The following is a 115,343-nucleotide window of genomic DNA, read 5'->3' as shown; positions in this document are numbered from 1 at the left end:
ACGGCCTTCGTTGATCGCATCAGCAGCAGCATTAGTGTAAAGATTAACCGCGCGGATAGCATCGTCGTTACCAGGAATAACGTAATCAACGCCATCTGGATTAGAGTTAGTATCTACTACACCCACAACTGGAATACCAAGGTTGCGAGCTTCTGTTACTGCAATGTGCTCATGATCGGCATCGATAACAAAGATAACGTCTGGAAGACCACCCATGTTTTTGATACCGCCTAAACTACCTTCTAGTTTAGTCATTTCGCGCTGAAGCATTAACACTTCTTTCTTAGTTAGCTTCTCGAATGTACCGTCAGCAGACTGTACTTCTAAATCTTTAAGACGTTTGATTGATTGACGGACTGTTTTCCAGTTAGTCAACATACCACCCAACCAACGCTTGTTTACATAGAATTGATCACACTTTTCAGCTGCTTCTCTGACGGCTATACTTGCTGCACGCTTGGTACCAACAAATAAAATTTTACCCTTCTTATGAGAAACACCAGAAAGATAGCTTAGTGCTTCATTAAATAAAGGAACTGTCTTTTCTAAGTTGATGATATGAACTCGGTTACGAGCGCCAAAAATGTACTGAGCCATTTTTGGGTTCCAGTAGCGAGTTTGGTGGCCGAAGTGAACACCGGCTTGTAGCATGTCACGCATTGATACGTTTGCCATTTTATATTTTCCTATTTAGGGGTTAGGCCTCCATACACCCCTGCTCTCGATCCAAAACGTTGTAATAACAACGTGTTAGACACCCCGAGATCAGTGTCGGTATATGTGTGTTTTTAGTTAATTTGTACTGTCTAATGTTGAGAAGTTTTACAACATTCTCAAACAGCGCGCGCTTTATACCATTTTAGACCGCTAGGATCAACAAAAAAGGGGGGTTTAATACACTTGAATTCATAATTTTCATCGTCATATATGATGCCTGTTAACAATGGAAAAATATATGTCCAACAATACAATGCATTCACCCGTATCACTTTTTGGTACAGAATTAAAAAATAGGTTCGTATTAGCGCCGCTAACTAGAGGACGCGCCACTGAGTCTCGGATCCCGAATCAAATTATGGCTGATTATTACGAGCAACGGGCAACAGCTGGCCTTGTCATTGCTGAAGCCACGGTTATCTCAAAGGAAGGCATAGGCTGGATAGACTCGCCAGGTATTTACACCGATGAAATGGTAGCCGGCTGGAAGTCAATAGTTGACAAAGTGCATGCAAAAAACAGCAAAATGGTGCTTCAACTTTGGCATTGCGGGCGTTCTTCACACAGTGACTTCCACGACGGTGAGTTGCCATTAAGTGCATCAGCAATAAAAATACCAAACGATCAAATACACACTAAAAACGGTAAAAAGGACTATGAAACGCCAAAAGCAATGACCAAAGAAGACATTAGCAATACCGTTAATGATTTTAAACAAGCCGCTATCAATGCAAAAGCAGCCGGCTTTGATGGCGTAGAAGTGCATGCCGCCAATGGTTATTTAATTAACCAGTTTTTAGATGGCGTGAGCAACCAAAGAGAAGACGAATATGGTGGCAGCATTGAAAACAGAATGCGTTTCTTGAGAGAAGTTATTACGGCGGTGCAAGAAGTTTATCCAAGCAATGCAATTGGCGTTCGCTTATCTCCAAATGGGGTTTTTAATGCAATGGGATGCGACGACTATAACGAGTTATATATAACCGCCATCAAGTATTTGAATCAACAAGGAATTGGTTATTTGCACGTAATGGACGGCCTAGCGTTCGGTTTCCATGAACTTGGCGAACCAATGACACTGGCCGACGTTAGACCGTTATTCGACAATATCATTGTTGGTAACTGCGGCTACGATTATGCAGCAGCTAACGACGCTATCGCCAACAACCGGGCAGATATGATTGCATTTGGGCGTCCTTATATAACCAACCCAGACTTACCCGAGCGCTACAAAAACGACTGGCCACTAACACCTTATGCCGACGTAACCCACTGGTATGGCGGCGCTGCAGAAGGCTACAGTGACTATACAAATTACTCCCCAAGTTAAATAAAGACGAAAGGGGCTATGGTAGCCAAAACGTCAACCAAACGTTGGCCAAAGCCCCAATTTCAATCAAACCAAACCTTCAATTTAATCCACGTTTGTATCCGCGCCATAAACTGCAATTAAACTACGATATAAACAAACGTAAAAAAAAATATTTGATATTCAAAGTCAGCGTAGTTAAGCGGATACTAAATTGGTATACTGAAGAGCGGGTAGAATAAATAATACTTATTATCGACGTTCAGCGCATTAAGCAGCGTCCCATGGATGGGCTCGCAGCGACTTTTTATTGGGGAAGTCCTTTCCTTTATACCCGTAAAATAAACCCATAAAACGTGATTAACAGTTTGTAATGCCTAACAAGCCATCTGAGAAAAGTCTCACCCGTTGGTAGTAAGTGAATTACAATAACGCTTACGCGATGATTAATAAGTGATAATGTTAGTGCTATTTGTAAATATTAAATAGTAAATCAAATTTAGCTCAATAAATTCGAAGAGGTCGACCTTGGTTGGAACAATAAAAACACCACAAGAAATAGACAAGATGCGCATTGCTGGCAAACTAGCCTCAGAAGTGCTAATCATGATTGGAGAGCACGTAATAAAAGGGGCCACCACAGATGAGCTGGATAAACGTTGCCATGATTATATCGTTAATGTGCAAGACTCAATTCCAGCACCCTTAAATTACGGTAACCCACCCTTTCCGAAATCAGTGTGCACATCCGTCAATCACGTTATTTGCCATGGCATTCCAAGTGACAAAAAACTAAAAGATGGTGACATTGTCAATATCGACGTGACCGTTATTAAAGATGGTTATCACGGCGACACCTCAAAAATGTTTGTTGTTGGCAAGCCTTCAGTTCTGGCTGAACGCTTAATTAAAGTAACCCAAGAATGTCTATATAATGCCATTAAAATTGTGAAACCCGGCATGCGTCTTGGTGACATTGGTCATGCCTGTCAGCAACATGCTGAGGCACATAATTACTCTATTGTTAGAGAGTATTGTGGCCATGGCATCGGTGCTGTTTTTCATGAAGACCCGCAAATAGTTCATTATGGCAAACCAGGCACTGGTGACTTAATAGAAGCAGGTATGTGCTTCACTATCGAACCAATGGTTAATGCCGGTAAACGTTATTCCAAAATTTTGCCAGACAACTGGACAGTCGTTACCAAAGACCGCAGTTTAAGCGCACAGTGGGAACACACTTTACTGGTAACTGAAAACGGCGTTGAGATTCTGACATTACGTGATGAAGAAGACATTGATAGGATAATTAATCACTAATTAGCAGCCAATAACAGCACTGACCACAGCATCAGTTCTCAATCTAATTAGGGTCCTTTTATGGCCAAGGAGTTACTTTGTCGGTTCAAGACCAAATACAACAATTGCAAAGCATCAAAGACGTTACTGACATTGCAGCGTTTAAAAGCGCAGTAAAAGCTAACTATAAATGGCTCAATAATTCTTTTAACAAAGAGTTAGTGGATAACCTTGTGGTTGATCGCAGCGACTTTACCGACGCTCTTTTGTGTCATGCATGGCAGTTATTAGACCTTAACAAAGAACCCACACTTTCACTGTGTGCCGTTGGCGGATATGGACGCGGGCAATTACAGCCGTATTCTGATATCGATTTATTAATACTAAGCGATAAAAAAATAAATCCAAGCGTTGAAGAACGCCTGGGTAATTTCATCACCTTATTATGGGATGTAAAGCTAGAAATAGGTCAGTCTGTTCGCACCGTTAAAGAAACAATACAGTTAGCAAAATCAGACATTACTATTGCTACCAATCTTGTTGAGGCTAGGATCCTGTGTGGCTGCGAAAACACCTTTAAGCAATTAATTGATAAAGTGAATAGTCCAAAGGTGTGGTCGAGCAAAGACTTCTTTTTAGCAAAATTGGAAGAACAAAAAAGACGTCATCACAAATTCAATGATACCTCGTACAATCTTGAACCCAACGTAAAAGAAAATCCGGGGTGCTTGCGTGACATTCAATCGATTGGCTGGGTTGCAAAAAAACACTTTCGAGAATATGACGGTTTAACCTTAATTGGACACGGTTATTTCACTGAAATAGAACACGCTGAATTAATTGAATGCCGCTCCGATTTGTGGAAAATGCGTTTCGCGCTGCACCTCATTTCAGGGCGCAGTGAAAATCGACTGTTGTTTGACTATCAAACCGACGTAGCGCAACTATTAGGTTATGGCGATGGTAAAGCCGCTGTTGAGCAAATGATGAAGGCTTTCTTCAGAATTGTGCGTCGCGTATCTGAATTAAACAGTATGTTGTTACTGCGCTTCGAAGATGACGTATTAGAACAAAAAGTCAAAAAAATCACGCCTCTTAATCACAAATTTGATTTAAAAGATGGTTTAGTTTCACCCTCACGACCTGAAACATTTCACTCCCCTGTTGATATACTCGATTTTCTTAGTCTCATTAGTCAACATGAAGATGTGCAGGGCTTAGACGCGGATTGTATTCGTCAATTACGTAATGCTCGTCGTCGTTTTCAACATCAGTATTACCATGATCGTCAGGACTGCCGTGACCGCTTTATTGCCTTAATGAAGCAACCTGAATTTTTTAATTTGGGTTGGGACATCATGTATAAATACGGCATATTGCAATCGTATTTACCTGAGTGGGATAAGATTGTTGGCATGATGCAATTCGATTTATTCCATGCTTATACGGTTGATGAACATACACATCGCTTGGTTAAATATGTCTACAGCTATTACCACAGTGCAAAAAGATTTCCGCGTTGCCATCGTATAGTCAAAAATTTAGATAAGCCTGAACTGCTTTTTATTGCTGCTATTTTTCATGATATAGCAAAAGGAAGAGGAGGAGACCACTCAGCATTGGGTGCAGTTGATGTGCGCAGTTTTTGTGAGCTGCATAACATTTCCGAGGCCGATACAAGCACGATTGCTTGGTTAGTGGAACATCATCTGCTGATGTCAGTAGTTGCACAGCGTCGAGATATTTATGATGCCGACGTTATTAATCAGTTTGCAACAACCGTAAAGAGTCATGAAAACCTCAATTTACTGTATGCGTTAACGCTCGCGGATATTCGCGCCACCAACGATAACTTGTGGAATGACTGGAAAGCGTCATTACTGCGTGAACTGTATTTATTAACCCAGCAAGCCTTCGATAATGGTTTGGAATGCCAGGTAACTCTCGAACAGCGGGTAGCAGAACATAAAACCGGTGCTATGACTTTGCTCGCTGAAAAAGGCATTAGCGAAGCGCAGGCAATGCTATTTTGGCAGCAAATGGGTAAAGACTACTTTATCCGCTTTAAGCCAATTCAAATTGCATGGCACACCCAAACTATCGTCACTGCAGGTACCTTAGCAGCAGAGGAAATATTGGTCAGTGCAAGCAACAGCACATCCAAAGCAGGTACTGAATTGCTGATTTACTGCAGTGATCGCCCTGCTTTGTTTGCACAAATAGCGTCGGTATTAGACAGCCGTAATTGTTCGATCCATGACGCACAAATTACAGTCACCGAGCAAGGCAATGTGTTTGACAGTATGATTATTCTTGATCAAGACTCTCAACGCATTGATTCTGAGCTTCATATCAACAACTTAGTTGATGCTGTTCGTTCGCAGTTAATGAAGCCTGGCCGTTCGCATGCGAATAAACGAAAAATGTCACGCCAAATGAAGCAGTTAGATGTAAAAACAAAAGTACGTTTTTATTCTTCTACTGAACACGCAACCTTAGTTGAGCTCGAGGCTTTAGATGCCCCAGGGCTTTTAGCCAAGATAGGCCACTTGTTTGTGGATCTTAATTTAACATTAAAACTAGCTAAAATTTCAACCATTGGTGAGCGTGCAGAAGATGTATTTATTGTGTCCAACGAAGAGGGCAAAGCATTGACGCAAGACCAAGAAATCACCCTCAAAAAACAAATTACGTTAAAACTAGACCAACCAGAAGTGAACCTAGCAATATGAACAATTTACAAACCATTATAGAAAATGCATTTGATACTCGTGATACTTTCACGGCCCAAAACGTTAGCGCTGATATAAGAATAGCAGTCACTGATGCAGTAGAGTTGCTGAACTCTGGTAAAGCGCGAGTTGCTGAAAAAATAGACGGTGAATGGCAAGTCAATGAATGGCTAAAAAAAGCAGTATTACTTTACTTCAAACTCCACGATAACAAACTTGTCGAAGGTGCTGAGACTAATTATTACGACAAAGTCCCGTTGAAATTCACAGATTATACGGCGGCGCGTTTTGCTGAGGAAGGTATGCGCGTTGTGCCACCAGCAGCAGTGCGTACAGGCTCATTTATTGGCCGCAATGTAGTTGTTATGCCCTCTTATGTCAATATTGGCGCTTTCGTAGATGAAGGCACTATGGTCGACACATGGGTGACGGTTGGTTCGTGTGCACAAATTGGTAAAAACGTGCATCTTTCTGGTGGTGTCGGCATCGGCGGTGTTTTAGAACCATTGCAAGCTAATCCAACAATCATTGAAGACAATTGCTTTATTGGTGCACGCTCTGAAATCGTTGAAGGTGTTATTGTTGAAAAAGGCTGTGTAATTTCAATGGGTGTATATATTAGCCAAAGCACCAGAATATACGATCGCGAAACCGGTGAAGTGACTTATGGTCGGGTTCCTGCTGGGTCGGTCGTGGTGTCGGGTAGCTTGCCAAGCCCATGCGGAACGCATAGCTTATATGCTGCCATCATCGTAAAGAAAGTAGATGCTAAAACGAAAGCCAAGGTTGGCATTAATGAGATCCTACGTGGCGCTGAATAGATAAAAAACACGAGCAAAAAAAATGAGCCTAACAATACTGTTATTAGGCTCATTTTTTGCTTTTTGTGTCTTAAAAGACAGCGTATTGCGCTATTACAAAGCTTCTTTTATCTAATTCAGACGCGTTAAGAGCATCCTATCGTTTACGCGGTTAACTCGTCAACAAGCCCTTCTAGCCATGGCACAACATCTTCTTCAGCAGCAAGTGTTTCAATAGCATCCACCTCTAACATTTCTGCCACTGGCTTACCTTGCAGCTCCAATAGTAACTCTTGAAACTGACGACCACCACCGCAAAAACTATCGCCATAGCTACTGTCGCCTAATGCTGCAACCGCAAACGGTTTGCCGTTCATTAACGGAAATTCGTCGCGTAAATCACTGTGAAACAACTCTAAATTGGGAGGAACGTCACCTTGGCCTGTAGTAGAACTGATCACCACAACCGATTCCGCTTCGCTAAAATCTGATGTTTCAGGATCTGTAAAAACCTCACATTTAATCCCTTTGCTTTCAAACATCGTTTTTGCTTCTTCTGCCACATGTTGGGCATTACCATATACAGAACCTGCGAAAATACTCACGCTGCGCATACTACGTTGTCTCCTATTGACTGATGGATTCTTTCTAAAACTGTACATAAAAATGTAAATCATTAACGCTTACAAACATTATACACAGAACTCGCACTAATAGACTACTGAGCACCTTAAAAAAGCGCTTATCGATGGTAAAGCCCTTGTGCAATAAATGCTTGCTGACTGAGCAATACGGTTACGGGCTGCCTAGAGGAAATTGGTAATCATGTTGCAACAGATAAGCCTTAAACAACACTAAACAAGCAATTATGCAGTCACCGATTAGCCGAAGATGTAAAATATTTGTAAAAAAACAAAATCAGTGTTATTTCTAGCAAACGTAAGAGAAATTGTTCTTGCTTATTGCAAGAGGTAAATCAAATTGAGTATCTACGAAAGTAAAAATAATAATAAATTGCTGGATGAAGCTTTATCGATTTTCATGCATGGGTCTAAAACAAGTTTACTCAGTTTTTTAAACAAACTCGTGACCACTAGCGAAGCTGAAGAAATAGCCCAAGAAGCTTATTTAAAACTCTATCTGTTAGTAAAAAATAAACCAAGTCATCACAATTATGCAGAGTTATTGCAAGGGTTACGACCCATGCTAACCCTGATTGCCAAAAACTTAGCATTAAGTGCCATTCGCCATAAAAAAGTGGAAGATAGATACGCAGAATCGCAACTAACGCTGCATAGCCAAGTTACTGCTGCAGAGTGTCAGGTTGAACGGAACGCAGAGGAGCAAGCAATTACTGACAACGAAAACTGTCGCTTAATTGTTGTCATAAATCGTCTGCCGCCGATTTGTAGGCAGGTGTTTATTCAACGAAAGTTATATGGAAAATCACATCAACAAATTGCTAATATACTAAATATTTCTACGAAAACAGTGGAAAATCACCTCACCAAAGGGTTAGTATTATGTCGTAAGTATATGTTTGAACAATTGCCAAGCAAACACGATGAGCACGTAATGTCAGCTAAACGAATGAGTAAGGCAGCACGTTGAATATAGAAGAATGGTCAGGCTATGAAGTATCTAATGAAGTGCTAGAACAAGCAGCTTCGTGGATTGCTGTGCTTGACAATAGCCAGATTTCTGGGACATCTGAAGACACGCATACTGTTTTTTTTGATTGGCTGCAGAAGGACCCTTCGCATCAACAAGCCTATTTTGAATTGTCTGAAATTTGGGCTCGCAGCGCCTGCACAAAATCTATGTACGACATGATTGATAAATCGGTGGTATTGCCTTTCCCTACTCAAACGAACAATCCGTCTGAAGGTTTATTGGTCGAGCCTTCTTTTGCCGGTCCTTCTTTTGCGGGTCCTTCTTTTGCGGGTCCTTCTTTTGCGGAGCACTCTGGAACCTCATCTTGGGCTTATACATTAGCCATTGGACTTATTTTCTGCGGTTTGTTTATTCCTGCTATACAATCACTTTTCTAAAATCCCAGTATTTATCTAAATTTTAATCATTTACCTGAATTCTAAGCACTTTTCTAAATTATAAACACTTGTCTGAATTCTAAACACTTACCTGAATTCTAAGCACTTATCTGAATTCTAAACACTTATCTGAATTCTAAACACTTATCTGAATTCTAAACACTTACCTGAATTCTAAGCACTTATCTGAATTCCAATCATTTGTCTGAATTCTAAGCACTTATCTGAATTCCAATCACTTGTCTCAGTTCTAATCACTTTTCTAAATTATAAATACTTATCTGAATTTCATTCACTTTTGTTAAATTCTCATTCCTTTTATACATTTTATTTATTTTTATATTGGCTAGTAGGGGGTTTATAAATCTAGAGCGTTATTAAATTGATAATCAAAATATATAATAACGGGAATACCGATGAACAAACCTTCTCAGGGCAACAAAATAGGCACCTTTGCGCCTAAACTACTGTCTTTAACCATTGCTTCAGTGCTGTCTATTTCCGCATTTGCACAACAAGCAGAAGTAAAAAAAGACGATAAAGATATAGAAAAAATACAAGTTATTGGTTCAAATATACGCGGCGGTCAAGTTGCCGAAGCACTTGCTGTATCGGTAATCGACGCAGAAGCTATTGGCGAACTAGGCATTGATTCGTTGGATGATTTATTACAACTCATTCCTGAGAACGGCCAAAACTTCTTTAATGAAGCTCAAAATATCGGCGGTGGTGTGAATGCTGCTCGCGGTGATATTGGTACTTACAACCTAAGAAATTTGGGCACAGGTAACACATTAGTCTTGCTGAATGGCCGCAGAATGGTCAACTCAGCATCTTATCAAACCGAAGAAGTTGGCGGCAGTTTCGTGCCTGTCAACTCAGTTAATATTAACACCATACCGATCATAGGCTTGAGTCGAGTAGAAGTTTTACGTGACGGTGCATCCGCAATATACGGAGCTGATGCAGTCGCCGGTGTCGTAAACCATGTTGTAAAATCAAATTTTGTTGGCCTTACATTATCCGGACGCTGGGCACAGTACGACGAAATACCGCGCGAAGAGCAAACCCTATCCCTTGAATGGGGTAAAGATTTTAATGATGGCCGCACTAATGTAAGTACGTTTTTTAACTTCTATGCACGTGATAGAGTAAATTCCCAAGATGATCCACGCTGGGCTAATTCAGACTTTCGTGACCGCGTTCCTGAAGACTCACTTTGGTTTGGCGATACCGCCTTTAGAAACGACACAGCAAACTCCTTATTCGGCCAATTTGACGTCGTCAGTAGCGCGACTGCTGCCGGTCTCAGAGATATTTTCACGGACAGCTCAGGCGAGTTTGAAACTTTCCCTATTGGTGATGAACGTTGCCAATATAACCTAAATGCAACAACGTGCGGTGGTATCGATGGGCAAGGTACATTTAGACTTAATTTAAATGCAGATCGCGATTTAAGTTCGAAGTTAGAACGCTCTAGCGTATTTGTCTTTGTTAACCACGAATTCGAAAATGGCACTGAAAGCTTCACCGAATTATCCTACTACCAATCAGAAACAAATTTACGACGCCATGCTACGTCATCATTCTCCACATCGGCATTGCGTGTTGGTGCGCAAAACTATTACAACCCATTCGGTCCTTGTGGCTCACCAAACAGACTAGATGCTGCGCTAATCCCAAATGTTCCATGCAGTGGATTGGAACTCATTATTGATAACTACCGGTTTGCCGAACAGCCCCGCATTGTTAATAACGACGGCGACACGTATCGCTTCCTACAAGGCTTCAGAGGCTCATTTGGTGAATGGGATTGGGAAACGGCACTATTACATTCAAAAGCCACCACCGACGACATTACGTCAAATCGTGTCTCTAACATCCTAATCACAGAGGCATTATTTGACCCCACTGCGGCTGCATATAATCCATTTAGTGGTGGTGTGGACTCCAATATTGAGCGGGCATTGATCGACGTTTTTCGTAAAAGTGAAACTGAATTAACAATGATTGATGCCAAATTCGCAAATGCTGACATTTATGAATTACCCGCAGGACCGTTGGGTTTTGTGCTTGGGTTCGAATATCGTGAAGAATCCTTTAAAGATGATCGCGATGACCGTTTGGATGGCACCATCGCATTTACCGATTTTGAAGGTGATACCTACCCGTTTGTGTCTGACGTTGTAAACTCAAGCCCTACGCCAGATAGTAGCGGCGAGAGAGAGGTTGTTTCAGTATTTGCTGAACTACAAATTCCGATTTTTGAAAACTTCGATATGCAAGCTGCAATTCGCTATGAAGACTTTTCTGATGTTGGTGACACCACGGTTGGAAAAGTAGCCTTTGGTTATCGCCCTATCGAATCTTTGCTTTTAAGAGGTTCATGGTCTGAAGCCTACAGAGTGCCTAACCTAGTTACCATTAATGAAAGTATTGTGGCACGTAACAACACGCGCACCGATTATGCGTGCTTATACGCGGCAGAAAATGGCGGCGATATTGACCAAACGACGCTGGATTGTCGAAATTCAATACAGCGTATTGCTCAAGGTAGTAAAACACTTAATCCTGAAGAATCCATCAATACATCGTTGGGTTTTGTTTTTACGCCGAATGAAGATATTACCGTCACCTTTGATTATTGGTCAATTAAAAAGGAAAATACGATTGGCTTATTTGGTGAAGAAAACCACACACTGTTAGACCTATTCCTTAGACTTCAAAATGGTAACACTAATTGTGCTTCAGCAACGTTTAACCCAACCGTATCGCGAGATGATGCAGGCGCAGGCGAAGCGGCTATATACCAAGCGGCCGGCATTTGTCCCGCAGGTGATATTCGCTTTATTGACGACCAATATGCCAACCTAGATGAGCGTAATTTAGCCGGCTACGACATTGGTGTTTATTATGATATCGACACTAACGTGGGTAAGTTCAAGTTCAGCTACAATGGCTCTTTCATTGAAGAATTTGAACAGAAAGCCGGAGGCGATGCCGCTATTCTTGTGCAAGCACAAGAAGCCGGTCAAATTCCACTTAGCTACCCTGTTGCTGGCTTTGCAGATTTGATTGGTCAAGACGGTAACCAAGAAAAACGCCATTCGGCCAGAGTATCATGGAGAAAAAATGCTTTTGGTGCTTCATTAAGTGGCAATAAAATTGGTAGTTTCTATCAAAGCTCATTAACCCTAGAAGACGGCACTCGTTATGTCATACCATCGATGACAACCTATAACGCGACGTTTGATTACCGCTTCGATATAAATAACGTTGATACTCGTATTCGCCTTGGTATTCGTAACCTAAGCAATGAACGAGCACCATTGTCGGACAACTATTTCGGCTTCTTTGCCGATGCGCATCGCGATTTTGGTCGCAGCTATTACTTAGATTTCCAATCAAAGTTTTAGCATCATTATAGGCAGGCACTCTTTATACGGAGGCCTGCCACACCCTCTTTATTCTCGCATTTGACACATAAGGTAATCGAATGAGCACAAGCTTGCCTGAAACCACCGATCTACATCGCGGACGGTATCAAGACATTGGTCTACTGTTAGGCCCCCTAATTTTCGTCATCATGATGTTGCTTGGTAATTCGCAAACAGCCATGGAACCGACGGCATGGCGCGTTGCCGGCGTTGGAATTTGGATGGCAGTATGGTGGGCAACAGAAGCCGTGCCGGTGCCTGTCACTGCATTTTTACCCATTGTCACCTTTCCTTTTTTAGGAATTAGCAGCTTAGCAGAAGCAACCTCTGCCTATGCAAATCCAATTATCTATCTATTTTTAGGCGCCTTTATATTAGCCCTAGCGGTGGAAAGATGGAATTTACACAAACGGATCGCACTGGCTATTCTCAGTTACACCGGTACCGATGGACGTCGTCTAATTGGCGGCTTTATGATTGTTGCCGCCCTATTGTCGATGTGGATGACAAACACCTCCACCACCATGATGCTGATGCCCATAGCACTATCAGTTGCCAAAGTGATTGCCGATAACAATACACATTTGGATCCTAAACAAACCAAATCGTTTCAAACAGCCATGCTGCTAGGCCTCGCTTACGCCGCCACTATTGGTGGCCTTGCCACGCTGGTCGGTACGCCACCGAATGCCCTTTTAGCTGCCTTTCTAAGTGACAACTATGATATTAAAATTACCTTTGCTAGTTGGATGCTAGTCGGTGTTCCAGTCATGCTTTGTATGCTGCCCCTTGCTTGGTATTCGCTTACTCGTTGGAGCTTCAAAATTAATATTCCAGCAAACCCTGCGGTTAATCAACATCTGACCAAATTACGCAATGAATTAGGTGCCATGACTCATGCCGAAAAACGTGTTGCCGTGCTATTTTCACTGGTAGTGCTATTTTGGATTGCTCGTCGTCCTATTTCTGCTCTGCTAGGCATCGATTTCCTGACCGACACCGGTATTGTAATGAGCGCAGCTTTACTCTTGTTTTTACTCCCTAGTGGCGATACCACGCAACCACAATTGATGATTTGGCACGATGTTAATCGCTTACCATGGGGCGTGCTGATCTTGTTTGGCGGCGGCTTAAGTTTAGCAGCTGCAGTTTCCTCTTCGGGTTTAGCAGCATGGCTTGGTGGTAACTTGACTTATTTGGACACCTTCGGTATTTTTGCTTTAATTATTGCAGCCACCGGCTTGGTCATTTTCCTTACCGAACTGACTAGTAATGTCGCCACCGCCGCTACATTTTTGCCGGTCGTCGCGGCCGTTGCTATAGAACTCGGTGTGTCACCATTATTGTTGTGTGTGCCGATAACACTAGCAGCAAGTTGTGCCTTTATGCTGCCCGTTGCGACGCCACCTAATGCCATCGTATTTGCTTCAGGGGTAGTCAGTATTCCGCAGATGGTGCGTGCGGGTGTTATACTCAATATTGTGGGAATGCTGCTATTAAGTGTCGTTGCGGTTTGGTTAGCGCCCTTGGTTTTTTCGTGACAGGCTCTCGTGACAGGCTCTCGTGACAGGCTCTGGTAAAAGAACAATGGAATACGACATTAAGAGGTTTTGATTTATGAAAAACACAGTAGTAAACTTTTTTGTATTAGCGGTGCTGTGCACATTGTCATTAAATGGGCTGGCACAAAACCAAAAGACCACGCTAATTCAAGCCAATGTTGTGCCTGCTGACGAGGTAAAAAAAGCCCTGTTCATCGGTAATAGCTTTAGCTTTTATAACAATGGCGTACACAACCACCTTGGCAGCTTAATTAGAGCGAACGATGAATGGCAAGTAGGTAAAAATCGACTCCGCTTGTCAACATTGTCCGGCGGATATATGCATGAACACATAGATGACTTAACTTACTTACTAAGTAAACCAAAAGGCACTTGGGAAGCGGTAATTTTGCAAGGACACAGCAACGAGCCGATTGATCCAAAAACCCGGGAGAGATTTAAAAAATCGGTAAAACAAGCGGTCAGCCTAATTAAAGCCCAGCAACTACAACCTATCTTACTGATGACTTGGGGTTACAAAGGGCAACCTGACATGGGCATTGACCTTGCCAATGCCTACACGTCATTGGCCAACGAACTCGACGTATTAGTGGTTCCTGTAGGTGTCGCTTTTTGGGTTGCGGAACAACAACTCTCTCAAATTGACCTATTTGTGCCCGATGTATTGGGGCTGAAAAACAAAACAAGCGACAACGCTGAACTCACCTATCGAAAAGATCTGAAACACCCAAGTAACGCAGGTACGTATTTAATGGCTTGTGTTCTATATTCTGCGTTGTACCAAAAATCCCCGGAAGGCAATATTTTCACAGCGGGGCTCGATCCAGCCATTGCCTTAAAACTGCAAAAATTGAGCTGGTTGGTGACATCTGGATTTTATAAGCAAAATAAGGAATAAGGAATAAGGAACAATACCAAAGCAATAAAAACAAACTTATTTTCGTGACATTTCAGCTCGATATGTTTTCTATTCTATAAGCTTGGATCTTATCTCCTGAGAGTCAATCCCAATCAAGACCCCGTCTCTACGTTTATTGGCTGAAAGCGAATTTTGCACAGCCACCTGCTCCCTCATATTACCCATATAGATTAATAATTACGCTTCGTTTGTGCGCTCTAATCGCACCAGATGTTCAATTAAGTTGCTCCAAATTATATTTTTTTATTTTCTTAAATAGGGGTTTTTCACGGTAAGCGCGTTAATAAAATATTAGGCACACAATAATAACAACGGGAACACCCATGAAGAATTCTGCACCACACAACAAACTAGTCACTTTTGCACCCAAATTGCTGTCGTTAACAATTGCGTCAGTGTTGTCGATTTCTGCTTTTGCACAACAAGCCGAAATCAAAAGTGATGATAAAGAGATAGAAAAAATACAAGTTATTGGTTCAAACATACGCGGTGGACAGGTAGCTGAAGCCTTAGCCGTTTCCGTCATTGACTCGGAAATGATTGGCGAATTAGGCATCGATTCACTGGATGATTTACTACAACTCATCCCTGAGAATGGACAAAACTTCTTTAATGAAGCTGAAAATATTGGCGGCGGTGTGAATTCTGCTCGCGGTGATATTGGTACCTATAACCTCAGAAATTTAGGCACCGGTAACACATTAGTGTTACTGAATGGTCGCAGGATGGTTAATTCAGCATCCTATCAAACTGAAGAAGTTGGTGGTAGTTTTGTACCCGTCAACTCGGTTAATGTTAACACCATTCCTATCGCAGGTTTGAGTCGCGTAGAAGTACTTCGAGACGGCGCTTCTGCTATTTACGGTGCCGACGCGGTAGCGGGCGTGGTAAACCACGTTGTAAAATCAAACTTTGTTGGACTGACCGTATCTGGTCGCTGGTCAGAATACGACGAAATACCCCGTGATACACAAACGCTAACGGTTGAATGGGGTAAAGACTTCAATAATGGCCGCACCAACGTCAGTACATTTTTTAACTATTTCTCGCGCGACAGAGTCAATTCACAAGACGATCCAAGGTGGTCTAATTCAGACTTTAGGGATCGCGTGCCTGAAGACTCACCTTGGTTTGGTGACTTCGCATTTAGAAACAATTCAGCAAATTCACTATTCGGACAATTTGATTTAGTCAGCAGCGCCTCTGGTGCTGGCGTCAGAGATATATTTACCGATAGCTCAGGTGAGTTTGAAACCTTCCCTATTGGTGACGCACGTTGCCAATACGCGCTAAATGCGACAACCTGTGGTGGTATTGATGGTCAAGGCACCAATAGACTGAACTTAAACGCGGATCGTGATTTAAGTTCAGAGCTACAGCGCGCGAGTATGTTTTTGTTTGTGAATCATGAATTTGAAAATGGCATGGAAAGCTTTACAGAAGTGTCCTTTTACCAGTCTAAAACAAATTTACGCCGTCATGCAACAGCCTCGTTCAGTACCTCAAAACTGCGCGTTGGTGCTGAAAACTATTACAATCCTTTCGGTCCTTGTGGCTCACCGAACAGACTAGATAACGCATTGATCCCAGACGTACCTTGCAGTGGTTTAGAACTGACTATTGATAATTATCGTTTTGCTGAGTTGCCACGGATCGTTAATAATGACGGCGATACCTATCGTTTCCTACAAGGACTAAGAGGCTCATTTGGTGAGTGGGATTGGGAAGCCGCATTTTTGCATTCAAAAGCCACCAAAGAAGATATTACCAAAAATCGGGTATCGAATATTTTAATGTCTGAGGCTTTATTTGACCCCACGCCTGCCGCGTACAATCCGTTTAGTGGCGGTTTAGATTCAAATATTGAGCGCGCGTTGATTGATGTTGTGCGCAAGAATGAAACTGAACTGACGATGCTTGATGCAAAGTTCGCAAACGCTGACCTTTATGAACTGCCCGCTGGTCCTCTCAGCTTTGTGATTGGTTTCGAATATCGTGAAGAGTCTTTCATTGATGATCGAGACGACAGACTGGATGGAACTATCGTATTTACCGACTACGAAGGTGATACCTACCCCTTTGTTTCTGACGTTGTTAACTCAAGCCCTACGCCAGATAATAGCGGCGAAAGAGATGTAGTATCGGTGTTTGCTGAATTACAAATTCCACTGTTTGAAAATTTTGATATGCAGGCAGCAATACGCTACGAAGACTTTTCTGATGTTGGTAGCACAACCGTTGGCAAACTCGCCTTTGGCTATCGCCCTATCGAGTCGTTGCTGTTGCGAGGTTCATGGTCTGAAGCCTTCAGAGCACCTAACTTAGTCACCATTAACGAAAGTATTGTGGCTCGAAACAACACGCGCACCGATTATGCGTGCTTATACGCCGCAGAAAATGGTGGCGACATTGAGCAAGATACGCTGGATTGTCGAAATTCAATACAACGTATTGCGCAAGGTAGCGATGCTCTTGAACCTGAGGAGTCGATTAACACGTCTTTAGGCTTTGTTTTTACACCAAACCAAGACTTCACCTTAACCTTTGACTATTGGTCAATAGAAAAAGAAAATACCATTGGATTATTTGGTGAAGAAAACCACACACTATTAGATCTATTCCTTAGACTTGAAAATGGCAATAGTAATTGCGACTCAAACCAATTTAACTCGGCAGTGACACGCACCGACGCAAGTAGTGATGAAGCAGCAATATATACAGCATCAGGAATATGCCCTGCCGGTGACATTCGCTTTATTGACGATCAATATGCGAACCTAGATAACCGTAACCTAGCGGGCTACGATATTGGTGTTTATTATGATATCGACACTACCGTGGGTAAATTCAAGCTCAGCTATAACGGCTCTTTCATTGAAGAGTTTGAACAGGAGGCTGGCGGTAATGCTGCCATTCTAGTGCAAGCGCAAGAGAGTGGTTTAATACCGGCTAGCTATCCTGTTTCTGGTTTTGCTGACTTGATTGGCCAAGATGGCAATCAGGAACAACGTCATTCTGCTAGAGTTTCATGGAGAAAAGATTCGTTTGGCGCTTCACTGAGTGGCAATAGAATTGGGAGTTTTTATCAGAGTTCATTGACACTTGAAGATGGTACTCGATATATCATACCCTCCATGACAACCTATAATGCGACGCTTGATTATCGCTTTGATGTTAACGATGTGGACACCAGAGTTCGCTTTGGTATTCGAAATTTAAGCAACGAACGAGCACCATTAGCTGACCGCTACTTTGGTTTCTTTTCTGATGCACATCGTGATTTCGGTCGCAGCTATTACCTAGATGTCAGAGCTAAGTTCTAGCACTACTGTCTGCTGGCAGGCGCTCTTTATATAGACGCCTGCTCTCTTCTTTAGTATTTTTCCATTCGACTCAAAAAAGGTGAAGGAATGAGCACAAGCTTGCCTGAAACTACTGATTTACATCGCGCGCGGTATCAAGACATTGGTCTATTATTGGGCCCCCTAATTTTTGTCATCATGATGTTGTTTGACAACTCACAAACCACTATGGAGCCTGCTGCTTGGCGTGTCGCCGCTGTTGGTATGTGGATGGCAATATGGTGGGCAACAGAAGCCGTGCCAGTACCTGTAACCGCATTTTTACCCATTGTCACTTTTCCTTTTTTAGGAATTAGCAGCTTAGCAGAAGCAACCTCTGCCTATGCAAACCCAATTATCTATCTATTTTTAGGCGCCTTTATATTAGCCCTAGCGGTGGAAAGGTGGGATTTGCACAAAAGGATTGCACTGGCTATTCTCAGTTATACCGGCACTGATGGACGTCGTTTGATTGGCGGTTTTATGGTTGTGGCCGCGCTACTGTCGATGTGGATGACAAACACCTCCACCACCATGATGCTGATGCCAATAGCACTATCAGTTGCCAAAGTGATTGCCGATAACAACACACATCTAGACCCGAAAAAAACCAAATCTTTTCAAGCAGCTATGCTATTAGGACTTGCTTATGCAGCAACAATAGGCGGCCTTGCCACACTTGTTGGTACGCCACCAAATGCCCTTTTAGCGGCTTTTCTAAATGACAACTATGATATTAAAATTACCTTTGCCAGTTGGATGCTAGTCGGTGTTCCGGTCACGTTGTGCATGCTTCCCCTCGCCTGGTATTCACTTACTCGCTGGAGTTTCAACATTGATATTCCGGCAAACCCAGCAGTTAATCAACATCTCACCAAGTTACGCAATGAATTAGGTGCCATGAGTCATGCAGAAAAGCGCGTTGCGGTGGTATTCTCACTTGTGGTGCTATTTTGGATTGCCCGTCGTCCTATTTCTGCCCTGTTAGGCATCGATTTCCTAACCGACACAGGGATTGTTATGACAGCAGCCATGCTGCTGTTCTTGCTTCCAAGTGGCGATAGAGCACAACCTCAAATTATGATTTGGCACGATGTTAATCGCTTGCCTTGGGGCGTCCTCATCTTATTTGGTGGCGGTTTAAGTTTAGCCGCAGCAGTATCATCAACTGGCCTTGCGACCTGGCTTGGCAGTAATCTGACCTACCTTGACACATTTGGCATTTTCGCCTTAGTTATTGCCGCATCTGGTTTGGTGATATTTTTAACCGAACTGACTAGTAACGTAGCCACAGCCGCTACATTTTTGCCGGTTGTTGCTGCGGTAGCGCTAGAGCTGGGCGTGTCACCGCTGCTATTATGCGTCCCCATCACCTTAGCCGCCAGTTGCGCATTTATGCTGCCGGTGGCAACGCCGCCTAATGCCATTGTATTTGCCTCAGGTGTGCTTAACATTCCGCAAATGATAAGAGCAGGCTTAATTTTAAATATTATTGGTATGATTATACTCAGCATAGTAGCGGTTTGGTTAGCGCCCTGGGTGTTCTCATGAGTGCTCGCTTAGCTGCGTCACACTTCACGTTGTGTCTTTGTATCATCCTATGAAGGATGTATTGGTCGTTCCAGTAGGTGTCGCTTTTTGGTTTGCTGAACAACAGCTTCCCCAAATTGATCTATTTGTGCCCGATGTATTGGGGCTGAAAAATGAAACAAGCGATAAGCCTAAACTCACCTATCGAAAAGATCTAAAACATCTAAGTAACGCAGGTACGTATTTAATGGCTTGTGTTCTATACTCTGTCTTGTGTCAACAAACTCCAGAAGGGAATATTTTCAGCGCTGGCCTCGAACCAGCTATTGCCTTAAAATTGCAAAAATTGAGCTGGTTGGTGACAACCGGTTTTTATAAATAGAATAAGGAATAGGGTAACAATGTTAATTTTATCTTCATCAGCAACGTTTATTCATTTTGTTAGAATATACCGAGCGCCAAAATCAGTGGTTGCGGCAATTGCGCTAGCTGTGCTTTCACTGTGTTTTAGTACCTCAACACACGCTTGCGAATTCAAAAATGTGCACTTTAAAACCAATTTTGAAGCGGGCAAAATAGACCAATGTAAACAACTATCTGAAAACCAATTTGAGTTGCTAAGCAAACCAGAAAATCGCCCTATTAACCCAAGCCCGTGGTATGCATTTAAAGTGGTCAACAAGAGCACTGAAAATCAGCAAATTAGTATTATAATTAAAGGTGAAAAAGCAAAACCGCGATATCTACCTAAAATGAGCATTGACGGTAAGCAATGGCAGGCGCTTCCATTTGATATAATAGACAACGCAATTCATATAAATGTACAACTGCAACAACAAGACTTTTATATTGCAGGCCAAGAAGTCATTGATAATGCATTTTATGCACAGTGGAGCCAAACGCTGGCGAAAGAATCTGGTTTTAAGCTGCAAGCGCTGGGTATGTCGACCGAAGGCCGAGGTATTGATGCACTTGTTCATTCTACACCTGAAAACAAAGAATGGCTTTTGATCGTTGGCCGCCAGCACCCACCCGAAATTACAGGTGCCTTAGCACTGATTTCTTTTGTACAAGAACTGGCGACTCAACAGCAGCTTAATACTGACTTTTTAAGCCGTTTTAATGTCATGATTATTCCTAATCTTAACCCTGATGGTGTGGCTAACGGAAACTGGCGTCACAACACCAAAGGCGCCGACCTAAATAGAGATTGGGGAAAGTTTACCCAAGTTGAAACTCAACAGGTACAAGCTTGGTTAAATAAAACACTGGTTGAACAACAACGGCTTGTGTTCGCATTAGATTTTCATTCAACCCAACAAGATATCTTTTACACCATGCCAAGTGACTATGCCGTTGCAGCCCCCACTTTTTCCGAGGACTGGTTGAAGCAACTAAAAGAGGCAACGGTGTCTTCATTTACCGTTCGCCCTTCACCCGGTACTAGCCCCGGCAGAGGCGTATTTAAACAATTCCTTGCAGATGAGTACAACATACATTCAATTACGTATGAAATGGGCGACAATACAAACCGCGAACTGATTACGCATGTTGCTCAAACAGCAGCGCAAACCTTAATGAGAAAAATGCTATCTGTCGAGCCTGAGCAATTTATTTACAAGCCATCTCCTAGTGATCTTGATTAAAAAAAGGTAGAGCTTGCACAATGGATAGCCAAAATCTGAAGTCGAATAATCCTGATGCAGGGCCGCAACAAGCACGATATCAAGTTGTTGGCTTACTTGTTGGCCCAGCTATATTTGCACTCATGCTGATATTGGGTGCAAATCAAACCAGCATGTCGCCGCAAGCATGGAATGTCGCGGCGGTTGCTTTGTGGATGGCGATTTGGTGGGCAACTGAAGCAATACCCGTTCCCGTAACCGCATTTATACCTATCATCGCCTTTCCTTTTTTAAGCGTTTCTAGTATTACCGAAACCACAGCAGCTTATGCTAACCCCATTATTTATCTGTTTTTAGGCGCATTCATTTTAGCGTTGGCGGTAGAGCGCTGGAACTTACACAAACGAATCGCCTTTGTAATATTAAACTACGCAGGCACAGATGGAAAACGCCTGATAGCCGGCTTTATGTTGGTTGCCGCCCTATTGTCCATGTGGATGACTAATACCTCGACCACCATGATGCTAATGCCAATCGCATTGTCGGTTGCAAAAGTGATTGCCGAAAACAACCAACATTTAAGCTCTCAGCAAACCCAGTCGTTTCAAACTGCTATGCTATTAGGCTTGGCGTATGCTGCAACGATTGGTGGTATGGCGACGCTGGTAGGAACACCGCCAAATGCCTTGCTTGCTGCATTTTTGAATGAACAATACGACATCAAAATCACCTTCGCTAGTTGGATGTTAGTCGGCGTGCCCCTAATGTTGTGCATGCTACCTTTAGCCTGGTATTCGCTTACACATTGGAGCTTTAAAGTAGATATTCCAGCGAACACATCGGTAGATGAACACTTATCTGATCTGCAAAAAGAATTGGGCGTGATGAGCACCGCAGAAAAACGGGTTGCCATCGTTTTTTCACTTGTGGTTTTGTGCTGGATAGCCAGAAGACCGATTTCTGTTTTATTTGATATTAATTTTTTAAGCGACACCGGTATTGTGATGACGGCAGCATTGCTTTTATTCATTTTGCCCAGCGGCAATGAAAAACAAAAAAAGGTCATGATTTGGGACGATGTTAGTCGCTTACCGTGGGGCGTTCTGATCCTTTTTGGTGGCGGTTTAAGTTTAGCGGCGGCGGTCTCATCAAGTGGTCTCGCAAGTTGGTTGGGTGGGCATTTATCCTACTTAGATGCGTTTGGTATTTTCGCCCTAGTTATTGCCGCTACGGCACTTGTTATCTTCTTGACTGAACTTACCAGCAACCTGGCGACAACGGCCACATTTTTACCTGTCGTGGCGGCTGTCGCACTTGAGTTAGGTGTTTCCCCATTACTACTTTGTATACCCATTACCTTAGCCGCAAGCTGCGCATTCATGTTGCCTGTTGCCACCGCGCCAAACGCGATTGTTTTCGCCTCGGGTTTAATAAAAATGCCGCAAATGGTTAAAGCTGGGGTGTTACTAAATATATGCGGCTTAATTATCCTAAGCATAATATCAGTTTGGCTAGCGCCTTTCGTTTTCAATTAAAAATGCAGTAGCAACCAAAATATCAGATATCTTGGTTGTCAAAATAACGAACAGATGGTGATGCCGATAGCATTTTACCTAGCGCGTCTAACCCACCTGTTTCGGCTCTCCAAGCGAAGTACTTTTCATAATGCGCACGAGATCCCCACGTTTCATTTAGAATTAAGTTTAAAGGATCGTCTTGATTTATAACAACCTGAACACTAATACAGCCGTCGTAACCGCGTGTGTCGGGCAAGATAGCTTTTAAAGTTTGCTTTAGCTCATCAATAGATTCTGGCTTAGATAATACTTCTAATAATACAGTTACACTCATTGTCTTTCCTTTTTTATTTGTGGAACGTGTCGAGGATCTAATTTCCATCGCTTATGCATAAATATACTAAGGATGAAGGATAAAATACGAACTTAGCATAACTTTTCAGGTTTCGCTAATGTAACCAACACCAATAACTTGGGCCAGTTCTAAAGTGCTCATGCACCTTTAATAAGGTTGATAATCGCCCGCTTTATGTGCATTAAGACAGCGGATCAAACAGATCCACCAGGGCTTGAAAATCATCTTCTAACGTCGTTTCACAAATCATTGGTTGCTGTGTTGAGGGGTGTGTAAAGCTCAATTTGGTGGCACACAAAGCCAACTTACTGAAATTTAAATGATCACGCGCAAACTGATTTTGTTTACCATCACCGTGGTTCGTATCGCCAATTATGGGATGGCTAATGTGCCCCATATGCCGACGTAATTGATGTTTACGGCCTGTTTTTGGGAATAAGGTCACTAATGAAAAACGTGCCCCAGGATATCGTCCAACCGCAATAGGCAGCGACAATTCAGCTAATTTAAGCATATCGGTTTGTGCTTCTTGAGGTGCTTTATCCTGCTTCGCTTTTTTGTCAGCAATCGGATCTAATTGTTCTTTGAGCGCATAATCAATTGATATTTTATCAGGCGCAAAGCCACGTAATACCGCAATATATTCCTTTTGAATAGTATGCAACTCAAATTGTTGAGCAAGCAGGCGGGCAACATCGGGTGACAATGCAAATAATATAACCCCAGACGTTGGCTTGTCTAAGCGATGCACCGGATAAACATATTGACCGATTTGATCTCGCAATATTTTCATCAGAAATTCAGTTTCGTGCCTATCAATCATGCTTTTATGAACCAACATATTGGCCGGCTTGTGCACAACAACTAAATATTCGTCTATATGTAAAATGCTTAACACGTTTTTTATTCCGCTCTTATTCTGCTATTTATTCCGCTATTTATTCCGCTATTTATTCCGCTATGTTTTGCACTCATTAGCGCGGCCGCAGTTTAACTAAGAGTGGGCGTTAATAGAAGCAAACAATGAGGAGATAAATGCAAATGCGCCCTCAATAATAATTTTTTATTTGTCATACGTTGGTACATTTTATCTATCTTGGTACACTACGCGGCAAATCACGCCGCAAATCGATAACCTATGGCGCATATGAACGCTCAAACAATTGATACCATCAGTGAATTTATGCTACACGCTGGCACCGACTATCGTATTTACGATATGGGCCGGGGCATAGAGTCTATGGACTCACAAACATTCATTTCCTTAGAGAACAATCAACTTCCCGCTCCTTGCCCTCGTGCAGGGCATGCTTGGTTTGGGATCGTTTTTTGGAATAAGAAAGTAAGCCATGAGCAATACATTTGGTTTGTTAAGTTACCGATTGATGAACGTTCATTGATTATTCAAGCCGCACGCAACCAATTTCTTGAAGCCGTGGTCACCGCATTGGGCAGTGAATTGGAAAAAAATGCAGAGAAAGGCGGACAACTTCCGGATAACCCATTTGTGTTCACGCCATCGCAACAGCAGTTAGCTGATATTAATGCGATTATTCGTCGTGATTTACGCTTGTCGACTCGAGAAGGCTTAGACAAAGCCATTGCCTATATAAAAAATCCAGCGATAGACACTTGGCAAGACTTAGCGCTACAGGATATAGCTGATTTAGCAGCGCATATCGATCAGCAAGATATTGCCCAAGCAGTCAATCAAAATTTGGCCGTATTGCCAGTGCAAGTACTCACGGCTTTTTGCAGCAGTTTAGAAAACACGCGCTTTGATGATGCCCTTACTGACCAGTTAATCGAGTTATTTGCAACGGTTGATTACGCCGAAACACAGCATATGATCCTGCGAGGACTAAAAGGAAGTCAATGCACCGACAAAGTCTCCCTTTTTATTACAGCGCTGCTGACTGAAGGTCAACCCGACACAGAATGTTTGGTGATTATTGCAGGTAGACACTTTCAATTATTAAATGATGAAGCTCTATTAATTACATTTTGTTCAAAACTGATAGCACACGACCCCAGCTTTCAGCTTTTCAGAGGTGTTTATGCAGACCTAGTGCAAGTGCCAACGAGCAGGATGGGATTACTGAAACTAATGCGTAAACCTGATCTACCCGCTCCCATCGCTAACGCAATAGCCAGCTTATATCAGCAAGTCTCAAAACGTAAGAGTACTCATTAATGACATTAGGTTCCTTAGTTATACTGCTTAGCATTGCGTTGTTTGCCTTTCAATTTTGGCGATTACGCGGCATAGGAGAATTCAGTATTCAATACGCCAATCAATATTGTGAAAAACAAGATCTTCAGTTTTTATCATTGGCTCGGCGTTCTACTCGAATTTCTGCGCACAGAGGAAAGCTGGATTGGAAAATCATATATCAATTGGAATTCAGCAGCAGCGGTTCTGACGCCTACATTGGCACCATGACTTGTTTTGGTAGTTCAGTTATTGAGATGAACCTACCTGCTTATAAAATCAGTTAGGTGAAGTTGCGAATTTATAATGCGGGCTTTCTTTGAGGTTCAAGTACGTGGTGGCTTTGCACTGGCGCACTAATTAGCGTCTAGAATGAAAAAGCAGAAACATCCGGTTTCTGCTTTTTGTCTAAATTTCGAGCGTCCTTCTCAGCGTTCCGTTGCTAAAGTATTATCTCGATAAAATCCTTTACATCCCTTTCCTTTTTACCCCGCTATTCCTAAGTAGGCAACACTCCATGTGCAGGTCCCTTTTCCTTGACTCCGTTGTTGATGCAAATCCTTCCTGCAAAAAATCTTCGTCCTGAAGTTGTCCATTATCTTCCCTATCCTGTTAGCCTCATCCTGAAACCTTCCATTACCATTAACACTTTCTTCCTGAAGGCGTTTCCTTGCGGTAGAAAGATAATACCAAAGTCTAATTTTTTTATTATATATGAAATTTTTTTAATTATTTATCGTTCGCTTATTTTTCACACAGGTATATTTTCTTGACGCTGTTTTTATTCGGATTTTTTAAATAGAGGAGTAAAAATTATGTAAACAAAACTACTTTTGCTCACACGTTTGTACGATATCTCTTACAAAAATAATACGACTTTAGCCGTTAATTTTTTTTCTAAACATTACTTTGCCCGTAATTTGGCCCACTTCTAACTCTTTTACGAGTTCAAAATTTGCGTCAACAAAGAATGATAAACACTTTGGCAAGGTGACAAAAACGCCAACACCTTCGGTTTTATTATCTTCTTGCAATAAGCCAATAATACCGCGCATCAGTATGTGGCCTAAGCCTATATCTTGATGATCGGGGTGTACGGCAATGAATGACAACATGTGGTAGTCTTTTGCAGATATGCTTTCGCGTACTTTTTCTTCTTTGTAGATCATTTGTTTGGTGCCAAGAAAGCCAGTAGTGAGCAACATTTTTAAGCGCCAATGCCAATATCTTCCGGCCCCAAAAGCGGCATCAGGACTAATTAAACAGGCCACGGCCAATAAGCGTCCTTGCTCAAACAATCCGATCATTGGCTGTTTTGCATCCCAAAAAGCATTCAGCTCTTCTCTGATCGCTGAACGCAGTCGACTTTCGTAGCCCTCACGATCAATTTCAAAAATATCATTAAAAAGAGGGTCGTCAAAATAAGCATTATACAAAATTGACGCCGCAACTTTTAAATCATCAGCGCCTAAATAAACGGCTCGAATATCATTAATATCAGGTTGATATGTCGCTTTACTCATAAGTGGTTCCTTGTTGCTATGCCTACACAATAAAACATTCTCACGAATACGCTAACATTTTTTTAACAACAACGGTTGATCTAGGGCAAAGTTACCTCACTAAAGGTATTTTGATAGGGATAATTCACCCCAACCAACCAATTCGTTATTGATAAACACCAATGGCGTGCATTCGTTTTTAGTCGTAACGCCGTCATCATCAATTCGCTGCGTTCTGTAATACAACACTTGCACTGCATCACCGTCGCTGCTGACCATTTCATTAAAATCGGCAGGACCGAGTGTATCGACAACTGACATTTTTGATACGCCAGGGCTAACATCCGAAATAAATTGTCGATTTTTCGCTTCATGTTTTTTCCAATTAACGCCGCTCGATAAGTGATATCCATCTTCATCGCTTTTATCAACTGAAATAACGCAGCCACTGAGTAACATTGTGCCAGCGAAAAGAGAGGTAAGAAGTAGTGCTTTCATTTATATTCCTTTTTATTAATTAATTGATTTGACGAATGTGTTAAACAAATTTCAAGCCAATAGTGAAATAGTCAACATTATCAATATGTTAAACGAAAAAACCTGAACTCAGCCTGAATAAGCACTTTTAATTTCCCCAAAACGTGGTCAGAATGACTAATAAGCGAGTTGATTATTTAAATGAGATTGCATGAATAACGAATTACAACAAGTTGTGAATACTTGCATAGCGTTGAGCGAGGCAGGCAAAAAGCCCAGTGTCGGTATGTTACGAGCTAAATTATTATCGCCATTACCTATACCCGCGATTATTAAAGGCTTGAGTTATTGGAAAGAAAATAAAGCGACGTTAAAAATACAAACAGTCGCTGAACCTGCAATACCGCCTAATAATGTAAGTGACCCCTTGGTTGCACGCGTCACTCAATTAGAAAATGAAGTCGTCGCACTGCGCACTCAGCTTAAAACGTTACAACAACGTTTCGAGGGCGAAGGCTCTTAATAAATGTGTCAAGGTCGCTAGCCAGCACTTCTTCGGGTACCTTACCGACTTGCTCTAACATGACATTCCCGCTTGCAACATCAAGGCTAATAATAAAGTCATCTTGGTCGGTAGTTGCAAAAAATAAGGTTTCAGGTTGCTTTAAACGGCGCTTCATCAATACATGTGAAATGAGGTTTTTTTGCAGCCTCTCAAAATCGTCTTGATTCCAAGCTTGCAAAATATCAAGATCACCACGCTCGGTTGTCGCCGGTAAGTCATGGCTGTAATAGCGGCAAAATAAGGTCTCTAACTGCGGATGAATGTCAATTTCTAAGGCCTTAGCCAAATCACCCAAATGCGAACTAACCGGCTGTAACTGCGGTCGCCAAGCCATTTTTTCACCCGTTGTCACATCAGTCAATTGGATCTCACTAAATAACAAACAAGGTGAAAGCCAGTCGGCATCAAACTCAGTTAATAATTGTCTTTTGTCATCTCCCGCAAGGTCGATATAAGCGTTGATGAACGAATCTAGATTTTCAACAAGTGGGTTTAACATGAAATTGTGCGCCTTTAGAGATAAATTACAGTAACAATTGAGTGCACAATTGAGGTGTTGATTGAGTTAAACTTTAGGCATCAACATTAAATTTCACACTTTTGAATGACTTGATGTGCCGACCTGAGGCTAAACATGATAAATTAGCCGCTGAGTGATGTATAGCTTTGATGAAAAAAGTTCGTGCTTTTTACTTTTCAGTGGCCTCCCGCGGGGTTTAATTTACGCATTACAGACAGCAATTAATTTTAGGTGCCCAAAGGAGACATCATTGGATCATTTATCGCTTGGCAAAAAAGTTGAATACGCCAAAGAGTACGACAACAGTTTATTACAACGTGTACCGCGTTCATTAAGTCGTGACAGCATCAAACTACCAACACAACTTCCTTTTCATGGCACTGACATTTGGAATGGCTATGAATTGTCATGGCTAAATGCCAAAGGCAAACCGCAAGTGGCTATTTTGCGTTGTGAAGTGCCTATTACCTCACCTAACTTGATTGAATCAAAGTCATTTAAGCTGTACTTAAATAGTTTAAATCAGAGTCAATTTGCGCATATAGATGACGTTACTCAGATTTTACACAAAGACCTGAGCGAATGTGCAGGTGCTAATGTAAGCGTACAAGTGATCCCCTCGGCCCAGTTTGAGGGGGTTACTTTCGGGCGTTTGCCCGGCGTGTGTATTGACGATTTGGACATAGAAATTACTGACTTTGATATTACACCCAGACTGCTTGCCCTAAAAACAAACACTCAAACCGAGGGCACTTGCTCTGAAACCTTAGTGAGCCATTTATTAAAATCAAATTGTTTGATTACTAATCAACCCGATTGGGGTAGTATTTTAATAAAGTATACTGGTTGTCAGATATCGCATGAAGGCTTACTTCGTTATTTAATTTCATTTAGGCAACATAACGAGTTTCATGAACAATGTGTAGAACGTATTTTTTACGATATTTTACAGCAGTGCAAGCCACAAGAACTGACCGTTTATGCCAGATATACTCGCCGAGGTGGATTGGACATCAACCCATTTCGTTCAAACTTCGAAGCGCCTTATCAGGACGCACGATTAGCACGACAGTAAGGTAATTAACATGACCGAAGTTTCGACTAAACGACAATTGATGATTGCGCGTCACTACCTAGACAAATTATCTATATTTATTGTTAATATGGCAAGCTTCTATCAAGGTGCAAATCCGACCTTTGACCAAGAACTTGTGATGCTTAAAAAGCAGTTATCTGGCAAGCCTGACTATGATGCTGCCACCGAAATTATTGGCAAACTGAATTCTGACCTAGGTAAAGACACAAAGCTTTTTAAACGACGTAATCTTGATTCTGTCTCGCACTTGCAAAAGGCATTAAAAAAGCTGATAAAGACTAAGCGCCTGCCTGACGACATTAAAGGTGACGCCAACGAATTCTTAATATCATTGTCACTCAATAACGACGCCGTTATTGCCCCACTTACCCAATTCGAAAAAGCACTGGATCTTTACCACAAGGCTCTGCAGCAAATTATTGAAGCTGATGATAGTGATTCCCAAACCCCCGAACAAGTCATACTGCACAATACGATCACGCTAGAATTAAGAGAGTTAATTGCGCCTTTTTATGTGGGTAATAAAAGCGATAAAAACTTACAAGAAATTTATCAAAAACTCACTATCGGGCTCAATCACAAAGAGTTACTCGACTGCTGCTTAGTCCTGATCCGTTTTGTGATCCGAGATGTGATTAAAGAAGCCAATGCCACCAGTCGCCTGATCAATAATTTGCATAAATCACTGATCCAAATTAACGATAATATAGAGACAACCATTGCCGATTCTGAAAAACGTTTTGAAGCGCGTGACTATTATAATACCGAGATAAAGCAACAAATGACGGTGATGGAGTCAGTCGTTTCAGGCAGCCAGCAGTTGACCGAACTGAAAGAGCAAGCGAAACAACATCTGGATAAGATGCAAGCGTCTCTGGACGCATCTGCCGAAGCGGATAAAAGGGAGCAAACAGCGACCATCGAGCTCATGAAGAAAATGCAAGAACGGTCTGTTGCGCTTGAATCTGAGGCCGTTTCTTATAAACAAATGTTATTTACTCAACGCGCAGCAACCTTATCTGACCAACTCACCAAATTACCGAATAGAATGGCGTATGAGGAAAAAGCGCAATTTGAAGTTGAACAAGCTAAAAGAACCGGTACACCATTATGTATTGGGATAGTGGACATTGACCATTTTAAGAAAGTCAATGATGCCTATGGCCATTCTGTCGGCGACAAAACGCTTCAGGTTATCGCAAAACATATTAGGCAATACTTGCCTAAAGAGGACTTTGTAGCGCGCTGGGGCGGCGAGGAATTTATTGTCTTGCTGCCCAATACCAGCTTAGAAGACGCATTTACAAAAGTAGAAGTGATGCGCACAAAAATATCGGCATTACCGTTTAAATTTAAAGGCGAGAGAGTTAACGTGACCTTATCTTGCGGTTTAAGCCAAATCACACAAGAGATTACGCTCGAAGAAGCCTTCGAAAAAGCAGATTCGTTCCTTTTCAAAGCAAAAGACGCAGGACGGAATCAAACCATATTTAAGGATATTGAATGACCACAGTGCAACTCGACCCGGTCGGTTGGATGAGCCAATTATCACAGCTAGAAGTTAGCCTTTTACAACAATCAACAAAAAGCGATTTATACGGAACATTTAGAAACTGCTGCTTAGCCGTTCTCAATAGTGGGGTTGAAGAAGACAACTATCACAAATTATTTGGCCCTTATGGCGACTTTGACGTGCATTTGTTGCGCCGTGAGCGTGGCGTTAAAATTGAATTAATTAACCCTCCTGAAGTGGCTTTTGTCGATGGTGTATTAATTAAAGGCGTGCATGAACATTTATTCGCTGTGCTTCGCGACATGCTCTATATGGGCACTAAAGACGGTAACAATGTTGAAGGTTTAATAGACGCACCAAGTGCCTTAACCACACATATTGTTTTCGATATGCTTCGTCATGCCGATGCGATATCACAAGACAACGACGTTAATATGATTGTTTGCTGGGGTGGCCATTCGATCCGTGAAGAAGAATACAAATACACCAAATCCGTGGGCTATCAATTAGGTTTACGTGGTTTTAATATATGCACAGGCTGCGGGCCCGGCGCAATGAAAGGCCCAATGAAAGGGGCCACCATAGGCCATGCCAAACAGCGCAATAAAAATGGTCGCTATTTAGGCATTTCAGAACCCAGCATTATCGCAGCAGAACCCCCCAATGCCATTGTGAATGAACTCATTATCATGCCCGACATTGAAAAACGCTTAGAGGCATTTGTGCGTATTTCACATGGTATTGTGATTTTCCCCGGCGGCGCAGGTACAGCTGAAGAGTTACTTTACCTGCTGGGTTTGTTAATGGACGAGGAAAACAAAGACCAAAAAATTCCATTGATATTAACCGGCCCCGCAAACAGCAAAGGTTATTTTGAAGCCATTGATCAGTTTATTGGCGACACGCTAGGCGCCGAAGCTCAGGCAAAATACACCATTGTGGTGGGTGACGATGCCAAAGTGGGCTCGTTAATGGCGCAACAAAAAGCCGTAGTAGAGGATCATCGACGTGACACTGGAAACTCACTGAATTTCAATTGGACGCTGAAAATATCAGAAGACTTTCAAACCCCATTTGTGCCTAACCATAAAAACATGAGCTCACTGAATTTGAAGTTAGACCAGCCTAAAGCGTCTCTAGCGGCCACGTTGCGTAAGTGCTTTTCAGGTATTGTTGCGGGCAACGTGAAAGTTGAAGGTATCAAAGAAATTAAGCAACATGGTGCGTTTGAACTTACCGGTGATGTTGAGTTGATGCAAAAAATGGATGTGTTACTTAAGTCATTTGTTGATCAAGGCAGAATGAAACTGCCGGGTAGTCATTACGAGCCCTGTTATAAGATTAAGCTATAGCATCAAACTCTAAGACCAAAGTGTAGGAACAGGCTGTCACATTTAAATGGCGTGCGTATAAGCATAAAAAAGCGATATACACGCCATGAATGTTGACGATAGAGGCTGTACCTAGCGTGGCCATTCAGGTAACATGCGCGCGACTTAAATTATTGAGCTGTAGTAACGATTTCTTCTCAACAGTTTGCTTAAATCAGCTTACATAAACGCTAACGACACACTACTGGAGTGCACAGTATGAACCCAACACAACAAAACATTACCGTAATACGCGGCGATGGGATCGGCCCTGACATCATTGATGCCGCCACTAAAATTCTCGATAAAGTAGGTTGTAACTTCAACTACGAATACGCAGACGCCGGCTTAATGGCATTGGAAAATCACGGTGAACTTTTACCGCAAGAAACCTTAGACCTGATAGCAAAGAACAAAGTCGCATTAAAAGGCCCATTAACCACGCCTGTAGGTGAAGGTTTTACGTCAATTAATGTCAGCTTACGCAAGCAATTCAAACTATATGCTAACTTGCGCCCGGTATTGTCTTTCAAAGGCACTAAAGCGCGCTATGAAGACATCGACATCATTACCGTGCGTGAAAATACACAAGGCATGTACTCAGGCTTAGGACAGGTTGTATCTGCCGATGGCAATGAAGCTGAAGCGGTCAGTATAATCACGCGTGAAGGCGCCGAGAAAATTGTTGTTTTTGCATACGAGCTCGCACGCAGAGAAGGCCGTAAAAAGGTCACGGCAGTGCATAAAGCAAATATCTTGAAGTCGACATCAGGTTTATTCCTAAAAGTGGCCAGAGAAGTTGCGGCGCGTTATCCTGACATTCAGTCAGATGAGATGATTGTGGATAACTGCTGTATGCAATTAGTCATGAACCCACATCAGTTCGACATCATCGTGACCACCAACTTGTTCGGCGATATTTTATCCGACCTGTGTGCTGGTTTGGTTGGCGGTTTAGGTATGGCACCAGGCGCGAATATTGGCGAAGACTGCGCCATTTTTGAAGCGGTACACGGTTCAGCACCTGACATTGCGGGTATGAACTTAGCAAACCCAACCTCGGTTATATTAGCCTCAATTCAAATGCTAGAGTATTTGAACATGGCCGATAAAGCAGACCGCATTCGCGCCGCGCTTAAAGACGTGATCGAGTCGGGTGACCGTACTACGCGCGACCTTGGTGGCGAGCACGGTACGCTTGAGTTTACTGATGCGGTTTTAGAGCGTTTATAATACAGCTGACTGGTTAGCTCAGTTAATTAGTGGCTATAGACTTACATGCTCTTTTCCGTTTTGTTCACGCTGCTGATTGAACCACACGGCGAAATATTCCATGTTTACCTCAGGAAAGTCCTATGGCGTATATTATGCTGCCAAAGACATAAAAACGGCGCTTAAAGAGACGATTTACCATCGAGAAATATTATTACGCACAACGGATGAACCGGACATTGACTTGACCATGCGATGCTACGTTAACCAAGTGTCATCCAGATTACATGATATTCGTGGTAAAGAGTTTGCCCAGTACCATCAAGAAGATTATCAAGCGCCACAAGCTTTCGCCACTGCCATGAGAAGAAAAGGCAGTGACGGACTTATCTACAATAGCGTTCGTGACGATGGGTAATGCATAGCGTTAATTTGTCCTGTACTCAAGATCGGGACGATGCTCATATATCGTCTCCGCTTAGTAGTGCTCATCAGTGCGCTTCATCATGCTCATCGCGCTTTATAAAATCATCCTGGAGTGCAGCAGAACCTCAAAATTGTTTTTCATTGACCATTTTCAGCCATATTGGGTTTGAAAAAGCTTTGTGTCCCTTTTTATCTTCTACGACTAAACTCACCCATCCCGACAATTGCGGCAGATCAAATACGACTGATGCATTCTCACCCGTTAACGTTTGTTCACTTATGACCCCGTCATTGCCGATCAACTGTACCGATTTAAGGCCGCTGACCGATAACAAGTCAAAACTAACGGATTGCGGCTGATTTTTAGCGAGCATTACTGTATCGCCAAACATTACGTTTTGTGGATATATTACCGGCCCAAACGATGCATAAGAGCGGCCATTTTTCATTGCCTGAGCAAACGCGTTAGCGTCTGGTTTACTCCCTGTATATACAAACATGCGGTTGCGACCGCTGGTTTCGTTCCACACATCGTGCGTATCAGAACCTGCCGTATAGTAATAGGGCAAACCTTCAGACCATAGCTGACGCGCCTTCTCAATTGCCTTGTTATAGTCCACCACGGCATTTATCTCGATAAGATCAATGGTTGGATTAAAGCCACCGGGGGCGGTGTTTTTGCTCAGGCTACTCAGGTAACCGTAAGGAATATACGGATGGTTAGACGCGACCACCGTTGCGCCCATGTGCCGGGCATCTTTAATGATGTTATGGATATCGTCCACGCCTGGATCTACCGATAGCTGGGCGCCAATCTCAACGGGGAACACATTAAAATGCCCCCACGAGGGCGAGATTTCTATGGATGGAATAAATGGCACGCCACGCTTATCAGAAAGCGCTTGAATATCCGCATTATTTTTTGTTGAATCATGGTCACTCACAAACGTAACATTAAGACCCGCTGCCAGTTGTGAGCGCACCAGATACTCCGCTGGTGTCGAGCCCTCCAACACATCTGAATGATGATGTAGATCACCTGCATACCAGCCATGTTGAGGTGGATAAGTACTGACCGGGATTGCGACGACTAAATCGATGGTTTTATTGGGAACAATACTGGTATCAATTAATACGGGTTTAGCTACAAAGTCACCGCCGGACGAAACTTTCAGCTGGTAATCGCCAGGGGCTAATGTAAATTGGGCATGACCAACGTTGTCTAATTCTGTGAAGAATGTTTTAGCACCGAAAAATTCAATCAGGGGTTTATTACCCTTTTCGATCTGTACTTTTGCGTCTAACGCAGTCGTTGTTTGTGCGTCGGTAACGTGAATGTTGACTTGACCTGGAGCCAGAAGATCATCGAACGAAAGTGTTTTTGACTCATTGTTTTTGATACTGACATCATGCTTTTTACTATCGGAATAACCCTTACCTGTCGCATAAACTTGATACTCTCCCACCGGCAAGTCAATACTGTACTGGCCACTTTCACCCATTACCCAAATGTACGGTACGTCACTTTTAAGCACCACAACCGCGGGTTCGCTAACCACCTTATTCCCCTGAGTTTTCACGCTTCCGGTCAACGTTCCAGCCTGTAGATTTTTACGCTCAATTTCGGCACTGACCACCGGGGCGAGGTCGCCACTGGCCAGCACCTGATAGTCGCCTTCAAATGATATTGATTCTGATTTTTTTAGACTATGTTTGGTATATAAATCCCGTGATTGGTATCTCACCTGTGTCATATACGGTGCATGAAGTGCGATAGCCCAATTTGCGTCATAGCCAATAAAGCGATCTGATAGGGTGTTATTTACAACCTTCTCGTCTTGGCTTGCATACCCGGGTACAGCAAATTTATGACCACCATCTGGCCACAACGCATAACCGGATAACATATCAGCCAATGGTTCACCTTCGTTGGTCATGGTGGTTTTAACATGAATAAGATCAGAATCCGCTGCCAGGCTATAAACCGTATTAATAATCACCTCACCAAAATCGCGAGTTATCTCAACTATCGCCTCGTCTTTAGTGTCTTTAACGATATCAACGGTTTGATAAGTGTTCGGCCAGCTTGACCAGTTATTCGGGATAAAATCAGCAAAGGCGACACGATCATCACTTAAAGTTCCATCCTTTTTGACATTGGCAATATCCACAATACAACCTCGGGCTACCCCCCATGGAGGCGTGGAGCCTACAGCTAATGAAAAGGCCAATTTGCTATTCCTAACGGTTAAGTCGTTATCAGCAGTGGCGTTACCAGCGGGGATAATAGTCTTGCCTTGAATAATACTGACGGCTGCATGGCTTTGCGCCGTAAAAGCCAAACCAGCAGCAAATATAACTGCATTAACCAGGCGGGTTTTACAAAACGTTCTCATCATGACTTTTTACCTTATGCAAGCGATGTAGCCCGATTTCCAATTAAATGAGCAGTTTATGAGTAGGATAAACGACATACCTGATCTGTTCAACAGGCACTGATTTTGCTAGTAGGGCAATCGCATTAAAAAAATTTGACACAGATCTCCTAATTTGATCTATTACTTCGCTTCAAGCAACGTAAAATGACCAAACACAAGCCTACACTTATCGAACATTTCAAAGATATAGAAGATCCCCGCCTTTAAAGAAAACAATTACATAAATTAGATGACATCTTTTTTATTACCCTATGTGCCGTTATTTGCGGTTGTGATGGTTGGGTGGCCATTGAAAAATTTCCCAATATTAAACGCACTTGGTTTGAACAATATTTATCCCTAGAAAATGGTATTCCGTCTCATGATACATTTGGACGCATTTTTTCCTTAATCGGTCCTGAACAATTTCAAACCTGTTTTTTTAGCTGGATCAAAGAGATAGTTAAGAACGTTACAGGGGATGTGATCGCTATTGACGGTAAATGTGTTCGCCGCTCTCATGATAACCAATTGACACTTGGGCAAGTCAAAGTAGATGGAAAATCTAATGAGATAACGGCCTTACCTGCATTGCTCAAAAACTTAGATGTCACTGGATGTATCATTACAACGGATGCATTAAATACACAAAATATTTCTGTTTAAAGTCTAATCTAACTCTAATGCCATAGATTTGTTGTATCGTTAACGTCAATTTTTGACCGACTAGTTTATCTTTATTCCAGACAGGTCTTGTTGGTATCACTGCTAATATGGGATCTCATAGACTTTGCAAAAAGATCTCATGTTGCTGCCAAATAATCTCACGATTTTTGCTGGCGCGGGCTTATTATGGACATTTTCTATAAACCCATAATAATTTAGTAAACCGGTGACACTTGTCGTACAGTGATAAAAAAGTGCAATACGCCCGTTGTGCTTAAGTTTCTAGAAATGGTAGTTAGTTCTGTGCTAGTGGCATAACGGCTTTCGGCAAGTTTCGACCTAAAACGGTCATTAGAGAGTTCAATTATTTGGTCGTAATCAGCGAGGGGGAGCAATCATCGATATTTATTTGGGTTGCTTAATTTAGCAAATAAAGTAAAAATCCAATTGGGTAATGGTGACAACAAACAAAAAGGGAGTTTGCATTAAATGCGAAGAAAATACTGGCTGTTTTTCTTGATTGTTATCCCAGTAATTGCCATGTCTGCTATTGTTTTTATTAAACCCTCTGGCATCTATTCGTACTCATCAGGTACTCATCACGAGTTTAAAATAGGTTCTACTAAGGATCTTTCATTTGAAGCAGTTGTATCGAAAAAAGCTGAAATAGTTCAAATTCGAACCAGAGAACCATTCCATATGCAGCATCCAGGGTACAATGTGGCTAAATATGAATTCACAGAAGAATTAAATACTTCTGATTATTGGGTTCTATTTGCGTCAAGCTCCAAAAGTTACGTGTTGATATTCGATAACGGTGCATTAAAAAGAGTCCTCTACCATTATAGAAAGTTTGGTGAACTAGAAACTGGTTCTTCACTTTTTATGGCGAAATATCCATCCGTAATAGGAAGTTCTGTATTTGAAGATAAAAATATTTTTGCAGATCTGCCAGATAAGGCAATTGATTCGATATTACTTCAACAGCAAGAATGGCATAAAGTATTCTTTGTAGGTGAGTAACCGTATACGTCCGTTTAACCGGATTTCTTCACTGTACAAAAGTGGTAATCGACCTATTGCAGTCATGATAGATTTCGAATTTCTAGGCTATATTGGGTGAAACCCCAATGCTTAATCTTGTACTGATACCTTACTTCATATTGTTAGATATTCGGTTGCTACACGTTTAAAAGACGCTTGATAGCCAGTGCATAACATTAAGTAAAAACTGCTCGTTTTGTTCTGCGCCAACAGACCTTAAGCCATGCTTCTCTCCTGTCTTTACGTCCACTTGTGAAGAAAACATCATTCCCTCAGAAAAAACAGCAACACGGCCTTTTCCGACTTTCAAAACTGCTCCTTGGCTCCATCCTTCAATTGGTATTCTTGTGGTAGATGAATTAACTTGAAATGGAATTGCTGGTTCCGTAGAAAAAATCCCTTGTCTAATTGTTAGCAAAGACTCTGCTTCATCTGGAGCCTTGAATGCTGAACCACCAAACGTTTTGACTTGAGTTATTCGGCTAAACAATAAAGCATTCTTCTGAATGTTTGGAATAGACAAAGCGACAGGCAATTCATTAGACGAATTGTTGCCACTATTAGTAATAGGATGCTCAGCAGAAAGAGTGGCATCTGCAATGCGAAACGTATAGCGACCGACGTGCCCATTACTAAATTCGAAACCAAAAGCGAATGCCAGATTTTCAACAACTTTCGGAAAGGGCGTGTGGTCGGCGATTAACAAAAGCGAACCTCCATCAGTAACCCACTGTTTTACGCTTGCAACTTCATCATCATTCAGTGCGCTCCCAAAGGGTGGTTGCCAATCTCTTCTACTGTGATCGAGAGCATTGGCAATAACTAAAATATCTATATTTTTCAGTATGTCTAACGTGAAACCTCTTGTATTCGACTTTACCGTAAAACCATTACTCGAAAGAACTTGTTCAAATGGCTTATATCGACCACTGATAGTTAAGAAATTATTATGCGCTTCATCAACCAAGACTACTGGGCTGTTATCTGAGGAGAAACTTTTAACGGTATTCTGAGGCTTAAAATCTGGATCGGCTTGTTGAGAACTATCAGTACATGAAACAATTATTAGACTGATAAATACCAAGATAAGTTTAGGTAGTAGTTTCATCTACAAATCCTTTTATGTAAACGAGGCAATCCAACGTTGCCAGCGGTAATGATGCCATTTAAGATTTATAGTTTATCATGAAAAGAATTTCAAATATCTGAAACTAGCACAAGCAATTTTACAAGAGAATGGATCTAAATATGGCGTTCAGTTCAGTCACAAAATATAACAACCAAACTTTTGCTAATGTCAGCAATGTCGGATCACCTGCCATTAGGATACCAACCGAGAACATCAAAAAATCTAACCATTTACAGATTACTTGAACGGTCGGTTATCGCTCATTGCCGTCAGTCAAGTTTGATAGGTCGGATGATAATTTTTCGCTTAATATAGCTATAACAGCGGGTAGTGAATAGTGTTAATTTGTCTTATACTCAAAGTAGATTAATGTCGGTTCCAGTGGCCGTGGCAATGAGTGAGGCAATAGCGCTACAGGCAGAGATTATACAAGGAAGATTATGAGCAAAGAATTAGAAGATCTTATAGATAGAAATAATAAAGAGGAAAATTTCTATACACGAAATTTATTTTAAGCGTATTACCGAGCTATCATCCACGACTTTATATAGACTTTCAGCAAATATATCATCTCGTAAAATCACGCCAAAAGTCCGAGAATCTAAACTATTATTCAAGTTTTCTCCTAGCACAAAGAATTCATTTGGTTTTAAGGTGCGGACATCAAAATTTTTACAATCAAGCATATCTTTCCGGCCGTAGTAAACCTTTTCATTTACTGTCAACATATCATCGCATGTCTTTACTAAATCGCCCTGTACAGCTACTATCTTTTTTCTCAATGGATTACCAGAAGGATCGATAAAGCCGACAAAACTTCCTACTTCGACTGAATAATTGAAATGTTTAGAAATAACCATGTCACCATCTTTTAGGGTTGGATAATTTGACCCCGAATCAACAATGTCATAAGAATAACCCGTCATCATTGGCATGTTATATAGTGTTAGCCCCCAAAATATAACAACGACAACAATTCCAGACCCTACACCTTTCCAATAATGAGAGTTTTTAGTCATCCACGGCAATACCAACATGATAAAAACAGAACTAATAATGAGTAATCCAAAGCCTAATCCGAATCCCTCAGCGCTATCACCCATTTCTAAAGCTCTAAATAGAAAAAAACTGAGACACAAAATCAGAAATTGCTTAACGAACAATAACATAATTAAACTTTATCCAATGAAGATTCCTGAAATTTTAACGAACGTTTGATATGACTGTTTAGCAAGCTAAACAGTCTTTAAAAACATAGCCCCGTGATTTGCGCGAGATGCAACATTTGTGGACATTCTTCTAAGGTGGGCTCTAATCGTGTTTGGCTTGATTAGTGGGTAATTCGTGTCAAACCATTGAATAATGTTTTGACGGGCAACGATTTCGCCTTGCTGAATCAATAAGTCACCAACCATTCGTTTCATCAACATCCAAGTGGGCTCATCATAAATAGGCATTGTTATTTCCTTCTAACACCAAAAAATCGCTATTCTGATAAATAATATATTCTCTCGTGAGCCAACTGCACGAAGTGCTCTATCTTTCACAGTTACAAAAGCCCTAAAAAATATTGTTTAAGCTTTTTGCGGCGCGGACGCTGTGTAAGCTGTCCTGAAACAAAAAAACCGCCTAAATAGAAATGGTCAACCAACTGACCCTTTTTATTAGGCGGTTTCTTGAGCTCATCATTTGGTTAGGATGATGAGAGTCATGCCGACGTGCTATCGCTAGTTAGATAACATTACATTATTTCAAGCTAATAAAAAACTCCTTTTACTAATTTCGCTAATTTAACAAATAGCTAGGGGAAATTGACAGCAATATTAAAGTGAAAACAAGTCCTCTACTTTTTTATCAAAGTATTTCGCCAGTTTTAGTGCTATAGAAACTGAGGGGGTAAACCTCCCCGTCTCGACAGTACTAATAGTTTTACGTGAAACCCCAATCGCTTCAGCTAACTCTGTTTGAGATATTTTACGTATGCTCCTAAATTTTGCAATATTGTTATCAAGCTCACTCATCTATTGCACCGTGCATGTGATATATAATTGCTGCCCCATAACTACCCATAGCAGTGAAAAGAATTAATGGGAGCAATTCACGGAAACTTATCCAACTCGCTAATGATATTTCTGAATCGAAAATATAAAACACTGCCAGCAAAGAAACCGAGGTGACATAACCATACTTATATCCCTTACGATTAATATACTCTAAGTACTCATCATCAAAAGCGCCTGACCATAGGGCTTTATAGCTCATACGGTTTGCCAAGATAAAATCCTTAACTAATAAAATTAGAAGGCAAGAATATGAAACCAGCATCAGCCCAGTTATTATCCAATCAACAGATTCAGGAAACTCAGTGATTAGACTCCTTTCGTAAATAGATCCAAAAAAGACAGAAAAAGCTAAAAACAAAGATGTCATAGCTTTAGAGTGCAAGTATTTATGTTCCAGTTCAGCAGAATTTTTTGAGGTATGTACTCGACTTTTAGACATGATTAAATTTTAAACTCTATTTAAATATGCTAAGTAAGGTGTCATAACAATGACACCTATAGGTTTCAATTGCAACCTATAGGTATCATTTTCACAGCTTTTCTTCCTTTATCGTATAAGTACATCTGGGTATCGTTGATAACTTTTAATTTTTACCTTTTGTCATAAAACACCTCCTGTTTTTATCGCTACAACAATTATAGTGTGTCCATGAAAAAGGGATAAGACAACTTTGGCGACTGACATATATTTAGAGTTCAGAGCAATTATGAAAAGTGAAACGATGGGTGAGAGTATAGCGTTATTTCGGAAAGGGCTCCAATGTGACTCATTCGAGCAAAGGTGTCACGATCGATCAGGTCTCTGCGTCCGTTCCTACGTCAGGATCGGCATCTGAAGAAGCAAAAGAGGCTGATGTTGTTTAGATTATCGGCTAGCAGTCAAGCACACTAAACCTCACTTACTCTCGTTATTTCATGACTGCTGGCGGATAATCTCCAGTGAACGAAACCGCGGTGGGTTACCTTCGAGCGTGAGCTATGGGGATTTCGTTGCTGCGCGGGCGGGTATTGATGTGATGTTTGTGGCTTTTGTTTTTTCGGGCGAGTGTTCTAGTCGTTTTATGTCTCGCCTTATTGCATTTTATTCTGGTAATGACACTATCACTCCGACTTTTTGCCTCTATTTTGTGCTGTATTGGTTTTCAAGTATAGCGAGCCTATCATCGCCTTTTAGCGATGGTATAAATGGTGCTGTTGTGGATGTTTCGTATCATATTAATTCGACTTTGGCGGGGCACGTGGCAAGTATACAGGCTCTTTTATTGCCATTATCTCCAAGGGCTGTTGGCACTTGCGGCAGATGAATACCGCAGTCTCATCTTCCGCTTTGGTAGATGTTTCTTGTACTTCGGGCGCAGGCGCATCCAGTAACTTGCGAGCCAGTGCCAACTTAGGTCTACTTGCCAATAAACCGAAGTGACGTATGCGATGAAACCCCGACGGCAATACATGCAGCATAAAGCGTCGAATGAACTCATCGGTGTCGAGCTGCATGGTTTTGTGCCGATTGTCCCCTTTTCGCCGGTAGTCCTTATAAGTAAAGGTCACCTGATTATCGTTTATCTCGCGCAGTCGACTGTTAGAGATAGCGACTCGATGCGTATACCTTGCTAAGTAAGCTAACACTGCCTGTGGCCCAGCGAAGGGCTTTTTAGCATAAACCACCCATTCTCGGCTTTGCTGCTTGGTGCACCACTTAGCGAACGTATTAATGTTTGAAACTAGACATTAAAGTTTAAAACTGGCCCGCGAGTCATTAAATACCTAAGTGTGCAAGCAGAATGAAGTCGAGTCATGTGTTTTTGTTATTCCACCGCCTTTTAAAATCAACAATATTGTTTTGTATCATTCCCTTCTTGGGAAATAATATTTGACTTATCAAATAAATATCCCATAATGGGAAGATAGAAGAGAGTTAAATTACATGAGAATTATTTCAACAGGTACGCTTAAAAAATATTGGAGTCAGCCACTTTTCCGTGATTCAGAACAAGGCTTAAAGTCGTGGATTTATGAAGTTAAATCCGGTGATTGGAAATCGCCGCAGGATGTAAAGGCTAAATTTGGCAATGCCAGCGTCGTTGCTAACAACAGAGTGGTTTTCAATATTCACGGAAACAAGTACAGGCTGGTCGTGGCCATGAAGTACAAATTTGGACTTTGCTACATACGTTTCATAGGCACTCATGAAGAATATGATGAGATCGATGTAGCCACCGTTTAGAGGAAAAGAGCATGAACAACTACAACATTAAACCGATTAAAACTGAAAAAGATAACGAGGCCGCGTTGGCTCGTGTCGACGAACTTTGGGAAGCTATGCCAGGCACACCAGAAGGTGATGAGCTGGAGGTTATTACCTTGCTGATCGAGGCATTTGAAAAAGATTTCTACAAGATAGATGCCCCCGATCCTATTGAGGCCATTAAGTTTCGTATGGAGCAACAGAATCTTGCCGACAAAGATTTAGTGCCTTTCATCGGGCAAAGAAGCCATGTCAGCGAAGTACTGAGGCGTAAACGCAGATTGTCCCTGTCTATGATACGGAAACTCAGTAAAGGCCTTCACATTCCATTGGAGAACTTGGCGACGGAGTATCCAATTGACAATGTGACTTAAAACCAAACTCTGGATCCTCCACTCATAAAATAAAAATCATATCCATTATTAGCGTTACCTTGCAACGCTAATATCTAGTTTCAAACATTAATACGTTCGCACACCTACCACACAGAAAAAGAAAAACGCCGTATTAAACGACGAAATGACAAACCGCGACTCTTTACCTCACAAGACTTCCATTACGATAAACATAGCCAAACGTATATGATTGAATCAATGTTTGAAACTCAAAGCACATCTTAACCCACAAGATTACACGCATAAACCTATCCAGAATATCGTAAAGCCTGAAACTGAGACGAGCCTTAAATATAAATAGCAGGAAAATAGGGGAATTAATGTTTGAAACTGAACATCCTCTAGATGCTACTTCGTTTTTATTAAGCAAACATTTATGATACCGCTTAAATGTGCTCAAGGAATAATGAATAAGGTTGCCTCTAATGATCACAACTGACACATGGCCGTCTATCAGCTCTGCCTTTCACTTCAATTTATTAATGAAACATTTTGACCAGCAGAACGACTGGCTCCTCAGAGCGAGGAGCGGTCATAGAGCCTATTGCTTTTCATATAACAGACAGCCAGATATAGGCATTAGATGTATCAATTTGAGGCCACAAAACAAGACACAAAACATGCCAACCTAAACCATATTCTCAATAGGATTAAAATGGACTAAATATGTTTCGTTTATTATATGGAAATGAACTAAAAATTCTTGATTTATTGTTTGGAAATGAGCAGAAACGTGCTAATTTATTATTTGGAATTGAACTATTTTGAAAAAGCCCATAGGAGGATTTTTTGTATAGAAGATGTATTGAACAATTGAAATCGTGGGCTAGCGCTACTTCACGAGGTGTTATGGTGCTACGAGGTGCGCGACAGGTTGGTAAAACCACATTGATTCGTATGCTGGCAAAAGAGCTTGGTTTAATATTAATCGAGGTTAACTTAGAAGATACCCCCAGCTTTGCAGGGATGTTAGATAAGCGCTCTAATGCAAAAGACATTCTAGAGCTGTTGATGTTAGAGAAAGGTGTAGTAGCCGGGCCCGAAGATATTTTGTTTTTCTTCGATGAAATTCAAGAGATTCCAGGGTTTTATGAGTATCTTCGTTACTTTAAAGAATTGGCGCCCGAATATAAGGTGATTACAGCAGGTTCACTGCTAGAGCTTGAAATCCAAAAAGAGAAGTCAGGGCAAGGGCCTTCTGGGCGTGTGGAGTTTGCCTATTTAGACCCTATGACGTTTGAAGAATTTGTCTTGGCGGCGAATCCAGTTGCATATAAAAAGCTTACTAATTTGGATGTCTTAGCGCCTATAGGAAGTAGTTTTCATGAAATTTTCTATAGCTTGTATAAGCAATATATGGTTTGCGGCGGTATGCCTGCGGTGGTGGAGGCATTCGTTAATAATGAAGGTGTGCTGCGACTAGACGAGATTAAGAATAACTTGCTCACTGGCTACATCAATGACTTCGCTGACTTTGGTAAGTTGTCGGGGCAAAAATACAACCCAAAACTATTAGAGCTCATTTTCAGGCAAGTTTATAGCCATCCATGTAGCTCTATGACCTTGTCAAAGCTTGCGCCAGGGTTTAGAGCGGATAAAATCCGCGATCATATAGAAATTCTGGTTAAGTCAAAGCTGATTAGAAGAAGTGTTCATACTCACGAAAACAAAGCCCCATTGCTCAGTGGAGCCGATAAGTTCGCTCACAAGCTATTTGCGTTAGATATAGGTCTAGGTTACTCGTATATGGACTTATTACCACAAGAGGTCTATGGCAGTGGGGATGTTAACAGTGTTGCCGAAGGTGCAATGGCAGAACAATTTGTAGCTCAGACCTTACAGTCGGTGCCTCCGTATTACAAGGCTAAGTCCTTGTATCATTGGGAGCGAAAGAAGAAAAATGCTATCTCTGAGGTTGATTTTGTCGCAGCATTGGATTCAAGAGTTGTTCCTATTGAATGTAAGTCTGGTCACTCGAACAAGATGATATCTTTGAAACTGATGCTTGGTGCCAAGACATACCCCATGGCCTTAAGGTTATATGCTGGCGATATCGAGTATGGATTAATTAAACCAAGACCAGAGCGGCAAGATTTGAAAGAAGTGCCTTTGGTTAGTATGCCCCACTATATGCTCGAACGATTCGTGTCTAAATTTAGCACTATAAGCGCTAAGGCAATATCTTAATTTGTAAGCGTCCGACAAACCATACATTTTCCTAATTCAACTGGCTGAGGGTCGTGGACATTTCCTGTTGTCACTTTTGCAGCCACAATCTCACCGTGATAATTGACGATCAATGTGAGATTGGTGGCCTACTGCTTAAAGGAAAACGAGCCACGCCTTAATTTGACTGACGTAGAGCGTCATTCTATGGTTGTTGTTTAAGCAGATCTGAGGTTAATTATACAGATTCCACTGTAAACACCAAAAACTCTCTTTTTTGTGTCTATATGTTGAGCGCAATGCAAACTAGCCCCCTAGTCAGTTTCACCTTCTGCAAAATACTTTTAAGCTTTGTTAGTGCGTTTTCACTCTGATCTCGCTGTTGCGACTGCATTGGCAAAGCGTACTCGAAACACATCATAGAAAGCATATCATTTAAAAATTAAAAGGAATTCACATGAAAAAATTTAACTGTTTATTACTGTGCACCGCGTTGTTATCGTCGTGCGCATTTATGCCGGCTCAAGCTGCTGCAGACGCAACGGCTAAAAAAGCAATGAGCCAGGCCGTTGACAACAAATTAGACATTAACAAAGCAAGTGCCGAGCAATTAACGGCGCTACCCGGTGTAGGTAGCAAAAAAGCGGGGGAAATTGTGAAGTATCGTAAACTCAACGGTAATTTCAAAAGCGTTGATGAGCTGGTTAATGTGAAAGGGATTGGCGTAAAGATGGTGGCTAAGATGATTGATTTGGTGAAGGTGTAGATGGGTTTAAATTAGGCTTAAAGAACAACCGAGCTTTGCTCGGTTGTTTGCTATTTATGGGAAGATTAAAATCAAACACCCAGCCAAATCTCCATTGTCAAACATAAACCAGCATGCCATATTCACAAAATGCAAACTTAAACGGGGTTTAAAATTACCTGTAATGTCGCTCAGGGCACACCGACGAGAATCCTGACACAGCGGGTAAATAGTTGTTCATGTTGGGCTGGAATATGCAGCATGTGTAAAGTGTCTATTTATAACTCAATTTTTTGGAAAGTTTTACGTATTAAATAACCGATAAATATCAAGGGAAATGCCGCTGTCCAAATTAGCGATAAAGCCAATGTCATTGGAGGTTGCTCACCAGAAGCCCCAATAATTAGTCCTAGCCCTAAACCAAACAAAAGCATTAAACTATGTATTAATACCAAATAAAGTTTAATCTCGTTTTTTGAGTCATCAATATAATGTTTTAATCATACTCTGCACTTTCGTACTCCTTTAAAAACATAACACCCTACATAAGCGGCGTTTTGGTGCTCTTCCACAATGTCCGTGTTTGTGTTTTTGTTAGCTTTCTTGAGCTCCATTCTAATAATGGTAACGACAAGAAATAATGATGATTGAACTCTCTTTGACGGCATAAACTAAACGATTTGTATCGTCGATCCGGCGCGACCAAAAACCAGTTAAATTTTCTTTTAAAGGCTCTGGTTTACCAATGCCATCAAAGGGTGAACGCTTAGCGTCTAGTATAAGTTTATTAATACGCTTGAGCGTTTTCTTATCTTGGGTTTGCCAATACAAATAGTCTTTCCAGGATTCATCAGTCCATGACAATAACCTTTTACTCATCAAGCAACTCCCTTTGAATGTTCTCACCTGCTTTATATTGTGCGATAGATTTAGCTAAGTGAGTCGCATTTTGGGGTGATTTGAGTAAGTAAACGGTTTCCATCAAACTGTTATAATAATCAAGCGACATTACAACGGCATCCTCCGCATCTCTTCGTGTAATAACCGTAGTATCTGCATCATTAACGACTGTGTCCAAAACCGCCTTTAAACCGTTTCGAGCATCTGTAAAAGATACAATTCTCATAAAACTTCCTCATGTACAATATACAAGACAAGTCTATATTAAAACTACAAAGTTGTACAGTACAAAGTACAAGGCAATGCTGACTGAAAGCTAACGACTTAGTGTTTTTTCGGCATGCTGTTTATGCCAAATAAACCGGTGTTGAACGGTTTGCATACCACGTCTCTAATTTTCGGCTTGGTTTATGCGAAAGGAATTTGTAATTTTTGCAAAGGGGGAATGTGCAGCTAACGCCGTAAAGATGATAACAATTGTTTGCCTATTTATTGTCATTTTCTAATTCTCAGGTCGATTTTCAGTCCGTTATAGTTAGTATTACACCCAATTGCTAATTTTGGCAACAAACAACCCGGCGAATAACATTCTCGGTATTTATGTTGCCCGCTTAAGGTCATTGTCTTTAAGACTTCAGGCTGTGCATGTTTCGGGCAAATTTGGCTAGCGTTTGTAGTGAACACCGAAACTTGAGTTATAGTATGTAAGGCTACGCTTTACAAAGTATATAAAATTTTGTATATTTAGACTCGGCATCAGCAATTGGAGACGTATCATGCCCTTAAAATTCTATGACAGCCCTTTTCACATCACACACGATGAAGAAGTAGCAAACAAAATGGCCATGAAAATGGATCTATCGATTATGCTATCGAAATTAATCAAGGAAAAAGGTTGGACTCAAACGCAAGCTGCCGATTTTCTCGGTGTTGCTCAATCAAGAGTGTCTGATCTCAAGAATGCTAAAATCGAGAAATTCACTATCGATACAATGATGGATATGCTTGAAAAGTTAGGGTTCAAAATTCACTTTGCGATGCCTTCATTAGAGCAAGCATCAATTTCTATCGAAAAAGAGCGCGTTGCAGCTTAACCGCTGTAACCGCCTTATTTAATTTCAACCAGTAAGTCTTTTAATCTCTTTTTCGCAACTTTCATAGCCTTTAAATCAACACCATTTTTAGTTTTAACAATGGCAATTAAATTCTATTTAAGTGATATTACAGCACCGATAGCTTCTTGATTGATCTTCTGCAACTACAGCGTTTTCAAATACTCAGTAAAGTCTTCACCTAGTTCAGGATGACGCATTGCATATTCAACGTTAGCTTTCATGTAGCCAAGCTTGCTGCCGCAGTCATGACTTTTACCTTTCATGTAGTATGCGTCAACTTGTTCGTGTTCCATGAGTGCATCGATAGCATCAGTTAACTGAATTTCGCCGCCAGCACCCGGCGCTGTTTTTGCCAGCAAGTCCCATATTTTTTCAGATAATACATAGCGACCGACAATAGCTAGGTTAGAAGGTGCATCTTCTAAATCTGGCTTTTCAACCATTCTGTGCATCTTGCAAGACTCACCCGGGGCAAGTTCCTTGCCTTCTAAATCGACAATACCAAATTTAGACACATCTTCTTGTGCCACTTTTTCAACCATGACTTGGCTAACACGACTGGTGTTAAACTTAGCTACCATATCAGCAAGGTTGTCTTTCTTTAGGTTGCTCGCCACATCGTCAATAATCACGTCAGGTAATACAACCGCGAAAGGCTCATCACCAATCATTGGATAAGCACACATAATAGCGTGACCTAATCCACTGGCTACCCCTTGGCGCACATGCATGATGGTAACGCCTTTCGGGCATATTGCTTTAACCGCGTCCAACAACTGGCGCTTTACTCGCTTCTCTAAGGTTGCTTCTAACTCGAACGATGTGTCAAAGTGGTTTTCGATGCTGTTTTTACTCGCATGAGTTACCAACACGATTTGCTTTATACCTGCCTGAACGCATTCATTCACTACGTACTGAATTAAAGGCTTGTCGACAACAGGTAGCATTTCCTTCGGGATTGCTTTTGTGGCCGGTAACATTCTCGTTCCCAAACCAGCTACGGGTATCACTGCTTTTCTAACTTGACTCATAGTTCCGTTAATCCTTATTTTCTTTTTATTTCATGCTACCTAGTGACTTACGTTCAGTGTGCTATATGCATGTATTTTACCAATCAGCTTTATCAACTGCTTATGGAGGCCGACTGCTGCGCTTTAACAGATAAACCTCTACCGATGGCATAATAATGCAATCCGTATTCCGAAATTAAGCTGGGCTCAAATAAGTTACGACCATCAAAAATAACTTGATCAGCAACGTGGGTTTTTATCATTTCAAAATCGGGCGCTCTAAAAGCCTGCCACTCAGTGCAAATAACTAAGCAACTTGAACCTGACAACGTGGCTTCTTTGGTGCCCATTAATCTAAGATCAGCACGTGAGCCATAAATGCGTTGCGTTTCTTCCATTGCCTCAGGGTCATAAGCCTGCACAATAGCGCCATGCTCCCAAAGCCTTTCCATTAAAACCCGAGACGATGCTTCGCGCATATCATCAGTGTTAGGCTTAAATGATAAACCCCACAGTGCAATGGTTTTACCTTTCACATCACCTTGATAGTGACTCATGATGTAATCAAATAACTTTTCTTTTTGCCGGTAGTTAACCGCTTCAACTGCTTCTAATATTTTAGCTGTGTAACCCACCCCCGTCGCACTGCGAACCAGCGCTTGAACATCTTTAGGAAAACAAGAACCACCATAACCACAACCCGGATAAATAAATTGATAACCAATGCGCGGATCACTACCGATGCCTTTACGCACATTTTCAATGTCAGCGCCAAACAGTTCAGCCAAGTTAGCCAATTCATTCATAAAACTGATTTTGGTTGCTAGCATGCAGTTCGCCGCATACTTGGTCAGTTCAGCACTGCGCACATCCATTACAATTATTTTGTCATGGTTGCGGTTGAACGGGCTGTAGAGTTCACGTAGCTTTTTCTCTGCTTTGGCACTTTGGGTACCCAAGATAATACGGTCAGGACGCATACAGTCATTAACAGCAGCGCCTTCTTTTAGGAATTCGGGGTTGGATACCACATCAAAGGTAAATTCTTTATTCAGTGACTTGAGTGTATCTGACACAGTTGCAATTACTTTATCTGCCGTACCTACCGGTACTGTCGACTTATTAATAATGATTTTGTGGCTTTGCATATAGGTGGCGATTGTTGTGGCAACCGCTTGCACGTATTTAAGGTCAGCAGAGCCATCTTCATCGGGTGGTGTGCCCACAGCAATGAATAACATTTCACCATGGTCAACACCGCGTTCTGCGTCGGTCGTAAACTTAATTCTTCCTTGCTCGAAGTTAGCATTAACTAAGGGCGTTAAACCCGGCTCATAAATTGGAATAAGTCCTTTTTCCAAGTTATCTACTTTGTTTTGGTCTACATCGACACAAACAACCTCGTGGCCAACTTCTGCTAAAACCGCAGCTTGTACTAGGCCGACATAGCCAATGCCGAAAACAGTTACTTTCATTGCGGTTCCTTTTTAATATCGCGGTAGGTAATATAAATTAACTATCTACGCTCTGGATAATTTAATTATTTCGGCTGATACCGGTTTTGTATCATCCGCAGGTTGCCTTGCAGCCCATACTAAATCGCAAATTCCATCCGTAGGGTTAAAGCCTGTTGGTGCGTTTAATAATATTTCTCTAATACTTTCGTGATCAAAGTTGTGACACATTTTATCTAAATTATTGAGTAGCGGTTCAAGGTCTTCCCAACTCAACATGGCTTCATTGGCTGTCATAATCCGTTCATGGAATGTATCTTGAACATTGTCACCGATGAGTAATTCTTCGAACAGTTTTTCACCTGGTCGCAAACCAGTGCATTCTATTGCAATGTCACCGTTTGGATTATTTTCGTCTTTTATTTCTAAACCTGATAGCCTAACTAGCTTTTCAGCTAAATCTTTGATTTTTACTGAGTCACCCATGTCCAGCACAAATACATCCCCACCTTTACCCATAGCGCCAGCTTGTATCACGAGTTGTGCAGCTTCAGGTATCGTCATGAAATATCGAGTAATGTCTTCATGGGTGAGCGTAATTGGCCCGCCTTCTTGTATTTGACGTCTAAATAACGGTATTACTGAACCCGATGAGCCAAGCACATTACCAAAGCGCACCATACAAAATCTGGTTTTTTTATTAAATGACGCTTGCGAAAGCGCCTGCAGAGCTAATTCAGCCATCCGTTTTGATGCGCCCATAACATTAGTAGGACGCACCGCTTTATCGGTAGATATCAGTACGAAAGTTTCTACCCCTGCATTAATAGCGGCTTTAGCAGCATAATAGGTTCCAAAGACATTATTACGAATTCCCTCAACCACATTATGCTCCACTAAAGGGACATGCTTGTAGGCTGCCGCGTGATAAATAGTGTTAATATTAAACGCCATCATGATGTTTTCCACGCGGTTAACGCGCTGTACAGAGCCCATCAAAGGGTAAAGCTTTATTTTTAAGCCGTTTTTATCGATATATTCACTGAGTTCTTTTTCAATCTCGTAAAGCGCAAATTCAGATAATTCGAACAGGACCAGTTTAGTAGGTTTGAATTTTATAATTTGACGGCACAACTCAGAGCCAATAGAACCGCCGGCACCGCTAACCATTACGTTTTTGCCAGTAATGTTTAGAGCCATAAGCTGCGGTAATGGGGTTACAGGCTCGCGACCCAGTAAATCTTCAATTTCAACGTCAATTAATTCCGAGGCATTAAAGTTACCTTCAATGACATCTTTGATACCGGGGATGGTTTGTACTTTAACTTGGTATTTTTCTAATGAATTAATGATGCGATTTCTTTGTGAACGGCTCGCACTTGGCAATGCAAGAAGTACTTTTATGGCTTTTCCCGCGCTAATTAAATCCTTTAATTCAATCAAAGAAATAACTGGGATACCTTGAATAACAGAACCGTACTTACTTGCATCGTCGTCGATAAAGGCCGATACATAGTATTCTTGCCCTATGACGATGCCTGTTGCAAGTTGGCGACCAGCGGAGCCTGCACCATATATAACAACAGGTTGCTTGTTTGAACCATTAAATTGAGTGACTAATGCACGAACGAGAAGTCTTGCTCCACCGACGGTGAGAAGTATTAACGCGCAGTAAATTAGAGGCATAGTGCGCGGCATACCGGTTGTAGAGAAGAATGCGATAAGCACTAATGCTGCGGTTGATAACATAGTGCCTGCCACTACAGCCCAGACAGCTTGAGAGCTCATGTATCTTAAAACAGCTCTGTAGAGGCCTAACTTGACAAAAATTAAGATACTTATTGGTAGCAAGCCGGATAGGATTAGCCAGTAGTTTATGTTTGAAAATACGGAGAGGTTATCAAGGCGAATTACCAATGACGCCCAAAAAGAGATTGCAATAAAAAACGAATCGACTGCGAGAGTAATAATTCGTTTTGTTTGTCTTTTTGAGTTTAAGACGCTATTCAATGCTTCTAAGAGCATAAATTTCCTTTTTACGACCTGATTTAATATTATTGGTTAATTTCTTAACTACCCTAGGAATTATATGCCTAATTGGTGTGAATACAACAAAAGTGTCTTATCGAGCTTCTTTTGTTGCCTCCAATTAAAATGCGGAATTACATTCGCTTATCAAATTCTTGAATCCATTTTGGATAGGATACGTTCCAAGTAGCAGCTACTTTTTAATTTAAGACATCGAGAATGGATTAAATTTATTCCATTAAAAAACATTAAGGCTTTTGAGCCTGATTTGAAAATATACTCTTTAGACCTGCACTGCACTTTAGTTCATGATGACGTGATCATGAACTAAAGCATTTATAACTTTTACACCACCTAACATTTACTTAAACACCCCAAAATGTGTTTTGAGTAGACTCAGATTAAATTCAATATTAACCTGTCAATAATGATGCAATAAAACCACCCCATACGAACTTACGGTTTAATTGCATCTCCACCGCCAGCGCCAATTGCTGTTCTAATGATGTATTCAAAATATTTTTTTACGGTTAAATTTTTTATCATTGAACTATCGGTTGCTGCAAGTAGTTGAGGTGCAGACATATCTATATTATTTATCTGCGCAAGCCCTGTTATTCCTGGCGAGACATCATAGACTCTCAGTAAATCACGAGCCTCAATTAGCTCTTCTTGATTAAATAAATTCGGTCTTGGACCAACAAAACTCATATCGCCCAGAAATACGTTAATCAATTGCGGTAACTCATCTAATTTACTTTTACGTAAAAAACTCCCAAACTTTGTAATGCTCGCCGAGCTTGCTAAATGACTAGCAACTGATTTTGTATCCTTGGCCATTGTTCTAAATTTGATTAATCTAAACGGCTGCTTGTTCTTCCCAACCCTTTCTTGAATAAAAATGGGCGAACCCGTATCAAAGAATCCAATCGCCAGAATAATAATTAACACTGGTAGACTCAGTAAAAGCCCCACTATAGCAAAAACAACATCGTATATTCTTAACATAAATTATTTCTCACTTTTTATCATCGCTTGTTGCATTGTGAACTTAGGTGACCAGCCTAATAACTCATTAGCCTTCGAAATATCAATTTCTAAACCACCAAATAACACATTTACTAACTCTTTTTTACCTAATAAATTCGCACACACCTTCATAATAACGATAGGAATTGGGACTTGAAACCTTTTCTTCCCTAACATCAATGCTATTTGCTGAGTGAATTCACAGATAGAAACAGGTTTAATATCTGCAACTAAAAATATTTGTTGTGCCGCTTTCGGATGTTCTACACATATTAACAAAAAATCAATCACGCTTTGCACCGCCACATAGCTCCTTTTTTTTCTAGCTAACTGAAACGGTAATATAGGCATAAAATCAACGAGTTTTGTTAAGAGCTTGAAGTTGGCAGGGGCATCACTGCCATAAATTAATGGTGCACGAACTATTACAACTTCAAAGTTGTCATCTCCCAATTGCAATAAATCTATTTCAGTCTTCAGCTTTAAGCGAGCAAATTCATTAAAAGGAAATGTGGGGGAGATTTCATTAATTAAACCTTCGACATTTCCATAAACAGTTGTAGAACTCAAAAACACAAAACGCTTAATACCCTGCAACTTCGCTTTTTTAGCTAATGCTAGTGTTCCAAAGTAATTTATCTGTCTAAGATGATCATCACTTTTGGCTTTATTATGTGCAAGACCAGCTAAATGAATGATAGAAAAAACATCATCGTATTTCTCTAGTGTGTAATCTGTTGCCAGATCATCTTGAAACGACTCAAATTCAACGCAAGATTGCCCAAGGGAAGTTACTAAGTGCTTCCCAATAAATCCAGTTGCACCGGTTACCAAAATCTTTGTGTTCATCAAAAACTCTCAGTGATTTTTTTTACATTTTCCTCGCGAATAAAAAACTCTTGCACTCTTTTTGAATTCTTTTCGAACGCGTCATTTTTTATCGGTGTTTTAATATAATGAGTGATTGCTTCGACTAAACCCTGAACAGAGTTTGGTTCAACAACTATATTATTAGAGAATGTATCTAACATTTTTTTCGCTTGTCCACTGCCACCGTACACAATAAAGCGCGATGCACAAAGGTACTGATATAGTTTTGAGGGCATTGCACCAGAATATTCATTCGTCAGTTGCGCATACAAAATATCCGACTCTTCGTACAACTTTATTATCTGTTTCCAACTTGCACTTCCAGGGGCTAGAATATTAGGAACACCGGCCGCCTTTAAATTATGTTGAAACTCTTTATAAAGCGGCCCATAACCAACTATTTTAAAAACTATATCCGGCATTTTTTTAGCCACTCTGATTAAAAAATCAAGGTTTTGCGCAACACCAACTTTTCCGACGTATGTTACCGTAATGTTATCAGTGTCTATTTTTGGTTTAATTGAAGATAAATCATTAAACTGGGCCTGCGTAATTCCATTGTAATTTAATTCGAAAGGAATCGCTTTAGATTTAAAATAGAGAGCCTCAGCCTCGTTGGTGACGGCTACTTTTTCAAAAATTTCATAATTCCTTTTAGCCAAAAACTCAAAGAATAATCTGGCGAATCTTTGTTCTAAAGTAACACTAGATAAGTAGTGCCAAGTTAAATCTCTCACATCTAAAAAAACTCTGTGATTTTTAAGAATCCTAGCATTGAATAATAAAAACATCGAAGGTATCGTTAATAAATATATATCACAACTTACCCCTTTAGCTTTTTTCAAAATTTCTCTGGAGTTTTTGTTTTCAAAAAATGCTCTTTTTAAAAAACCATTTGGCCGTTTAGTTTCTATTGGACAACAGATATGCGTGAAGTTTTCATGCTTTACAGCCAAAATAGGAGTATTGTCACTGCTAATAAGTATAACTTTATGCCCCAAGTGAAGCGTTTCTATTATGTACGGCAATAATCTATTTTCTATTGTTGGCTCATCTCTAAAAGCTAAATTATTGACGAAACAAACCGTTTTAGGACTTTTCAATGTCTCTCCATTTTATTTTCATTAATTGTGTTTTTTCAAAATCAACGATGATTACCTTTGATTGTCGCACAACACCAAACTCAGGATACCATTCAGAATTTTTTAACTTCATAGCGTTACTCGATATAACGCGCACTATTTCACTTGAAATAAGGCTTAACTCATACTCAAATTGCGAGATAATATTGATTTTAACGTCAGGACTCAAATAATAATAAGCTGCGCTTTTTTGTCCACTCAATGTTATGTTGTCTTGAATTGCCAAGTCTTTCTCACTCAAACTAAAAACTCTTTCATGGTTTAAATTTTGAAAAAAACGGTTATATCCATCGTGTTCGGCTTTCAATTTACTAAGAGTATTGTCGCCTGATACATTTACATTCAAAACACTTGCCCTGCGCGCAACTCTAAATCCATCCCAAACCTCCGACGAGTTCTGACTATTAACAACGACAGTATTGTGTGATTTTGTTTCTCGTTCTTTAAGTCTCTGAACAGAATCTCCGTAACAGGACGTACCTGAATTCACAAAAACTCTTTCCCCGAAAACTGATAACTCAAAACTTAAGGTATCAGCATGAGCGTGCCCAGGTTGATATGTTGGTCCGATCGGAGCATGGTTAACAACTAAAAAAGCATTAGGCTTGGCCATTGAAGTAAAACCACTATGTTTCAAATGTCGTATTGGGCTGATGTTTTTTGCCACTTGTAAGTTTAGCACCTCAGCATAGTCCAATATTTGGCTCAGTTTAGCAGCGATTCCCATCGCGCCATCGTTGAAGAAGCTAATTTCCCCATCAGGATGGCACATTGCTTCTAGCCAACTTACTCCATTAACTGCGACTCGTTCCCAATCTTTAGTATCATTATTCATATTTCCTAAGTGTCTAGCTATATCTATAGTCTCAAGAACATCCCACAGCATCACACTGTGATACATAGGACTCCTTTCAAAATGGCCTCCATCAAACAAAAATTGTTCATGAAATTCTGGTATTAAGATCTCAAGCCCTTTTCTTTTGAATTTTTGACCTATTTCCCCTCCGAAAAAACAACCTACAAAAAATAACGCTTTTCCATTAGCAAATAAGTGATTTGCTAAAATATGATATTCCACCTGTTGAAGTAAAGCGTCTCCTTGTTGATGAATGCTAGCAATTATCTCTTGGTTTTTTACTGTATTTTTCAAACACCATTTGACTAAGTTTACCAACCTTAGCGACAAAGTATAAGGTTCCCAACCATTTCCAAATGGTGCTGGATTTTCAGTGATCCAACGAAGTATATGGGATTTATGCAACTCAATCCTATCTTCAGAGTCGACAGCGTTTAGATCGTCCATGTAGTGCAAATTATATAACCAGAGCTTTTCAGATGTTGGAGCATTCCAGCAATTGCTTTCCGAAATATCTTGAGACTTGTTTAAGAATCGAGCTTTCTTATTTTCAAATAATGAAGGAGAGGCAACGCTATATCCATTCCAATCTATAGGATTAATTAAGTATTCATTTTTACGATATACATTTAGATCATTAACTTTTACTTTTCTGAACCTATAATATATACGGTATACAATCTGCCTTATCTTTAGATATTTAATTGTATTTAAGAGCAATAATAATCTTTCAAACATTAAACTAACCCTGCTCTCTAAGCAAAGTTGCAACATCTATCGTTATCTTCGCAACTTCGAATAACTCATCTATTGCTATAGGAGGTTTACCTCCGTTTTCAATAGCTTCTACAAACGCTTTTGTGCAGGCTTTTTGGCCCTTGTCTTGTCTCCACAAATTCATTTTCTTGAACCCTTTAAAACCATATCCTGTGAGTTTAACAAAATTATCAAGTTGTAGAATTTTCCCGCCAGCAAATATTTCTATTCGCTCTTTTGGAAAGCTGTTTGAACCATTGGCAAAATAATGAATCGTTCCAAAAGAACCATCAGTAAATCCTAAGCTAATTGTCGCTTTATCTTCAACAATATCAACACCTTGCTCTGCACCCATCCTTATTGCCTGCACAGATTTTATTTCATGCCCAACTAGGAATCTCATGAGATCTATATAGTGACATGCTTCTCCTATTATTCTTCCGCCACCTTTATTCAAATCATGTACCCAATGTTCTGCTGGAATATCACCTGCGTTCATAGTCATTATAAATGATTTAGGGGTCTTTATTGGAGTCAATAAAGACTTCATTTTTTGAATATGTGGAGAAAATCGGCGATTAAAACCAACCATAAGTAATGGTTTCTCTTCGCTCTTTGTTGCGTTAATGTATGCTTGCCTAACGGACTCCAGCTGTTCATAATTAATAGCGAGGGGCTTCTCTACAAATATGTGTTTACCGCACTCCAAAGCTTGATTAATAAACGATGCATGACTGTTATGCTGGGTAACAATAGCTATTGTATTAATATCCGGATTTTTTATCATTTCTGTTGTATCGGTCGTTGCAATACGGAATCCGTTTTTAGCCCCATGTATAGCACTATTAACTCCGCCAGAAGTAGCCAAACTGTGAAGGACTGCATTAGCAGCCTTAAAAGCAGGAATTAGCGTACGGGAGGCATAGTTTCCGGCGCCAACAAAGCCCAAAGTTACAGCGCTGGGCTTACACTCATTCGTTTCGATTAATTTCACGTTCTTAACATGTCTTTCATCGACATTCGATGAATATTTAAGCAATAGGCCCAAAGCCGAGGCATCTTCAGTCAATAGATCGTAAGCAGCTTTTGCATTATCAAACTCAAAAGAATTTGTAATGAGAGGCATAACATCTAATTGGCCTGTTGCCATCATATCGAGAATTGCTACAAAATTGCGCTGCTGCGTCCACCTTACAAAGCCGTAAGGATAATCGTTGCCATTTTCTTCATAAGAAGAATCATATCTGCCAGGCCCATAAGAACACGACACTTGAAAAGAGAGCTCTTTTTCATAAAAGTCAGCGCGGTTAAGCTCTAACCCAACAACACCCACGAGAACTATACGACCTCGTTTGCGACTCATCCTTGCACCTTGGGTAACAGGGTCATTGGATTTAGTGCTAGCTGTTATAATGACACCATCCACGCCTTGTCCACGACTAAATGCTAAGCCGGCAGCAACCGGATCTTCACCTCGGCCCGGATTACAAATTTCAGCTCCAAACCTTTTTGCTAACTCTAATTTTGAATGATCATAATCAATTGCTAAAACACGGCAGCCATGTGCTTTTAATAATTGCACTGTGAGTAGTCCAATCAATCCTACACCCGTAACTACAATGCTCTCACCCAAGGTAGGCTTAATTAATCGAATACCTTGCAGACCTATGCTAGCCACCACAGTAAATGCCGCCTGTTGATCGCTAACGTTATCCGGAATCTTTGCGCACAGGTTCTTGGCAACTCGCACTACATCAGCATGAGGACCATTCGATACAACTCTATCTCCAGCCTTAAATTGTTCAGCACCAACACCAACTTCATGTACATAGCCTACATTACAATAACCCAATGGTAACGGTTGGCCCAACTTGCTCTTGACAGCGTCTATAGTTGTCATCAGACCATCTGTTTGAACTTTCTCTAGGACCATTTTAACTTTTTCAGGTTGCTGCCTAGCTTTATCGATGTAGTTCGCTTTACCGAAGCCAACTAACATTCTCTCAGTTCCCGCTGATATTAGGCTAGCACTAGTGTTAATTAATAAATGCCCTCTACTCACCGAGGGGCATGGCGCCTCGGTGATTTCTGAACCACCTTTAGCCATATCTTGTAATATTTGTTTCACATTTTATCCTTTAAATTTAAAAACACTTTGATGTTTTGTTTCTCTTACCATATCAGTTATATGCAGCATTAATTCTGTGGAAACAAATATTTCATTTAAATCCCTCTGCTTCTTTCGAAATGGTTGAAGTATAGCTTCTTCATGACCAACATCTTTTGGAAAATACTTTCTGATAATTTTTTTAGGACCAACTTGAAATTCTGCACGCTTGAAGTCATCTATCTTTGCAAAAACGCCATTTTGTTGAAAAACTATGCTCTCACTTATACCTTCAAAGGGCTCTTCCCTTGCTGTCATAGTTAAAACAATAAGGTCACCAGTATCACTCGAAAAACACACAGAAAGATTGTCGTCGAAATTATTTTTATCACCGTATGCAATAAAAATATCTAGTGCTGTCGGCGGAGTCTCTTTCTTGGACCAAATAAGATGAATCGCAAGGTCTATCCAATGTCCTAGATTTCCACAGATTCGGGTGCCTTCAGTAGGTTCGCGATACCAGTGATCTGCATCTAACTTATGTCCAATAATTGAACAAGTTAAGGTTAGTGGCCCGTCTCCCATTTTGCTCTTAAGTTCAATTATAGCTTTAGAGAAGGGTCTATTATATCCAACATAGATTTTACTTTTTGATTGCGAATAAGTATAGCGAAGACCCTCTAATTGCTCAAATGTAACTGCTATCGGTTTTTCTATGTAAACATCTAAACCTTTTTTGATACAATCTATAGCGTAAGGGGTATGAGATGCGTGGTTGGACGCTATATAAACTAGCTTAGTGGAATCTCGCTCTAATACCTCATCAAATTTAACACATTCTATTGCATCGTAGGCTTTTGCATAAGTGTTCGTAACGTCAGCATTCAAATCGAAACAAGCGTCTATGCAATTCCCAAGCTTCTGAACCAAAAAAAAAGAGCTCGTGGAATAAGTAAATTGGCCGCAACCGACGACACTAATAAATTTATTCTTTTTGCGTAAAAAACTCAATGGACTAACTACAAAACGAGTGATTTTCCCAACTCTTAACCTACCTAAAGCTTTAACCAATGCCCTCCTCATTCCGTAAATTAATGCGAACCGATAGATTTTGTATAAACCACTTTTTTTATTATATTGAAGAGAAGCACCTTCATTAAATTGTTTTCTATTCATTTGTGAATCTACCTAAATACATAGTTTTACATCTCTCTCGCGCACAGGATATCTTGTACTATTTTTCGTACTTTCTCATCCCAGAAGTCAACATTTAATTCTTTAATGAGATTGACATAGCTAATAGCTTTTGTTTCGTTCTTGCGGACGTTTAAATCATAAATCAGTTGCACTAGTTGCTCTGAATTACCATAGTCTAATTGGTAGCACATACCTGTATTGGCAAATCTTTCGGCAGTCTCTATTCCGTAATTAGTAATGAAGTGTGTCTCCGTGAATAAACAATCAAACCACTTGTTAGGCTCTGCTTTTCTATTTATTTCAATTGAAGGGTCGTAGAATGACAAAACTACGTCAGATACAAAATAGTAGGATAAAGAATCTTGATTATTTAGCTGGCCTAAATATTCCACAATTTCTAACTTTATCAACTGACTAATCGCGTCACATTGCAAAGGACCTGCAACTAATACTCTAAATTTTTTTACATCCAGTTTTTCCATGGCTTTTAAAATTTGATTAGCTCCCCGAGTTTTAACAAGCCAGCCATTGATGTAAATAGTGAATCGATCATCGTCTCTTAAGCATGCACTCTTTAGTTTTGCTTGCTCAAAAAAGTTTCTATTTGGAGTGTTTTCAATAACACTAACATTTTCTAATTTTGTAAAGTTCCGACTAGAACCAGGAATAAAGTGGGAAAGCGATGTTTTTGCTATTTTATATTCAAACCATTTAACAATACCCTTAAATATGCCTAAGTTATAAGTCATGTGATATGCGTCTCTATCTAAGTAAACATATTCTAACGATGGGCGAAATAATTTTACTAAATAAATTGCCGCTGCAGCATCTAGTCGCGAAACGAAGTAAATAGTTCGAGAATCTCCATGCGCAATGAAAAATTTAAGTAGTTTAAAAAACCATGCTAAGTAACCAAAAAGTAAGGACGCTTTTCCTTCCGGCGAAAATTTTAAAATTCTTTTATACTCGATGTCACTTAAATCGCCTAGATTTTCATTTTTTTCCAATCGATCCCAACAAACATATTCCAGCGAACCTAGCTCGGTCAAAATATTGCTAAGTTTATATAAATATGGAAACGCTGTTATATTTGCGCCAACAGCAACTAAAGAAAATCTCACTCTAAACTCCGGTTTTTAAATATAAAATTAATGCCCAATTAAAATATTTTAAGAATACCAGACAATAGTTGGCTCCAAAAAACTTAAATAATTTTAAATTATATCAATATCTCAATCTGTATATTTTACGAACTGTTAATACGCAAATTATTAATGTGAACAATGTATTTACTAAAGTAAAGCCAGTAAATCCTGACCTAAGAAAAAAATATAAAAGCGTAGTCAAATAAATTGGAAAAAACACTCCAATATAAGAAGAACTTCTTAAAAACCCCACGTAACAATATTTTACTAATAAGAAAAATATAAAGGCATAGAGAATTGAGCCTAACGAACCAACAAGCATGTGTGACTCTGCTATAAAACCAAATGTTGAGGTATGATAACGAACTGTTTTAGGTTCATACCTTTGACGCCAATACCTATTATAGTACCCAAGAAATGGTTTATCTGGCCATAAACTTCTAGGAATAGGCGAAGCGATAGTATCAACAACTCCATTTATGCTGTATTCAAGTTGCCAGTCATAATCACTTAAAACTAGGGCTGAGTAGTACGATTCTCTTTGATATTTCACAAGCTTTTCAAGTAGGCTGTCGTTATCGGCTCGTACTATCATGATTGCAAAAGAAAAAACAACCAAAGTACAAATAGCTAATAAATATTTAATATTCTTTACAAGATTAAAATCAACAGAATTATTACCTTTATTTTTCAGCATAATGTAAACAAATGCGAGCCAGATAACTTGTTGCTTTGCCCCCGCAACGAAAAATAATAACGCAGCCAAAACTAACAAGATAAGATTTATACTATTTTTTTTCTGTTGATACAAAATAGCAGCCATAAAATATGTCAATAAAGTCAATGCGGTTTGTAAATAATTTATAAGCCCTGTCCCGACTTTTATTGAAGTAAATTCTCTTGGGTAAATTATACGCTCGAGTATTAGTACAGGATTAAAACCTAAGCCCGTACCTAAATAAACGAATTTCGCTATAAACGCTAAAAAAAATAAAAATAACACCCAGCTTCTAGGCACTATTTTGGTTATCTGCTTCTTTTTGAAGATAGTTTTTGTTTTATCAAAACTAAGTATGGTGAGACAACAAAAGAAGTAAAAGAAAACTCTATTGTAATTCAAATAAGTGTCATAGTAGGAGACATCTAGTCTGGCCATGTAGAAAAGCTCCCCACCAGGCAACGCAATTAAGATAGTAGGAATAACGAAAATCAAATTGTAAGCCGCCATAAAAATAAAGAGAGGGGAGAATGGCAGATAGTTCTTTTGCCCGACAATTTTACTTTCGAAAAGTATGATCATGATACTAACGACAAAAACATCAATTAACATTGAGAATCCAATTACTACAATATAGTTATAAGTTCATATGGGCTGCACCTTACTCGCGTTAACTTTCAATTAGAACAAGTTAACTAGGTTCAGACCATTAATTAGGATTTTAAGATATATTTATTGTTTATCTTATCCTTAAGTACATATCCAAGCCCTAGAAGAAGATATATAAAATAACAATATGCATATCCATGAGCGGCACCTAAAACCCCCCAATAATGAGCACCTACGCTGATAAAAGCAACGTAAGACACAGATTGTACGACTTCAAAGACTAGAGCTACTTTAGCTTTTTCCCTAACTATAAAATTGTAGGTTATTAGTAATGATACAAATCTCATAGCGTCGGCGACAACAAAGAAAATTCGATAATCTCCGTCGACATCAATATTGAAATTCAATAAAAAAAGTGAAACATCCGGCCAAATAAAAAAAACAAATGCAAATGACATACCAAGCAAAGGAAGCAAAACAGGTAGAATATTTCTTAGAATAGAGTAAATGGGCACCTCTTTTTGACCTGAAATATATTTAATATAGAAACTAGTTAAAAAGACCGAGAATATTACGGTATAAGCATCAGAAATAGTCAAATAGCTCTGCCATAGACTAGCCGTAAAATTTGAAGACTGGGATAATATATACTCCCTTGTAAATATTTTAGCAGTCGGAAGAAAAATAATAGAAATAATAAAAATCTTCGCATAAGGATAAAATCTTTCAGGCACTGAGACTTTAAATACTGCTTTATTGAACGTAAATAATTGTTTTTTAGAAAATAAGAAAATAAAAGTACCTAGAGATAAAGACAGTCCATATAGTGTATTGATCAGAAAAGAACCATTTTCGAGAACAACTAGCACAAAATAACCGAATGCGATAGCAATCACAGATGCTAAAGATCGCGTAATGTAGGTTGCAGATGGTGGATTATTCGCATTAATAAAGCCAAGTAAGATTTCCCCTAACGGAAATAAAACCAACAAAAAACTAGCGATAAAAAATAAAGACATATCAAATACAGAGTTTTCATTCAACAGGGTTACCCATAAAATAACTAGCAATATGAGTCCAAAAGCAATTAATTTTGAAGCGTGAATAAAGGCAGAATGAAAAACTATATCTTTATTCATTTCTCGGTTTAATGATATTATTCCAGCATAAAGTCCAGCGCTAGCGATGCTCGATGTTATAAAGAATATACTATTGAACTGCCCTAAATAAATTAAGTTTTCTCTACCAAACTGATTAACAGCTAACTTCAACAGAATTAACCCTCCGATGAGTTTAATTCCGCCAGTTAAAATACTGTATAACCCATTGGATAATATTGTTTTTTTCAACATGGATTAGTTCTCGATTTTTATTTTATTATAATAAAGCTTATTCACACCGAGTATTGTGGTTAATTGTTCAAACATGATCGACAACTGCAGCCTAAAAAGGTTTAGGTTAACTTCAGATGGATTATAGAATTCAATTTTTTCATAATTGGAGTTTAATACTGCGATAGAACTTTCTATTGAAAATAATCTAGCTCTAACTCGATGAGAAATAGACAATTTCTCATATTCTTTCGGGGTAAGACTCAAACATTTCACTATCACGTCTCTTAGCTGAAGTAAGGGGAACTCGAGGTCTTTTTCGTGGTAAGAATAGCCTGAAGTATCTGTTAAAAAACCATACGTCAACGCTTGATTCATATTTTCTATGCCTATAATTGAAGGTACACCTTCGGCACTAGCCTCTAACAATGTTGTACCACAACCTATAAAAAAATCAGCGTCATCAAAAGACTTAGATATTTGTGAATATTCAATCAAACCTTTGAACTTGACATACTCTCCTAAACCTAGACTCTGTACTTTTTCTTCTAATAGAGTTGAATAAGCACCTTCACCATATATTTCAAATTGAAATTTAAAACCTTGAGATATTAAATCGGGCATAAGTTCTATTAAATTTAAGTTATAACTTTTATATGGTACTAATCGCCCAATTGAAATAATTTTTGGTTCCTGAGAGATTGATTTCCTCTCTTTAACTTCATTTTTTACTCTAATACCGATAGGGATAATATCGCCACTAAGCGCACACCCTAATTTCTTCTCGTAACTCGTTTGAACCACTTTATTATAAAAAAGAACGCCAAATTCACCAAAAAAACCTTTCAATATTTCACTAGAAAGCCTGCTGTAGTAGGTGTTAAAACTAGATTTCCAACCAAATATGAGTCCGTGATAAATGCCAACATTCAATTTAACCTTGCTTTGATTTCTAATCAACTTTGACAACCGATGAACAAAAACTGCACCACTCAGACTTGATACATGAAAATATGAAACAGGAGTATTAAACTGCAATAGAACTTTACGCGAAGACAGGGGAATACTATTTGCCATGGTTGCTCGTTTAGTTCCGATCGACCATTGTGAAAAGTCCGAGTAATAAAAGTATGGTATGTCATTTTCATGCAGACTTTTGATAAAAGCATCATCGTGTGATTCAGTTAAACTAATTATTGTAATGGGTTTAGAAGACTCTAAGGCTAGCCGAAGGTACAACGATTGCACCCCGCCCATTTTTAAAGATTCACAGACAAGAAATAACATAAAGCTAACTTCCTTAATATTATAACTAAGCTGTAAGTAAAGTTGATATTATTCAAAATGATGGTCGACCCGACCTTCATTTTTCCGCTCCATTTCTTAGCACGGACTCTAGCATTGCAGATTGCAGAACTAATTCATTTGATTCACTGTTGAGGGAACCGTGAAAATATCTACTCGCGATAAACGAGAACATATTTACAAAGTGGTTCGCTTTTCCAACTAAAATTGTTTCTATAACTTGACCATTATTCTCAACCAATATTTGACTTTCAAATTCAGGGGCCTTTGAAAATGCTCTGTCACAGATTATATGGGCTTCTTCACACCATATACTGATTTTATTTATGTAGCTACCACCAAAGTGCCAACTGCAGACTGCTTCAGTTTTAGCATTACTAAGAATTGCCATACCGCCAATATCGACTTCAAATTGTTTATCTTTTTTTAAAATAGACCACTGAAAGGATGCATCAGCGCCCAGCAAATTCCGTGCTGCTGATATTGTATAAGCGCCTGCATCAAAAGTGGCACCACCGCAAAGGCTTTTTTTATACCGAATATCATTTTGAGGAAGGTGAGGGAAACCAAATTCGCATTCTATTCTCAGCGGCTGCCCATATTTATTGCTATCAATTAGGTTTTTTAAGGCAGCGTATTGCTTATGGAAGCGATACATAAATGCTTCCATTACAAACAATTGCTTTTCTAAAGCTAACTTCACCAATTCGGCTGCTATTGGAAAAGATGGCAAAGCAGTTTTTTCTACCAGCACTGACTTTCCATATTCAATACAAAGCCTAATTTGTTCTTCATGCAACCCAGTAGGACTCGATAGATATACAATATCTATATCAGATTGTTGTAACAAGCTCTCAAAACTCAGAAATGTCTTACAACCATATAGTTTAGTTTGTTCATCTAAAATTACTTGGTTTCTTGTGTAAATTCCAACAAGATGCATATCTTCACAAATCGAAATTGCGGGTAGTATATTTTTGATCGCATGCTTCCCAATTGAACAACATGCTATGCGAATTTTGATTCTACTCATAGGTGAGAAATTATTCCCCTAACATGTGGGTTTATCCAAGAGTTTTCACTAATAAGTTGTTTTATTTGGAACAAACTAATCCATCGAAAACTCTCATCAAGATCCAGTTCCTTAACATCTGCTATTTGAGCAAGCATTCCTTTATTTCTTTTTAAGTGCAGTCTTCCTCCATCTTCTGACATCCATTGATCAAACAGAATATTCGCACCATTGGCAGCTGGAGACTCGAAAAACTCACTTAATTTAGGTTTCCGACCTCCGTGAGCTTGTTTTAAATTGCTAAAGGTAGCTTGAAGACATGGGCTGATTTGCACCTTATCCGGATTTCCTGGTTCAGCTTTCGCTTGAATCAAATAATGAGGAACATCATCAATATTTTTTCGAATTATGCCCAATAAACCACCGTTATATCCAGCTTGGGTGATGATTGGTTGATCCCAACCATTTTCTACCTCTCTGCTTGAGCTTACTCCAACTCTTATTCCTTGAACATAAAAAAACTCTCCGGAACTATGCTTAAACCATCCAGTATCAGGGTCAATAGTCCATCCATTGCAGTCTTCCAACCTTATGTCAGTTATAGTCATAGTGCATTTAGATTGCTGTTCCTCGAACCACATCCTGACAGCTGACAAGTCTCCGGTTTGACTCCAATCTTTTAAAGATTCTACGTGTGACTCTAATCGCAAGGGGCTTAATTTATCTCCGATATTCCCCAAAAACTTTCTATAGCTTGCAAGTACTGTTTGAAAGTCATCTTTAAGCATTAATGGACTCTCCGACGATTTCAGAAACTCTTTTTACATCGCTTATTTCCATATTATTATGAAGTGGGAGCCTAAGCACTCGTTTTGACATCTGTTCAGTTATTGGAAGAGAATCCTCTAAATATCCCATAGACTTTCCTACGGGGGATGAATGCAAAGGCACGTAACCAATATAGGCTGCTATAAATTTTTCATTTAAGTACTCTCTGACCACATCACATTCCTCCTCAGTGTTAAATAAGACATAGAAAGCATGATAATTTGACTTAAACCCAACTGGAAAGTCGGGAAAACTGAGTAGATCGTCGCTACGGAGAATGCTCAAATTGGCAAAGTACTCATTATGTATCTCCTGTCTTTTGACTCTATTATGTTCAATGTGAGTTAACTGAGCGTACAAGAAAGCTGTTTGAAGTTCCGTTGGGTAAAAACTACCCCCTATCTCTACCCAAGAGTATTTATTGGCTAATCCTTTTAGTACTTCTTGCCTATTTGTACCTCGCTCCCATATATGAGTGGCCCTATTTATGATGGTATCGTCTTTTACGACTAGCGCCCCTGACAAACCAGCATGAAGATTTTTAGTCTCGTGAAAGGAAAAACAACCAAAATCACCAAAAGTACCAATTGCTGTATCATCTAGAAAACAATCGAATGCTTGCGCAGCATCTTCTACGAGTTTGATATCGTTATCGTCACAAATATTTTTAAATGCCTTAATATCTGCACAGTGTCCTCCATAATGGACAACAACAATTGCAGTTGTGTTTCCTGTAATCTTCTTTTTTACGTCATTAACGTCAAGCATCATTGTTTTATCATCAACTTCAGCAAAAACAAGTTTAAATCCAGCTCTTGCAAACGCAGACGCAGTAGACGAAAATGTATAAGACGGCAATATTACCTCTTGATTTACATCTTTATTTCTTAATAACAAAGCTACAATTTCTAATGCTGATGTGCAACTATCAGTTATTAAAACATTTTTAACTGCTAGCCTAGTCTTAATAAAATCAGCACACAATTTAGTATATTTGCCATTTCCATAGAAATGTTTTTGTTCAAAAACATCTTGTATATATTTGAGTTCTTGCCCGGTCATGAATGGTTCATTAAATTTTATAGGTTTCATCTGGTTATCTCAATGTCAAGCTTATTTTATTAATGATATTCGTCGCATTCTGAATTGATGAATTTGATGTTAATACGTTTTTAATTATTAAAGGGTAATCGCCGGTTCCAACATAAACTCCTGCCCCTTCCTCAATCTTAATAATTCTTCCTGGTACAATACCAACATATTTTTTCGAGTAGTCAATGTCAGCACTTAGAATAATTAACTTCTCTCCCTGTAAGTCGCAATAGCTTCCTGAATAAGGAGGAGAATATGCCCTAATCAAATTTCTAATTTTCTCAGCTGGCTCATGCCAGTTTATCTTGAAGTCTGCTGGCATCGATTTACATGTATAAGTAGCTTGGCTATGGTCCTGTTCTTCAAGATTAAAAGTGTTATTTTGAAATTTAGGGAAAATCGACTCTAGAATATCTAAGTATGATGATGTTACTTTATTAACAACATCATAAATATAATCATCCGCTTCTATCGCGATCTTCTGTTGGGCTAGTACAGGCCCTGCATCCATTTCGCTTGCAATTTTAAAAAGAGTTGCGCCGGTCTGTTGTTCACCATTCTTCAATGCCCATACAGAAGGACCAAATCCACGGTATTTTGGTAATAAAGAATCGTGAAACACGAAACATCCAATAGTTGCAGAATTATAAACAGATTCAGGAATAAGATACCTCCAGCCAATGACTAGTATTAAATCGGGACAGGAGTCCCATAAAAATTTGTATTCGTCATTATGTACTTTGGAAGATTTAAAAAAATTTGCACCTAATTCTTTCGCTTTGGTTTCCAATCTTTCAGAAAAAGGCGGCTCCCAACTAGTTTCTGGAAAAGTAAAAACTGTTAACTCATCTTCTGAATTAATTAAGCTAGCTATTTTTTCAAAGCATCTAATGCCCCGCTCGGCGGCAGCCAACAATATAATTCTCATTAATTACAAATCTCTAAAAGGTACTTACCGTATTCACTTTTCATTAATGGTTTAGCTAGCACAATTACTTGCTCTTTAGTTATCCACTTTTGGTTATAAGCAATTTCTTCTAAACACGCTATCTTGTAACCTTGCCTATGCTCTATTGTCTGAACGAATGATGAAGCTTCAAGCAAAGAATCGTGTGTTCCAGTGTCAAGCCAAGCAAAGCCTCTTCCAAGTAACTCAACACTTAAACTGCCAGATTGAAGATATACATTGTTTATAGAAGTTATTTCTAACTCCCCCCTAGCAGAGGGTTTAATAGCCTTAGCAATTTCAATAACACTATTATCATAAAAATAAAGCCCTGTAACAGCGAACTTAGATTTAGGAGCGATTGGTTTTTCCTCAATTGAAATAGCCTGCATGCTACTATTGAATTCAACAACACCGAAGCGCTCCGGGTCCTTTACTTCATATCCGAAGACTGTGGCGCCGGAATTCTTTTTTGTAGCATTTATCAACTTAGGACTAAAACCTTGACCATAAAATATATTATCGCCTAGGACTAAACAGACACTATCGGCACCGATAAACTCCTCACCAATTATAAAAGCTTGTGCTAGCCCGTCCGGATTAGGCTGTTCCGCATATTCGATTGATATACCGAATTGCTCGCCCGTCCCCAATAAACGTTCGTAACCACTCAAATCTTCTGAAGTAGAGATAATTAACACTTCTTTAATGCCTGCCAACATTAAAACGGATAATGGATAATATATCATTGGCTTATCATAAACAGGAAGTAACTGTTTAGACACTCCTTTTGTTATGGGATATAGCCTTGTACCTGAGCCACCTGCCAATATAATTCCTTTCATTATGACCTCGATTCATCTTTGTGACGACCTAAATAGGAACCATCAAGAATGTGTCTACACCAATCTAAGTTCTCTAAATACCATTGAATAGTTTTCCTTAAACCCGTATCAAATGTCTCTTCAGGTTTCCAACCGAGATCTCTCCAGATCTTATTCGCATTTATAGCGTACCTTAGGTCATGCCCTGGTCTGTCCTCAACGAAGTTCACAAGCCCTAAAAAACCTTTAATATTGCGACCTGATTTAGAGTAAGGGCTGGCTGGGACAAACTCTTCTAATAGTGAACAAATAGACTCGATTACTTGCAAATTGGTTTTCTCATTATATCCACCAATATTATATGTTTGACCTACATTAGCAGTCTTTAAAACCATATACAAAGCTCGCGCATGGTCCTCAACAAATAACCAATCTCTTACTTGTTGCCCGTCGCCATAAACAGGAAGGCTTATTCCATCCAATGCATTTAATATAGTCAATGGAATTAATTTTTCAGGAAAGTGATATGGACCATAATTATTCGAACAATTAGTAATTATAGTTGGAAATCCATAAGTCCGAAACCAAGCTCTCACTAAATGATCGCTCGACGCTTTCGACGCCGAATAAGGCGAGCTAGGGGAGTAAGCAGTAGTTTCTGTAAATAGCGCATCTGTGCCAGCTAGGTCGCCATATACTTCATCTGTAGAGATATGATGGAAACGAAACTTTGAACGCGGTATCTCGCTAAGTTGCTCCCAATATTCACGTGTAGCCTCTAATAAAGTAAATGTACCTAAAATATTTGTTTTAATGAATTCTGAAGGACCTGATATTGAGCGGTCAACATGACTCTCTGCAGCTAGATGCATAACTGATTCTGGTTTATGCCGAGCTAAAACCTCAGAAAGCTCAGCACTATCGCATATATCGACATGCTCAAAAGCGTAGCGTTTACTGTCCGATACAGAAGCTAATGATTCCAAATTGCCTGCGTAAGTTAATTTATCAATGTTTACAACCGAATCATCGGTATTTTCAATTATGTGACGCACAACAGCTGAGCCTATAAACCCAGCCCCTCCTGTTACTAATATTTTCACTAGTGGTATATCCTTTCTAAATTAACTTGTATTGCTCAGGTAATTGGTTTTTTTAATGTTGAATACTTCAGCCTTAAATAATGCCCAGTACTAAAGTATTTAAAAGACCATTTTTTGGTTCATTACGCCTTAACACCATGATCATATAGACCTAAATATGCAGGCAGCTGTAACCTAACTTATCTTCGAAGCAATATCTCGAGCTACTTCCGTTTCAAATATCGAATCAAAACAACAACAACGCCAAATCCAAACCCTATAATAGCCCCAGAAACGATCATCATAGCTCTTCCTGGCTTTGCTTTTTCGTCTGGAACATTTGGCGGGTCGATAGTTTTAAAAACGTATTCGTCGTTGACTTCCGTTAACATCATGGTCTTAGTTTGTTCTTCAATTAACTGATAGAACACGCTTTTCATATCGGAAAGTTGAGTTGTTTCAAGCTTAGAAGTCAAATATTCAATACTGCTCTTTGCCTCTCTTTTATCATTTTCGCTTATAGTCAAATTTATCTCTAAGATAAGAAGCTCTAACCATTCTTTTGCATAGTTAGGGGAAATGTGTTCAATGGACAACGTGATCATACCAGTCTCAATATCTTGGCTAACTTGCAAGATGCGACTAAATTCTTTGTAACTTTCCCAATTTGTAGGGGAAAGTGATTTTTGGGTGTTATCGTCTATCAACCATTCATCCTTAGAAGCATCGAATAAACTCTTATCGTACTCCAAAGAGTTGTTTTCCGAATGCCACGCCACAACTGCTAGAAGTTCAGCATCAATATTGTATTTTTTAACAAAGCTTTCAATAAAACCTCGAGATTTCAACACCTCTAAAGCAATACCCGTTTTATCTATACTCCCCCCTCCGAGATTTATGCCTGCAAGACTTGCAATCCCGCCAAATTGCCCAGCCAACCCTCTCAGACCACTTGAGCCTGAATCCCCAGATGGCATTACTACAGCAGATGCTCTATAAATATTAGGTTGAGTAATAGCATATATAGTCACCAGAGATGTAAAGGCAATTGTAAACAAAACTACAACAAATTTACTGGCCCAAATTGCGACCCATAATTCACTTAAATTAACTTCTTCATTATCAGAGGACGAAGAAGTCTGAAGCGACTCCGATTGCTTCGTAATATTATCTGATTTCAAATATTTCTCAATTTCACTAACACGATCATCAATATTCATTTTGCTCTTAATTATAATATATTGTTAATTTTACTGCACAAAGATGCGTAAAAATAAAAATCGCTACAAACTACCTATAGCAGCTAAAGCAACCGCTGATTGATAAATAATCTGCGTAATCCCCTGCCACAAAGAAATATTGTCATAGTTCGTAACATCTCTCGGGACAACTATAGTATCACCAGGTTCCAGCATGGTTTGACTGTCACCAGAAAACCAAAAGTCATTTTCAGGTATTGCTACTGACCCATTCGCCCTAACGATATAAACCTTGGATGCATCGCCAAACTCTCTGACGCCGCCAGCTAAACTTATATAATCATCAACACTTAAATCTTTGCGATACATATAAGCAGTGGTAACAAATACTTCACCTATAACCGAAACAGCAGGTGTAATATTCGGAACGGTTAGTGAATCACCATTTTTTACCATAATATCTGAAAGGCCATTACCAGTAATAATATCCTCTAAAGATATTACCATGCGCCCTAAGGGCTCGACATCGCTGAGATCATTTAGTATTTTAGTCGCATTTTGGTAGTCAATCGTTCGTGAAAACTGGCTATTACTCAAATTATTATTAGCCAACTGTTCACGTAAACCCTTAACAGCTTTATCAATGTTTTGTTTTTCTTTCTTTTTCAATTCTTCCCGGGTAAAGACGGCTGCTTTGGCCGTTGCGCTTTGCGTCAAACCGCCTGCTCGGTTAATAATACTTGAAAGTCTTTCACCTTCAGAAATTTGATATCGTCCGGGAAATACCACTTCACCTTTTAATTCTATTACATTGTTCTCATACCATTGTGGAATACGCACAATATTAACAACGTCCTTTGACTTCAATGCAACTTGCTGTGAGGCAGGTTTCAATAACTCGTTAATTAAACTAATATCAGAATGGCTGACTTGAGAAATACCATTAACTAGGGTCACACTGGTAATTTCAGCCGACTCCAAATGTGCAGACTCGGTTAAACCACCAGCAGCAGTAAGCATGCTTTGAATATTAGATAACTGTGGTAGCGGATAATTTCCGGGGTATTTTACTTGACCTGTAATTTCAACGAGTTGCACTTCGTCATTGTTTGTCGCTTCACTTTTTAAACGTGCTATCAGAGGCGCCAACAACGCTTTTCTTGAAAAGTCAGTGGTAGTTGGTTTTTCGAACGCATCGGTAGTAAAGCGCTTAGCCTCGACACCCTGCAAATAAGCAGCATCGTTATTTTTAAGATCATCTTGTGACGCTTTTAAGTTTCCATCAGCAACCTCACCAGCGACGCCCGCAACGACGTTTTGGCCAACTCGATTGAAAATAAGCAGTTCATCGAATGCCTGCAACGCTAAGTTAAAGCTACCGTTTATCACGTCTATTGGCTTAAATTGTATAATGGTAGTTTGTGTATCAAACCGATCTTTTCGGGTGATCAGCGCATACTCTAAATCTGTATTACTCAGTAATGTTCGTTTGGTTATGAGATCTTTTAAAGTTAATGCGCTGTCAGCGATGATATTTGGAAGATTAATTGCGCCGTTGACTACAATTGCATTACTAAATTCTTGATTGGCTTTTGGTACCCTGATGAAATCACCATTTTGTAATTTTTTGTTCATCGCGGATTCGTCGTTTACAGCTAAGTTTATAATGGACAAGCCTTCAGCGCTTCCGCCTCGAACCAACTGCATTGAGTTTTTATCTGCAGTCGGTAAAAAACCGCCAACTAATTTAAATAGGTCTGCAACAGTCTCGTCTGCCGTCATCTCATAAATAGCAGGGCGTCTTACTTGCCCGTCAACCGACACAATGTTTTGAGCCGTTGGCACAAACAGAACATCACCTTGTTCTAATCGAATGTCGTCAGCAGTGTCGCCATAAACTATCAAGTTGTATAAATCGAAAGTAGACACAGTTTTGCCATTTCGCTTTAACTCAATATTACGCAACGAACCGATCTCGTTTACACCACCACTGTTAATTAATGCTGTAGTAATCGTTGATAATCCCGTTACTACAAGAGGGCCTGGTTGATATACTTCACCAACCAAGAAAATTTGGATAGTTCTAAGTTGTCCCATAGAAATATATGGCGTGACACCTATTTTTTGCTGCTCATATTTTTGTTTAACTAATTCTTTAAGTTCACTAAAACTGGTTCCAACCACATTTAATGGCCCTAATTCTGGAACATCAATGTTGCCTTCGTTATTTACTTCTAACTCAAAGCTACCGGTTTCTTTTCCGAATAATTGAAGCTTTACAGAATCACCAGGCCCGATAACATAATTCGAGGGTACAGGAATGTTTCCGCTGGGTTGAGTAGGTTCATCTCTGCTTTCAAAAATATCATAACCAAAAGGTGCTAATTTCGCTGTCGACTTCTCTAAAACACTCTGTTTTGAAAGCTCTGTAGCCACTTCTTGAGTGTCAAGCTCACGTTCGACGAAGTCTATTTGCGACTCTTGGTTAGTATTAGTGCTTGAATCGTTAGCCCCATCTAGCATTGAAACATCAAAGCCCATCTGCTTAGCAAGTTGCTCTTGCTGCGCGCGTGGCAAGTTTTTAAATTGCTCAATTTGCTGCTGCGAGGGCATAAACGACTGCGCATTAACCACTAATGAAATAGCGGATATGGCAATAACAGCAAATATTTTTTTCATGGAACTTAATCTAATCACAGATATAAAACCTTTTAATTATTTCCAAATACCTTTGGTATCAACAATAAAACCACATGGCTTTTTCGCTTGTTTAAATTCTTTGTGATCAACCAACAAAACATGAACTTCTGAATTATTAAGGGCTTGATCGACACTAATCAAATTTACACCTTTAACATTCTTATGATGTTCAATATTGGGCTCTACACATACTAATGAATCACCGTATACCAATGTTAATTCTCGGGCAATATTCAATGCTGGGCTTTCTCGTAAGTCGTCAATATTAGGTTTAAACGCTAAGCCGTAACAAGCAATTTTAATATCTGAAACCGACTTAGTTGCATTTGCTGTTAAATAATCAGCAACTGCTAACTTAACTTTCTTAATAACCCACGCTGGCTTGCTGTCATTTACTTCACGTGCTGTTTTAATCAGCCTTGCAGAATCAGGAGAACGACTAACTATAAACCACGGGTCCACTGCAATGCAGTGTCCACCAACACCCGGACCTGGTTGCAATATATTGACTCTTGGGTGGCGATTAGCAAGTGCAATTAGCTCCCAAACGTCAATATCAGTTTCATCACAAATAATCGACAATTCGTTCGCAAAAGCAATACTTACATCGCGTGACGCGTTTTCAGTTAACTTTGCCATTTCTGCAGTGCGGGCGTTTGTTATAACACAATCGCCTTGCACAAAGGCTTTGTATAATTCCACAGCTTTTGCTGAGCATGCCGGAGTAATCCCACCTATGACTCTGTCGTTTTCGATTAATTCTCTAACAATATGACCTGGTAAAACTCTTTCAGGGCAATGTGCAACGTAAATGTCTGATTCAGAAGAATGCTCCGAAGGGAAACTCAAATCACTTCTAGCGGCAGATAGCCATTCAACTACTAGTTCCGTTGCACCGACGGGTGAAGTTGATTCAAGGATAACTAAGTCGCCTTTTTTCAATACTGGCGCAATTGCTGAGCATGCAGCTTGGATATATTTTAAATCTGGCTTTGGAACCGAAGCACTCGCGTCGTCCTCAAATGGTGTAGGCACTGCTATTAAAAATGCGTCAGCAGCTTCAGGCACAGTAACTGCTCTTAAACGCCCTTTCGCAACGCCTTGTGCAACTAACGCATCCAAATCGGGTTCAACAATATGAATTTCACCCCGATTAATAGTCTCTACAGCATGTTGGTTTACATCAACACCGATAACTTTTTTACCATGCGCCGCAAACATTGCCGCTGTTGGTAAACCAATATAGCCTAAGCCAATGACCGAAATTGTTTCAAATGCCATTCTTATTTTTCCTTCACTAATTCGTCTGCAATGCGCTTGCAAGCTTGGCCATCGCCATAGGGATTGTGCGCAACACTCATTACTTTATATGCTTCGTCATCGGTCAACAATGTATCTAATTCACTACAGATTCTTTCCACGCTAGTACCAACTAATTTAACAGTACCAGCTGCAACTGCCTCAGGACGCTCAGTGGTATCACGCATAACTAAAACAGGTTTACCTAGTGAAGGTGCTTCCTCTTGAATACCACCTGAATCGGTTAAAATGATATGTGAGCGGTTCATTAAATATACAAATTCAAGATACTGCTGTGGTTCAATTAATTTAATATTATCGATGTTAGATAATAAACGATTTACCGGCTCTTGCACTGCTGGGTTTAAATGCACAGGATATAGGATTTCTACATTTGGATATTTTTGTGCTGTATTAGCAAGAGCTTGACAAATATTTTCAAAACCTTGTCCAAAATTTTCACGTCGATGGCCAGTCACTAAAATAAGTTTCTTATTTTCATCTAAAAAGTTAAATTTAGCTTTCATTTTTTGTAAAATATCAGCATCGTTCTTTAATTTATCTCGAACCAACAGTAATGCATCAATTACGGTATTACCGGTAATAGTGATGGTCTTCTCATCATGATTTTCGTTCACTAAATTCTGCGCAGATTCTTTCGTAGGAGCGAAATGATAAGTTGTTATTGCCCCTGTTAATTTACGATTTGCCTCTTCAGGCCAGGGAGAGTAAATGTTACCCGTGCGCAAACCAGCTTCAACGTGGCCGACTGCAATCTGTTCATAATAAGCAGCTAAACTGGTTGCAAATGTGGTTGCTGTGTCGCCATGAACTAAAACCACATCAGGCTTGAACTCTGTCAGTACTGCCTTCATTTGCAGGAGAATTTTGGATGTAACGTCGTTTAATGTTTGTTTATGCTTCATCAAATCCAGATCGTAATCTGGTGTTATTTGAAATAACTCCAAAACTTGGTCCAACATCTCTCGGTGCTGAGCAGTAACGCAAACTTTAGCTTCAAATCGTGGATCTATTTCTAATACTTTGACTAGAGGAGCCATTTTGATGGCCTCGGGGCGAGTGCCGAATACGCAAAGTACTTTTTTCTTTATGCTTTTCATTACAACAATGTCTTCCCATTCCCTGCGACTTTGCAGTATTTTTCATCAGCCGGTGATCCTACTGAAATATAGCCCTTTTGTCACACCTATTCGTAAACTTTTACGCTTTTTTGTGTCTTTGCTTTGACATGGTCCATCATTTAACAAACTTGCAACTTTAATCATTAATATTGCATACTGCGCGCGGACATATAGAAAAATAAAAACAAACTGTTTTCAAGGAACACTAATGACGATAGAAACAAACAATGACCGAAGTTTTGTTGGTCATCCAATAGGCCTGCTGACACTAGCAGGCACAGAAATGTGGGAGCGCATGAGCTATTATGGCATGCGTGCGCTTCTCGTTCTTTTCATGGTACTTGCTATTGAAGAAGGCGGACTGGGCTTATCCGTCGCTACCGCTTCAGCAATATATGGTTTATACACGGGGGCCGTTTACTTCTTTGGTTTACCCGGTGGCTGGATTGCGGATCGCTTAATTGGCGGCCAAAAAGCCGTGTTTTACGGTGGCTTCGTGATCATGATTGGTCACATCATATTGGCCATTCCCTCCGATACGACGTTTTTCCTAGGCTTGATTTTTGTGGTGCTTGGCACGGGTTTATTAAAACCTAATATTGGCGCCATGGTTGGCCAACTCTATGGCGCAAAAGATCCCCGTCGTGATAGTGCGTACACTATTTATTATATGGGTATTAATATTGGTTCATTAATCGGCTATGGCGTTTGCGGTTACTTGCAAGTGAACATGGGTTATCACTGGGCTTTTGGTGCCGCTGCGGTGGGTATGGGTGTTGGACTTATCCAATATAAACTCACGCTGCACAACATCAAAGGTATTTCCGACAAGCCGGTAGTGCCATTAACACCTGCAGGTCAGAAAAAAGCCTATATTGTTATCACCGGTGTTTTGATTGCATTGGCAACACTGACCGTTTTAGTTTATACCGGTTCAGTGGGTTTTGATCCTATTATCGTGGCTCAACAAGTGGCCATTGCGATAACGACTATCTTTTTACTGTACTTTGCCTACATCTTCTTTGGTGGCAATCTAAATGGTGACGAACAACGTCGCATGGGTGCATTATTCCTCATTTGTTTAGCGTCAACTTGTTTTTGGGCTGGTTTTGAGCAGGCCGGTTCCTCACTTAACTTGTTCGGCCAAGACTATACTCAACGCATGATGGGCACGTTTGAAATTCCACCAGCATGGTTCCAGTCTGCTAACTCTATTTTCATTATCATATTGTCGCCTTTCTTTGCGTACATGTGGATGGCATTAGGCAAGCGCATGATTGAACCAAGCTACAGCGTAAAATGCGCTGTTGGTCTAATAATCATGGCGTCAGGCTTTATAGTCATGTTCTTTGCAGCCCAGCTAGCGGCAAGTGGTCTGAAAGTCGCGCCATATTGGTTGGTCGCAACTTACTTCCTGCATACCGTGGGTGAGCTATTTTTAAGCCCGGTTGCACTGAGTGCGGTAAGTAAGCTGTCACCAAGACGCTTCTCAGGTCAGATGATGGGCGTGTTTGTATTAACTTATTCCATGGGTAGTATTATTGCTGGCATCTTTGCGGGCAAATTCGACCCTGAGCAAGTTGATCAAATGCCGGATCTATACCTGCAAATCACTTACTTCAGTGTCGCAATTGGTATTGTATTGCTGTTGTTATCAATGAAAACCAGTAAATGGGAAAAATTGGCTGAGAAAGACCCAGGCTAAAACCAATCCTATTCCAATCAATTGAGTGAATTGAATGCAGGGCGGTGTTAACTTTTTAAGTACACCGCCTTTTTTATTGGCACTAAAACATAAACCTACTGACCTAAGTTTGCTACTATCTCGTTTATAACATTCTTGTTTTTGATTTATGTGAGAAAAAGTGAAAATCTACACCTCGACTAAGAAAATCCCAGCATTGGCCGACAAACCGTTAACAGAACGCATGGCGCTATTAGAAGATGCGGCAAAAAAAATGACGGTTCCAGAGAAAACACTGCTAAACGTGCTAAAGTTATTAGTGATAGTGCCGGTATTTGCTTTGATTTTGCAGGTAACTAACAATTGGTTCTCACTCGCCTGGGCGGCTCTTATTTTCCTGTTGTATCCAATTTTTGTTAAGCCTATTCAGTATTCATTGAGTGCCAAATATTTAAAAGACAATAATAAATAAACCGATCACTGCTTGCAGCACTGATGCAAAAAAATGACGATAATTTACGCTATTTAGTCAGTACCATTACAAAACAAACCAGAACAAGTTTATACTACGCATTATATTTGTCACATTTATAAGATAAAATGGAATTTAATATCAACGGAGCCTTTACTATGAAATCAATACTTGTTACCGGCGGCACTGGCTATATAGGCAGTCACACGGTTCTGCAGCTACTTGAAGCGGATTACAAAGTCGTTATCTTAGACAACTTTTCAAACTCCTCAGATGAGAGTTTAAAAAGAGTCCAAGAAATCACGGGTAAAAAGGCTGATTTATATGAAGGTGATATTCGAGATACCGCGCTGTTAAATAAAGTATTCAGTGAGCATAAAATCGATGGCGTTATTCACTTCGCAGGCTTAAAAGCCGTGGGTGAATCAGTTGAAAAGCCACTTATGTACTACGAAAACAACCTGTATGGCACGCTTAACTTGTGCAAAGCGATGCAGGCTAACGATGTGAACAATATCGTGTTTAGTTCATCAGCGACTGTATATGGCGACCCAACTGAATTACCACTGCATGAAAACTTACCAACCGGCTCGCCGACTAATCCTTATGGCCAGTCAAAGCTGATGGTTGAGCTTATGCTAGCCGACCTTTACAAGGCCAACAACAAGTGGAATATCGTATTGCTGCGCTACTTTAATCCAGCAGGAGCGCATCCAAGTGGCTTAATTGGCGAGGATCCCAACGGAATACCGAATAACCTAATGCCCTTTATTACCCAAGTCGCCACCGGTAAGCGCGAGTATTTAAGCGTATTTGGTGATGACTACGACACAGTCGATGGCACCGGGGTTCGCGACTATATCCATGTTGACGACTTAGCCAATGGGCATTTAAAGGCCTTAGCCAAGTTAGAAGACAAAGCCGGCTTGGTCACCTATAACTTAGGCACTGGCCAAGGTTATAGCGTACTCGAAATGGTCACCATGTTTGAACAAGTCTCGGGTCAAAAAGTGCCTTATAAAATTACTCCTCGCAGAGGCGGTGACGTTGCTGCTTGTTATGCCGACCCCAAATTGGCAGCACAAGCACTGGGCTGGACAGCTGAAAAAGGCTTAAAGGAAATGTGCGAGGACTCGTGGCGCTGGCAGTCTAATAATCCGAATGGGTATAAAGCCTGACAAACAAAAAAAGGGGCCGTGTTAATGTAGTTTAACACGGCCCCTTTTCGTAATTCTCAATAACTCGACTTTTTGCGGTTATGTTACTGCTGTTACATATCCTTCAACATGTCTTCAAAGTTAGAGAAGTCATCGTCTTCTTCTTCCAACTCTTCTGTCGTCTTAACTTTTATCTTACCGTCACTCACTTTAAATGCTAAACGCTGAAAATAAGCATCGCGAACAAACAAGTACTGATCGAGGGACCGGTTTAGTGTCTCCTCTTGAGCTAACAAAGATGCTCTTACTTCAATAATTTTTACCACATTGGACGCAATAACGTAGGGGTCATCGAGGATCGTCAACGGCCAATAAACATTATCGACAATACGACCGGTAAAACTTCTAAAGTCACTTGGACCTAATGCTGGCAACATAAGATATGGGCCAGTACCAACGCCCCAAACACCCAATACTTCACCAAAGTCTTCCTCTTTTTCTTCTAAACCCATTGTAGATGCAACGTCAAGCAAGCCGACAATACCCACCGTGCTATTGAGCAAAAAGCGCCCTACACTGGTGAGCGATTCAACCGGCTTACCCTGTAGTAAGTTGTTGACTGCACTGGCAGGCTCACTCAAATTTTCAGACGCGTTTAGCAAGCCACTTCTAATAAACTGAGGCGTTACCGTGATATACGCTATTGTTGCTGGCTTGACTAAAAATCGGTCGAGAATTTCATAGTTAAAATCCCAAAAAACACGGTTAATAGGTTCAAACGGATCGGAATTGCCCTCATCTTCTGCCATTGGCCTTGCTGGTTCAACAACGATTTCTTGGTTTTTTGATAGCTCGGCTTGCTCATTGGCCGACTGACTTGCGCACCCGCCCAATCCCAAGGCAAAAGCTAAGGCAATTATTTTACACTTATTGAACACTATATTTCCTTATTTATAATTAAAGTGACAGCTTGCATACTGTCATTAACCTGAACACCAGCGAGGCTTCCTTCTAACTCGCCGGGTCTGGTCATTACATCTTCATCTACAGAGATACGCGCAGTAATGGTGACTTGTTCTGCATTTTTCAATGATAAACTTGCGATCATTGCATCATCTGCACTTAAGGTAAGCGAAATAGGAAACTGCGGTAACGCCAATTTCTTAACCGCTAAGGGCACTCGGCTACCTGATATTGCGTCTTGTGCAAATAGAATTAAAAAGCCCGTCGACGGTAACTTACTTTCCAATTCATTGGCAATTGAAACCGTAACGTCAAACCCTCTATTGCCGTTTGCAGCGACCGAATTATCGAGAGACGAATTATCAAGTGACGAATTATCGAGAGACGAATTATCGAGAGACGAATTATCGAGTAGGCCATTATGTGATCCATTATCCAACGACAATAACGATTCAGACGCTCCCATAGAACGCAGTTGATTAACTAACGATTGGTACACTGTGCTATCCGCAGAAAGCGCGTCTTTAATTAGCGCAAAGTTAGCGAAGGCAACTTCACTGTCGTTTAACTGTGCCGCCACAACGGTCAATAATAAACGATAATTTCGGTTTTCTGGTGCTATCTGAACTAAATAACTGACTTGTCGTTTAGCGTTCTGCAGATTTTCGTCATCGCCAACCATCATCATTGCTTGTGCGTACTTCATGCGAATATCTTGTGCATCAGGGCTTATTTTTAATGCTTTGTCAAAAGCAGCGACGGCTTCTTCAGTTTGCCCTAAGGACATACGCAGCCTGCCAAGCCATTGCCAACCGGTGGCATCGCTTGGGTCTTTGCGAAGTTGCTGACGAATAACCAGTGCGTACTTCTGGAATTCCTCAGCTTGCACATCGTCAGCAGGGGTTACTAAAATACGCTGACTGAGTTCATCTATGTTATTGGTAGCATCAACTAAATCTTGCAATCCAGACAGCTGATTTGCATCTACATACACCCAAACGGCGGCGAATAGCGCGGGAATAGCGCCAATAAGAAGCGGAAGCTTGGCTGATCTTGCGGATAAACTGGTCGTTTCCGCTTTTTTTTCTTGGGCGTCGTGAAATGCGGTTTCATCAGCCAATGCTATCTTCATTTCATCTATCGCGGTTTGCATTTCTTCGGGGTCAATTAATCCTTCAAACGCTTCTCTCTCTATTTCCTGAATGCGTTGTTTAATAACGTTGGTGTTGGAAACTTCAAAACGTTTTTTAGCATTTCTATCTTTGAACCATGGATAAACAATAAAACCCACAGCAATAGCCGCGAATAACGAACAATACACATAAAAACTAGTCACTAGTCGTCCTTTAACAATTTGTTAGCCGCAGCTAATTTGGCTTCAATATTCTCTTCTGGTTCTGCTTGACGGCGCATTAAAAATACGCCCATCATAATGAAAGCAAACAAAATCGGTAATGCCCATAGCCATATGGTCACCGGCGTTACTGGCGGTTGATAATAAACAAAATCGCCATAACGTTCTTTCATAAAACCGATAATTTCTGTCTCTGAGCTACCCTCCAACATCAATTGATACACTTTGCGACGCATGTCATGGGCTATCATTGCGTCGGAGTCAGCTATGTTTTGGTTTTGGCACATTGGGCAGCGAAGTTCAGCTGTTAGCGTTAAAAATGTTTTTCTGTCGTCTGGATTTTCAAACGCATAATTCTCGCCCATTTTCTCAGCTTCAGAGACTTTGGCTAATGCATCGCTTGTGTTTAAGTCTTGCGCAAACACAAAAGATGTTGACGTCGTTAGCAACAATAAAAAGCAGCATTTAATCAATATTAAGGAAATCGGTTTCATTGTCCTTCTCCTAATACAGCGCTTGGTGCGCCGACGCTTGATGAAACAACGCTTGATGAAACAACGCTTGATGAACCAACGCTTGATGAAACAACATCGGGTGATACTTCATCATCTGATGAGTCAATCACAGGCTGAATTTCAGCCAGTATTGGGGCAAACTTATTGCGCCAAACTCGCTCATTTAAATCACCTAGATGATGCACTAAAATAACGCCTTGCTGATCCACTAAGAAGGTTTCTGGCGCTCCTGTCACGCCTAAATCGAGTGATGTATTACGATATACATCAAAAATATTAAAGGCGTAAGGATCACCATATTTACTGAGCGTAGCGATCACTTCTGTGCGCACTCTTTCAATTGTTTTTGTGCCAAAGTCAGGATCGAGATCTTGGTCGTAATACAAACCAACAACTCGGTAGCCCTGATTTTTTAAGCTCTCCAAATACGGCAATTCAATTGCACAGGTGGTGCACCAAACTCCCCAAACATTAATTAAGGTAATATGGCCATCAAATACCGAGTTGTCGTACATAATGGACTCGTCCATTAAATCGGGCAGTCTGAAGTCTGGAAAAGCTTTAGCAACGGCGGTTGATCCACGCGCCTTAGGGTCAGAATAGAGTCCTTGAAATAGGAACACAGCCAAACCCAAAAACAATATCAAAGGCAACATGAACCACGTGATCCGTTTCATTAAGTATGCTCCTCAATTAACTTACCGCCAGTGTTTGTTGACGGTTGCTGACTAGCGACCCCAGGTTGCTCGCCACTGTTATTGTTATTCACGCCGCCGACATTCCGCCACTTCGCCATTTTTTTGATGCGATAGCGTTTATCGCTGATTGAGAAGATACCACCGATAGCCATGATCACAGCACCACCCCAAATCCACACCACAAACGGCTTATAATACAAACGAATAGCCCATGCGCCATTCGATAGCGGCTCGCCCAGGGCAATAAACAAGTCCCGAGTTAAGGTGGTGTGTATACCCGCTTCCGTCATTGACGTGCGCTGCACTGGGTAAAAGCGTTTTTCTGGTTCAAGGTGGTTCACAAACACGCCGTTTTTATACACATCAAAAATACCGCGATCGGCGCTATAATTGGCTCCTTCTATTTGTTCAACGCCAGTAAAAGACACCGTATAATCAGCTATTTCGACGGTATCTCCTGCAGCCATTCGTACATCGCGCTCTAACTCGTAATTACTCACTAAGGTAATACCAATTAGCGTTACCGCGAAACCGACATGCCCTAATACCATGCCCCAATGACTTGGTGTTAGTTTGCGTAATGACGCTAGAATGGGTTCAGACCTTGTTGTTGACACAACGCGTTGACGCACTTCCAAGGTTATCGCTATTAAAATCCAAAAGCTCATGACCATACCCAACATACCCATGTAGGTAGGTTCGTCATAATTGTAGTTGATCAATATGCCGGCAGATAAAGCCAATACCAAGGCTATCAATAGCTGATTTCTCAATGCCGAGGGTGCTTGTTTTTTCCAGCGCGATAAGGGCCCGATTGCCATAAACAAAACAAAAGGCACGATCAGCAATGTAAACATTTGATTAAAGAACGGCGCACCAATTGATATCGTACCTAAGCCTAGTTCTTTATGCACCAACGGTAACAATGTGCCAAGGAGAACCACAATAGTTGCGGCAACTAGCAATACGTTATTACCCATTAACATCATTTCGCGTGAGAACATTTCATAACGCCCAACGCTTTTAAGCTGCGATGCGCGCATAGCATAAAGTAGCAATGAGCCACCAATAACAACCACGAGTAAGCCTAAAATAAACAAACCACGGGAAGGATCGCTAGCAAATGAATGCACCGACACGAGAACGCCCGAGCGTACTAAAAAAGTGCCGAGTAGGCTTAATGAAAATGCCGCAATAGCTAATAGCACAGTCCAAGATTTAAGTACTTTACGTTTTTCGGTCACCGCTAAACTATGCATTAATGCTGTACCGACTAACCAAGGCATAAATGATGCGTTTTCAACTGGATCCCAGAACCACCAGCCGCCCCAACCAAGTTCATAGTAAGCCCACCAACTACCTAGGGCAATTCCGATGGTTAGGAAACTCCAGGCAGCAATGGTCCACGGACGTGACCATCTAGCCCACGTTGAGTCGAGTTGACCACCAATTAACGCCGCAATAGCGAATGCAAAGGCGACGGAGAATCCGACATAGCCCATGTATAGCATTGGCGGATGAATAATCATGCCGAAGTCTTGTAGCAAGGGATTTAGGTCGCGGCCATCGACCGGGAAAAACGGCAATAAACTGTCGAACGGATTCGAGGTTAACAGCATAAACAAATAGAAACCAATGCTTACCATGCCCAATACAGAGAGCACGCGCGCGATCATGGCCTGTGGAATACCCTTTGAAAATAAGGCAACAGCACATGTCCATACCGAAAAAATTAAGCACCAGAGAAGGAAGCTACCTTCGTGGCCTCCCCATACTGCCGTTATCTTGTAATAGATAGGCAATGCACTATTTGAGTTTTGTGCCACGTACTGCACACTAAAGTCGTCAACTGCAAAAGAATAGCTTAAACATCCATAAGCAAATGCGGTGAATAAGAACAATCCAAAACTTAATGGACGGCCCATTCTCATCATGGTTTGATTGTGTATTTGTGCTCCCCATAAAGGGTAAATTGCGAGCAAAATAGACAATGCCAATGCAATAATGAGTGTGATATTTCCTAACTCTGGGATCATTAGTATCCTGCCTGCTCTGGTTTAACGTGCTTTATGCCTTTAAGCTGCTCTGCCAACTCTGGCGGCATATATTCTTCATCGTGTTTGGCCAACACTTCATGAGCGACAATTAAGTTGCTTTTTTCTAAGGTGCCGGTAGCCACAATACCTTGCCCTTCGCGGAACAAATCAGGCAAACTGCCATTAAACTGCACCGTAACTGTTGGACCAATATCCATCAGATCGAAGGTAACCGCGAGTGTTTCTTCATTACGCGATACTGAGCCGGGCACAACCAAACCACCAATACGTAGTCGTTGACCCACTACTGGCTTCATCCCAGTTTTCGCTTTGCCATCAATAATTTCAGTTGGCGTATAAAACACATCAATTGAATCTTGTAGGGCATACAGCATGAAGCCTATTGCTGCTACGAGCAATACACCAATGCTTGAGACTGCGACGAGTCGCTGCTTACGTCTTGGGTTCATCGAATACCTCAGAATTGTCTATATTGTTGGGATCTTGTGCATTGCGTTTAGCTTGTTGCTTTAGTTTGCGTTGTGCTCGAGCCGCCATGATGCGCTCTGCTCTCACTTTCTCTTTTTGTACACCTTGTTTGATTTTTTTGCCCACAACAAGGCTCTGAATTAATACGCCAGCCATGCACAAAAATGTACAGATAAATGAGGCCCAAACGAAAAAGGCATAGCCGCCCATGTTGAAAAAATCGCTTATACTCTCAAATTGAAAGGTCATGACTGCTTCCCTTCCACATTTGCGTTAGCATTAGCGTTAGCGTTAGCGTTAGCGTTAGCGTTAGCATTAGCGGTAGCATTAGCGGTAGCATTAGCGGTAGCGGTAGCATTAGCGGTAGCATTAGCATTAGCATTAGCATTAGCATTAGCATTAGCATTAGCATTAGCAACGCCAAACCGCTGCGCAACCCAAGGGCGATGAAGATCACGCATTATAATTTCGTTTTTCATGCGAATAATAGTCACCCAGCCGATAAACGCAGCAAAGCCTAAAATACAAATGAGCAAGGGCCATAGCATTTCAGGGGCAATAGAAGGCTTGCCAATTTTGGTGATCGTTGCGCCTTGATGCAGCGTGTTCCACCACTCCACTGAAAAATGAATAATAGGAATATTGATAACACCCACCATGGCCATTACGCCAGCGGCTTTGCCTGCTTGTTGTTTGTCTTCAAATGCGGTGTAAAGTGAAATAACACCCAAATACAAAAACAACAAAATGAGTTGTGCAGTGAGTCGTGCATCCCAAATCCACCACGTTCCCCACATAGGCTTACCCCAGAAAGAACCGGTAAATAATGAAATGAACGTCATTACCGCGCCAACAGGGGCAATGGCTATCATGAACATAAACGCGGTGCGCCACTGCCATACGATACCAACCAGCGCAGCGATGGCCATCGCAACATAGGCACCCATTGCGAGTATAGCGCTTGGCACGTGAATATAAATAATACGAAAAGAATCGCCTTGTTGGTAATCCTGAGGCGCGTAACCCAGTCCCCAAACAATACCAATAATCAGGCCCGTAATAGCGACGCCCGCAAACCAGTTTTGCAAGACATCACATAACCAATAGGCTTTTTCGGGCTTGGCGAACGAATTAATCCACTTCCACATTAGTTTTGACTCACTTTTAATGAATACGCAATTGCCATCGGAGACAACGCAACTGAAAACAGGAGCAACCCAGCTATAATAGCAAGTTGCGAATGATAAGGTAATAGCATTGACGCTGATTCGATGGCCGATGTGGCAAAAATCAGCAACGGAATGAATATCGGAATTAATAATAACGCTAAAAGTACACCGCCTCGGTGTAAACCCACGGTAAGCGCCACGCCAATGCCGCCAATAAAACTGATCAAGGGCGTGCCCAACAATAACGTAAGCATGAGTGCCACATACATATCAAACGTAAGGTTTAAAAACAGCGCCAGTAAGGGTGAAATCAAAAACAACGGCACAATATGCATCAGCCAATGGGTCAGCACTTTTACCACGACAATCATATACAGCGGCGTGGGTGACAACATATATTGCTCTAAGCTACCATCGGCAAAATCATCGCGAAACATTCTTTCCATACCAAGTAATAGTGACAAGATAGCAGCAACCCAAATAACCCCGCCCCCAATACGCTGGAGTGTTTCCGGACTTGGGCCTATAGCAAGTGGAAATAAGGTAATTACTAATACAAAAAACATGAGCGGTTGCATCAACTCAGCTCGTTGACGATAGGCCAGCGCCACGTCTTTTAGAAATACTGACTGCAACGCTACCATGAATAATCCAAGTGCAGTTTGGATAAGGGGTAATCGATGCTCAGCTTCTGATGAGATGTAATAATAATCGCACCACCTGTATTTAAGAATGAGGTCATTTTCGCTTCGAGTTCAGCTATTAGTTGAACGTCCAAAGCGGTAAAAGGTTCATCTAACACCCACAATGTAGCGGCCGTTTTAAGCCAAAGTTTAGCTAATGCTACGCGACGTTGTTGACCAGCAGATAAGTTTTTAACGGCAATGTCTTCTAAACCCGTTAGGCCTAATTCAGCCAATATATCTTCGATAGCGTCATTATTTTTATCAACGCCATGTTGCTGACACCAAAACTTGAGGTTTTCCACAGGCGTTAATAACTGACTAATACCTTGCTTATGACCAAAGTAAAGTAAGTGTTCACTAGCGTCATGCACATTTTTATGGATGTCATGGCCATTAACTTCTACGACGCCAGCGGAGGGCGCACTCAAGCCAACCAAGATCCGCAGTAAACTGGTTTTTCCGGCACCATTTTCGCCCGTCACATAAAGTAACTGGCTAGAATGAAGCTCGATATTAATATTCGAAAACAACTGGCGGTCACTTTTTTCACAGGCCACTTGTTGTGCTAACAAAACACGCAATGAGGGATACTCGAATTAAGCTGATAACGTCAAGATATTACCACATTATTCCGATGTTTTGTGTGCTTAATCAGCAACTAATGTATGGAATATCCGATGTATAAGATAAACATCAATCGATGTATTGTGGTCACCATTTTGCATTTTTTATTTTTTTATCAAAAATGGGGCACAAAGTGCGATCCAGGTATTGCGTTTTGAGGGTCGCGGCCGATAATTAATATATGCCTGATATAACAACTGTCACCCTAAATCAAATAAATGCGCTGACTCGTGGATCAGAAGCGTCTGCTGCGCGAAATAACATCGACGCCAACAACGCACAAATCCTCAATAGTGTTGCCGCGAAAGTCGTGGTTAGCCAAGTGTCATCTAATACAATTACACTAACCAATCCACAAAATAAACAGTCGGTACAAATACCTGCCAGCGTGCTTGCTAACTTGGGCAATCTCAAAGCAGGTCAATCTCTTGAACTTATCAGTATTGCCAATAAACCAAACACTTATGCACTTATTCCGGTGGCTGTTGCAAGTAAACAAAATACTAACCGCAGTCAACAATCAGCAGTACTCGCCAGCAGCAACATTAGCGTTAACGACAATCAATTAAATACGCTCATTGGCAAGGCATCGGCTGGCGCAGATGTGATTTTTAATGGTAAGCCTGTGATTAATATATCAGGGCGGATAACGGCAATTTCAGCCAATCAAGTTAGCCTGATTATTTCGGTCCCCGGTTCAACCTTACCGGCACAACAGGCCCAGCTAAGCTTAAATAAGGCCCAGGTAAACAATCTACAGATTGGCGGTAGCATAAATATTGCGGTGGATATAAGCGCTAAGCAGGCAAGGATAATTTCTCTGAGCAGCACCGGCGAGCAAAATGTACTGAATGCAAATAACCCGAGCACTGCCCTTAAGCTAAGTTCGCAATTAACACAATTAAACTCTACCGTGTTGTCCAATAAATTAATTAGCACATCAATTTTGCAACAACTGTCGACGAGTTCAGCAGCATCAAACGCGCCAGTCAATAATCGACAGAGCAATGTGGTGTCAGGATTAACTCAGGCCATTATTCCTCTGACTGATACAAAACTGGCTGACTTACCCAAACCACTGCTTACATCACTGCAAAATGCCATTACTAAAGTAAATACAACCGGGGCCAGTCAGGTCTCACTGGTGGTTGAAGGTACTGGCAACCCAAATACGCTAAAACTATCTGTTTTGGGAAACCTTAATAACTCATCCGTTGAGCTTAATGCCAATCAAGCCCGATCATTATTAACCACCTTGGATGCTAAAGCCCCAAGCAACGCTGGCTTGGGTGTGGGCTCAGGTGTGGGCTCAGGTGTGGATAGCTCGCCTAGCAAGGCTTCGGCGGCTAATCTAGCAACGGGATCACTGGCAAGCGCACTGTCGAGCACCATTGCGAAACGAGGATTTATTGGCAGTCGCGCCGAGTTAGGCGTTAATCAAGCGGGTAATCCTGCCTTAACAAATCCACAACAGGGATTAACTGACCCGGCAACAGCGACAGCAACGCCAACAACAAAAAGCCCAGCCACAAGTGCCCCCAGTTTCAAGACTGATGCGCTGTTGGCGCAACTCACTAAGTTCATTGATTCAAGGCCTCAGGTTTCTCAGCCCAGTAACAAGCAAAATCCAACTCTATTGACGCAAATTTTGAGTCAATTACCAAATACAAAAATAGGCTCTGTAAGTGAACAATTAAGCAATATTGGGGCAACTCAGAAAACCAATCCCACAAGCACTATTGATGCCTTAAAAACGCAGGTGCAAACATTAGCTAAAACAACCTTGGCTCAGTCAGCCAGTCAAACACAAACCTTGGCTAATATTATTAGCGCATTGAATGCTGAAGCAGACATCGCTGAGCTAAGCCCTGCAACACAAACGCTTTTACGAAATATCAGGGAACAATTACCAAGCACATCAACAGCACAACCGGCAATCGATGCGAAAACTATACAGCAGCTCATTAGCGCGCCTTTAAATAACCCACCACTAAATGCACTGTCACCGATCGCGGCGAGTAGTTTCTTATCTGGATTGGTGACATTGCTGCAGGTGAGCTTAGCCTCAAAGTTACAGCGCCAGTCGAATAAACAAGCGAGTAAGCTGCAGGATCAAATTCCTGAGATTATCCAGAGCGTGGTGCCAAACGTTAAGAACATCCAAAGCGCTAAATTACTGCAAGACTTTCGCCAATTCGATGCTAAACACACCTTGACTGCTGAAGTGGCCAAAATGTTATTTAGCCACCAACACCACAAGTTGAAAAGTATCGACTCTTCGCTGCACGGACAAGATCAGCTCTACTATGCCCTACCCAATATCTTTAATAAGAATGCAGACGATATTGAGTTGCTAATTAAACGAGAAACACGTGAAGACACGAATAAAAACAACAGCGAGGGTATCTCTTCGTGGTATTTAACCATGAAATTAGACGTTGGTCCGCTGGGTCAACTACTGGCAAAAACACAACTAAGCGATGATGAAATAAAGTTACAGCTGTACACTTCAACCACCGAACTTAAAAATAAAGCCTTGGATATGTTGCCCTATTTACAACGACGACTGTCGGTATTTGGCATTGAGTTGACCGAACAATCGTGTCAATTAGGAAAAATTCCTAAGCAGTTAAAGAGCGAGCATTATCAAATTTTTGAGACCCAAGTATAGTGATAATCTGATATGAAAGACGATACTAAAAAAGCGATTGGCCTAAAATACAACACCGCCGAAAACAATTCTCCAACAGTCATAGCCAAGGGCTTTGGAAGCTTAGCTGATGAGATCATCGAGCTGGCAAAGGAAAATGGGGTGATGATCCATGAAGATCCCTATTTAAGCGATCTGTTAGCTAGGATGGATTTGGGTCAAGAAATACCCGAAAACCTGTACCATGTTATTGCTGAACTCATTGCTTTTTCTTATGTTTTACAAGGCAAGTTTCCCGAGTCTTGGTCGAATGTCCATCATAAAATTGATTTTAAAGAATAATCAGTTTGTTACTTTATTACTTATTACTTGCTCTTGCCTAGCTTGATAACGGTATACAGGCAAATCGGGATCGCTGTAGGGGTGTACTAGGGTGTGTTGATCTTTGAAGTATAAAAAATAAGCGGCATGCAAATATCGCTATTAAGGAAATAGCATCAGCGAATATGCAAATAAATATAGCAAAAGAATGGGCTCAGTTAGACCATAATACCCAAGCAAAAGTCTTACAAAGCTGAAAATCTTGGCGCGCTTTAAGATGATGGTATTTTTTAAAAAACAAGAGTTGTGTCTTTATTCCCATGCAGTTAATTTGATAGCAACGTCATTCCAACGAACTTTGCTTTTTTATCAAATGTCATCGTTTCAGAGCATCCTACATCTTTGCTAAGAATTAGACTATTTCATGGTAGGAGCGGTTGCAAACGACTCTCAAGGTTTCTGTTCCAAAGGACTACCAACATAAGAAATTAACGGCCGCCATTTTCACGAAAATCACATCTAACTCCCTTAAGCAAGTTTCAATCTAACCTGAAAGACAGCTGTAACGATGGGTAGTGCATAGCGTTAATTTGTCCTATACTCCTGAATAGCCAAAATATTGCACGCCGACTAAATTACGATGTGGATAATACGGTTGTGCTGCACCCGGGGGCAGATTGTGAACGTTTTATTGCAGTGCCTAGCGACGGTGATCAAAAGCCTCGTTTGCTTAGTTTAGTGAAAGAACTGCAACTTGCGAACAACGTCGTATTTCTTAATGAAATCGGATAAAAAATGAACGGAGAAGTAGACGTATTCGTTAAAACTAACTCACTTACTTTAAATAAGTAGACCCCTTGGATAAGAAGAAAAACAATTTTCTAAAAGAATTTTTTAAAGAACGCAGAACAGTTGGAGCTATTCGACCAAGTTCTCAATCTTTGGCAAAAAAAATGTTGGAAAATGTAAACTTCAAAAATTCAGATGTTATAGTCGAATTTGGTCCTGGTACGGGTGTTTTTACGCGTCGGATAATTGAAGAAATGAATCCAAATGCGAGTTTATATATTTTTGAATTACACAGTCCTTTTTATGTCAAGCTGCAAAAGGAATTTGAAAATGATGAAAGAATTCAAGTGATTAATGACAGTGCAGCAGATGTGAGAAAATACTTAAAGGCTGACGGTAAAAAATTTGCCGATGTCATTATTTCCTCTTTACCATTGACAAATTTCGATCGAAAATTAACCATGCGTATACTGAAGTCCGCTGAAATTGCATTGAAACCAGAAGGAAAATATATTCAGTTTCAGTACTCCTTAAATGCAAGGAAATTGCTAATTAAGATCTTTAGTTCAATTTCTATACAATTCACAGCGAATAATTTACCACCCGCTTTTGTATATACATGCAAAAAAAAATAAGCCTGATTTCTCAATCTAATGCGTCGTAACCGGTAGGCTTGCATTCTGACATATCTGGTCCTCCTGTGCTGTCGATGCTTTTTGCAATTTTACGCAGGGCGCCGCGCAGTCCCTCTTCTAAAACAGGGTGATAAAACGGCGCTTCCAGCATGTCAGCCACGGTCATATTTGCTTCAATGGCCAACGCTAATTGATGCGCGAGGTGCTCACCGCTAGGGATGCACATCTCAGCTGCCAGCAAGCGACCAGTTTTACGTTCAGCGTGAATTCGCAGCACGCCAGCGGCGGTTTGCGCCATGCGAGCTCTAGCTTGCTTTGAGAAATCAGCGCTGCCTGAAACTATTTGAGCTTTATCAAGTTTTGATAAGGGCGGCCCAACACGCGCAACCTGCGGCGAGCAAAACACCATAGACAATTCAGTACGTCGGCATAGACTCGAGGTACTATCGCTAGGCGCCGCCATTCGTCCAGCAATAAAACCTTCATCGGCTGCTTCGTGAAGAAGCGACCGGTGACCGTTAGCATCGCCAGCTAAAAATACTGACAGATTGTCAATACGTAATGTATGTGGATCAACATCAGGCATGCCTTTGTCGTTAAGTTTTACGCCCAGCTTATCTAAGCCTAAATTGTTTATATTTGGCTTTCGTCCCACTGCGGCTAAAACAGCGTCGGCCTTGAAACTTCCGCCTGCACCTTTTATGCATATTGCGCCATCGGCTTCTTCTAACTCTGCTTCAGCGCCAAGGTAGAGTGAAACTTCAGCTCCAATCAGCTCGTGAAAGCTTTTTAATACTTCACCGTCATCTATACCGGCTAGGTTGAAACTTGTATTAAACCCAGCCACCTCAATCCCAAGGCGGGCGAGTGCCTGCGCCATTTCTACGCCCACCGCTCCCATGCCAATAACTGCAATGCGGCGAGGTAAATCTTCTTGTTCAAATATATTGTCGGTGGTTAATATCCTGCTGCCAAAACGATGCCATGGCTCGGGTACCACCGGACTGCTGCCTGGTGCAAGAATGATGACACGCGCCTCAATTGTCTCTCCATTAACGGTTAATAGATTGGGGCCAAGCAACTGCGCACGACCTGATATTGCTTGTCTACCTAACTCTTCAGGAGTTTTTTCTAAGCCTTCAATAAAATCGTCACGCATCTTTCGAACCCTTTTTAATACCGCAGGAATATTGGCGCGTAAATGAACGGCCCCCTCAATACCAAATTCGCCGAAGGTGGTGCGCGAGTGAAATGCATTTGCAGCCTCTATTAGGGCTTTTGAGGGCATACAGCCCACCGCGGCGCACGTGGTGCCCCAGTGGCCATCATTTATTAGTAAGAAATCATCGGTATAGCGACGTACTTCACTCAAGGCCGACCGACCAGCAGTTCCTGCTCCTATAATGACAGTATCAACTTTCATATATTATTCACCTTTGTTAAATTTTACGCGCAATGGCAATTAGTGATTATTAGTGCACGCATGAATCAAACCACAATGTAAATCTATATTCATTTAGTAATTTACGTTTTATGTGGGTTGTTTAAAATAGCAAGGGTCAAAATTACAGAGGTAGGGTATTTTCTTAATATAATCAAGTGTATTACGGTGTGCCAAAAAAGGTAAAGATTCTCATAATCGTTTAATTTTCCACATATTTTACTTGTGATGAACGTTGCACAAAGGCGTTTGCGAAGGCAAGCATCAGCTATTACGAAAAACAACCGTGAAATAATTACGTGATAAAACGAAAACATTACGCACTTGGCTAGTGCTTAATCGTGTTAAGCCATAAGTTAACATAAATAATCCTAGCACGTTATTGGCCAACCGTGTCGTTAATGCTAGCGTTAAGGCGCTGTATACAACAAATTCTTCATGTTTGCGTCGTAAGAACACCTTGGCATTTAACTTGCTACTACTGACATTACTATAATAATCAGAAGCGCTAATGCTAACCGTGAGGCCAGCAAACAACGGTAAAAAAAGAAACACCGCGCCACTACGTTTTATATACATCAGCAATTCACCGGAGGTTAACATGGCAGGCGGTTGGGCAAAAGATGGAGCAGTACAAGATCAGATTGACGCAAGTGTTAATGACGCTTTAGCCTTAGCTAAGAGTAAAATGCCGAAGGGCGAAAGCGCAAAGTATTGTGAGCAGTGCGACGAACCAATATCACAGCCACGCAGAGCAGCTATACCGGGCGTGCAACTGTGTATTCAATGTCAAAGTGATGCGGAAAAGGAAAAAACTAATCAAGCAGGAATTAATCGCAGAGGAAGTAAAGATAGCCAGTTACGATAAGCCTAGTGAATAAAACTATATCCCAGCTTATTTGCAGTTGCTGAACCAGCAAGACAATTTGAACCATGGCTACAATTATGCACAGTGAAACCGCGACAATTATGTATTCTATAGAATAATTGTCAAAAGTATGACGATAGCAAAGGTCAGGTCCACGTTGGGTTTGGCATAATTCAACTATTGCCCGAAGGCGGAAAAGTTAAGGGTATAAGCTAGATTTATTGCGATAAGTCTATGGCCATAAAATTTACGAGTATTGAGCAAAATCATTGCTGTCTAGCGTCATTAGTTGCATTAACTTTGGATGAACAAACAGCTTTTCTTTACCCACTTGTTGCTCTTGCAATACGCCAATTTCTGCTAGTTGTTTAAGATAAACAGATGCGGTTTGCCGCTTGGCAATACCTTTATCCACTAAATTAGCAATGCGACAATAAGGTTGTTCGAAAATCACTTGCACTAATTCGAAGCTGTATATTTTTGGTAAGTTCTGCCTAATAAATTCGCTAGTTTGCTCTATCAACGCTTTAATTGTCGCTATTTTCGCTGTAGTCCGGTTTGCCACTTCACTTACGCCAGTCAGCATGCAAAGTACGTGCATATTATTGCTATAAACTTTAGGGTCTCTTAAGGCATTGTTAAATTTCAAGCTTGGATAATATTCGCTGTTTTATTAACTGCCATTTATATTGAATAAGGCATCATTCTAAAAACACCTCATTCAAGTCATAGTGGCACGATGAAAATACACTTAAGTTAATAGGGACATAAAAAAACGAAGCCATAGGCTTCGTTTTTAGGTTTACTAAATTAGTGAAAAATTCACACTAAAATTGAACTTTAACACCAAACTTATATATTCGCCCTAGCACATCGTAGCTGCTTGGAAAGGTATTACCCGAGTTAGCGAACGTTGCACCAGCTTCGCCGCCAACAACTGGTGGCTCTTTCTCGAACAAGTTATCAATACCAGCAGTTAGCTTAACGTTGTCATTTAGCGTGTAGCTAGCAAACAAATCAACATAACTATAGCTCTCTATCTTTCTGAAAGCTTCAAATACACTAGCACGTTGATCATCTTCAACATCTACAGCACTGCTATAACGCCATAAAGCTGACACTGTATAGTCATCCATAGACCAAGTAGCACGTTGAATGAAACGTATGTCGGACGTCGGACTACAATCTGAACCATAAAAACCGTTACAGTCAATTACGGCAGAAGCATCAGAGCTTTGACGTTCATTAGTTAAATATTTGTTGATATTGGTTGAGAATGATAACTCACCCATTTCATTCAAATCGACATCAAAATTAATACCAACTTCTATACCTTCAACCTGAAAATACTTTAAGTTAGTCGTAAATAGCTCTACACCTGAACCGGCAATCGTTAGGTCACCGCCAATACGCTGAATTTTAGCACACTCAAGCGCATCACCTGAGATATAACAGCTGTCTAGCACTTCTTGAGCTGAGAATGTACCAATTGTGTCTTTAATGTCGATATCGTAATAATCAACAGAGAATGACCAATTTTTCAAAAAGTCATCTGTCCATACAAAACCAGCAGTAAAGGTAGAAGCATCTTCTGCGCCCGGCACGTTTACAGGGTCACTTCCTGAGATAATACTAATCTGTCCAGAGATGACATCCTGCACCTGACCGACCTGTGCCGCTGACATGCCAGTAGAAATACATAAGTCACGTAATGTAGCATCAATATTTGCATTACCAACTGAACATGGGTCACCTAGAGCATTATCAAGACCAGTTACCACTGGCGAAAATAGTTCACCAACGTTAGGTGCACGAGTTGCAGACTGTTCCATGATGCGGAACAACAGGTTGTCAACTGGACGCCACGCTAGTCCAATTTTCCACGTATTAACTGAACCTACAGAATCGTAGTCAGCAGCACGATAACCAAATTCCAAATCGAGTTGCTCAGTATACGACTGATCAGCAATGATAGGTAGGATACCCTCAAAGAAGAACTCGTCAGCTTTGAATCCACCATCAATTGGTAGCAAATTACCACCTGCGCCGCCTTGACAACTTGCTGGTGCTAATTTCAAACACTCATCTGGGTTTAAGCTACCTGTTTCTTCACGATACTCATAACCAAAACTCATTAACAACGCTTCACCGGCTAATGGGCTTGTAACAAAATCAACTGGACCGTTTACGATGATTTGACCGACTGTCTGCTCGTATTTTTGAGTCTGCAAGGCAATTGCTGTTGCATAACCAGCCTGCTCATCAGTAATAGTACCAAAGCCGCCAAACAAGTTGATCGGCACACAAGAAGAGTCACCGTTCTTACAAGTAACGCCATCGGTAGTATCTAAGGCATTTTGAATATTGGTCAAATTAGTATAACCACCACGAGTGGTAACACGGTTTGACTCACCATATTGGTAAGACACATCGTATTCCCAATCACCTGCAATTAGGCCTTTAACGCCCGTTACAAATTGGAACTGATCGGTGTCATATGCTTCTGAACGAGGACCTAGCTCCAATGTACGACGACGTAATTGAACTCTCAGGTAATCGTCGATATCCACAACACCGTTCTGGTTAATATCTTGCCAGTTGGTCAAAGGAGCGTTTGGATCAGAACTTAGTAATCCGTTCGCCAAGGCAGTATTACCAGCATCGATCATAAATTGACGCGCTTGGTCACCGATCAAGGGGTTGGCGAGAGGCAATTCAAATGCAGCACCAAAGGTACCAGAAGGCGCAACTTGAGTATCTACCGTCACATTAGTATGGCTAAAAGTAGCATATGCTCTGTGGTCGTCATTAATATCATAATGGCCAATAACCGTTGCACTAAATCGTTCTTGAGGAGTCTGATAGAAGTTAAACGGGTTAAAGTTAAAACGACTACACTCAGAACCAATCGTACCGTCTTCTCTAAACTGGCCGGCTGACGCTGCGCCGCCACCAACAATCGCGAATCGCGTTGGAATAGACGTGGTAGAACCGCCCGCTTGGACTACATTAGGACCGCCACAACCGGCAACTGGTGGTAACGGAGGCTCGCCAGCAAGAAACTGCTCGAAACCGGCGCCATTGCCCGTATTAATTCCCAATAAACCTAACGGTCTATCGCCCAACAAAATTTGCTTACGGTTCATCCAACTTAGGGATAAGGCGATATTACCGCGGTCCTCAGCTAGATTTGAACCTAAAGTAAAGGATAGATTGTCTTTCTTACCGTCATTATCACCCGTTCGGGAGTTATTATATTCAAAGGCAACGCCTTCGAAGTTTTCTTTAAGGACGAAGTTTATTGCGCCAGCAACGGCATCAGATCCGTATACCGCAGAAGCACCACCAGTTACCACGTCAACTCGTTCAATTAATGCTGTAGGGATAGTCGCTGTATCTACTTGACCGTTAAAGTTAAACGGCACCATTCTGCGGCCGTTCATCAGCACAAGTGTTCTTTGAGTGCCCAAACCACGTAGGTTAACTGTCGCAGCGCCTGCTGAACCGTTGTTAACGTTAGAGCCATCACCTGGAATTGTGCCCGGTAGTATGCGAATTATTTTTTCAATCTCTGGCTCTTGAAGAAATTCTATATCTTCAGCGTCCATCGACATAATTGGGCTTGCAGATACGGCACCAGGACGCAGAATGCGCGAGCCTGTAACCGATATTTTTTCAATATTTCTTTCTTCTGAATTCACACCTTCCTGCGCAAAAGCTGCAGTTGCGCCGGTCATAGCCGTTGAGGCTACCCCGACAGCTATCGCTAGGCTAACAGATTTGGTCAATTTTGATTTTGTGAACATGTGTATTTCCCTGTATAAGTATGCAATATACATTTGTCGTTTTAACGACTTTTTTTTAGAAATTCGACATAATCGCACCGAGTGGATGACGGCAAACCCACATTTAATGGCGTTAGACGCCGTCACTAATTCTGGTGCAATATGTCGCTCTTACGTGCCTCCTGAGCATACAACTTGTATGCTCATCAGTAAAGTATTGGATTACCGCTCCATCGTATTTATCCAAATCACTGTCAACAAATGCAGCCACCCATATCAAATTAAATTAAATAAGTTAAGATTGTGATCCTACTCATTATTATGGTTGGCAGGTGATGCTGCCGATATGATCCATTCAAAGGTGAGTATTAAAAAAAAAGAATATTGCAGGTGAGATAGAAACTAAGATGTGCAGGATAAAAAATGTGCAAGATAAAAAAATGACTGGACTAGTCAGTCATTAAAACTACCAGTAAAAGGCAGCGCTAAAACAATTGTCACGCCCCCACAATAGTCTAAGAGCAGAGGCGTGGCAAATTAGCTCGGGAGAGTGTCGAACTATACGTTACTAATAAATCTTATTCTTCAGCTTCAACTTCAGACTCAGAAGCTTCGTCGTCATCTTCTGTTACTGCTACTGCGTCCGCTTTTTTGGTCTTAGGCATAAGCAATTCAGCACGAATGAGCGCTTCAATTTCATCAGCCATTGCTACGTGTTCTTTCAAATAAGTAACCACGTTCGCTTTACCTTGACCAATACGCTCGCCCTTGTAGCTATACCAAGCACCGGCTTTTTCAACTAGCTTCTGTTTAACGCCTAAATCAATTAATTCAGCTTGTTTACAAATACCAGCGCCGTACATAATTTGGAATTCAGCTTGTTTAAACGGCGGTGCGACTTTGTTTTTCACCACCTTAACCCGGGTTTCGTTGCCGACCACTTCATCACCGTCTTTAATTGCCCCTATACGACGAATATCTAAACGGACTGAGGCGTAGAACTTAAGTGCATTACCACCGGTCGTTGTTTCTGGGTTACCAAACATGACACCAATTTTCATACGAATTTGGTTAATGAAAATAACCAGTGTGTTTGAACGCTTAATATTGGCGGTAAGTTTACGTAAAGCTTGCGACATTAGACGTGCTTGAAGTCCAACGTGTGAATCACCCATATCGCCTTCAATTTCAGCTCTGGGCGTTAACGCGGCTACTGAGTCAATTACGACGACGTCAACGGCATTTGAACGTACTAGCATGTCACAAATTTCAAGCGCTTGTTCACCTGTGTCAGGCTGAGAAACAAGTAAGTCGTTAATGTTTACACCCAGCTTTTCAGCATAGATAGGGTCAAGGGCATGCTCAGCATCAACGAATGCACAAACTTTACCTTTCTTTTGTGCTTCAGCAATAACTTGCAGTGTTAGGGTTGTTTTACCCGAAGATTCAGGACCATATACTTCAACCACACGACCACAAGGCAAGCCGCCTATGCCTAAAGCGATATCGATAGTCAGTGAACCTGTAGATATTGCTTCAATATCTAAGGCTTGGTTATCACCTAAACGCATAATTGCGCCTTTGCCGAATTGCTTTTCAATTTGACCTAGGGCAGCTTCTAATGCGCGGCTTTTGTTTTCGCTCATGCCTTTGCTTTCGTTACCCGTTCTTCTTGCTGGTGCTGCTTTTTTTGTTTTTTCAGCTTTTTTTAACAAGGCCATTAAATTACTCCTAGGTGCATTGTATTGTGTTTTAGTAAGCGCAGTGTCTACTGATAGTAATGTTCACTTTGCTCGTTATTTGTTTAGCAAATAAGCCGCTCACCAAACCGTGTTTTATTCGTTGTCTTTCTATTAGACGTTTCGTTAGATGTTTTATTAACACGCTAATTTTATGTAGCGCTAAACCAATACACCTAATCATTTATATCGCAAGTATACTGTATAACTATACAGTTTCAATACCGAATTTTAAAAAAAATTTATGTTTATGAATTTATTAGTGTTTTTGTTTATTAAGTCGTCTTCGTAGGCAGTAAACATAGTAACTAACGATATAAGAATCCGTTTTATTTGGCTTTTATACAGTGTCTATACAGATATTAACCAGAAATGGCTTACATGTTAACTAGGCTGATGATCAGTTCTTTTAAGGCGAGATTAATTGCTTGCTCTCGAACTTGTTGCCTGTCACCGCTAAAACATCTGGAAAAACAACGAGTATGAATTTGATTACTCGGTTTGTTAGCGGCATTTTTTGAATGCAGCGTATCGATTTTTTTGACAAGTTCAGGATCAACCCCACGGCTCATTACTGCAATAGCGAACCAGACTAAACCAACCGGTTTAGATGCGGTACCGCCACCAGGACCGGCAATTCCACTAATAGAAACGCATAAATCAGCGCCGCTTTTGTGCAATCCGCCTTCTGCCATTTCGCGCACAACTTCTGAGGACACAGCCCCAAATGTAGCCAAAGTAGCTACACTCACCCCCACTTCCTCGTTTTTCGCTTGATTTGAATAGGTTACCCATGATTTCTCAAACCATTGCGACGAACCGGCAACCTCAGTAATAGCGAAAGCGACGCCGCCACCGGTGCATGACTCAACCGATGCTACTTTTTTATCTTTGGCTAGAAGCTCTTCACCGAGTGTGCGAGCAAGCACGCCAGCACTTTTTGCATTTAAGTTTTGCAATGTCTATTTATATCCCTGTGGTTTTCATTACAATGGCGACACATAATAAAGACAAGCTGAAGTTGTCACAACAGAAACCTGTTTAAAAAGCATGCCAAACAATAAAAACGAAAAAGTTAACGAGATAGTTCAATCAAGCTCTCCAGCAAATACGCCCATGATGACGCAATATCTAAGGATAAAGGCGGAACATCCGGATATTCTGCTGTTTTATCGTATGGGCGATTTTTACGAGCTGTTTTTCGATGATGCAAAAAAAGCATCCAACCTTCTCAATATATCGCTCACTGCGCGAGGTAAGTCGGGCGGCGAGCCCATCCCAATGGCGGGCGTACCTTATCATGCTGCCGAAAACTATTTGGCAAAACTGGTTAAAATGGGCGAATCGGTTGCCATATGTGAACAAATTGGCGACCCAGCAACGAGTAAAGGGCCGGTAGAGCGCGCAGTTCAGCGTATTGTTACTCCCGGCACGGTTACTGATGAAGCGTTATTAGATGAATCCAAAGACTCGGTTTTATTGGCTATTACCAAAGTCAAAGAGGTTTATGGTCTCGCTTCAATCGATATTACCAGCGGCCAATTCATGCTTTTTGATGCGCAAAGTGACGAGGCATTTCAGGCCGAACTTCAGCGTATTCAGCCTGCCGAAATTTTGTATCCAGAACAATGTTCGTTTTTTCATTTGATACAAAAATGCAAAGGCTTGAGGCGTCGCCCGCAGTGGGAATTTGATACCGACACGGCTCATTTGAAACTCAACACGCAGTTTGGCACCAAAGAGCTTGATGGTTTTGGTATCAATGTCAATGCAGTTGCTATGGGCGCAGCAGGATGTGTTTTGCAATACGTGCAAGAAACTCAACGCACTGCCTTGCCGCACTTGCGCAAAATAAGTCAGTACCGCGCTGATGAATCGGTATTGATGGATGCCGCGACACAACAAAATTTAGAGCTGACGAGAACTTTGTCAGGCAGCACTGAAAACACCTTATTTTCAGTATTAAACAACACCTCAACGGCCATGGGCAGTCGCTTGCTGCAACGCTGGCTGCATCGCCCTATTACCGACAAAAACAAACTATTTTTTAGACAAAACAGCATTGCTGATGTGCAACGTCACGATTATTCTATATTACAAGATTTCCTCAAGCAGATAGGTGATATTGAACGAATATTGGCGCGCATGGCCTTGCGCTCAGCCCGTCCCCGGGATTTCTCAAGACTCAAAGAAGCCGTCAATATACTGCCCGACCTGCAACAATGGTTGCGTGATTGTATGCCCTCATCACAACATGACTCATTCAGTATTTTTAGCCGTGATATTGGCGAATACCCAAATGTTGCTGAGCTATTAAACCGGGCAATTATCGACAATCCGCCGGTTGTTTTGCGCGACGGCGGCGTAATAGCAGAGGGCTACTCTGAGGAACTTGATGAATTGCGTGCGCTGTCAAAAGGCGCAACCGACTTTCTTGACCGACTAGAACAAAAAGAGCGCGAACGTACCGGCATACCCACACTAAAAGTCAATTATAACCGAGTGCATGGATTTTTCATTGAAGTGAGCCATGCCAATATCGATAAAATTCCGCCCGACTATGTGCGCCGCCAAACGCTTAAAAACAATGAACGTTATATTATCCCTGAACTTAAAGCCCACGAAGACAAAGTGTTAACCAGCCAAAGTAAGGCACTGGCATTAGAAAAGAAGCTCTACGAAGCCTTGTTTGACGACATCGCACCCGAGTTGACCAGCTTAATGCAAAGTGCAGTAGCGTTAGCTACTTTAGACGTACTCACTAATTTTGCTGAACGCGCTGATACCTTGAATTTACATCGGCCCGAATTAGTCGAACAAAACATCATTAATTACAGCGAAGGTCGTCACTTGGTCGTTGAAGAAGTGATGCACTCGCCCTTTATCGCGAACCCGTTATTTATGGACGATAAAACGCGCATGCTCATGATCACAGGCCCAAACATGGGCGGTAAATCGACATACATGCGCCAAACAGCACTCATCGTGTTGCTCGCTTACGTTGGCTGTTATGTACCTGCAAAAGAAGCACAAATTGGACCTATTGACCGCATATTCACCCGTATTGGCGCGGCTGATGATTTAGCTTCCGGGCGCTCAACTTTTATGGTTGAAATGACTGAAACCGCGAACATTTTAAATAATGCAACCGCAAACAGTTTGGTATTGATGGACGAAATTGGTCGCGGCACAAGTACTTATGATGGCTTAAGCCTAGCGTGGTCATGTGCACAATGGTTGTCCGAAAAACTCCATGCATTTACCTTATTTGCCACACATTATTTTGAACTCACCAGCTTATCAGACAGCATTCCTACGATCACTAACGTGCATTTAAGCGCCGTTGAACACGATGACGAAATTCGCTTTATGCATCAGGTACAGCAAGGTGCAGCGAATAAAAGTTATGGATTACAAGTGGCTAAACTAGCGGGTGTTCCTAAGGCCGTTATTGATTCAGCAAAACGCAAATTGGCTGAATTAGAACGGCTCGATGCGGTTAATGCAAGCAATGCTGGTAACAAGGTGACGCGTTCGCGCAGCGAGCAGTCAAGTAGCCAGCACTCAATTAGCCAGCACTCAATTAGCCAGCAGTCAAATGACAAAAAACCCGCAACGGAAATAAAAAGAGAAACTCAATTGAGCATGTCTTTTGAAACCCCGGAGCATTGGTTAGAGCAAAAAATAAAACAAATTGATATTGATGATCTAACACCAAGACAAGCTTTAGCTTTACTTTATCAATGGCGAAAGGAACTTAAGTAGCTCTTTATTGCTTCCTTATTGCTTCTTTATCGCGTTTTTATCACTTCTTTATCAACATTCTCACACATTTTTCATTTACTCTGCGGGTAGTTTTTTAGTATACTACTCTCCCATCAAAGCACGCCTTCAATGTGCTTAAGGATCCATGATCTGGCCTTCGATATAAGCTAATATTTAATTAAAAATGAATATCAGTAAACCTATCTACTGCTTTGTTTATGTTCCGAAAAACAACTTATACAAAATGGATTTTTAATAAATTCCATTCAACCCAAGTATCCTAGGTTTTGCATGATAAATTATATTTTCGTCACCGGTGGCGTTGTTTCATCACTAGGTAAAGGTATTGCAGCAGCATCCTTGGCCGCTATTCTTGAAGCTCGCGGCCTTAAGGTCACCATGCTCAAACTCGACCCTTACATAAATGTTGACCCCGGCACGATGAGCCCAATTCAACACGGTGAGGTATTTGTTACCGACGATGGTGCAGAAACCGATTTAGATTTAGGCCATTACGAGCGCTTTATCCGCACCCGTATGACTAGCCGTAACAACTTTACAACCGGTCGCGTTTATGAAGAAGTGATTAAGCGTGAACGACGTGGCGACTACTTAGGTGCAACCATTCAGGTTATCCCGCATATTACCAATGAAATTAAACGCCGTATTATTGCCGGTGCTGAAGGTAATGATATCGCTATTGTTGAAATAGGCGGCACGGTAGGTGATATCGAATCACAACCATTTATCGAAGCTATTCGCCAATTAGGCACCGAAGTTGGTCGTGATCACTCAATGTTTATGCACCTTACTTTAGTGCCTTATCTAGCGGCTTCAGGTGAAACCAAAACCAAACCAACACAGCATTCTGTAAAAGAATTACGCTCTGTTGGTATCATGCCAGACATATTAGTGTGTCGTTCAGAGGTGCCATTGCCGAGTAACGAACGTGCAAAAATTGCCTTATTTACTAACGTAAACGAAAAAGCGGTTATTTCACTTCGCGACGCCAGCAGCATTTATAAAATACCTGCCGCACTTAAAGCACAAGGCATGGACGAAATCGTTGTAAAGCGGTTTGGTTATGATTGTCCGGAAGCTGATCTAGCTGAATGGGAACAGGTACTGTATGCAGAATCAAACCCCGTTGGCGAAGTTAATATTGGTATGGTCGGCAAATATGTTGAATTGCCGGATGCTTATAAATCAGTCAATGAAGCATTAAAGCATGCTGGTTTGAAGAATAGATTAACCGTTAATATTAAGTATATTGACTCGCAGGATGTTGAAAGTAAAGGCATTCACCTCTTGCATGAGCTTGACGCAATTCTGGTTCCTGGTGGCTTTGGTGTGCGCGGTATTGAAGGTAAAATAGCCGCTGCCAAATACGCTCGTGAAAACGACGTTCCGTATTTAGGTATTTGTTTAGGCATGCAGGTTGCGTACATCGAGTTTGCTAGAAACGTTGCCGGTATGGAACACGCCAACAGCACAGAATTCAACCCAGACACGCCATTCCCAGTTGTTGGCCTCATTACTGAATGGCTAGACGGTGATGGTGGTAAAGAAGTCCGAGATGTTACCACCGATTTAGGTGGTACTATGCGTCTGGGCAGTCAACTTTGCCACTTGGAAAAAGGCACTAAAGTTGAACAGATGTATGGCAGCACTGAAATTTATGAACGCCATCGTCACCGTTACGAGGTAAATAACAACTTACGCGCCGAAATTGAAAAAGCGGGCTTAAAAGTAAGTGGATTATCGAATGACAAGGCATTGGTTGAAGTTATCGAAATTGAAGATCACCCTTGGTTCGTAGCAGGCCAATTTCACCCTGAGTTCAACTCAACGCCGCGCGATGGACACCCATTATTTACTGGGTTTGTAGCTGCGGCAGGTGTATATGCTAAGAACAAATAGAGAATAAATAGAGAATAAATAACAAATAAAAGGAACAAAAATGGCGAATATTTCTCGTATTGTAGGCCGCGAAATTTTGGATTCACGTGGTAATCCGACAGTTGAAGCAGATGTTTATTTGGACTGCGGTGCTATGGGGCGCGCTTGTGCACCTTCTGGCGCATCAACAGGTTCAAGAGAAGCTTTAGAATTACGTGACGGCGACAAAGCCCGTTATCTAGGTAAAGGTGTACTCAAAGCCGTCGCTGCAATTAATGATAATATTGCGCCCGCATTATTAGGCAAAGATGCGGCAGCTCAAGCTACCGTCGATCAGCTAATGATTGATTTGGATGGCACCGAAAATAAAGAAGTACTGGGTGCGAATGCAATTTTAGCCGTCTCACTTGCCGTTGCAAAAGCGGAAGCGATTAGTCAAAAGCTACCGTTGTATGCGCATATTGCCAACTTGAACGGCACACCAGGTGTTTACTCAATGCCTGTACCAATGATGAATATCATCAATGGTGGAGAGCATGCTGACAACAACGTTGATATTCAAGAATTTATGGTTCAGCCGATTGGCGCACCTTCATTTGCCGAAGCATTGCGTACCGGCGCTGAAATTTTCCATAGCTTGAAAAAAGTATTATCAGCCAAAGGCTTGAGCACTGCCGTGGGAGACGAAGGAGGCTTCGCACCAAACCTAACATCGAATGCTGAAGCGCTGTCCGTTATCGTAGAAGCGGTTGAAAACGCAGGCTACAAAATGGGTGTTGACGTTACCTTAGCGCTGGATTGTGCAGCCTCAGAATTCTACAAAGACGGCCAGTATGTGTTAAGTGGCGAAGGTAAGTCGTTTGATTCAAATGGTTTTAGTGATTACCTTGCTAACCTTGCTGCAGAGTATCCTATCCTGTCTATTGAAGATGGCTTAGACGAAAGCGATTGGGATGGTTGGGCATATCAGACTAAAATTCTTGGTCACAAAATACAGCTCGTTGGTGACGACTTGTTTGTTACTAATACGAAGATATTATCGCGCGGAATTGAAAACGGTGTGGCTAACTCAATTTTGATTAAATTTAATCAAATCGGTTCATTAACTGAAACATTGAACGCAATTAGAATGGCTAAAGACGCCGGTTTTACTGCGGTTATTTCTCATCGTTCAGGCGAAACAGAAGACGCGACAATTGCCGACCTAGCCGTAGGAACAGCTGCAGGTCAAATAAAGACCGGCTCACTTTGTCGTTCTGACCGCGTTGCTAAGTATAACCAATTACTTCGCATTGAAGCGGAATTGGCGGAGCAAGGCACACCAGCACCTTACAATGGACGCTCTGAAATTAAAGGCCAATAATCGGTTTTTACATTAAATGCAGGCCGACAAGGCCAGTTTTAACGGCTATTTGCCAATAAAATTAGAGTAATTAATGAAAGCGGTATCTTTATGGTTTAAGATGCCGTTTCGTTTTTTTAGCATTGAAATTAAATAAAATAAGTGATGAGCGACCAACAATCCGATCAAACCAACATATTTAACTTAGCCGAACAGTTTCCCAACGTCGCTGAGTTATGCAACGCGTTGTATGAACGAGAGTTACTTAGTCTTGCTACCAGCAATATCAAAGACCCCATCCTGCTGAAACGAAAGCTCAGTGGTTTGACCTACCATATTAAAAATGCCGCTGAATTTCTAATTAATGAGCCCACACCAATCGATGTCGATGTTCACAATGGCACTTGGAAGTCGAAACAAGCTAACAAATGCCCCGCAGCTAAACTTGTTGCTAATGAAAAAGAAATAGCCAAAGCAGAAACTTGGTTCAAACAGCATCATTATCATGGCGGCGTGGTTTGCGTTTACGTGAATAATTACGGCAATGAGCATATTGAGCTCGATTCAATTGATATGTTTACTAGCCCAGTAGACAAATTACACACCAATAAATTTGCTTGGTTTGCCCTCAACGGCGAATCACTCGAAGATGCAAAAAATCATGTAAGCCATCGTTTAGTGAAACCTAGTAAAGCCATTTTAAGCGCAGCTTGCAGCGGACATAAATGGAATAGCAAAGGCAAAGCGATACCAAGAGCGTTAAGTTTACGAGAATTGTTATTGTCGACGAATATTAATTGGAAGACGTTTAGGTAGTTCAAGACAGTTGAGCTGCTATACTAACTAAAGATGCTCAGTCTGCTACCCAAATAAGGAAGTAAATAATTGCGACTCATGGTTTCTGTGTTACTTAGCGCATTGCTCCTTGGCGCTTGCCTGCCTGTTCAAACACCCGATACTACCGCGACTTTACATAAGGACAATATTGAGCCTTGGTATAAAAGTGCGGAATCGTTTTTCTTAAACCCTAAGAATAATCAAAGTATGCTTGAGTTTGCAGAGCAATTGCAAACATTGGTGGCTGACCCTGGTGCCACACTTACTAAGGACTCAGCGAAACAGGCACAACAAAATCTGCCTTACACCTTCACCAATGATTCGATAGCATTGTTGGACAGCGCAAAAGCACTAAACCAAGTCCCTGCAAAAATCGATTTATTAGAAAAGAAAATACACCTTTTTTGGGCACATCAATTTGGTTTTTATGGCGATGTGTTTTTGAGTGATCGCGACCAACAACATATTGAAAAGAATTCAGAATATAAGGATTATCTGCAGTCACTGTCGAAACTAGCGAAAATGTACCCGGCTTTTGACAAAGGTAGGACAGAGATTTATGCAGCCGATAACGAAAAGAAACTGTTGGCTTTTAGCCGCATCTACAAAAATACTAGGGTGTTTATCGCCGTAAACTTGTCTTTTGAAACCCACGAAATACCATTGCCGTTTGGCTTTATGTCGTCTACCAAAGTGCTTATGTGGGAATCCGATAACATACAGCTACGAGAGTTCGTGACTCAATCGGCTATTTCGATCACACCATATACAAGCGCAATAATTATTGTTGGCGGTTAGCATGCTGCTCTCCCTTTTAACAAATAAATAATGCGTAAAACATTGTTCATTACAATCCATTTCTACTGTCGGATTTCTTTACACACAGCAAATAATCTTTCAGTCTAAATTAAATTATTCTATAAATTTCAACCGTATACCACATTGGCACAGGATGTGCTTATGATCAATTAGTGTTCAAATAAGCACAAAAAAGCTGATTAAAAAAACAAATAGCTTATTAAAAACACAAATTTAATCGACTTTTTACATCAAGGAAAATTCAAAATGAACAAAAAATCTTTTAGTGCACTAGTTACTGCGACTATTCTAGGTATGCTGCTAACAACGTCCGCTAACGCTAATTTAATTCAAAATGGTGGCTTCGAAGTAGCTCCAACTGGTCCTACACTTGGTGGTGGTAGCTTCTGGCAGTACTACTCTTCAGGTTCTATTGCAGACTGGAGCGGAAGTAATTTAGAACTTTGGACTAATAACGGTCAATATGAAGGTGAGGTTCACGCTGAGCTAAATGCTCACGCATCTACCAATACTGCATGGAGTATCTTTCAGACGTTTAGTACCATTAGCGGCCAAAGTTATGACTTGTTTTTTGCCTACAAAGCACGTAGAGGCAACAATCAAAATAGTAGTGAGGTGTTTAACGTAAGTGTTGGTGATCTAAACACGAATGTAAGTGATCACGTTACAAATTCATGGAAAACTTTCTCACAAAGTTTTAAGGCCACCAGCACTTCGACAACTCTGCGTTTTACAGCAGTGACGCCATTAACTGGTACGTTGGGGAATTTCCTTGACGACATACGCGTAACAGTTCCTGAGCCAGGCGCTCTAGCATTGTTAGGTTTAGGTCTGCTAGGTCTTGGTATAGCAAGAAAGAGAAACAAACGCGCTTAATCCGCTTTTGAAGTTAGCCCCGAAAGTTAGAGATAATTTTCGGGGCTTTTTTATGGGCAAATCAGTTAAGCGCTTTTTTGTGGCTAGGCAACTCTGTCTAGGCCAGTGACCTACTAACCTACTAACCTGCTAACCTACTAACCTACTAACCTGCTAACCTACTAACCTACTATCCTACTATCCTGCTAACCTGCTAACCTGCTAACCTACTAACCTGCTAACCTACTAACCTACTAACCTGCTAACCAACTGACTTACTGACTTACTGACCAATAAACGAGTAATCCGTTAAACTCTCTAAAAAGTTCAACAAATCCTGTTTTTCTTCATCTGTAATATCAAAGCCTTGTACAAAGGGACTCTTAAGTGGATTGTTAACGCCATCGCCCCTTCCACCCGCAGCATAAATATCGATTACCTCTGACATTGTTGCCACCGAACCGTCGTGCATAAATGGGGCTGTCAGCATGATATTGCGTAATGTTGGTGCTCTGAACTTACCTCGATGTTTTGGATTGAAGGTGATATCTGCCAATCCTTGATCGCCATTGGCATAACTGCCCTCTCCGTCGATGTCATACAGGCCGGTATTGTGAAAGGAAACTAGATCTAACTTTTGAAAAGCATGCTTACTCGACTGCGTAAAATTAAAGCCGCCATGACAATGAAAGCACTCTAGTTTTTCCGAGAAAAACAAATCCATGCCGCGAATAGCGGATGCTGACAACGCTTCATCCTCATTAAAATAGGCATAACGGTCAAAATTTGAATTAAATGACGTTAAGCTTCTTACGTAACTCGCTAGTGCTTTTACAATATGGTCAAAATTAACCTGCGTGCTGTCAAAAGCCACCTTGATGTCATCAGAATAGTCGCCCAGCCTCGCCAGTATCTCCTCCTCATTACCCGTCACGCCCATTTCTACAGGCGTTTCATTGAATAACGGTATCAAGATCTGATTTTCGACCTTGCCCAAACCATCGTGGGCCCAAGTAAAACTGCCGTTGTAAGCAACATTAACTAAGGCCATCGAATTGCGCTTTAACACCTCACCGGTAGTTCCAACAGATGTTTTTTTAGGCTCTGCAAAGGCAAAGGCTTTTATATGACAAGAGGCGCATGATTGTTGTTGATTAACCGATAAACGCGTGTCATTGAATAAACGCTCGCCCAATGCGACTTTCTCCATTGTCATCGGGTTGTCGGCAGGAATGCTAGGCGTTGGAAAACCAGCCGGTATATTCCATACATAGGGCGTTGACTTGTTTTGCGGCGAGCAGCCAGTAGTCGCCAACATTGCAGTAGTTGCCAACATTGCAGTAGTGCAAATTAACGTTAAATTAAAGAGCTTATGTAAGGGCTTATGTAAGAGCTTATGTAAGAGCTTATGTAAGAGCTTATGTAAGAGCTTATGTAAGAGCTTATTTAAGAGCTTGTGTAAAAACAGCATTACGCTTCAAATTTTCGACTAGTTCATTACAGGTAGTATTATCAATTCCTGAAAACATACAACTGGTTTTTCTGGTTAACGTCATATTTTTGATTATTTCATCAAGATGAATGCTGATATTAATATGGACCTTTTTTATAGCAGCGTTCGATTTCGCCAAGTCATTGCTTTCTGGTACATCCAAAACCTGAATGGAATTTGATGGCAACACAATATCCACCGCGGTCAAATTAGCTTGAGCACATGGTGCTCGTGGCCCGCGTACCATGGCGGCAGATACACACCCAACGCTGCCTAAATGAAACGACCATGCATCACCCGCGGCATTTTGCATATCCCAGCGAATAAATTTATAGCCATTGCGCCACGCCCAAAACATTGAAGAATCATTCAACGGCGATGCTTGAATTAAGGGATTTTGGTGATTAATAGCGAACGGGACGCCCACATTAAAAGAAAGAGACAAAGGCGTTTGGGCCTTTATAGCATCTACACCATCTATACCACCTACACCATCTATACCACCTATACCATCTATACCCTCAATACCCTCAATCACGCCCACTAATGACATATTCCCCGTCGATTGTTTACAATCTACATTATACCTAATCAAAGCAACCTGCTGGCTTTGCCAATCGTTATCGTCTAGGATTATGGACTTGCCATTGTTAACTGAAAACTGACTAAAAAACATCGCTAATTCTGATACATACCACTGAGCATTGTTTATCTTGAGGGGCTGCTCACATTGAATAGGTAGGCCTTGAAAGTGCAGTGAAAAGGTAATAGTGACCGCAGTAGAGGTTGTTGCAGCCATACTTATCTTCGCGTCAACGTTATCTTGCGATTGAGTTGGCGATTCAAGCGCAGGCGAGCAGCCGCCGATAATTATGGCACTTGAGAGTAATAACATTTTTACATTTACCAACACGTTTACATTTGCAAAAAGGCTTAAATTTTCGAATGAAGATGGTATTGAGTACAAAATAAACGGAACCAATATGAAAAGAACTTCCTTTAGTTTACGCATCTTACTTGTAATTGCCACAGGGTTTTGTGCGCCAGCAAACGCGCATACCGATCATGACAAAGCGCGCTTTGTTGCCCAAAATGGTGTTGATGCGGGTAATTGTAAAAACCGTTTTAGACCTTGTGCATCAATTGGATATGCAGCACAGCAAGCGAATAAAGGTGATGTGGTTTTAGTTGCACAGGGCAATTATGAACTAAGCAAATTTGAGGATATTTTTTATCTTATTAGCGATATTGTTCCTGCATTAGGCGGTTTTCAAACCCTAGATAACTATCAAGTACAAAACCCGCAAGCTTTTGTGACTACCTTGCAGGGTGTGCCGCAACAATATGCTGATCAACTATATCAAAAAGGCTTTAATGTTATTGTCGATACCAAAGGCAAGAATTCGGCAACCGCACTGGCATTAGATAACAGTCTTGATGCGGTCAACGCAATGTATCAGTCGCAAGCCGAAACCGCCTGCGTAGACGGTTTTGCAGGACAATTTCCGTGTAATAATATGTCTCTTTTAGCGCATATTCCGGTTAGTGATTTTCCTACCAATAGCATCAATGCTAATGATATTTGGGGCCATGTCGACCTCAATAC

At 40.9% G+C, this 115,343-nt stretch carries 95 protein-coding genes and 4 pseudogenes (2 of these 99 only partly in view); 43 read left to right on the top strand and 56 right to left on the bottom strand.

The features are described 5' to 3' along the window. Positions 1–675, bottom strand: partial view of a 30S ribosomal protein S2 gene (gene rpsB, locus G399_RS0113725; RefSeq protein ID WP_006012878.1) — the 5' portion only. It extends 60 nt beyond the left edge of the window; 675 of the gene's 735 nt are visible here — the first part of the coding sequence; its start codon is at positions 673–675; its stop codon lies off the left edge, out of view. A gap of 280 nt (positions 676–955) precedes the next feature. Here rpsB and G399_RS0113720 point away from each other — a divergent pair, with 280 nt between their 5' ends. From G399_RS0113720 to dapD, 4 genes are all read left to right on the top strand, one after another. Continuing rightward, positions 956–2,047 carry an alkene reductase gene (locus G399_RS0113720; RefSeq protein WP_006012874.1) on the top strand — a complete coding sequence of 364 codons (1,092 nt, stop codon included), beginning with the start codon at positions 956–958 and terminating at the stop codon, positions 2,045–2,047. A gap of 507 nt (positions 2,048–2,554) precedes the next feature. Further along, complete coding sequence (gene map / locus G399_RS0113715) at positions 2,555–3,346, top strand: type I methionyl aminopeptidase (protein WP_006012873.1); 792 nt, start codon at positions 2,555–2,557, stop codon at positions 3,344–3,346. A gap of 77 nt (positions 3,347–3,423) precedes the next feature. Beyond that, positions 3,424–6,057 (top strand): [protein-PII] uridylyltransferase, encoded by a 2,634-nt coding sequence (glnD, locus tag G399_RS0113710; protein WP_006012871.1) that lies wholly within the window; start codon positions 3,424–3,426, stop codon positions 6,055–6,057. After that, the gene (gene dapD, locus G399_RS0113705) at positions 6,054–6,878 is read left to right on the top strand and encodes a 2,3,4,5-tetrahydropyridine-2,6-dicarboxylate N-succinyltransferase (protein WP_026843741.1); all 825 of its coding nucleotides are present in this window, start codon (positions 6,054–6,056) and stop codon (positions 6,876–6,878) included. Before glnD ends, dapD begins: the two co-directional genes overlap by 4 nt. Before the next feature lie 143 nt (positions 6,879–7,021). On the opposite strand, the gene G399_RS0113700 is transcribed toward dapD, so the two are convergent. Next, positions 7,022–7,471 (bottom strand): flavodoxin domain-containing protein, encoded by a 450-nt coding sequence (locus tag G399_RS0113700; RefSeq protein ID WP_006013477.1) that lies wholly within the window; start codon positions 7,469–7,471, stop codon positions 7,022–7,024. 367 nt (positions 7,472–7,838) lie between these two features. Here G399_RS0113700 and G399_RS0113695 point away from each other — a divergent pair, with 367 nt between their 5' ends. From G399_RS0113695 to G399_RS0113650, 10 genes are all read left to right on the top strand, one after another. Then, positions 7,839–8,468 (top strand): RNA polymerase sigma factor, encoded by a 630-nt coding sequence (locus tag G399_RS0113695; RefSeq protein WP_006013476.1) that lies wholly within the window; start codon positions 7,839–7,841, stop codon positions 8,466–8,468. Further along, positions 8,465–8,908, top strand: a complete 444-nt coding sequence (locus tag G399_RS0113690; protein WP_006013475.1) for a FecR/PupR family sigma factor regulator — start codon at positions 8,465–8,467, stop codon at positions 8,906–8,908. Before G399_RS0113695 ends, G399_RS0113690 begins: the two co-directional genes overlap by 4 nt. Positions 8,909–9,324: 416 nt before the next feature. Beyond that, the gene (locus G399_RS0113685; RefSeq protein ID WP_006013474.1) at positions 9,325–12,324 is read left to right on the top strand and encodes a TonB-dependent receptor domain-containing protein; all 3,000 of its coding nucleotides are present in this window, start codon (positions 9,325–9,327) and stop codon (positions 12,322–12,324) included. A gap of 80 nt (positions 12,325–12,404) precedes the next feature. Continuing rightward, entirely contained in the window at positions 12,405–13,886 is a 1,482-nt protein-coding gene (locus tag G399_RS0113680) for an SLC13 family permease (RefSeq protein ID WP_006013472.1), read from the top strand. A 76-nt stretch (positions 13,887–13,962) separates the two neighbouring features. Beyond that, the gene (locus G399_RS0113675) at positions 13,963–14,805 is read left to right on the top strand and encodes an SGNH/GDSL hydrolase family protein (RefSeq protein WP_006013470.1); all 843 of its coding nucleotides are present in this window, start codon (positions 13,963–13,965) and stop codon (positions 14,803–14,805) included. 344 nt (positions 14,806–15,149) lie between these two features. After that, a complete protein-coding gene (locus G399_RS0113670) occupies positions 15,150–18,149 on the top strand; it encodes a TonB-dependent receptor domain-containing protein (RefSeq protein ID WP_006013468.1) in 3,000 nt (999 codons plus the stop codon). A gap of 87 nt (positions 18,150–18,236) precedes the next feature. Then, a complete protein-coding gene (locus G399_RS0113665; protein WP_006013466.1) occupies positions 18,237–19,718 on the top strand; it encodes an SLC13 family permease in 1,482 nt (493 codons plus the stop codon). A 49-nt stretch (positions 19,719–19,767) separates the two neighbouring features. After that, on the top strand, positions 19,768–20,079 hold the full coding sequence (locus G399_RS0113660; RefSeq protein WP_193362916.1) for a hypothetical protein: 312 nt from the start codon (positions 19,768–19,770) through the stop codon (positions 20,077–20,079). Positions 20,080–20,098: 19 nt separating this feature from the next. After that, a complete protein-coding gene (locus G399_RS0113655) occupies positions 20,099–21,343 on the top strand; it encodes a M14 family metallopeptidase (protein ID WP_006013462.1) in 1,245 nt (414 codons plus the stop codon). A 20-nt stretch (positions 21,344–21,363) separates the two neighbouring features. After that, entirely contained in the window at positions 21,364–22,857 is a 1,494-nt protein-coding gene (locus G399_RS0113650; RefSeq protein ID WP_006013460.1) for an SLC13 family permease, read from the top strand. A gap of 22 nt (positions 22,858–22,879) precedes the next feature. Here the strand turns inward: G399_RS0113650 and G399_RS0113645 are convergent, their stop codons facing one another. Together G399_RS0113645 and truC are read right to left on the bottom strand one after the other, a co-directional pair. After that, positions 22,880–23,173: a putative quinol monooxygenase gene (locus G399_RS0113645; protein ID WP_006013458.1), complete on the bottom strand. Its 294-nt coding sequence runs from the start codon at positions 23,171–23,173 to the stop codon at positions 22,880–22,882. Positions 23,174–23,375: 202 nt separating this feature from the next. Further along, a complete protein-coding gene (gene truC / locus G399_RS20765) occupies positions 23,376–24,092 on the bottom strand; it encodes a tRNA pseudouridine(65) synthase TruC (protein ID WP_006013457.1) in 717 nt (238 codons plus the stop codon). Between the two features lie 249 nt (positions 24,093–24,341). Here truC and G399_RS0113635 point away from each other — a divergent pair, with 249 nt between their 5' ends. Beyond that, complete coding sequence (locus G399_RS0113635) at positions 24,342–25,388, top strand: DUF3549 family protein (protein ID WP_006013455.1); 1,047 nt, start codon at positions 24,342–24,344, stop codon at positions 25,386–25,388. After that, complete coding sequence (locus tag G399_RS0113630) at positions 25,388–25,693, top strand: DUF3301 domain-containing protein (protein ID WP_006013452.1); 306 nt, start codon at positions 25,388–25,390, stop codon at positions 25,691–25,693. The genes G399_RS0113635 and G399_RS0113630 overlap by 1 nt, the downstream gene beginning before the upstream one ends. A gap of 591 nt (positions 25,694–26,284) precedes the next feature. On the opposite strand, the gene G399_RS0113625 is transcribed toward G399_RS0113630, so the two are convergent. Then, the gene (locus G399_RS0113625; protein ID WP_006013450.1) at positions 26,285–26,929 is read right to left on the bottom strand and encodes a hypothetical protein; all 645 of its coding nucleotides are present in this window, start codon (positions 26,927–26,929) and stop codon (positions 26,285–26,287) included. Positions 26,930–27,028: 99 nt separating this feature from the next. Further along, positions 27,029–27,406, bottom strand: coding sequence for a DUF3192 domain-containing protein (locus tag G399_RS0113620; protein WP_006013448.1), 378 nt, complete (start codon positions 27,404–27,406; stop codon positions 27,029–27,031). Between the two features lie 190 nt (positions 27,407–27,596). Here G399_RS0113620 and G399_RS0113615 point away from each other — a divergent pair, with 190 nt between their 5' ends. Further along, entirely contained in the window at positions 27,597–27,908 is a 312-nt protein-coding gene (locus tag G399_RS0113615; RefSeq protein WP_006013446.1) for a hypothetical protein, read from the top strand. Here the strand turns inward: G399_RS0113615 and syd are convergent. Continuing rightward, the gene (gene syd, locus G399_RS0113610; RefSeq protein WP_026843738.1) at positions 27,868–28,449 is read right to left on the bottom strand and encodes a SecY-interacting protein; all 582 of its coding nucleotides are present in this window, start codon (positions 28,447–28,449) and stop codon (positions 27,868–27,870) included. The two genes, G399_RS0113615 and syd, sit on opposite strands and share 41 nt — an antisense overlap. A gap of 271 nt (positions 28,450–28,720) precedes the next feature. Between syd and queF the strand changes: the two genes are divergently transcribed. The 5 genes from queF to G399_RS20760 all read left to right on the top strand — a co-directional run bounded on the left by queF (position 28,721) and on the right by G399_RS20760 (position 34,079). Next, on the top strand, positions 28,721–29,545 hold the full coding sequence (queF, locus tag G399_RS0113605) for an NADPH-dependent 7-cyano-7-deazaguanine reductase QueF (RefSeq protein WP_006013443.1): 825 nt from the start codon (positions 28,721–28,723) through the stop codon (positions 29,543–29,545). A gap of 10 nt (positions 29,546–29,555) precedes the next feature. After that, on the top strand, positions 29,556–31,073 hold the full coding sequence (locus G399_RS0113600) for a GGDEF domain-containing protein (RefSeq protein WP_006013440.1): 1,518 nt from the start codon (positions 29,556–29,558) through the stop codon (positions 31,071–31,073). Then, entirely contained in the window at positions 31,070–32,431 is a 1,362-nt protein-coding gene (gene ppnN, locus G399_RS0113595; protein WP_006013438.1) for a nucleotide 5'-monophosphate nucleosidase PpnN, read from the top strand. The genes G399_RS0113600 and ppnN overlap by 4 nt, the downstream gene beginning before the upstream one ends. A 237-nt stretch (positions 32,432–32,668) precedes the next feature. Next, entirely contained in the window at positions 32,669–33,682 is a 1,014-nt protein-coding gene (locus G399_RS0113590; RefSeq protein WP_006013435.1) for an isocitrate dehydrogenase, read from the top strand. Between the two features lie 100 nt (positions 33,683–33,782). Continuing rightward, positions 33,783–34,079 carry an RES family NAD+ phosphorylase gene (locus tag G399_RS20760; RefSeq protein ID WP_006013431.1) on the top strand — a complete coding sequence of 99 codons (297 nt, stop codon included), beginning with the start codon at positions 33,783–33,785 and terminating at the stop codon, positions 34,077–34,079. A gap of 133 nt (positions 34,080–34,212) precedes the next feature. Here G399_RS20760 and G399_RS0113580 read toward each other — a convergent pair whose 3' ends face one another. After that, the gene (locus tag G399_RS0113580; protein ID WP_006013428.1) at positions 34,213–36,483 is read right to left on the bottom strand and encodes a CehA/McbA family metallohydrolase; all 2,271 of its coding nucleotides are present in this window, start codon (positions 36,481–36,483) and stop codon (positions 34,213–34,215) included. Between the two features lie 261 nt (positions 36,484–36,744). On the opposite strand from G399_RS0113580, the pseudogene G399_RS0113575 reads away from it, so the two are divergent. Together G399_RS0113575 and G399_RS0113570 are read left to right on the top strand one after the other, a co-directional pair. Next, positions 36,745–37,170 (top strand): annotated as a pseudogene (locus tag G399_RS0113575) (ISAs1 family transposase); the annotation flags it as partial. A gap of 489 nt (positions 37,171–37,659) precedes the next feature. After that, entirely contained in the window at positions 37,660–38,193 is a 534-nt protein-coding gene (locus G399_RS0113570) for a hypothetical protein (protein ID WP_006013424.1), read from the top strand. 166 nt (positions 38,194–38,359) lie between these two features. Here the strand turns inward: G399_RS0113570 and G399_RS0113565 are convergent, their stop codons facing one another. From G399_RS0113565 to G399_RS21725, 6 genes and pseudogenes are all read right to left on the bottom strand, one after another. Further along, positions 38,360–39,322 (bottom strand): hypothetical protein, encoded by a 963-nt coding sequence (locus G399_RS0113565; protein ID WP_006013423.1) that lies wholly within the window; start codon positions 39,320–39,322, stop codon positions 38,360–38,362. A gap of 527 nt (positions 39,323–39,849) precedes the next feature. Beyond that, a complete protein-coding gene (gene lepB, locus G399_RS0113560) occupies positions 39,850–40,446 on the bottom strand; it encodes a signal peptidase I (protein ID WP_158409439.1) in 597 nt (198 codons plus the stop codon). 132 nt (positions 40,447–40,578) lie between these two features. Then, a complete protein-coding gene (locus G399_RS0113555) occupies positions 40,579–40,800 on the bottom strand; it encodes a DUF7669 domain-containing protein (protein ID WP_006013419.1) in 222 nt (73 codons plus the stop codon). 366 nt (positions 40,801–41,166) lie between these two features. After that, a complete protein-coding gene (locus G399_RS0113550; protein ID WP_006013416.1) occupies positions 41,167–41,364 on the bottom strand; it encodes a helix-turn-helix transcriptional regulator in 198 nt (65 codons plus the stop codon). Next, complete coding sequence (locus G399_RS0113545) at positions 41,357–41,845, bottom strand: hypothetical protein (RefSeq protein ID WP_026843736.1); 489 nt, start codon at positions 41,843–41,845, stop codon at positions 41,357–41,359. Before G399_RS0113545 ends, G399_RS0113550 begins: the two co-directional genes overlap by 8 nt. Positions 41,846–42,621: 776 nt before the next feature. Next, a pseudogene (locus tag G399_RS21725) lies at positions 42,622–43,080 on the bottom strand (IS91 family transposase); the annotation flags it as partial. Between the two features lie 250 nt (positions 43,081–43,330). On the opposite strand from G399_RS21725, the gene G399_RS0113535 reads away from it, so the two are divergent. The 4 genes from G399_RS0113535 (at position 43,331) to G399_RS0113515 (ending at position 46,978) form a co-directional block, all read left to right on the top strand. Beyond that, the gene (locus tag G399_RS0113535; protein WP_006013406.1) at positions 43,331–43,630 is read left to right on the top strand and encodes a type II toxin-antitoxin system HigB family toxin; all 300 of its coding nucleotides are present in this window, start codon (positions 43,331–43,333) and stop codon (positions 43,628–43,630) included. An 11-nt stretch (positions 43,631–43,641) separates the two neighbouring features. Then, positions 43,642–44,025 carry a helix-turn-helix domain-containing protein gene (locus G399_RS0113530; protein ID WP_006013403.1) on the top strand — a complete coding sequence of 128 codons (384 nt, stop codon included), beginning with the start codon at positions 43,642–43,644 and terminating at the stop codon, positions 44,023–44,025. A gap of 810 nt (positions 44,026–44,835) precedes the next feature. Further along, the gene (locus tag G399_RS0113520) at positions 44,836–46,233 is read left to right on the top strand and encodes an ATP-binding protein (protein WP_226988999.1); all 1,398 of its coding nucleotides are present in this window, start codon (positions 44,836–44,838) and stop codon (positions 46,231–46,233) included. Positions 46,234–46,669: 436 nt separating this feature from the next. Then, positions 46,670–46,978 carry a ComEA family DNA-binding protein gene (locus G399_RS0113515; RefSeq protein ID WP_006013394.1) on the top strand — a complete coding sequence of 103 codons (309 nt, stop codon included), beginning with the start codon at positions 46,670–46,672 and terminating at the stop codon, positions 46,976–46,978. A gap of 594 nt (positions 46,979–47,572) precedes the next feature. Here the strand turns inward: G399_RS0113515 and G399_RS0113505 are convergent. After that, a complete protein-coding gene (locus tag G399_RS0113505) occupies positions 47,573–47,836 on the bottom strand; it encodes a Txe/YoeB family addiction module toxin (protein WP_006013390.1) in 264 nt (87 codons plus the stop codon). Beyond that, positions 47,829–48,083: a type II toxin-antitoxin system Phd/YefM family antitoxin gene (locus G399_RS0113500; RefSeq protein WP_006013389.1), complete on the bottom strand. Its 255-nt coding sequence runs from the start codon at positions 48,081–48,083 to the stop codon at positions 47,829–47,831. The genes G399_RS0113505 and G399_RS0113500 overlap by 8 nt, the downstream gene beginning before the upstream one ends. 550 nt (positions 48,084–48,633) lie before the next feature. Between G399_RS0113500 and G399_RS0113495 the strand changes: the two genes are divergently transcribed. Beyond that, a complete protein-coding gene (locus G399_RS0113495) occupies positions 48,634–48,951 on the top strand; it encodes a helix-turn-helix domain-containing protein (RefSeq protein WP_006013386.1) in 318 nt (105 codons plus the stop codon). A 164-nt stretch (positions 48,952–49,115) separates the two neighbouring features. Here the strand turns inward: G399_RS0113495 and galU are convergent, their stop codons facing one another. From galU to wecB, 23 genes are all read right to left on the bottom strand, one after another. Then, positions 49,116–50,003 (bottom strand): UTP--glucose-1-phosphate uridylyltransferase GalU, encoded by an 888-nt coding sequence (galU, locus tag G399_RS0113490; RefSeq protein WP_006013383.1) that lies wholly within the window; start codon positions 50,001–50,003, stop codon positions 49,116–49,118. Between the two features lie 92 nt (positions 50,004–50,095). Continuing rightward, complete coding sequence (locus tag G399_RS0113485) at positions 50,096–51,457, bottom strand: UDP-glucose dehydrogenase family protein (protein ID WP_006013380.1); 1,362 nt, start codon at positions 51,455–51,457, stop codon at positions 50,096–50,098. A 45-nt stretch (positions 51,458–51,502) separates the two neighbouring features. Beyond that, the gene (locus G399_RS0113480) at positions 51,503–53,461 is read right to left on the bottom strand and encodes a polysaccharide biosynthesis protein (protein WP_006013378.1); all 1,959 of its coding nucleotides are present in this window, start codon (positions 53,459–53,461) and stop codon (positions 51,503–51,505) included. Positions 53,462–53,920: 459 nt separating this feature from the next. Next, positions 53,921–54,472, bottom strand: coding sequence for a sugar transferase (locus tag G399_RS0113475; RefSeq protein ID WP_006013376.1), 552 nt, complete (start codon positions 54,470–54,472; stop codon positions 53,921–53,923). 3 nt (positions 54,473–54,475) lie between these two features. Then, on the bottom strand, positions 54,476–55,342 hold the full coding sequence (locus G399_RS0113470; protein ID WP_006013373.1) for an NAD-dependent epimerase/dehydratase family protein: 867 nt from the start codon (positions 55,340–55,342) through the stop codon (positions 54,476–54,478). Beyond that, positions 55,342–56,466, bottom strand: a complete 1,125-nt coding sequence (locus G399_RS0113465) for a glycosyltransferase (protein WP_006013370.1) — start codon at positions 56,464–56,466, stop codon at positions 55,342–55,344. Before G399_RS0113465 ends, G399_RS0113470 begins: the two co-directional genes overlap by 1 nt. Beyond that, the gene (locus G399_RS0113460) at positions 56,453–58,099 is read right to left on the bottom strand and encodes an alginate lyase family protein (protein ID WP_006013367.1); all 1,647 of its coding nucleotides are present in this window, start codon (positions 58,097–58,099) and stop codon (positions 56,453–56,455) included. Before G399_RS0113460 ends, G399_RS0113465 begins: the two co-directional genes overlap by 14 nt. A gap of 4 nt (positions 58,100–58,103) precedes the next feature. Continuing rightward, positions 58,104–60,245, bottom strand: coding sequence for a bi-domain-containing oxidoreductase (locus G399_RS0113455; protein ID WP_006013364.1), 2,142 nt, complete (start codon positions 60,243–60,245; stop codon positions 58,104–58,106). A 3-nt stretch (positions 60,246–60,248) separates the two neighbouring features. After that, complete coding sequence (locus G399_RS0113450; protein ID WP_006013361.1) at positions 60,249–61,400, bottom strand: Gfo/Idh/MocA family protein; 1,152 nt, start codon at positions 61,398–61,400, stop codon at positions 60,249–60,251. 26 nt (positions 61,401–61,426) lie between these two features. Next, complete coding sequence (locus G399_RS0113445; protein WP_006013358.1) at positions 61,427–62,542, bottom strand: glycosyltransferase family protein; 1,116 nt, start codon at positions 62,540–62,542, stop codon at positions 61,427–61,429. 103 nt (positions 62,543–62,645) lie between these two features. Beyond that, complete coding sequence (locus G399_RS0113440) at positions 62,646–63,896, bottom strand: hypothetical protein (RefSeq protein WP_006013356.1); 1,251 nt, start codon at positions 63,894–63,896, stop codon at positions 62,646–62,648. Positions 63,897–63,997: 101 nt separating this feature from the next. Beyond that, positions 63,998–65,245, bottom strand: coding sequence for an MATE family efflux transporter (locus G399_RS0113435; RefSeq protein WP_006013354.1), 1,248 nt, complete (start codon positions 65,243–65,245; stop codon positions 63,998–64,000). A 3-nt stretch (positions 65,246–65,248) separates the two neighbouring features. Beyond that, positions 65,249–66,511 (bottom strand): glycosyltransferase, encoded by a 1,263-nt coding sequence (locus G399_RS0113430; protein WP_026843735.1) that lies wholly within the window; start codon positions 66,509–66,511, stop codon positions 65,249–65,251. 76 nt (positions 66,512–66,587) lie between these two features. After that, entirely contained in the window at positions 66,588–67,562 is a 975-nt protein-coding gene (locus G399_RS0113425; protein WP_081585830.1) for a Gfo/Idh/MocA family protein, read from the bottom strand. After that, complete coding sequence (locus G399_RS0113420) at positions 67,559–68,329, bottom strand: NDP-hexose 2,3-dehydratase family protein (RefSeq protein ID WP_006013342.1); 771 nt, start codon at positions 68,327–68,329, stop codon at positions 67,559–67,561. The genes G399_RS0113425 and G399_RS0113420 overlap by 4 nt, the downstream gene beginning before the upstream one ends. Further along, a complete protein-coding gene (gene rffA / locus G399_RS0113415; protein ID WP_006013340.1) occupies positions 68,322–69,461 on the bottom strand; it encodes a dTDP-4-amino-4,6-dideoxygalactose transaminase in 1,140 nt (379 codons plus the stop codon). Before rffA ends, G399_RS0113420 begins: the two co-directional genes overlap by 8 nt. Positions 69,462–69,465: 4 nt before the next feature. After that, positions 69,466–70,389, bottom strand: coding sequence for a methionyl-tRNA formyltransferase (locus G399_RS0113410; RefSeq protein ID WP_006013338.1), 924 nt, complete (start codon positions 70,387–70,389; stop codon positions 69,466–69,468). Continuing rightward, positions 70,389–71,252, bottom strand: a complete 864-nt coding sequence (gene rfbA, locus G399_RS0113405) for a glucose-1-phosphate thymidylyltransferase RfbA (protein WP_006013336.1) — start codon at positions 71,250–71,252, stop codon at positions 70,389–70,391. The genes G399_RS0113410 and rfbA overlap by 1 nt, the downstream gene beginning before the upstream one ends. Then, positions 71,252–72,334, bottom strand: a complete 1,083-nt coding sequence (gene rfbB / locus G399_RS0113400) for a dTDP-glucose 4,6-dehydratase (protein ID WP_006013333.1) — start codon at positions 72,332–72,334, stop codon at positions 71,252–71,254. The genes rfbA and rfbB overlap by 1 nt, the downstream gene beginning before the upstream one ends. A 203-nt stretch (positions 72,335–72,537) precedes the next feature. Then, entirely contained in the window at positions 72,538–73,533 is a 996-nt protein-coding gene (locus tag G399_RS0113395) for a Wzz/FepE/Etk N-terminal domain-containing protein (protein ID WP_006013330.1), read from the bottom strand. A 63-nt stretch (positions 73,534–73,596) separates the two neighbouring features. Next, positions 73,597–76,191, bottom strand: a complete 2,595-nt coding sequence (locus G399_RS0113390; RefSeq protein WP_148277444.1) for an SLBB domain-containing protein — start codon at positions 76,189–76,191, stop codon at positions 73,597–73,599. A 36-nt stretch (positions 76,192–76,227) separates the two neighbouring features. Continuing rightward, on the bottom strand, positions 76,228–77,493 hold the full coding sequence (wecC, locus tag G399_RS0113385; RefSeq protein ID WP_006013323.1) for a UDP-N-acetyl-D-mannosamine dehydrogenase: 1,266 nt from the start codon (positions 77,491–77,493) through the stop codon (positions 76,228–76,230). 2 nt (positions 77,494–77,495) lie between these two features. Continuing rightward, a complete protein-coding gene (gene wecB, locus G399_RS0113380; protein ID WP_006013320.1) occupies positions 77,496–78,632 on the bottom strand; it encodes a non-hydrolyzing UDP-N-acetylglucosamine 2-epimerase in 1,137 nt (378 codons plus the stop codon). 229 nt (positions 78,633–78,861) lie between these two features. Here wecB and G399_RS0113375 point away from each other — a divergent pair, with 229 nt between their 5' ends. From G399_RS0113375 to galE, 3 genes are all read left to right on the top strand, one after another. After that, the gene (locus tag G399_RS0113375) at positions 78,862–80,358 is read left to right on the top strand and encodes a peptide MFS transporter (protein WP_006013314.1); all 1,497 of its coding nucleotides are present in this window, start codon (positions 78,862–78,864) and stop codon (positions 80,356–80,358) included. Positions 80,359–80,518: 160 nt separating this feature from the next. Beyond that, positions 80,519–80,809, top strand: coding sequence for a DUF6170 family protein (locus G399_RS0113370; protein WP_026843731.1), 291 nt, complete (start codon positions 80,519–80,521; stop codon positions 80,807–80,809). Between the two features lie 158 nt (positions 80,810–80,967). Then, positions 80,968–81,987, top strand: coding sequence for a UDP-glucose 4-epimerase GalE (gene galE / locus G399_RS0113365; RefSeq protein WP_006013308.1), 1,020 nt, complete (start codon positions 80,968–80,970; stop codon positions 81,985–81,987). Positions 81,988–82,079: 92 nt separating this feature from the next. Here the strand turns inward: galE and G399_RS0113360 are convergent, their stop codons facing one another. From G399_RS0113360 to ccmA, 10 genes and pseudogenes are all read right to left on the bottom strand, one after another. After that, on the bottom strand, positions 82,080–82,904 hold the full coding sequence (locus G399_RS0113360; RefSeq protein WP_006013305.1) for an MlaA family lipoprotein: 825 nt from the start codon (positions 82,902–82,904) through the stop codon (positions 82,080–82,082). After that, the gene (ccmI, locus tag G399_RS0113355) at positions 82,904–84,265 is read right to left on the bottom strand and encodes a c-type cytochrome biogenesis protein CcmI (protein WP_006013302.1); all 1,362 of its coding nucleotides are present in this window, start codon (positions 84,263–84,265) and stop codon (positions 82,904–82,906) included. Before ccmI ends, G399_RS0113360 begins: the two co-directional genes overlap by 1 nt. Beyond that, positions 84,265–84,777: a cytochrome c-type biogenesis protein gene (locus G399_RS0113350; RefSeq protein ID WP_006013298.1), complete on the bottom strand. Its 513-nt coding sequence runs from the start codon at positions 84,775–84,777 to the stop codon at positions 84,265–84,267. Before G399_RS0113350 ends, ccmI begins: the two co-directional genes overlap by 1 nt. After that, positions 84,774–85,475, bottom strand: coding sequence for a redoxin family protein (locus G399_RS20750; RefSeq protein WP_006013295.1), 702 nt, complete (start codon positions 85,473–85,475; stop codon positions 84,774–84,776). The genes G399_RS0113350 and G399_RS20750 overlap by 4 nt, the downstream gene beginning before the upstream one ends. After that, the gene (locus G399_RS0113340) at positions 85,475–87,532 is read right to left on the bottom strand and encodes a heme lyase CcmF/NrfE family subunit (protein ID WP_006013292.1); all 2,058 of its coding nucleotides are present in this window, start codon (positions 87,530–87,532) and stop codon (positions 85,475–85,477) included. Before G399_RS0113340 ends, G399_RS20750 begins: the two co-directional genes overlap by 1 nt. After that, entirely contained in the window at positions 87,532–88,002 is a 471-nt protein-coding gene (gene ccmE, locus G399_RS0113335; protein ID WP_006013290.1) for a cytochrome c maturation protein CcmE, read from the bottom strand. Before ccmE ends, G399_RS0113340 begins: the two co-directional genes overlap by 1 nt. Continuing rightward, positions 87,986–88,270: a heme exporter protein CcmD gene (ccmD, locus tag G399_RS0113330; protein WP_006013288.1), complete on the bottom strand. Its 285-nt coding sequence runs from the start codon at positions 88,268–88,270 to the stop codon at positions 87,986–87,988. Before ccmD ends, ccmE begins: the two co-directional genes overlap by 17 nt. Positions 88,271–88,455: 185 nt before the next feature. After that, a pseudogene (locus G399_RS20745) lies at positions 88,456–89,169 on the bottom strand (heme ABC transporter permease); the annotation flags it as partial. Beyond that, positions 89,169–89,834 (bottom strand): heme exporter protein CcmB, encoded by a 666-nt coding sequence (gene ccmB, locus G399_RS0113320; protein WP_006013285.1) that lies wholly within the window; start codon positions 89,832–89,834, stop codon positions 89,169–89,171. The pseudogene G399_RS20745 and the gene ccmB, both read right to left, overlap by 1 nt. Next, a complete protein-coding gene (gene ccmA, locus G399_RS0113315; protein WP_006013282.1) occupies positions 89,828–90,457 on the bottom strand; it encodes a cytochrome c biogenesis heme-transporting ATPase CcmA in 630 nt (209 codons plus the stop codon). The genes ccmB and ccmA overlap by 7 nt, the downstream gene beginning before the upstream one ends. Before the next feature lie 224 nt (positions 90,458–90,681). On the opposite strand from ccmA, the gene G399_RS0113310 reads away from it, so the two are divergent. The 3 genes from G399_RS0113310 to G399_RS0113295 all read left to right on the top strand — a co-directional run bounded on the left by G399_RS0113310 (position 90,682) and on the right by G399_RS0113295 (position 94,895). Next, a complete protein-coding gene (locus tag G399_RS0113310; protein WP_006013276.1) occupies positions 90,682–93,171 on the top strand; it encodes a flagellar hook-length control protein FliK in 2,490 nt (829 codons plus the stop codon). A 12-nt stretch (positions 93,172–93,183) separates the two neighbouring features. Beyond that, positions 93,184–93,492: an EscU/YscU/HrcU family type III secretion system export apparatus switch protein gene (locus tag G399_RS0113305; protein WP_006013274.1), complete on the top strand. Its 309-nt coding sequence runs from the start codon at positions 93,184–93,186 to the stop codon at positions 93,490–93,492. Positions 93,493–94,328: 836 nt separating this feature from the next. Beyond that, a complete protein-coding gene (locus G399_RS0113295) occupies positions 94,329–94,895 on the top strand; it encodes a class I SAM-dependent methyltransferase (protein WP_006013266.1) in 567 nt (188 codons plus the stop codon). Positions 94,896–94,905: 10 nt separating this feature from the next. Here G399_RS0113295 and G399_RS0113290 read toward each other — a convergent pair whose 3' ends face one another. Then, on the bottom strand, positions 94,906–96,318 hold the full coding sequence (locus G399_RS0113290) for a dihydrolipoyl dehydrogenase (protein WP_006013263.1): 1,413 nt from the start codon (positions 96,316–96,318) through the stop codon (positions 94,906–94,908). 619 nt (positions 96,319–96,937) lie between these two features. Here G399_RS0113290 and G399_RS0113280 point away from each other — a divergent pair. Continuing rightward, complete coding sequence (locus tag G399_RS0113280; RefSeq protein ID WP_006013257.1) at positions 96,938–97,204, top strand: DksA/TraR family C4-type zinc finger protein; 267 nt, start codon at positions 96,938–96,940, stop codon at positions 97,202–97,204. A gap of 247 nt (positions 97,205–97,451) precedes the next feature. Here the strand turns inward: G399_RS0113280 and G399_RS0113275 are convergent. From G399_RS0113275 to G399_RS0113260, 4 genes and pseudogenes are all read right to left on the bottom strand, one after another. Further along, a pseudogene (locus G399_RS0113275) lies at positions 97,452–97,799 on the bottom strand (cell filamentation protein Fic); the annotation flags it as partial. A gap of 232 nt (positions 97,800–98,031) precedes the next feature. Next, positions 98,032–101,010 carry a TonB-dependent receptor domain-containing protein gene (locus G399_RS0113270; RefSeq protein WP_006013252.1) on the bottom strand — a complete coding sequence of 993 codons (2,979 nt, stop codon included), beginning with the start codon at positions 101,008–101,010 and terminating at the stop codon, positions 98,032–98,034. A 557-nt stretch (positions 101,011–101,567) separates the two neighbouring features. Then, positions 101,568–102,635, bottom strand: a complete 1,068-nt coding sequence (gene recA / locus G399_RS0113265; protein ID WP_026843729.1) for a recombinase RecA — start codon at positions 102,633–102,635, stop codon at positions 101,568–101,570. A 470-nt stretch (positions 102,636–103,105) separates the two neighbouring features. Then, a complete protein-coding gene (locus G399_RS0113260) occupies positions 103,106–103,687 on the bottom strand; it encodes a CinA family protein (protein WP_006013246.1) in 582 nt (193 codons plus the stop codon). A gap of 91 nt (positions 103,688–103,778) precedes the next feature. Here G399_RS0113260 and mutS point away from each other — a divergent pair, with 91 nt between their 5' ends. The 6 genes from mutS (at position 103,779) to G399_RS0113230 (ending at position 112,266) form a co-directional block, all read left to right on the top strand. After that, entirely contained in the window at positions 103,779–106,493 is a 2,715-nt protein-coding gene (gene mutS, locus G399_RS0113255) for a DNA mismatch repair protein MutS (protein ID WP_006013243.1), read from the top strand. 291 nt (positions 106,494–106,784) lie between these two features. Then, positions 106,785–108,413: a CTP synthase gene (locus G399_RS0113250; protein ID WP_006013241.1), complete on the top strand. Its 1,629-nt coding sequence runs from the start codon at positions 106,785–106,787 to the stop codon at positions 108,411–108,413. A 40-nt stretch (positions 108,414–108,453) separates the two neighbouring features. After that, positions 108,454–109,755 carry a phosphopyruvate hydratase gene (eno, locus tag G399_RS0113245; protein WP_006013239.1) on the top strand — a complete coding sequence of 434 codons (1,302 nt, stop codon included), beginning with the start codon at positions 108,454–108,456 and terminating at the stop codon, positions 109,753–109,755. A 144-nt stretch (positions 109,756–109,899) separates the two neighbouring features. Beyond that, positions 109,900–110,550 carry a hypothetical protein gene (locus G399_RS0113240; RefSeq protein WP_006013237.1) on the top strand — a complete coding sequence of 217 codons (651 nt, stop codon included), beginning with the start codon at positions 109,900–109,902 and terminating at the stop codon, positions 110,548–110,550. 69 nt (positions 110,551–110,619) lie between these two features. Then, positions 110,620–111,369, top strand: a complete 750-nt coding sequence (locus G399_RS0113235) for a hypothetical protein (RefSeq protein WP_006013235.1) — start codon at positions 110,620–110,622, stop codon at positions 111,367–111,369. Between the two features lie 267 nt (positions 111,370–111,636). Continuing rightward, positions 111,637–112,266, top strand: coding sequence for a DUF642 domain-containing protein (locus G399_RS0113230; RefSeq protein ID WP_006013232.1), 630 nt, complete (start codon positions 111,637–111,639; stop codon positions 112,264–112,266). A gap of 262 nt (positions 112,267–112,528) precedes the next feature. On the opposite strand, the gene G399_RS0113225 is transcribed toward G399_RS0113230, so the two are convergent. Continuing rightward, positions 112,529–113,581, bottom strand: coding sequence for an MbnH family di-heme enzyme (locus tag G399_RS0113225; RefSeq protein ID WP_148277443.1), 1,053 nt, complete (start codon positions 113,579–113,581; stop codon positions 112,529–112,531). 106 nt (positions 113,582–113,687) lie between these two features. Continuing rightward, the gene (locus G399_RS0113220) at positions 113,688–114,632 is read right to left on the bottom strand and encodes an MbnP family copper-binding protein (RefSeq protein ID WP_226988998.1); all 945 of its coding nucleotides are present in this window, start codon (positions 114,630–114,632) and stop codon (positions 113,688–113,690) included. Between the two features lie 88 nt (positions 114,633–114,720). Between G399_RS0113220 and G399_RS0113215 the strand changes: the two genes are divergently transcribed. Then, a protein-coding gene (locus G399_RS0113215; protein WP_006013226.1) for a choice-of-anchor B family protein crosses the window boundary here: on the top strand, positions 114,721–115,343 show its 5' end (the start). It continues 2,116 nt past the right edge of the window; 623 of the gene's 2,739 nt are visible here — the first part of the coding sequence; it begins with the start codon at positions 114,721–114,723; its stop codon lies off the right edge, out of view.

The organism is Brumicola pallidula DSM 14239 = ACAM 615 (assembly GCF_000428905.1).
In the GTDB taxonomy this organism is placed as follows: Bacteria; Pseudomonadota; Gammaproteobacteria; order Enterobacterales; family Alteromonadaceae; genus Glaciecola; species Glaciecola pallidula.
Note: the sequence above shows the minus strand (reverse complement) of the source record. Positions and strands in the feature narration are given on the sequence as shown.

Coding starts and splice junctions, on each gene's coding strand:
- G399_RS0113685 (WP_006013474.1), top strand. CDS start 9,325: ATGAACAAACCTTCTCAGGGCAACAAAATAGGCACCTTTGCGCCTAAA.
- G399_RS0113350 (WP_006013298.1), bottom strand. CDS start 84,777: ATGAAACCGATTTCCTTAATATTGATTAAATGCTGCTTTTTATTGTTG.
- G399_RS0113495 (WP_006013386.1), top strand. CDS start 48,634: ATGCCCTTAAAATTCTATGACAGCCCTTTTCACATCACACACGATGAA.
- G399_RS0113630 (WP_006013452.1), top strand. CDS start 25,388: ATGACATTAGGTTCCTTAGTTATACTGCTTAGCATTGCGTTGTTTGCC.
- G399_RS0113615 (WP_006013446.1), top strand. CDS start 27,597: ATGAATAACGAATTACAACAAGTTGTGAATACTTGCATAGCGTTGAGC.
- G399_RS0113485 (WP_006013380.1), bottom strand. CDS start 51,457: ATGAAAGTAACTGTTTTCGGCATTGGCTATGTCGGCCTAGTACAAGCT.
- G399_RS0113500 (WP_006013389.1), bottom strand. CDS start 48,083: ATGAGAATTGTATCTTTTACAGATGCTCGAAACGGTTTAAAGGCGGTT.
- G399_RS0113580 (WP_006013428.1), bottom strand. CDS start 36,483: ATGAGAACGTTTTGTAAAACCCGCCTGGTTAATGCAGTTATATTTGCT.
- G399_RS0113535 (WP_006013406.1), top strand. CDS start 43,331: ATGAGAATTATTTCAACAGGTACGCTTAAAAAATATTGGAGTCAGCCA.
- G399_RS0113225 (WP_148277443.1), bottom strand. CDS start 113,581: ATGTTGGCAACTACTGCAATGTTGGCGACTACTGGCTGCTCGCCGCAA.
- G399_RS0113440 (WP_006013356.1), bottom strand. CDS start 63,896: ATGTTAATTGATGTTTTTGTCGTTAGTATCATGATCATACTTTTCGAA.
- G399_RS0113680 (WP_006013472.1), top strand. CDS start 12,405: ATGAGCACAAGCTTGCCTGAAACCACCGATCTACATCGCGGACGGTAT.
- G399_RS0113670 (WP_006013468.1), top strand. CDS start 15,150: ATGAAGAATTCTGCACCACACAACAAACTAGTCACTTTTGCACCCAAA.
- G399_RS0113470 (WP_006013373.1), bottom strand. CDS start 55,342: ATGAACACAAAGATTTTGGTAACCGGTGCAACTGGATTTATTGGGAAG.
- G399_RS0113430 (WP_026843735.1), bottom strand. CDS start 66,511: ATGTTATTTCTTGTCTGTGAATCTTTAAAAATGGGCGGGGTGCAATCG.
- G399_RS0113290 (WP_006013263.1), bottom strand. CDS start 96,318: ATGAAAGTTGATACTGTCATTATAGGAGCAGGAACTGCTGGTCGGTCG.
- G399_RS0113375 (WP_006013314.1), top strand. CDS start 78,862: ATGACGATAGAAACAAACAATGACCGAAGTTTTGTTGGTCATCCAATA.
- G399_RS0113625 (WP_006013450.1), bottom strand. CDS start 26,929: ATGAGTAAAGCGACATATCAACCTGATATTAATGATATTCGAGCCGTT.
- G399_RS0113645 (WP_006013458.1), bottom strand. CDS start 23,173: ATGAGTGTAACTGTATTATTAGAAGTATTATCTAAGCCAGAATCTATT.
- G399_RS0113620 (WP_006013448.1), bottom strand. CDS start 27,406: ATGAAAGCACTACTTCTTACCTCTCTTTTCGCTGGCACAATGTTACTC.
- G399_RS0113250 (WP_006013241.1), top strand. CDS start 106,785: ATGATAAATTATATTTTCGTCACCGGTGGCGTTGTTTCATCACTAGGT.
- G399_RS0113720 (WP_006012874.1), top strand. CDS start 956: ATGTCCAACAATACAATGCATTCACCCGTATCACTTTTTGGTACAGAA.
- dapD (WP_026843741.1), top strand. CDS start 6,054: ATGAACAATTTACAAACCATTATAGAAAATGCATTTGATACTCGTGAT.
- G399_RS0113475 (WP_006013376.1), bottom strand. CDS start 54,472: ATGTTAAGAATATACGATGTTGTTTTTGCTATAGTGGGGCTTTTACTG.
- G399_RS0113650 (WP_006013460.1), top strand. CDS start 21,364: ATGGATAGCCAAAATCTGAAGTCGAATAATCCTGATGCAGGGCCGCAA.
- syd (WP_026843738.1), bottom strand. CDS start 28,449: ATGTTAAACCCACTTGTTGAAAATCTAGATTCGTTCATCAACGCTTAT.
- G399_RS0113565 (WP_006013423.1), bottom strand. CDS start 39,322: ATGAAACTACTACCTAAACTTATCTTGGTATTTATCAGTCTAATAATT.
- recA (WP_026843729.1), bottom strand. CDS start 102,635: ATGAGCGAAAACAAAAGCCGCGCATTAGAAGCTGCCCTAGGTCAAATT.
- galE (WP_006013308.1), top strand. CDS start 80,968: ATGAAATCAATACTTGTTACCGGCGGCACTGGCTATATAGGCAGTCAC.
- ccmB (WP_006013285.1), bottom strand. CDS start 89,834: ATGGTAGCGTTGCAGTCAGTATTTCTAAAAGACGTGGCGCTGGCCTAT.
- G399_RS0113545 (WP_026843736.1), bottom strand. CDS start 41,845: ATGTCTAAAAGTCGAGTACATACCTCAAAAAATTCTGCTGAACTGGAA.
- G399_RS0113655 (WP_006013462.1), top strand. CDS start 20,099: ATGTTAATTTTATCTTCATCAGCAACGTTTATTCATTTTGTTAGAATA.
- wecB (WP_006013320.1), bottom strand. CDS start 78,632: ATGAAAAGCATAAAGAAAAAAGTACTTTGCGTATTCGGCACTCGCCCC.
- ppnN (WP_006013438.1), top strand. CDS start 31,070: ATGACCACAGTGCAACTCGACCCGGTCGGTTGGATGAGCCAATTATCA.
- galU (WP_006013383.1), bottom strand. CDS start 50,003: ATGAGTCAAGTTAGAAAAGCAGTGATACCCGTAGCTGGTTTGGGAACG.
- G399_RS0113280 (WP_006013257.1), top strand. CDS start 96,938: ATGGCAGGCGGTTGGGCAAAAGATGGAGCAGTACAAGATCAGATTGAC.
- G399_RS0113600 (WP_006013440.1), top strand. CDS start 29,556: ATGACCGAAGTTTCGACTAAACGACAATTGATGATTGCGCGTCACTAC.
- rfbA (WP_006013336.1), bottom strand. CDS start 71,252: ATGAAAGGAATTATATTGGCAGGTGGCTCAGGTACAAGGCTATATCCC.
- G399_RS20760 (WP_006013431.1), top strand. CDS start 33,783: ATGTTTACCTCAGGAAAGTCCTATGGCGTATATTATGCTGCCAAAGAC.
- ccmD (WP_006013288.1), bottom strand. CDS start 88,270: ATGACCTTTCAATTTGAGAGTATAAGCGATTTTTTCAACATGGGCGGC.
- G399_RS0113555 (WP_006013419.1), bottom strand. CDS start 40,800: ATGCCTATTTATGATGAGCCCACTTGGATGTTGATGAAACGAATGGTT.
- ccmE (WP_006013290.1), bottom strand. CDS start 88,002: ATGAACCCAAGACGTAAGCAGCGACTCGTCGCAGTCTCAAGCATTGGT.
- G399_RS0113700 (WP_006013477.1), bottom strand. CDS start 7,471: ATGCGCAGCGTGAGTATTTTCGCAGGTTCTGTATATGGTAATGCCCAA.
- lepB (WP_158409439.1), bottom strand. CDS start 40,446: ATGGGTGATAGCGCTGAGGGATTCGGATTAGGCTTTGGATTACTCATT.
- G399_RS0113460 (WP_006013367.1), bottom strand. CDS start 58,099: ATGTTTGAAAGATTATTATTGCTCTTAAATACAATTAAATATCTAAAG.
- G399_RS0113410 (WP_006013338.1), bottom strand. CDS start 70,389: ATGAGAATTATATTGTTGGCTGCCGCCGAGCGGGGCATTAGATGCTTT.
- G399_RS0113660 (WP_193362916.1), top strand. CDS start 19,768: ATGAAGGATGTATTGGTCGTTCCAGTAGGTGTCGCTTTTTGGTTTGCT.
- G399_RS0113240 (WP_006013237.1), top strand. CDS start 109,900: ATGAGCGACCAACAATCCGATCAAACCAACATATTTAACTTAGCCGAA.
- G399_RS0113220 (WP_226988998.1), bottom strand. CDS start 114,632: ATGTTATTACTCTCAAGTGCCATAATTATCGGCGGCTGCTCGCCTGCG.
- G399_RS0113270 (WP_006013252.1), bottom strand. CDS start 101,010: ATGTTCACAAAATCAAAATTGACCAAATCTGTTAGCCTAGCGATAGCT.
- mutS (WP_006013243.1), top strand. CDS start 103,779: ATGCCAAACAATAAAAACGAAAAAGTTAACGAGATAGTTCAATCAAGC.
- G399_RS0113480 (WP_006013378.1), bottom strand. CDS start 53,461: ATGCTCTTAGAAGCATTGAATAGCGTCTTAAACTCAAAAAGACAAACA.
- G399_RS0113635 (WP_006013455.1), top strand. CDS start 24,342: ATGAACGCTCAAACAATTGATACCATCAGTGAATTTATGCTACACGCT.
- G399_RS0113395 (WP_006013330.1), bottom strand. CDS start 73,533: ATGAATATTGATGATCGTGTTAGTGAAATTGAGAAATATTTGAAATCA.
- G399_RS0113420 (WP_006013342.1), bottom strand. CDS start 68,329: ATGCTTAAAGATGACTTTCAAACAGTACTTGCAAGCTATAGAAAGTTT.
- G399_RS0113515 (WP_006013394.1), top strand. CDS start 46,670: ATGAAAAAATTTAACTGTTTATTACTGTGCACCGCGTTGTTATCGTCG.
- G399_RS0113675 (WP_006013470.1), top strand. CDS start 13,963: ATGAAAAACACAGTAGTAAACTTTTTTGTATTAGCGGTGCTGTGCACA.
- G399_RS0113505 (WP_006013390.1), bottom strand. CDS start 47,836: ATGAGTAAAAGGTTATTGTCATGGACTGATGAATCCTGGAAAGACTAT.
- G399_RS20750 (WP_006013295.1), bottom strand. CDS start 85,475: ATGAAACGGATCACGTGGTTCATGTTGCCTTTGATATTGTTTTTGGGT.
- G399_RS0113590 (WP_006013435.1), top strand. CDS start 32,669: ATGAACCCAACACAACAAAACATTACCGTAATACGCGGCGATGGGATC.
- G399_RS0113305 (WP_006013274.1), top strand. CDS start 93,184: ATGAAAGACGATACTAAAAAAGCGATTGGCCTAAAATACAACACCGCC.
- G399_RS0113450 (WP_006013361.1), bottom strand. CDS start 61,400: ATGAATAGAAAACAATTTAATGAAGGTGCTTCTCTTCAATATAATAAA.
- eno (WP_006013239.1), top strand. CDS start 108,454: ATGGCGAATATTTCTCGTATTGTAGGCCGCGAAATTTTGGATTCACGT.
- G399_RS0113425 (WP_081585830.1), bottom strand. CDS start 67,562: ATGAGTAGAATCAAAATTCGCATAGCATGTTGTTCAATTGGGAAGCAT.
- G399_RS0113570 (WP_006013424.1), top strand. CDS start 37,660: ATGCGAAGAAAATACTGGCTGTTTTTCTTGATTGTTATCCCAGTAATT.
- G399_RS0113310 (WP_006013276.1), top strand. CDS start 90,682: ATGCCTGATATAACAACTGTCACCCTAAATCAAATAAATGCGCTGACT.
- G399_RS0113230 (WP_006013232.1), top strand. CDS start 111,637: ATGAACAAAAAATCTTTTAGTGCACTAGTTACTGCGACTATTCTAGGT.
- G399_RS0113665 (WP_006013466.1), top strand. CDS start 18,237: ATGAGCACAAGCTTGCCTGAAACTACTGATTTACATCGCGCGCGGTAT.
- G399_RS0113435 (WP_006013354.1), bottom strand. CDS start 65,245: ATGTTGAAAAAAACAATATTATCCAATGGGTTATACAGTATTTTAACT.
- G399_RS0113530 (WP_006013403.1), top strand. CDS start 43,642: ATGAACAACTACAACATTAAACCGATTAAAACTGAAAAAGATAACGAG.
- rffA (WP_006013340.1), bottom strand. CDS start 69,461: ATGAAACCTATAAAATTTAATGAACCATTCATGACCGGGCAAGAACTC.
- wecC (WP_006013323.1), bottom strand. CDS start 77,493: ATGGCATTTGAAACAATTTCGGTCATTGGCTTAGGCTATATTGGTTTA.
- G399_RS0113340 (WP_006013292.1), bottom strand. CDS start 87,532: ATGATCCCAGAGTTAGGAAATATCACACTCATTATTGCATTGGCATTG.
- G399_RS0113550 (WP_006013416.1), bottom strand. CDS start 41,364: ATGAGTGAGCTTGATAACAATATTGCAAAATTTAGGAGCATACGTAAA.
- G399_RS0113390 (WP_148277444.1), bottom strand. CDS start 76,191: ATGAAAAAAATATTTGCTGTTATTGCCATATCCGCTATTTCATTAGTG.